Here is a 115,343-nt window from a genome sequence, read left to right as displayed (position 1 = left end):
GCGCATCCGAACCGAATGCGAGCGCCACCCCCGCCGATGCCAGGCGCGCGAACGGATGGAGCGCCGACGCACGATCTGCGCCGAGTCGCGCCGAGTACAGCCCGTCCGAACCGCCCCACAGGGCATCGAACATCGGTTGCATGCTGGCTATGACGCCCCACGAGGCCAATTTGTCGGCCTGTTCGGGTGCGACCATCGCCAGATGTTCGAGCCGATGCCCGCACGCGGCGACGGCAGGAGTTCCGAGCTCGGCCACCACCCGCTCGAACGCTGTGACGGCAGCAGACACAGCCGCGTCGCCGATGACGTGGAAACCCGCCTGTATCCCGGCGGTCGTGCACGCCGAGATGTGTTCGGCGATCGCATCGACGTCCTCGTACCGGACGCCAGATCCGGCGCCGTCGGCGTAGGGCGACGACAGCCACGCGGTCCGCGACCCCAGCGAGCCGTCGACGAAGATGTCGCCGGCCAGTCCGTGGGCACCGGTGTCGCCGAGCAGCTGCCGCGCCTGCTCGGCCGTCTCGACCAGCTCGCCCCAGTATCCGCGAACCTCCACCCCGTGTTCGGTGGCCATCAGTTCACGGAAGTCGTCGATACCCGACACGATCGGACCGGCACATTCGTGGACTGCGACGATTCCCTGCGCCGCAGCACTGTCGAGCGCAGCCGTTCGTGCCCGATTTCGGGTGTCGGGCGTGATCATCGACCGCGCTGTCTGCCGCGCGAGGTGATGCGCGGCAGCGGTGAGTGGGGACTGCTCCGAGAAGCCGGTGACGGATTCGATACCGGTCGCGGCGACGCGCAACGGCGTCGAGACGGCGGCCGAATGCGAATCGATGCGAGTGAGGTACACCGGACGACCAGGAGCTGCCGAATCGAGGTCGGCTGTGGACGGTGCACGATGTTCGGGCCACCCGGTTTCGTCCCAGCCGTGTCCCCAGATCAGTGCGTCCGAGGACGATGATGCGTGTTCGGCGAGCACCCGCAGGCAGTGTTCGAGCGAAGTGCAGCCGGACAGATCGAGTCCGATCAGCGACAGACCCAGATCGGTGACGTGCACGTGAGTGTCGACGAACGCCGGTGCCACGAAGGAGCCCGCCAAGTCGGTGATGCGGACTCCTGGATGCAGCGCTCGCCCGGTGCGGTCCTCACCGATCCAGCTGACGATTCCATCGGTCACGGCCATGGCGGTGGCGTCGGAGGCCATCGGACTGTAGATCCGTCCGCCGCAGAACAATTCGGTGGTCACGAACGACCAGTCTGCCCCTACCGGTGTGGCTTCCGGAAATCCCCGGCTGCGGGATCGAAGCGGTCGGCCTCGATCACCTGTCCCTCGAGTATCGGCGCAGAACCGGATGCATTCGGTGCTCGCGTGCTGTCGTCGAGGATCTCACCGTCGATGACGGTGGGGCGCATGCGCCGGGTGGCGGTAGCGACCTGTGGCAACCAGCGCGCGGCGGCCCACATCACTGCTGGGCGCAGTAGCCACCTGGTCGGCGGGATCAACAGCAGCAACCCGATCACCGTGGTCACCAGGCCGGGCACGAACATCGCGACCGACCCTGCGGCGAAGAGAGCGCCGTCGGCCACGGCACCGCCGGCCGATCGCTCGCCTCGCGATGCCCGCTGCAGACCGTCCAACACACGTCTGCCCTGCGATCGCACGAGGAGTGACCCGACCAGCGATCCACCGATCAGCAGCACGACGGTCCAGAGCACACCGAGCGCGCTTCCTACGGCGACCAGCGCTGCGACCTCGACCACGACATAGAGTACGAACAGAGCGAGCATGACGGTCCTTTCTTCGCTTCACCGGTACAACGCGCGGGGCATCGAAATAGCTCCCGACTTGCCGTGTTTGTCGGCAGATTCTCAGGAACCCGGCCGGATGAGGCCGGTTTCGTACGCCACGACGACGGCCTGGACTCGATCGCGGACGTCCAACTTCGTCAGGATTCGGCCGATGTGAGTCTTGATCGTCGCCTCGGACAGATGCAGGGCGGTCGCAATCTCGGCGTTGGACAAGCCGGTAGCCAAGTGCACCAGCACCTCGCGCTCGCGTCCGGTGAGCGCATCGAGAACGGCGGCATCGGTGGTCGACACGGACTGCTCGACGAACCTCGACAGCAAACGCTTGGTGACCTTCGGCGAGACGACGGCATCGCCTGCGGCCACGCTGCGAATCGCGGAGACCAGGTCCTCGGGTGGAGTGTCCTTGAGCAGGAATCCACTGGCCCCTGCCCGGAGTGCCCCGAGGACGTGTTCGTCGAGATCGAAGGTCGTCATCACCAGAACCTTGGCGTCCGAACCCGATTCGGTGATGCTGCGGGTGGCGGCGACGCCGTCGATGCCGGGCATGCGGACGTCCATCAGCACTACCGCCGGTGCCAGTCTGGCGACGGCCTCGACGGCACCCGCCCCGTCCGAGGCCTCCCCCACCACCTCGATGTCGTCCTGCGCCTCGAGCACCATGTTCAATCCCATGCGCATGAGTTCCTGGTCGTCCACGACGACAACGGTGATCGGCACCGACCCAACCTAGCCCTCACTCGATCGGCAGCGTTGCCCGCACGAGCCAATTGCCGTGCGGCGTCCGCCCGGCGTGCAGGGTGCCTCGAAGCACCGCTACTCGCTCGCGCATTCCGAGAAGTCCGTGTCCACCACCGTCCTCGGACGGTGGTGCGCCGGAGCCGTTGTCGGAGATCTCGACGGTGACCGCATCTTCTCCGCGAACCACCTTGACGACAGCGCGTGGCGCGTGACCGGCGTGGCGGAGGACGTTGGTCAGCGATTCCTGCACCAACCGGTGCACTCCCAGGCTGATCGCCGGACTGATGTCGTCCAGGTTTCCGGTCTGTTCGAGCTCGACGTTCAATCCGGCGCGACCCATCATCTCCACGACACGGGCCAGACCGGCGGTGCCGTACTGGGGCATGTCGTCCGAGTCGGGCGAGGTCCGCAGCAACGCGACCGTTCGACGCAGCTCGGCCAATGCCGAACGGCCCGTTGCGGAGATGTTGGCCACGGCCTGCTCTGCGCGATCGGGATTGCGCCTGATGGCGTACGAGGCGCCGTCGGCCTGCACCACCATGACACTGACGCTGTGGGCGATGACGTCGTGCAGTTCGCGTGCAATGCGAGTGCGCTCGGTGAGCACGGCCTCTTCGGCGCGTCGGTCCCTGTCGTACTCGGCCACGACGAGTCGGGCCTGAGTCGCTTCGTCGTACGCCCGGCGGGCACCGAGAAATTCCGCCGCAACCCACGACAGGGCGTACATCAGCGCGCTGAACAGCAGTGTCGTGAACACCGGTTGGGCGAACAGAAGCAGGTTCGCGGCGGTGTACACGGCGAGTGCGGCGGCATAGACGCCGCCCTGAACTCGACCGACGTACGCGACCAGCGTGTAGAGCATGATCGGCAGGGCGAGCGCTGCCGGGTGACCGTTGTACGCATCGCCCACCAGGCTGCCCGCTATGTCGGAGCTGAGCGTGGTGACGAGAGTCAGTGCTGCGATCGTGCGGGGCAGACGCCGCCGCCACGCGACGGGAATCGTCAGCACGACCGAGAAGACCAGGAACAACGGCCCGTTCAGACCGTCGACCGAGCTGACGAACACCAGAATGTCGACGACGAACAGCCCGACGGCCAGCAGGGCATCGGCCACGAACGGCTGCCCACGGAGCCACAGACTGAATCGACGCATGTGATTGAGTTTGCCGTATGACTGCTGCCGACTGGGGATTGCTGATGGTCGCGGCCACGGCCGCCGGTTGGGTCGACGCCGTGGTGGGCGGAGGTGGCCTCATCCTGTTGCCGGCGATTCTTCTCGTGGCACCTCAGCTGACGCAGCAGGCAGCGCTGGCGACGAACAAGGCGACTGCCGTATTCGGTACCGTCGCCGCCGTCGTGACCTTCGCACGGAAGGTTTCGCTGAATTGGGCGGTGCTCGTTCCGGCCGGCGTCCTCGCCGCCGTGACCTCGGCGGCCGGCGCTGCTGCGGTGTCGTTGATCGACCGCGAGCTGTTCATCCCGATCATCATGGTGGTTCTCGTGGGTGTGGCAGTACTGGTCACCTGCCGTCCGACCATCGGCCTGACCGCGGCACCGTCGCCGCCGACCCATCGCAAGGTTTTGATCGTCATCGGTTGTGCAGCTGCCGGAATTGGCTTCTACGACGGCATTCTCGGGCCCGGCACCGGAACGTTCCTCATCATCGTCTTCGCCACGATGCTCGGCACCGAGTTCGTGCGCAGTGCCGCGATGGCCAAGGTGATCAACGTCGGGTCCAATGTCGGTGCCCTCGCCTTCTTCGCCGTCACCGGCAGCGTCTACTGGCAACTCGGAGCAGTCATGGCGGTGTGCAACGTGTTCGGTGCCGTCCTCGGGTCCAGGACGGCGGTCGCCCGCGGTGCCGGATTCGTGAGAATCGTCTTGCTGGTTGTGGTCGTGGGCATGGTCGTTCGACTCGGATGGCAACAATTCGGCTAGCGTCTTCAGGCGTGACGAGACAATCGGATCGGTCGGTCGACGCCGACTTCCTTGCTCTGCCCCTGCAGGCCCTCGCGGACGCCGCCCTGAGCACGGCTCGATCCGCCGGGGCAACGCATGCCGATGTTCGCGTGCAGCGCTTGACGACTCAGTCGATCTCGCTGCGCGACGGCTCGGTTCAATCCGCAATCGACGCCGGGGAGATCGGGCTCGCCGTGCGGGTCGTGGTCGACGGCACCTGGGGTTTCGCGTCGCACGCCGAACTCGGTACCGACGCAGCCGCAGCCACGGCCCGCAGTGCGGTCGAGGTGGCCACAGCGCTGCGCACGCTCAATCGCGAACGCGTCGAACTCGCCTCCGAGCCGGTGTACTCGAATGCGACGTGGACGTCGGAGTACGACATCGACCCGTTCGAGGTACCCACCGCCGAGAAGGTGGCACTGCTGGCGGAGTACTCCTCCCGGCTGGCGGCGTCGGACGGCGTCGATCACGTCACCGCCTCGGTTCTGCAGGTCAAGGAGCAGTCGTTCTACGCGGATCTGGCCGGCAGCGGCATCACGCAGCAGCGGGTGCGACTGCATCCCCAGTTCGAGGCCACCACGGTTGATCGATCCGCCGGTGCATTCGAGACCATGCGCACCCTCGCGCCACCCGTCGGACGAGGCTGGGAGTACCTGGGCGAGCACGGCACGTGGGACTGGGCCGACGAGCTGGCCCGTATCCCGGACTGGTTGGCCGAGAAGGTGAAGGCGCCGTCCGTCGTGGCAGGCCCAACGGATCTCGTGATCGACCCGACCAACCTGTGGCTCACCATTCACGAGTCGATCGGGCACGCAACGGAATACGACCGTGCCATCGGCTACGAGGCCGCCTACGCCGGCACGTCGTTCGCGACCCCGGACCAGTTGGGGACGCTGCGCTACGGATCGCCCATCATGCACGTCACCGCCGACCGGACCGAGATCAACGGCCTGGCCAGCATCGGTTGGGACGACGACGGAGTGGCGTCGCAGAGATGGGACCTGGTCCGCGACGGCACACTGGTGGGCTACCAACTCGATCGAGTGTTCGCCCCCAAACTCGGTCTGGAGCGGTCCAACGGATGTTCGTACGCCGATTCTCCGCATCATGTTCCGATCCAGCGGATGGCGAACGTATCGCTGCAGCCCGACCCCGATGTCGATCGTTCCACCGCCGACGTCATCGGCGAGGTGGAGGACGGCATCTACGTCGTCGGAGACAAGTCCTGGTCGATCGACATGCAGCGCTACAACTTTCAGTTCACCGGCCAACGCTTCTACCGAATCCGCAACGGCGTGCTCGACGGCCAGGTGCGTGACGTGGCGTACCAGGCGACGACCACCGAATTCTGGGGCTCGATGGAACTGCTCGGCGGACCGTCCACGTGGCGACTCGGCGGCGCATTCAACTGCGGCAAGGCCCAACCCGGGCAGGTGGCCGCCGTAAGCCACGGGTGCCCCGTCGCGTTGTTCCGCGGCGTCAACGTCCTCAACACCCGATCGGAGGCAGGTCGATGATCGCGCCGCAGCTCGTGATCGAACGTGCACTCGCCTGCGCGAGTGTCGACGACACCATCGTGATCGTCACCGACTCCAGCGATGCAACACTGCGGTGGGCCGGAAACTCCATGACCACCAACGGAATTGCCACCTCCCGGCGCTGGGAGGTGATCTCGATCGTGCGAGAGGCCGACGTCGTTCGGGGCAGGAGTGGAGCCGGCGGAACGACCGTTCGAGTCGGCACCGTGTCGTCGACGAGTGTCGATCCGGACGACATCGAGGCAGTGGTTCGGGCCAGCGAGGCGGCGGCGCGATCGGCAGAGCCCGCCGAGGACGCGATGCCCTTGCTGCCTCGCGAGTCGGTCTCGGACCCGCACGACTGGGACCGCCGAGCACAACATACGTCGGTCGACGTGTTCGGCTCGCTGGCAACGGAATTGAACGTCGGATTCGATGGTGAGGACGCGCTGTACGGATTCGCGCAGCACACCGTCGACAACGTCTGGCTCGGAACCTCGACCGGGGTGCGTCGTACTTTCACACAGCCCACCGGATCGGTCGAGATCAATGGAAAGCGATCCGGTGCGAGCGCCTGGGTGGGCACCGGAACCACCGACTTCCGGAACGTGTCGGCCGAGACGATGTTGGCGGAGCTGTCCACCCGGCTCGGCTGGGCCCGGAACACCATCGAACTGCCCGCCGGTCGCTATGAGACTGTGCTGCCCCCGTCGGCGGTGGCAGACCTGATGATCTATCTGATGTGGACCATGGAAGGCCGCGGAGCGCAGGAAGGCCGCACCGCACTCTCGCGGGCAGGTGGGACGCGAGTCGGCGAGAAACTCACCGACCTGCCGCTCACCCTGTACTCCGATCCACACGCATCCGGACTCGAGTACGCGCCGTTCGTGGTGGCCGGGTCGTCTAGTGATTCGGTGTCGGTGTTCGACAACGGCATGGACATCGAGCGCGTCGACTGGATCCGCGACGGATCGGTCTCCGCCCTGGCCTACCCACGTGCAGCGGCGCAGAAGTTCGGAGCCCCTGTCGCGGTCCCGGGCGAGAACCTCGTTCTGACGGGCGGCACCTACGTCGGTCTGGACAAGATGGTTGCCGACACCGAACGCGGGCTGCTCCTGACGACGCTCTGGTACATCCGTGAGGTCGATCCGACCTCGCTACTGCTCACCGGACTGACCAGAGACGGCGTCTATGCCATCGAGAACGGTCGAATCACCGGTGGAGTGAACAACTTTCGCTTCAACGAAAGCCCGCTGGATCTGCTACGACGCGTCACCGAGGCGGGCGCTACCGACGCGACACTGCCGCGCGAGTGGAAGGACTGGTTCACTCGCACGGCAATGCCACCGCTACGCGTTCCCGACTTTCACATGTCGTCGGTCAGCGCGGCACAGTAGGGTCGAATTCTGGTCGTTCCTGCAGGCTCCACTCCTGCCCGGCCTACTTGTCGGGACCGGTCAGCTCGAGGGCGATGTTGTCGGGGTCTCGAAACTCCACGATGGACATGCCGGGGCCCGCGTCCTTGATGCCCTCGTGCGCAATGCCCAACTCGTCGAGGGTCTTCACGGCATCCTCGAGTGCGGCCCGGGTGTCGACGGTGAAGCTGAGGTGATCGAGCCCGCACCGGTCCTCGGCGAACGTGTCGTCGCTCGGTGCGACCGGGCGCAGCCCGAGCAGACCGCCGCCGAACTTGTAGATGACGCCCCCGAAGAGGAACCACAGCGCCTTCTTGGTCTCTTCGTCCGCATCGGGATCCCAGGCGTAGGCGACGTCGAAGCCGAACACCGAGTCGTAGAACGACCGGGACCGGTCGATGTCACTGACGGTGAGGCGAACATGGTTGTAATCGGTCACTGCGATAGGCACGTGGTGCTCCATTCCGGCAGCAGGGGAAGCTGCCTCACGAAGCATTCGGAACTGCGCATACGAGCGATGGTGCCGACTTTCGCTAGCTGGCGGCAGTGATCGCCAGCCCGACGGAGCCGCTCTTGCCCCGGCGCAGCACACTGCCCTTGACGGTGAGCCACCCGAGAATTCCGTACTTCGACGCGATGGCTGCCCGGGCCTTCTCCGTCCGGTCCGCGTCGAGTATTTCGGCCCGTGCGTCGACCGCGTCGCCCTGGGGGTTACCGCGCATGTCGCACGGTGCCAGGGTGACTGCGGGGTTGCGGCGAATCCGTTTGACCTTCCACGAATCGGCCACCGTCCACACCAGCAGCCGATCCCCGTCGAGTGCACCCCACAGTGGGGTCGGTACCCCGGTGCCGTCCTTCTTGAACGTCGTCAGCAGTACGTACTTGCCCTTTGCAATGTCTTCGAAGGTGGCAGCCATACCGCTCAGAGTACGTCGCTACTCCCCTTCGAGCTCGCCCTCGGTTTCCAGATACACCTGGCGCAAGCCGTCGAGAACCTGCTTGTCCGGTTCGGCCCACATCTTTCGTTCGGCCGCCTCGAGCAGTCGCTCCGCGATGCCGTGCAGGGCCCACGGATTGGACTGCTGCATGAACTTCTTGTTCTGCTCGTCGAGCACGTAGGTCTCGGCCAGCTTCTCGTACATCCAGTCCTGCACCACGTCGGTCGTCGCGTCGTAACCGAAGAGGTAGTCCACGGTCGCCGCCATCTCGAACGCGCCCTTGTAACCGTGCCTGCGCATGGCGTCGAGCCACTTCGGGTTCACCACCCGGGCGCGGAAGACTCGTGCGGTCTCTTCCGACAGTGTGCGCGTGCGAACCGATTCCGGCCGTGTGCTGTCACCGATGTACGCCTCGGGCGACTTTCCGGTCAACGCGCGCACGGTCGCGACCATGCCGCCGTGGTACTGGAAGTAGTCGTCGGAATCGGCGATGTCGTGCTCACGCGTGTCGGTGTTCTTGGCGGCGACGGCAATGCGCTTGTAGGCGGTGCGCATGTCGTCCGAGGCCGGTACGCCGTCGAGACCGCGGCCGTACGCGAAGCCACCCCAGGTGGTGTACACCTGCGCCAGGTCGTCGTCGCTGCGCCAGGTCTTGCTGTCGATCAGCTGGAGCAATCCGGCACCGTAGGTGCCCGGCTTCGATCCGAAAATGCGCGTCGTGGAACGTCGTTCGTCGCCGTGCTCGGCCAGATCGGCCTGCGCATGGGCTCGCACGTAGTTCTGCTCGGCCGGCTCGTCCAACGCGGCGACCATCCGGACCGCATCGTCGAGCAAAGCGAGTACGTGGGGAAACGCGTCGCGGAAGAAGCCGCTGATCCGGACCGTCACGTCGATGCGGGGACGGCCGAGCTCGACGAGGTCGATCACCTCGAGCCGCGTCACCCTGCGCGATGCCTCGTCCCACACCGGCGAGACCCCCAGCAAGGCGAACACTTCTGCGATGTCGTCGCCGGAGGTGCGCATGGCCGAGGTTCCCCACACCGACAGTCCGACGGATTTCGGCCACTCGCCGTGATCCTGGCGGTAGCGAGCGAGAAGTGATTCCGCCATCGCCTGCCCGGTCTCCCATGCCAACTTCGAGGGCACGGCCTTCGGGTCGACGGAGTAGAAATTGCGGCCGGTGGGGAGAACGTTGATCAGCCCGCGCAGCGGTGAACCGCTCGGCCCGGCCGCGATGAACCCACCGTCGAGCGCGTGCAGTACCTGGGCGATCTCGCGTGAGGTCCCGCGCAGACGTGGAACGACCTCGGCTGCGGCGAACTCGAGAATCTGTGTGACCACGCCGCCGTGCTCGCCCGCGACCCGTGCGGCAGCTGCGGGATCCCACTGCGCTGCCTGCATCGCCGCGACCAACCCGTGGGCCACGGCCTCGATACTGTCGACGCGGGTACGGTCCTCGTCGCCGTCCTCGCTGAGCCCCAGTGCTTCTCGCAGACCGGGAACCGTCTGCTCTCCACCCCACATCTGCCGAGCTCGGAGCATCGCGAGCACCAGTTCGACCTCGGCGTCTCCGACGGGTTCCTGACCTAGGATGTGCAGTCCGTCGCGGATCTGTACGTCCTTGATCTCGCACAGCCACCCGTCGACGTTCAGCAGCATGTCGTCGAACACTTCCTCGTCGGGACGCTCCTCGAGCCCGAGGTCCTTGTGCATCTGCGCCGCAGTCATCAGAGTCCAGATCTGCTGGCGGATGGCGGGCAGCTTGGCCGGGTCGAGTGCCGAGATGTTCGCGTGCTCGTCGAGCAGTTGTTCGAGCCGGGAGATGTCGCCGTAGCTCTCCGCGCGCGCCATCGGAGGAATCAGGTGATCGACGAGGGTGGCGTGTGCTCGCCGCTTGGCCTGCGTGCCCTCCCCCGGATCGTTGACGAGGAACGGGTAGATCAACGGCAGGTCTCCCAGGGCCGCATCGGTTCCGCAGGACGCCGACATACCGAGTGTCTTGCCCGGCAGCCATTCCAGGTTCCCGTGCTTGCCCAGGTGCACCATGGCGTCGGCACCGAAGCCGCCGTCGGCCTGCGTGGCCGAGATCCACCGGTAGGCCGCCAGATAGTGATGGCTCGGCGGCAGGTCCGGGTCGTGATAGATCGCAACCGGCTTCTCGCCGAATCCCCGAGGTGGCTGCACCATGATCACCACGTTGCCGAATTGCATTGCTGCAATGACGATTTCACCGTCCGGATCGGCAGACCGATCGACGTAGAGATCGCCCGGCGCCGGGCCCCAGTGCTCGATCACGCCGTCGCGCAGATCTGCGGGAAGCTGCTCGAACCACCGGCCGTACTGCGCGGCCGAGATGCGAATGGGATTGCCCTCGAGTTGGGCGTCGGTGAGCCAGTTGGGATCCTGGCCGCCGCGGGCGATCAACGCGTGAATGAGTGCGTCACCGTCGCGAGCAGCCAGACCGGGCACCGAATCCGGGCCGTCGAGCGGTCCGAGGTCGTAGCCGGCGGCGCGCATGTCCGACATCAGCGCGATCGCGCTCGCCGGAGTGTCGAGACCGACGGCGTTGCCGATCCGCGCATGTTTGGTGGGATAGGCCGAGAACATCAGCGCGATGCGGCGGTCGGCAGCGGGAATATGCCGCAGCCGGGCGTGCCGCACCGCGATGCCCGCCACCCGAGCAGCACGCTCGTGGTCCGGAACGTACGTGGTCAACCCGTCGTCGTCGATCTCCTTGAACGAGAACGGAACCGTGATGAGCCGGCCGTCGAACTCCGGGACGGCGACTTGCGTGGCCACGTCCAGCGGGGAGAGTCCGTCGTCGTTCTCGGACCACGTCGCGCGCGAACTCGTCAGACACAGTCCCTGGAGGATCGGGACGTCGAGGGCAGCGAGTTCGGCGACGTCCCAGGCCTCGTCGTCCCCGCCTGCCGACGCTCCGGCCGGTTTGGTGCCTCCCGCGGCGAGAACGGTGACGATCAGGGCATCCGCCGACTTCAGCGTGTCGAGCAGGTCGGCTTCCGCGGTGCGCAGCGACGCGCAGTAGATCGGGAGCGCGGTGGCACCGGCGTTCTCGACCGCGGTGGCGAGAGCGTCGATGTACGTGGTGTTACCGGCCAGATGTTGGGCGCGGTAGTAGAGGATGGCCACCGTCGGACCGTCGGAGCTCGCGGCGGAGTGTCGCTCGAGGTGACCCCACGTCGGGAGGTGTCGTGGGGCGTCGAAACCGTGCCCGGTCAGCAACACGGTGTCGGAGAGAAAGTTGTACAGCTGACGCAGGTTGTCGGACCCACCTTCGGCCAGATAGTTGTGCGCCTGCGCGGCGACGTTCGCGGGGACCGTCGAGATCTCCATCAGGTCGGCGTCGGGTGCCTGCTCGCCGCCGAGTACGACGACGGGCAGTCCGGTGGCGAGGACGGCGTCGATCCCCGACTCCCAGGATCGACGAGACCCCAGGATGCGCACGATGATCAACTCGGCCGACTCGGCCATCGCCGGAATGTCCGCGGCGAGCAGCCGGGAAGGGTTGCCCCAGGCGAAGTCGGCTCCGCTCGCACGGGCGCTGAGCAGATCGGTGTCCGACGTGGACAGCAACAAGAACACGGGTAACGCCCTCCTCGGGGGTTTCGCGCCCCTGAACTTCGGTGGTTCGAATGATCGGTGGAAACTGCTCTTCGACTCGTCGGCGAGAGGGTCTGACTCCAGCCCCGACCCGAAGGATCGAAGGCCGTCACAGTGGCGCGACCGTACCGGATTCTCGCCGGTTTCCTCTCGGCCGGAGCCGTGGACATCGAATGCTACCGGGGCGAGCGGGGAATGGGGCCACCCGTTGCGCTTGTAGCCTGGTGACCATGAGTTCGCCAGAGAGGTCGGTGCCCGACGGCTGCCCAGGAGCGCTGACGACCCATCTGGCGGCGGACGGGCCGCTGGCACGAATCCGGCTGCCGGGTGGCGTCGTGTTGCCGGGGCAGATGCAGGTGTTGGCGCAGGCCGCTGCCGAGCTGGGCGATGGCACGTTGGAACTGACCTCGCGGGGCAATATGCAGGTGCGGGCGGTATCGGACCCGGACGACTTGGCGAGCAGGTTGGCCGACGCCGGGCTGCTTCCGTCCTCGACGCACGAGCGTGTCCGCAACATCCTTGCCTCTCCCCTCTCGGGGCGGGTGGGAGGTCTCACCGACGTGCGCGCGCTGGTCGGTGCGCTGGACGAGGGCCTGTGTGCACGACCCGATCTGGCACACCTGCCGGGTAGGACGCTGTTCGCGCTCGACGACGGCCGGGGCGACCTGTGCGGACTCGAACCGGATTTCGGTGCCTATGCCCAGTCCGACGGGTCGTACGCACTGCTGTTGGCAGGCCGGGACAGAGGCGTGCGCGTGGACCGCGACAGTGTCGTGTCGATGCTGCTGAACTGCGCGGGTGCCTTCGTGGAACTTCGGCAGTCCCAGTGGCGGGTGGCCGAAATGGACGACGGCCCGGCCCGGATCCTCGACCGACTCGGTCTCGCGGCCGGCCCTGTCCTGCCGATGCCCGCACCCGTGGAGGTGCCACCGATCGGTTGGCTCGATCAGGACGACGGCCTGGTGGCGCTGGCGGCGGGACTGGCCAACGGTGTTCTCGGGACGCGGCTCGCGGAGTTCCTCGCGGCCATCGACCGCCCGCTGATCATGACTCCGTGGCGATCGCTGATCGTGTGTGATCTGGACGAGGAACCGGCCGAACAGGTCGTCCGCGTGCTCGCCCCGATGGGACTGATCTTCGACGCGGCATCGCCGTGGATTCGAGTGAGCGCCTGCACCGGATCGCCGGGGTGCGAGAAGTCGTTGGCCGACGTACGAGCCGACCTCTCCGCCGCGGTCGATGCCCGGATGACCCCGCGCGACGAACGGCAACACTGGTCCGGGTGCGAACGGCGTTGCGGACGACCCAAGGGCGAGGTGACCGACGTCATCGCAACGGGAATCGGCTACCGCGTCGAGTGAGGGGACCCAGACCGGCTTCCGGCCGAGGGGCCCCTCTCCCCTATCGTGACACGCATGCACGACTACGTCCGCGACGGCGCGGAGATCTACCGACAATCGTTCGCGACCATCCGAGCCGAAGCAGACCTGTCTCGATTCGCACCGGACGTCGCACAGGTCGTCGTGCGCATGATTCACGCGGTCGGAGAGATCGATCTGACCGAGACCATCGGCTACACCCCAGCAGTCGTGACCTCCGCTCGCGCGGCACTGAACTCGGGCGCGCCGATTCTGTGCGACGCCAACATGGTCGCTGCCGGCATCACTCGTCGCCGTCTTCCGGCCGACAACGAGGTGCTGTGCACCCTGTCCGATCCTCGGGTACCGGATTTGGCTCGGAGTATGAACACCACGAGAACCGCTGCCGCGCTGGAGTTGTGGGGCGACAAGCTCGGCGGTGCCGTCGTCGCCATCGGAAACGCTCCGACCGCACTGTTCCACCTGATGGAGATGCTCGAGGCAGGGGCACCGAAACCCGCAGCGATCGTCGGCGGCCCGGTCGGATTCATCGGGGCAGCGGAGTCGAAGGAAGATCTGATCGCCGCGGGCCTCGGCGTCGAGTACCTGGTAGTCCGCGGTAGGCGTGGTGGCAGCCCTATCACCGTGGCCGCCGTCAATGCCATTGCGAGCGAACAAGAATGACCGGCACCGGAAAACTGTGGGGAGTCGGAGTCGGTCCCGGCGATCCGGAGTTGTTGACCGTCAAGGCCGCTCGCGTCATCGCCGAGGCCGATGTGGTTGCTTTCCACAGTGCACAGCACGGTCGCAGCATCTCCCGCGGCCTGGCAGCCGGGTACATGCGGGACGGGCAACTGGAGGAACATCTGGTCTATCCGGTGACCACCGAGACCACGGCGCACCCCGGTGGATATCAGGGTGCGATCGACGAGTTCTACGAGTCCGCCGCGTCGCGGCTGGCGGCCCATCTGGACGCGGGACGCTCCGTAGTGCTTCTCGCCGAGGGTGATCCGCTGTTCTACAGCTCCTACATGCACATGCACAAGCGTTTGGCCGACCGCTTCGAGGTCGAGATCGTGCCGGGCGTGACCTCGGTCAGTGCCGCCTCGGCTGCGTTGGCCACCCCGCTCGTGGAGCGCGACGAGGTGTTCACCGTGTTGCCCGGCACGCTCCCGGCAGACGAGCTCACGCGGCGACTGCGCGGCACCGACGCGGCCGTCATCATGAAACTGGGCCGGACCTACCCGACGGTGCTCGAGGCCCTGGAACGTTCCGGTCGGCTGAGTGAAGCGCGCTACGTGGAACGGGCCAGCACACCCGAGCAGCGGGTGCTCGACGCCGTCGACGCAGACAACGTTCCCTACTTCTCGATGATCGTCGTACCGAGTCCCTCCAATCGAACCGAAACACCTACTTGCGCCGGTGAAGTGGTGGTCGTCGGCCTCGGACCCGGGGACGACGCATGGACGACGGACGAAGTGCGCGCCGAACTCGCCGCCGCCACCGATCTGGTCGGCTATGTCACCTACATCGATCGGGTACCGCAGCGCTCCGGTCAGATCCGGCACGCGAGCGACAACAAGGTCGAGTCGGAACGTGCGGCGTTCGCTCTCGATCTCGCCAAACAGGGTCACCGCGTCGCCGTGGTCTCCTCGGGCGATCCCGGTGTGTTCGCGATGGCAACCGCGGTCATCGAGGTCGCGGCCGAGGAGCAGTGGAGCTCGGTCCCGGTGCGGGTGGTGCCCGGGATGACGGCAGCCAACGCCGTCGCCAGTCGGGTGGGCGCACCACTCGGACACGACTACGCCGTCATCTCTCTGTCCGACCGCCTCAAGCCCTGGAACGTCGTCGCAGCGCGGCTCTCGGCGGTCGCCGGAGCCGATATGGCGATCGCGATCTACAACCCCGCTTCGAAGTCGCGGACCTGGCAGGTTGCGGCAACGAAAGAGATTCTGCTCGAGCATCGTTCGCCACAGACCCCCGTGGTCATCGGACGCGCGGTGGGCAGCCCGCAGGAATCCGTTCGCACCGTGGCGCTGGGCGAACTCGACCCCGAGTCGATCGACATGCGATGCCTGCTCATCATCGGATCGTCGATGACGACGGTGGTCGAGACGGGAAGCGGGCCGAAGGTGTTCACCTCCAGGCGTTATCCGTCGGCAGGCAGTTCTTAGCGATCCGTCAACCAGTCCACGGCGGCTGCGACGTCGAACACCGTCGGTGCCGAGCCGGTTCGCGTGGGACGGTCGACCACTATCACCGGAATCGATGCCGCTCGGGCGGCATCGAGCTTGGCTCGCGTCATGTCGCCGCCGCTGTTCTTGGTGATCAGCAGGTCGATTCGGTTGTCTGCCAGCATCATCGACTCGTGGTCGACGTCGAAGGGGCCACGGCTCAGTTGCAGTGTCATGTGCGGCGGCACCGCACCGGTCGGAGGGTCGATCGCCCGCACCAGAAACCACGAGTGATCGACACTCGCGAAATGGTGAACACCCTGCCTGCCTGTCGTGAGGAATACCCGGCTGCCGGGGGAGATCGCCGACGCCGCGTCGGGCAGTGAGGCAACCGAGGTCCATCGATCACCCTCGCCCGCGGTCCACGGTGGCCGCGTCAGCACCAGGAGCGCGACCGACGTTGCCCGAGTGGCCTGCTCGGCGTGTGCGGCGATGGTGGAGGCGAACGGGTGCGTCGCGTCCACCACCACGTCGATTGCGTTGTCTCGCAGCCACACTGCAAGGGCATCCGGACCTCCGAATCCGCCGATTCGAGTCTCGCCGACGGGCAACATCGGCTCGGCGACCCGGCCGGCCAGTGAGGTCATCGTCTCTATCCCGTGCACCGTGTCCAGAGCGGCCGCAAGTGCCCTCGACTCCGTCGTACCACCGAGAATCAGGACCTTCACCGTTTGGTCACACTCCATTGCGTGACCGGCAGCTGCGGTCTCCACGTCGTGAACGCGCCCAGCGGTTCACCGCGATAGATCTGGAACCTGCGGAGCTCGCCGCCGTACTTCGCCGCGGCGGTCAGCAGCAACGAATCCGATTCGGCCGTCACCGAATTCGCAACCACCCGTCCACCGGTCCGCACCGCGTCCCAGCAGCCCTCGAGCATGTCGGCACCGGTCAACCCACCACCGATGAACACTGCGTCGGGAACAGCGTCTGCGTTCGAGACCGCCGTGAAACTCTCCGGGGCGCCGCCATGCACCACGAGGCTCGGAACTCCCAGAAGCCGTGCATTGGTCTCGATCTGCTCACGGCGCACCTGCGAACTCTCGAACGTCACTGCACGACAGGATTCGTCGGTCCGCATCCATTCGATGGCGATGGTTCCCGATCCGCCCCCGATGTCCCACAACAGCTCTCCTGGCGCCGGTGCCAACGCGCTGAGCGTCAGTGCGCGAACCTCCCGCTTGGTCATCTGACCGTCTCCGGTGTACGCGGAATCGGCCAGGCCGGGAATGCGGGTGTGGCGGGCAGCGTCGGGATCCCGGACGCACAGCAGTGCAACCACATTGAGTGGATCGACGCCTTCGAACGTCGACTCTTCGGCGATCCCGCGGGCGACCCGCTCGGCCGGTCCGCCTAGCTGCTCGAGGACCGTCATCTCGCTCGCGCCGAAACCGTTGGCGGACAACACCACCGCGATCTCACCTGGAGTGCTGCTGCCCCGGCTCAACACCAGTATCCGGCGGCCGTCGGCCAGTTCGGGCAACACGGTCTCGGCCGGGCTGTTCACCAGCGACACCGTCGTGGTGTGATGCAGCGCCCAGCCCAAGCGAGCGCACGCCAGTGAGACCGAGGACGGGGCCGGGTACACCCGCAAGCGATCGGCACCGAACTCCCGCGCCAACGTCACCCCGATGCCGTGGAACATCGGATCACCGCTGGCCAGCACGCACACGCGAGAACCCGTGCAGGCGTCGATCATCGGCCGCAGATTCGGCACCAACGGACTGGGCCATGTCCTGGTCTCGCTGCAGTGCTCCTGTACTCCAGCGACCTGGCGCGCGGAGCCGAACACCACATCTGCTTGCTCGACGGCCCTGCGCGACGCGAGAGGCAGTCCGTCCCAGCCGTCCGCACCGATTCCCACGACCACGATCGGAGTGGGCACGGGTGCCACCATCAGCGCGGCATCCTGCGCCAGAGCCACTGCGGCAGTAGACGCATGGCGAAGAACACCGGTCGCAGTGTGCCGGGGATCCACACGGTGGCCCGACGCGTGCGCAGCGCAGCGACGACGCCGTCGGCCACCTGATCCGGCGTACTCGACATGGGTGCCGGGGTCATCCCCTCGGTCATCGAACCGATGACGAACCCGGGACGAACGAGCAGGAGGTGCACTCCGCTGCCGTGCAGTGAGTCGCACAGTCCGCTGGCGAACCCGTCGAGACCGGCCTTCGCGGCTCCGTACACGTAGTTGGCGCGTCGCACTCGAACCCCCGCGACCGAAGAGAACACGACCAGGTCGCCGCTCCCCTGTGCTCGGAGGATCTTCGATGCGTGCGTCAGCACCGAGACCTGAGCCAGGAAGTCGGTGGTGATGACGTCGAGAGCGTGCTGCGCGTCGTCCTCGGCGCGCGCTTGATCACCGAGGATCCCGAACGCCAGCACCACGATCCCGATCGGGCCGTATCGCTCGGCCACCCGGCTCAGGAGCTCGGCGTGAGTGTCCATCTCGTTCGCGTCGAACTCGACGGTGTGAACGGCGTCCGCGCCTGCCTGCTCCACTCGTCGTTGCTGAGCATCGAGGTCGGTACTGCGCCGAGCTGCCAGTACGACGGTTCGCCCCGAAGCGAGTCGGGTGGTGACCTCGAGTCCGATCTCGCTGCGCCCGCCCAACAGCAACAGCGTTCCGGCCGCGGGTTCTGCTCGTCTGCTCACGACGACCAGTCTTGCCGATGAAATCGCATTCACTACAGTCGGGGCATGGCCGCCATCCCCGCAGACGCGACTGCCCTCGCCGACGACGCATTCGAGTTCCTTGCCGAGCGACACCTGGCCACTCTGACGACACTGCGACCCGACGGAACCCCGCACGTCGTCGCCGTCGGCTTCACCTACGACGCCGAGGCCCGGTGTGCTCGGGTCATCACCAACGATGTGTCGCAGAAGGCGATCAACGCCGGTCGCGGTGCCTACGCCGCTGTCACTCAGATCGACGGTGCCCGCTGGCTGACGTTGGAAGGGCCCGCGTCGGTCCGAGACGACCGTGAATCGGTCGTCGATGCGGAGAACCGCTATGCGCAGCGCTACCGCGTACCCAGAGAGAACCCGACCCGAGTCGTCATCGAGATACAGGTGCAGCGTGTTTTGGGTAGCCGTTCTCTGCTGAACCGCTAGCGCGTCGTCGGCTCCGTCGGCCACGGCAGAACCGTCAGGTTCGGCCACTCCGTCGTCCACCGGGCAGCCTTGGCCTCGTACACGTGTCGCATCGGCAGCCGCGGGTTCGGCCGCACGATTCCCCCGAAGAGATCGTCGAATCCGTGCGGTGCGTACACGACATCGGTTCCGCCCTGGTCGGTGGTGATGCCGAAGCAGCACGTGGTGGACACGAAATGATCGATCGCATCCTCGGTGCTTCGGTACGGCGCGATCGGAGTGCCGAAATGCTGTTCGTACCACAGGTGTACGCGCGCCTCGTTGCGCACTTCGACGTCCACCCCGAGGTCGTCGAACACCGTGGCCGCGCGCTCGATGACCTCGTTCTCCGCGTCGTAGGACAGATCGGAGTCGTCGAAGTAGAAGAAGTCGTAGTCCCGGATGCCGGTACAAAGGTCCCGGCCGTCCAGGTGGTTCCAGACCGTCTGGAAGAGGCCACCTGCCGTCAGATACCACCCGGGAAGCCCGAGTTGCGGCGCGCGCCCCAGTATTTCGGCGACGGCCGGATTGGACCTGACGACCGAGACGAACTCGTCGTCGCCCGGACGCGTCACACCGGCAGGACGGCCAGAGCGTGAGGCCTGAGGTTGACCGATTCGCACCCGTCAGCGGTGACCACGACGATGTCCTCGATGCGTGCACCCCACTGCCCGCGGAAATAGATTCCCGGCTCGATGCTGAACGCCATCCCTTCGGTCAGCGTGATGTCGTTGCCCGCAACGATGTACGGCTCCTCGTGCACCGACAGGCCGATCCCGTGACCGGTGCGGTGCAGGAACGCCTCGCCGAGACCGGCGTCGACCAGGACGTCGCGAGCCGCCGCATCGATGGACTGCGCCGTGACACCGGGCACCACCGCGTCGACAGCCGCCTGCTGCGCCCGCTCGAGTACCGCGTACTGCTCGGCGATCTCCGCCGACGGTTCGCCGAGACTGTAGGTGCGGGTCGAGTCGGAGTTGTATCCCGGTGCGACGGGTCCGCCGATGTCGATCACCACGATGTCTCCTGCCTCGACGACTCGATCGGATACCTCGTGGTGTGGATCGGCACCGTGGGGCCCGGAACCGACGATGATGAATTCCGGTGCAGTGTGGCCTTCTTCGACGATCGCGGCAGCGATGTCCGCGGCGATCTGCGCTTCCGTTCGGCCCACCCGAAGCCATTCGCCCATCCGGGCGTGCACGCGATCGATGGCATACCCGGCTCGCCGCAACGCGTCGATCTCGGCCGCATCCTTGACCATTCGGAGTTCGCGAAGCACGTCGGTGGCCAGAACCGGGATCGTGCCGAAGACACCCGCCAGCGGCACGAAATGCAGGGCGGGCATGGCGTCGGCAACGGCTGTTCTCGTTCCGCCGGGAACCGCTGCTGCCACCAGTGCGTACGGATCCACACCGTCGACCCAGTCGACGAGAGTCAGAGACAGTTCCTGCGCTGCGGAGTCGCCCAGTGCGGCGAGCTCGAGCCGCGGAACGACGACCGTGGGGGTGCTGCCGTCCGCCGGAACGACCAGCGCGATGAGCCGCTCGAACGAGCTGGCCTTCGCCCCGATCAGGTACTGCAGATCCGGCCCCGGGGTGATCAGCAGGGCATCCAGGCCTGCATCCGACGTCAGGCGAGCCGCGCGGGCGAGCCTGGACGCGTAGACATCGCTGGAGAAACGTGAGGAACTGACCGAAGAATCGACACTCATGCCTCCAGGCTAGTGCCGTACGGCAAGATGAGCCCCATGACCGCCCCCGGAAAGTCGCCACTGTTGCTCCTCGACGGCGCGAGCCTGTGGTTCAGGGCCTACTACGCACTGCCCGAGTCGATTACGGCCCCCGACGGTCGACCCGTCAATGCCGTCCGCGGCTTCCTCGACATGATCTCGGCGTTGATCACGCGCACCGAACCCGGCCGACTGGCAGTGTGCCTCGATCTCGACTGGCGGCCACAGTTCCGCGTCGATCTCGTGCCGTCCTACAAGGCGCATCGTGTTGCCGAGGCGGCGCCGGAGGTCGCCGAGAGCGAAGAGGTGCCGGAGACACTGACACCACAGGTGGACATGATCATGGATGTGCTCGCCGCACTGGGGATCGCGACCGCAGGCGCAGACGGTCTCGAAGCCGACGACGTACTGGGAACCTTGGCCGCGCGCGAGCGTCAGGACCCGGTGGTCGTGGTCAGCGGAGACAGAGACCTGCTTCAAGTTGCCGCCGACGAGCCGAACGAGGTGCGCGTTCTGTACGTGGGACGCGGCCTGGCGAAAGCCGAACTGTTCGATCCCGCAGTGGTTTCCGAGCGTTACGGGGTGCCGCTCCATCGTGCGGGTGCGGCGTATGCGGAACTCGCCTTGCTGCGCGGCGATGCCTCGGACGGTCTGCCCGGAGTGAAGGGCATCGGGGAGAAGACAGCGTCGACGCTGATGATGCAGTACGAATCCGTTGAAGCGTTGCGCGCTGCGGCACTCGACCCGTCGTCGGACATGGCCAAAGGCCTCCGGGCGAAGCTGGCCAATGCGAGCGACTACCTGGACGCGGCGCTGCCGGTTGTCCGAGTCGTCACCGACGCCGATGTCGTCCTGTCGAAGTCGGACGAGATTCCCGCCGAGCCCGCCGATGTCTCTGCCCTGAACTCGCTCGCCGAGACTCTCGGCATCGAGAACGCCGTGGCCCGCCTCGTCGCTGCGATGGCGGCCACGGCGTCGACGACCTGATCGCGTGACCTCAGCGGGTCTACTCGGGCAGGGAGACTTCGTAGTTGGCGTCGTCGTCGAGGAAGGTCAGAGTCACGGTCTTGAACGCACCGTCCACGGTCAGGGTGCACTCGACACTGGTCTGGGCCACGACCTCGATGTCCTGAGGACAGGACACACCGGAGACGTCGGACGCACCGTAGGACTCGGTGACGACCGTGCGAACACCTTCCTCGGCCGCCGCGGTATCGAGGGTGGTCGTTCGACCGAAAGCGAAGAACGACACCACAGCGATCACGGCGAGGACTGCTACCACGGCACCCGCGATGATCAGGGGCTTCTTCGATCGAGCCCCGGCCTGCCCTGGCCCCTGCTGATTCGGCCCCTGCTGATTCGGATACTGCTGGTTCGGATACTGCTGGTTGGGATACTGCTGGTTGGGACTCCATGCCTGCTGTGGTTGCTGGCCGTACGGACCCGGCCCGTATTGCCCACCACCGAATTGCTGTGGTGCGTAAGGATTCTGGTACGCCGAATCGCCCGATGCAGGCGCGCCGTACTGCTGACCGGCGGGGTAGTGCGCGGTGGGGTTCTGTCCCTGGGGGTAGCCGCCCTGTGCATTCGGGGCCGAAGGGTACTGCCCCTGCGGATAGCCGGCAGGTGGGTACTGACCTTGGGGGTACTGGGCCTGGGGGGACTGGCCCTGTGGGTACTGACCCTGAGGATATTGCCCGTGCGGGTACTGGCCCTGCGGGTATTGGCCGCCGGGTTGTTGCGGGCTCTGCCCGTAGCTCTGTCCGGGTTCGCCGTACGGCGTGGCCTGCGGCTGTCCGTACTGACCCCACGCCGACGGCGTCGGAGTCTGTGACTCGGCGGAGGGAGCAGGCTGCGTGTCCGGTGTGTCGTTCGCGGCACCGTCCTGCTGATCGGGCGTGCGCGACCAGCTGTTGTCCGGATCGGTCGGACCGTATGGGCCGCTCATCTCGCCTCCACTGAAAATTCGGATTCGTCGGGGGTACAGTAACCCGCCCGTACGACTCTCCGCTGTACCGACCCGGCAGTCCGATTCGGCGCTGTCATGCGGCATCTACGGCGACCACGCCGCGGCGCAAGGCCGCGATCGCGCGCGCCGCAGTTCGCGACAGTTCCGGCTCCGGGGCCGCGAGCCGAACCTGGTCCAACAGGTCGATCACCTGCCGACACCAGCGCACGAAGTCTCCACCCGAGAGTGCTTTGCCGTTGTCACCCGCGGTGACGAGCGCATCGACCAACGAATGGTTCGACGCCCACTTGTAGATCGCCTTCACGAAGCCCATGTCGGGTTCTCTCGTCGGCGGCAGCTTGTGTCGCACCTCGTCGGACCGCAGCTCGTGCCACACCCGGACGGTCTCGGTCAGCGCGTGCCGAATCGGACCCGTCGGTCCGTGCGGGGTGATGTCACCCTCCGATCTGGACTCGTAGACCACCGCCGAGACCACCGCCGCCAACTCTGCCGGAGAAAGCCCCTGCCACAGGCCGCCGCGCAAGCATTCGGCGACCAGCAGATCGGACTCGGAATAGATTCGGCTCAGCCTGGCACCGTCCTCGGTGACCTTCGGATCCTTGCCTGCCGTCACGTAACCGCGGTCGGCGAGCAAAGCCAGGATGCGGTCGAACGTTCGGGCCAGTGAGTTCGTCGTGGCCGACACCTTCTGGCGCATCGTTTCGGTCTCTCGCGCCAACCGGTTGTAGCGTTCGCCGGTGCGACCGAGCTCGTCGCGGTCGGGACGAGCGTGCACCGGATGCGAGCGGATTGCTCGCCGAAGGGTGGCGAGCTCCTTGTCGTCCGCTGCCGTCGACTTGCGTCGGATACGGTCCGACGGCTGCGATATTCCGCGGGTGACCAGGGCGGCCGCGAGATCGCGTCGGGTCTTCGCGGTGCGGTGGTCGACGAATCGCGGCAGTCGCATCGTTCCCAGAGACGTTGCGGGCGATGGGAAGTCCGCTGCCGAAAGCCGGCCGGCCCACTTGTCCTCGGTCAGCACCAGCGGACGCGGATCGGCCCGGTCGTCATCGGGCTCGAGAACCACGGCAAGGCCGCTGCGGCGACCGGTCGGCACCGAGATCACGTCGCCGCGGCGCAGAGCACGCAGCGAATCGACGGCCTTGTCCCGCCGATCGGACCTGCTCTGGCGTTCGAGGGTCTTCTCCCGATCCTTCAGTCGTTCGCGGAGCTTCGCATACTCGAAGTACTCGCCCTCGGGGCCACCGAGGCGTGCACCGAGTGCCTCCAACGTCTGCATGTTCTTCTCGATACCGCGAACCATCCCGACGACGGAGCGGTCCGCCTGGAACTGCGCGAACGACCGCTCGAGCAGCAGACGCGAATCGGCCGCACCGAACTGTTCGATGAGGTTGATCGACATGTTGTATGCCGGCGCGAACGAACTGCGCAGCGGGAACGTACGCGTCGACGCCAGCCCCGCGACCTCGGTCGGCTCCGTGCCGGGCTGCCACAGCACGACGGCATGCCCTTCGACGTCGATGCCGCGGCGTCCGGCTCGGCCGGTCAGCTGGGTGTACTCCCCCGGCGTCAATTCGGCGTGTGTCTCACCGTTGAACTTGACCAACTTCTCGAGCACGACGGTTCGGGCCGGCATGTTGATCCCGAGAGCCAAGGTCTCCGTGGCGAACACCGCTCGGACGAGACCCTTGACGAACAACTCCTCGACGGTGTGCCGGAAGACCGGCAACATCCCGGCGTGGTGGGCGGCGAATCCCCGTTCCAGTGCGTCGCGCCACTCCCAGAAGCCCAGGACTTCGAGGTCCTCGCGCGGCAGCTCCGAGGTGTGTTTCTCGACGATGTACCGGATCTCCTCGGCCTGCTCGGGCGTGGTCAACACCAGCCGCGAACGCATGCACTGGGTCAGCGCGCCGTCGCAGCCGGCACGGCTGAAGATGAATGTGATGGCCGGGAGCAGACCCTCTTCGTCGAGTTTGGCGATCACATCGGGTCTGGCCAGTGGTCTGTTGTTCGCGCCGCTGCCCTGACCGCCACCGCGACCTCCGCCACCCGAACGTCCGCCGCGGCCCCTGCTGTGCGGCGCGTGCCAGCGGTCCATCGAGTCGAGGGACTGGCGTTGTTTGACGTGTCGGACGAGTTCACGGTCGACGACGATCTTCTGACTGCCGTCGGCCGACTGGGCTCGCGTGTCGAACAGATCGAACAGTCGGCGACCGACCATGATGTGCTGCGAAAGGGGCACCGGACGGTTCTCGTCCACCACGACCGCGGTGTCACCGCGAACCGTGCTCATCCAGGCACCGAACTCCTCGGCGTTGCTCACCGTTGCCGACAGGCTGACCAGTCGAACGTCGTCGGACAGGTGCAGGATGACTTCTTCCCACACCGCCCCGCGGAAACGGTCGGCGAGATAGTGCACCTCGTCCATGACGACGTGCGAGAGTCCTCGCAATGCATCCGAGGATGCGTACAGCATGTTGCGCAGCACTTCGGTCGTCATGATGACGATGGGCGCGTCTGGGTTGATCGACGAATCTCCGGTCAGCAGCCCGACCGTGTCGCGCCCGTACCGTGCGGTCAGCTCCGCGAACTTCTGGTTGCTCAGCGCCTTGATCGGGGTGGTGTAGAAGCACTTACGTCCCGCGGCGAGCGCAAGGTGCACCGCGAACTCGCCGATGACCGTCTTGCCCGCACCGGTGGGGGCACAGACCAGTACCCCGTGACCGTTCTCCAGCGCTGTGCAGGCATCCACCTGGAACCGGTCGAGGGGAAAGCCGAGCTCGGCGGAGAATCGTTGCAGCTGGGTGGGTCGGGGGCTCGTCCCCGTATCGAGAACCGTCTCGGTCATGCTTTCGACCCTACGGGCCGGTCGATGTCAGATCGTGTCGTCGTACTGCGCCTGTACTCGGGTCGCGGTACCGAGACCGCTGGACGGCGGTGTCGGAGCGACAGCATCCGGTGATTCGATCGAACTTGCGCCGTCGATGCGCGTTGCTTCGTCATCTGACACATCACCCCATTCGTCTCTTCTCTTGCGCAACTTACGCTTGTCGTGAATTCGCGCAATCTGCACTGCCATCTCGAAGAGCACCGTCAACGCCAAGGCCAAGGCCAGCATGGAGAACGGGTCCTGGCCAGGAGTTGCGATGGCCGCGAAGACGAACAATCCGAAGATGAGACCTCGACGCCACGCCTTGAGTCGCTCGTAGGTGAGTACGCCGACGAAATTCAAGGCAACGACCAGCAACGGAATCTCGAAGCTGACGCCGAAGATGATGAGGAGGTTGATCAGGAATCCGAAGTACTGATCACCGCTCAGCGCGGTGATCTGCACGTTGTCGCCGATGGAGAGCAGGAAGTGCAGGCCTTTGGCGACCACGAAGTAGGCCAGGACGGCTCCGGCGACGAACAGCGCAGCCGCTCCGGAGACGAACGAGACCGCATGTCGTCGTTCGTTGGCGTACAGACCCGGGGTGATGAAAGCCCAGATCTGGTACAGCCAGATGGGGCAGGCCAGTACGACACCGGCGGTGAACGCGACCTTGAATCGCAAAAGGAACTGGTCGAACGGTCCGGTGGCGAGCAGACGACACTGATCGTCGTTGCTCAGATTCGCGCGCAGACTCGGGTCGAGTGTGCAGTAGGGACCGCGTAGGAGGTCGCCGAGGCTTTCGACGCCGAAGATGGTGTGCGAGTACCAGAAGAACCCGAAGGCAGTCGTCACTGCGACTGCTACCAGCGACCACAGGAGCCGGGTTCGCAGCTCGTACAGATGATCGACCAACGACATGGTGCCGTCGGGATTGATTCGGCGCTTGCTTCGCCGCGGATCGAACGGAATGCGCATGGTGTTCTACGGTCAGCCTTCGTCGGTCGGACGACAGCGAGAAGCCGTCACCGACAGCAGTGAACCTTCGGTGCCGAACTGGCACCGAAGGTGTGCTGAGCGGCCGTGCGCTCAGGCAGACTTCGCGTCGTGCTGGGTCTCGGTGTTCGGCTGCGCGACCGGGGCGGGCGAGGGCAGCTGAGCGGGAGCGACGGGCTGCTGAGCGGGAGCGGTGTCGGTGTCGGACTTGCCGTCGTTCTGCATCTCCTTCACCTCGCTCTTGAAGATGCGCAACGACCGGCCGAGTCCGCGAGCAGCCTCGGGCAGCTTCTTGGAACCGAACAGAATGATGACGACCACCGCAACGATGGCCCAGTGCCAGGGACTGGTGAATCCCATGTGAACCTCCTACAGATCAGATGAATCGAGCGTACCCGACCACGGGTGCCGACTTCGGCAGCGGCGGGTCCGGGTTTGCCCGGTGTTCATGTGGCGACGGGACCGTCCGCGCTGGTCGCGTCGAACTCTGCGTACGCGTCCAGGGCCGAACGTGCTCGGTCGCGGACGGAGTTCACCAAGGATTCAGGTGCCAGTACCGTGACTCCGCCGCCGAAGCCCAACGTCAACCGTGTCATCCACTGCAGCGTGGCGAATCGCATCGTGACCACGATCGACCCGTCCGCATCCGCCGCGACCTGTGTCATCGGGTAGTAGTCCAGGATCCAGGTGAATGCAGGTGAGACCTTCAGCCGCGCCTGCGACAGCGAGGGATCGTCGTTGAAGATCTCGAAGGCGTCCTCGTCCTGCACCGATTCCGGCGGCGCGGCCGGTTCGTCGAGTTCGGTGGCCGAGTCGATGCGGTCGAACCGGAACAGCCGAACACCCTCGGCGCTTCGGCACCACGCCTGGACATAGCTGTTGTCGTCGACGACCACCGTCCTGATCGGGTCCACGGTCCGCTCGGTCAGGACGTCCCGCGACGCGGAGTAATAGGTCAGTTCCAGAGCGTGCCGGTGCCGCAATGCGGATCGGACGGTGGCAGGGACCGGCCCCTCCTCCGTATCCGTGCCGTCGTGATCGGACGAGAGTGGCACGTTGGCCGCCGCCGATCCTGCCGCGGTCTCGATCTTCGCGATGGCGCGCTGAGCAGCGGACGGGTCGACCATCCCTGGCATCGACGTCAGAGATCGAAGCGCAACCAACAGGGCCGTCGCCTCGGTCGACGTCAGGCGCAGCGGTCGATCGATGCCGGCCGAGAACGTCACGTCGATGCTCTCCTCGGAGAACGACAGATCGATGAGATCACCCGGGCCGTAGCCGGGCAGACCGCACATCCAGAGCTGATTGAGATCGGCCATCAGCGTCGCCGTCGACACCCCCAGCTCCTGGGCGGCCTCCTCGGCGCTCAACCCGGGATTGGCCATGAAGAACGGCACCATGTTGAGCAACCTGGCCAGCCGAACCGACAGTCGCGCGCTCATCGCTCGTTCTCCACATCGGCCGCTGTCCGCAGTGTCGAGATCACATCGGCGCGCAGTTCGGCGGGTTCGAGTACCACCGCATCCGCGCCGTGACCTGCTATCAACCGCGAGATCCAGTCCCAGGACCGCACGGGAACCTCCACGACGGTGCCGCTGCGGGCACCGAGACTCTGCACACCCACCACCGTTCCCATCCTGCGTAGTTCCAGCGCCTTGCCGTCGTGCAGCCATACCCGGGCCGTGCCCGCCACCGAGGACGTGCCCGCCACTCGGCGGACGATGTCCTGCAGGTCGATGCCGTCGGGCTTGCGCACGCTCTGCGCGGTGCCGAACGGTTTGACGTCGTCGCCGATTCGGGAGAGGCGGAACGTGCGGGTGTCGTTGCGATCCACGTCGTGTCCCACCAGATACCAGCGGCCGCGAAACGTCACGACACCCCACGGCTGGACGGTTCTGGTGGTGAACGGCTCGGTCAGCGAGGGTCGGTGTTGGAAACGTACCGATCTACCGTCGTCGATCGCGGCCAGCAAGGCACCCAGCGCAGGTTCCGAGCCCCGGGTGCGTGCGGGAACCGCGGTCACCGCCGCAGCGGACTCGCTCTGGTCGACCTGGATTCCCGCCGCTCGAAGTTTGAGCAGCGCGCTCTGCGCCGCGGAGGTGAGCTCCGGTGATTCCCACAGTTTGACGGCGACCGCGACGGCGGCCGATTCCGCGCTGGTGAGGTCGATGTCGGGCAGTTCGTACGCGTCGCGGTTGATGCGATAGCCCTCGACGCCCCCGAACCTGGTGGCAGTGCCGGTCTCCAACGGGACTCCGAGGTCACGCAGTTCGTTCTTGTCCCGCTCGAACATCCGGCTGAACGCCTCGTGGCTGGTGGAGTCGTCGTACCCGGCAACGCTCTCGCGGATCCACTCCGCGGTCAGGAACTGACGTGTCGACAACAGACAGATGACCAGGTTCATCAGGCGTTCGACTTTGGTGGTGGCCACGACAGTCGAGCCTAGTTGCTCATCGGAGGACCGAGCGGTAGCGACCCGAGCTACCGGAGGTCCACCTGGCTACATCGACGCGATCAACCGCTCGACCCGCTCGTCGACCGAGCGGAACGGGTCCTTGCAGAGCACGGTTCGCTGAGCCTGATCGTTGAGCTTGAGGTGCACCCAGTCGACCGTGAAGTCGCGACCTGCCTCCTGGGCGGCCGTGATGAATTCTCCGCGCAGCTTGGCTCGGGTGGTCTGAGGCGGTAGATCGACGGCCTCGTCGATCTGTTCGTCCTCGGTGACTCTCTTCGCAAGACCCTTGCGCTGCAACAGGTCGAAGACCCCCCGGCCACGCTTGATGTCGTGGTACGCCAGGTCCAACTGTGCGATCTTGGGATCGGACAGCTCCATCGAGTACCGGTCCTGGTAACGCTGGAACAGCTTGCGCTTGATGACCCAGTCGATCTCGGTGTCGACCTTCGCGAAATCCTGTGTCTCGATGGCGTCGAGCGTGCGTCCCCACAGATCGACGACCTGCTCCACCTGAGTGTTCGGCTCGCGTGTCTTGAGATGCTCGACGGCTCGCGCGTAGTACTCACGCTGAATGTCGAGGGCGCTGGCCTGTCGTCCGCCGGCGAGTCGAACGGGACGGCGTCCGGTGAGATCGTGGCTGACCTCCCGAATGGCGCGAATCGGATTGTCCAGTGCGAAGTCTCGGAAGGACACTCCCGCTTCGATCATCTCGAGAACGAGGGCCGCCGTTCCGACCTTGAGCATCGTCGAGGTCTCGGCCATGTTGGAGTCGCCCACGATGACGTGCAGCCGGCGGTACTTCTCGGCGTCGGCGTGCGGCTCGTCGCGAGTGTTGATGATCGGCCGCGAACGAGTGGTGGCCGAGGAGACGCCCTCCCAGATGTGCTCGGCGCGCTGCGACAGGCAGAACGTCGCAGCCTTCGGCGTCTGGAGTACCTTGCCTGCGCCGCAGATCAACTGACGCGTGACCAGGAAGGGCAGCAGAACGTCCGAGATCCGGGAGAACTCCCCCGCTCGCTGGACCAGGAAGTTCTCGTGGCAGCCGTACGAGTTGCCGGCCGAGTCGGTGTTGTTCTTGAACAGGTAGATATCGCCGCCGATGCCCTCCTCTGCCAGGCGCTGCTCGGCATCGATCAGCAGGTCTTCCAGTACCCGTTCGCCGGCGCGGTCGTGGGTGACCAACTGCAGCAGACTGTCGCACTCGGCGGTGGCGTACTCGGGGTGCGAGCCCACATCGAGGTACAGGCGGGCACCGTTGCGAAGGAACACATTCGAGCTGCGACCCCACGAGACGACTCGGCGGAACAGATAGCGAGCCACTTCGTCCGGACTCAGGCGTCGATGTCCGTGGAAAGTACATGTGACACCGAACTCTGTCTCGATGCCCATAATTCGTCGCTGCACACTTCGACACTACAACGCAACCCTCGAAACGATGTGTCGGAGCGCCCCGATGTCGTCTGTCGGTGAGGATGTCGTCGCACGTGCTTAGGCTGGGCGTCATGACTTCCACGCGCACCTCGATCTCGACGGCCGTTCACGCGTGGGATCTGTCCTTGGTGGCACGAAGTGCCGCTCTGCGGCAGAGCCGGGCGGACGGCGGCCTGCGCGCGCTGAGCAACGCCGCCGATCACGGTCGTCTGTGGCTCGGTGCGGCTGCGCTTCTCGTGGCTGCAGGTGGCCCGGCCCGACGCGGGGGCGTTCGGGGTCTCGTCGCTCTGGCAGGTGCGAGCTCGGTCGCGAACGGCCTGCTCAAACCGTTGTTTCCGCGAACTCGTCCGGATTCCGAGTCGGTTCCCGTCCTGCGTCAGGTGCTGGCTCCACCGGTGTCGTCGTCGTTCCCCTCCGGTCATTCGGCGTCGGCGGCTGCGTTCGTCACGGCGGTGGCAATCGAATCCCCGGTAGCGGGTGTGCTGCTGGCGCCCGTTGCGGCTGCGGTGTGTTACTCGCGGGTCCACGTCGGGGTGCACTGGCCGACAGACGTCATCGCCGGTGCCGCTCTCGGCTCGGCCATCGCGTTGTCCACCCGTCGCTGGTGGGCCGTACGGTCGGGCAAGCCCGCCGATCTGGGCTCGCCGGTCGACGTCGAGCCGCTGCCGGGCGGCCGGGGGCTGCTGGTGCTCGTCAATCCGGGTTCGGGTGACGACTCGGAAGCCGTGCCCGACTCGATCCGCCGAGCACTTCCCGACGCAGATCTGTTCGTCCCCGATCCCGACCGGGACTTCAACGAGCAACTCGAGCAGCGAATTCGGAGCACCTCTCCGCGTGCGCTCGGTGTCTGCGGCGGCGACGGAACTGTGGTCAGCGTCGCCGCGTCGGCGGTACGCAACGGGTTGCCGCTCGCAGCATTTCCGGGCGGCACCCTCAACCACTTCGCTCGCGACACCGGTCTGACCGTCGTGGAGGACACTGCTGCCGCCGTGGAAGCAGGCACCGCAGAACTGGTCGACATCGCCGAGGTGTCCGTCGACGGCCGTAGCGTGTCGTTCGTCAACACCGCTACCTTCGGTGGCTACCCCGACTCGGTGCGGCTGCGTCAGAAGTTGCAGCGCCGAATCGGCAAATGGCCGGCCGCCGCCATTGCGATGACGAGGGTGCTGGCGGCTGCGGAACCACTGAACATCGGGCTCGACGGCACCAGGCATTCGGTCTGGATGCTGTTCGTGGGCAACGGCAACTACGTACCGGCAGATCAAGTTCCCATGTCTCGCAGCAGCATTCACACCGGAACCCTCGATGTCAGGTTTCTACCGTCGGAGCCGAAGGCATCGAGAACCAGACTGCTGTGGGCAACGTTGACCGGCACCCTCGGCTCGTCACCCGCCTACGTCCGTCGAGCGGTGAAGAAACTGACCGTCGAGGTGGAGGGCGCCCCGGTTGCGCTGGCGGCCGACGGCGAAGTGGTGGGCGACGGAACGTGGTTCGAGTTCACCAGTGACGAGAACGGTCTCGCGCTCTATCGGGAGCGATAGAGCGCGAGACCGTGGGAAAATCGGGGCCACCGATCAGGAGGGCGGTGCCGCTTCGGTATCGGTCACTGCCTCGGCCGCCGCAGACGGCGTCGGCAACATGTCCTCGAGCGCAGCTCCGGCTATGCGTCGGAATGCTCGCCTCGGCCGACCCTGGTCCAGCACCGCAACCTCGAGCGCCGATACTTCGAGAACCTTTTTCTCCGGCTCACCTCCCGCCGCAGGCGGCGTCGCCGGACCTGCCGTGAGTGCGTCGACGGCGACACGGACCGCGTCGGCCAGGTCGAGTCCGGACCGGTACGTGTCCTTGAGCGCAGCCACGATCGGCTCGGTCGTTCCGCCCATGACGACGAAATCCTGCTCGTCGACGATGGATCCGTCGTAGGTGATGCGGTAGAGCTGGGTCGCGATCGGCTCGTCCTGATGCGAGACCTCCGCGACACAGATCTCGACCTCGTACGGCTTGAGCTGCTCGGTGAAGATCGTGCCGAGTGCTTGGGCGTACGTCTTGGCGAGCGAACGGCCGGTCACGTCACGCCGATCGTAGGTGTATCCCTTGATGTCGGCGTGCTGAATTCCGGCCTTGCGCAGGTTCTCGAACTCGTTGTACTTGCCCACGGCCGCGAAACCGATCCGGTCGTACAGTTCGCTCACCTTGTGCAACGCGGTCGAACGGTTCTCGGCCACGAAGAGCACCCCGTCCGCGTACGTCAGCACGATGACGCTGCGGCCGCGGCCGATTCCCTTGCGCGCCAACTCCGAACGATCGCGCATGATCTGTTCGGCAGATGCGTAGTACGGCATCGTCATGGTGCGCTACCCCCTTCGCTCACTTGCTGACCGGCCCGGGTGTGATGCTCGGCACCGCCGGAATGTGCGGCGCTCTCGGTCCGCTCCGCGAGGACGGACCGAGCCGCGGCCGAAATCCTGTCGTGCGCAACATCGTCCGCACCGACGCTGGTGATGGCGACAGCCGTCGGGTAGATCCCGCGGGTGACGTCAGGACCACCGGTGGCCGAGTCGTCGTCGGCGGCGTCATACAGCGATTCCACCGCTGCGCGAATCGCCTCCTCCTCGGTCATTCCGGGGCGATAGAGCTTCTTGAGCGCGGACTTGGCGAACAGCGATCCCGATCCCACCGCGTGGTAGCCCGAACGCTCCTCGTATCGCCCGCCGACCACGTCGTAGGACACAATTCTTCCGGCACGATCCGGATCCGAGATGTCGATGTCGAATCCGACCAACAGCGGGACCGCGGCGAGCCCTTGCATCGCGGCACCGAGATTGCTTCGGACCATCGACGACAGCTTGTTGGCCTTGCCGTTGAACGTGAGCGGCACGCCCTCGATCTTCTCGTAGTGCTCGAGTTCGACGGCGAAGAGCCGCACCAGTTCGATCGCTATGCCGGCAGTTCCGGCGATACCCGCTGCGGAGTAATCGTCGGTGACGTAGACCTTCTGCATGTCGCGATTGGCGATCAGATTGCCCTGCGTGGCTCGCCGGTCACCCGCGATCAGAACGCCGCCCGCGTAGGTCAGCGCGACGATCGTCGTCCCGTGCGGGGCGATACCGGACTTGTCCGACCCGCCGTTCGCGGTGTGGGACGCCAGGTCCGCTGCGATACCGCTCTCGGGCAACAGATGAGGGGCGTGCTGACGAAGATAATCGGAGAACGACGAGCTGCTCGACCCGAACGGAATCGCCGTTCCGTCGCCGGCCGACCGTGGGTCCGAACGATCCACCGTCACTGGCCGCCCTTCTGAACGTAGGCGCGCACGAAGTCCTCGGCGTTTTCCTCGAGCACGTCGTCGATCTCGTCGAGAAGGTCGTCGGTCTCCTCGGCCAGCTTCTCGCGTCGTTCCTGACCACCGGCTCCGGTGTCGCCTGGAACCTCATCGTCGTCGCCGCCGCCAGAGCGCCGTGTCTGCTCCTGTGCCATAGTCGCCGACCTCCTCCGTATATCGAGAAAACAGATCTACTGCACTCTCACCGGTCGATCCGAGGTGCACCGTCGTGGATGTGCAAGTGCAACCGAACGTTCCGCCGAAAGTGCACGGACCTTTACCCTACCGACAGACCGACTCCGTCGGTCGGCAAGACACCGCGAATAGTCGGTACCGGTCTTCGGGCGCGTCAGTTGGTGAGCTGATCGACGAGTTCGGCGGCACTGTCGACCGACTCGAGCAGCGCACCGACGTGCGATTTCGTGCCTCGAAGCGGCTCGAGGGTCGGGATGCGGACAAGGGAGTCGCCGCCGAGATCGAAGATGACCGAGTCCCAGCTCGCGGCGGCGATGTCGGCACCGAACTTGCGCAGGCACTCACCGCGGAAGTACGCCCTCGTATCATCCGGCGGCGTGCCGACGGCATCGAGCACCTGCTGCTCGGTGACCAGTCGATCCATCGACCCACGAGCAACCAGCCGGTTGTACAGGCCTTTGTCCAGGCGAACATCGGAATACTGCAGGTCCACCAGATGCAGCCGAGGAGCCGACCACCCGAGCCCCTCCCGCTGGCGGAACCCTTCGAGCAGGCGCAATTTCGCGGGCCAGTCCAACAGATGGGCGCACTCCATCGGATCGCGTTCGAGAAGGTCGAGGACCATCGCCCACTTGTCGAGCACATCCAGAGCGCGCGCGTCGTCGCTGCCCTCGGCGGCCACGAACTTCGCAGCACGCTGGTGGTAGATCCGCTGCAGCGCAAGCCCGGTCAGCTCGCGGCCGTCGGCGAGCGCGACGGCCTTACGCAGCGTCGGATCGTGGCTGATCTGATGGACTGCGGTCACCGGCCTGGCCAGCTGCAGATCGGACAGATCGACCCCTGCTTCGATGAGATCGAGCACGAGCGCGGTGGTGCCGACCTTGAGGTAGGTCGACATCTCGGCGAGATTGGCGTCGCCGATGATGCAATGCAGGCGGCGGTACTTGTCCGCGTCCGCGTGTGGTTCGTCGCGCGTGTTGATGATGCCGCGCTTCAGGGTGGTCTCGAGGCCCACCTCCACCTCGATGTAATCCGCCCGCTGCGAGAGTTGGAAGCCCGCTTCGTCACCGGACTGGCCGATTCCGACGCGTCCCGATCCGGTGATGACCTGCCTGGAGGCGAAGAACGGAGACAGACCGGCGATGACCGCCGAGAACGGCGTCTCGCGCGACATCAGGTAGTTCTCGTGGGTGCCGTACGACGCGCCCTTACCGTCGACGTTGTTCTTGTAGAGCTGCAGGCGCGGGGCACCGGGCACACTCGAGGCGTGGCGAGCGGCGGCCTCCATGACGCGCTCGCCGGCCTTGTCCCAGATCACTGCGTCCAACGGATCGCGTACCTCCGGGGCGGAGTACTCGGGGTGCGCGTGGTCGACGTACAGGCGGGCACCGTTGGTGAGAATCATGTTGGCCGCGCCGATCTCGTCGGCGTCGATCACCGGTGCCGGGCCGCTGAAGCGCCCGAGGTCGAATCCGCGGGCATCACGCAGCGGCGACTCGACCTCGTAGTCCCAGCGTGTGCGCTTGGCCCGGGGTACCCCGGCGGCTGCCGCGTAGGCGAGCACTGCCTGGGTCGATGTCAGGATCGGGTTGGCGGTGGGTTCGGTGGGCGAAGATATGCCGTACTCGACCTCGATACCGATGATGCGCTGCATATGTCGAGCCTAGACGTCGGCCGCAGAGCGCTTTCGGGGCGCGCCCTGTGCGGACGCGCCCCGAAAGTGGTGTTCGACGAAGCTACAGGTACTGGCCGGTGTTGGCCTCGGTGTCGATCGCCCGGCTCGCGCTGGCGTTCTTGCCGGTGACCAGCGTGCGGATGTAGACGATCCGCTCGCCCTTCTTGCCGGAGATTCGAGCCCAGTCGTCCGGATTCGTGGTGTTCGGTAGGTCCTCGTTCTCGGCGAATTCGTCGACGATGGAGTCGAAGAGGTGTTGAATTCGCAGCCCGCCGTTGCCGGTCTCGAGTACCGACTTGATGGCGTACTTCTTGGCGCGGTCGACGATGTTCTGGATCATGGCACCGGAATTGAAGTCCTTGAAGTACAGAACTTCCTTGTCTCCGTTGGCATACGTCACCTCGAGGAAGCGGTTGTCGTCGCTTTCGGCGTACATGCGCTCGACGACGCGGTCAATCATCCCTCGGATGCAGGCAGCGCGGTCTCCGCCGAACTCTGCGACATCGTCGGCGTTGACCGGCAGCGAGTCGGTGAGGTACTTGGAGAAGATGTCCTGTGCCGATTCGGCGTCGGGCCGCTCGATCTTGATCTTCACGTCCAGGCGACCGGGCCGCAGGATCGCGGGGTCGATCATGTCCTCACGGTTGGAGGCACCGATCACGATGACGTTCTCCAAGCCCTCCACGCCGTCGATCTCGGCGAGCAGCTGCGGGACCACCGTCGTCTCGACGTCGGACGAGACGCCCGAACCACGGGTGCGGAAGATCGAGTCCATCTCGTCGAAGAACACGATGACCGGGGTGCCCTCGGACGCCTTCTCCCGTGCACGCTGGAAGATCATGCGGATGTGACGCTCGGTCTCGCCGACGAACTTGTTGAGCAGCTCGGGGCCCTTGATGTTGAGGAAGAACGACTTCGCTTCCTTGGCGTCCTGGCCGCGGGCCTCGGCGATCTTCTTGGCCAACGAGTTGGCAACCGCCTTGGCGATCAACGTCTTTCCGCAGCCGGGAGGGCCGTAGAGCAGCACACCCTTGGGCGGACGCAAGGAGTACTCGCGAAACAGATCCTTGTGCAGGAACGGGAGTTCGACGGCGTCGCGAATCTGCTCGATCTGCCGACCGAGGCCACCGATGTCCTCGTATCCGACGTCGGGCACCTCTTCGAGGACCAGGTCCTCGACCTCGGCCTTGGGGACACGCTCGAAGGCGTAGCCGGCCTTGGTGTCGACGAGCAGGGAGTCGCCGGGACGGAGTTTGCGGGACGGTTCGTCCGGGTCGATGGGGCCCTCGTCGTTGACCATGTCGATCAACGGCTTGGCCAGCCACACCACTCGTTCCTCGTCGGCGTGACCGACGACGAGTGCTCGGGATCCGTCGCCCAGAAGCTCACGCAGAGTGCTGATTTCGCCGACCTGGTCGAAGGTGCAGGCCTCGACGATGGTCAGCGCTTCGTTCAGGCGCACCGTCTGCCCCGGTGCCAGTGAGTCCGCCTCGATGTTGGGTGAACACGTCAGCCTCATCTTGCGTCCGGAGGTGAACACATCCACCGTGCCGTCGTCGAAGACGCTCAGCAGAACGCCGTAGCCGCTCGGCGGTTGGCCGAGGCGGTCCACTTCCTCGCGAAGTGCGATGAGCTGTTGCCTGGCCTCTTTCAGGGTGTCCATCAACTTCGCGTTGCGCAGCGACAGAGAATCGACGCGTCCTTCGAGTTCGCGTACCTGTTCGGGGGACTCCCCCAGCTGACGGCGCAGTGAAGCAGCTTCGGCTCGCACGGCGTCCAGTTCGGCTCTGGCCGCGGCCACATCCGGATTGTCTGTTGAGCTCATGAGCGACTCCTCCCAGTGACGATCTATCAACGCTACCGGCACCGGCCCGAATGTGCGGACCGACACCACGATCGGGATGGAGAAGCAGTGTGTCTCGACCGCACCCGAGCGTCGGTCGAGTTCATGTTAGCCTCACCTGACCAAGCAGCGGACCGACCATGGAATCAGGGGCTTCACCAGTGAAGATGCGCATTTTCTCGGCAGGTGTCGCGCTCGCGGCAGCGATGATTTCGGTGGCCGGCTGCAGTTCGGCCGACGATTCCGATCACACCGATCACAATTCGACGGCGGCCGCCGAAATCAGCGATCCCGCAACCGATGCACCCACCGTCGCAGCACCTACCGCGGCTGAACTCGAAGCATCTCTGCTGCAACTGGTGGCACCGGATGTCGACGCGGCGACGAAGGCGGCTTCGGTCGAGAACGGGCAGGCACGCCTGACCAACCTCGAAACGATGACCGCGGCTCTGGCGAATTACGGCGCCATCACATTCGAGGTTGCCGAACCGACGGTCGAGGGCCAGACGTCCACCGCCGACGTCGCGATCGCCACTCCGCGGGGAACGGCAGCACCGTCCCCGCAGACCTGGGTGCTGATCGACGGCGACTGGAAGCTCTCCGATGCCAGTACCTGCCAGATTCTCGCCATGGGGCAGGCACCCTGCGCCTAGAGGCCGGGAATCCTCGGCGACGCCGCTGGGATCGTCAGCCCTTGCCGGACCGACGCTGAGGCTTCGGCGTGACGGTGCCCTCGGCGAGGCGTCGGACACTGACGAGGAATGCCGTGTGCCCCTGCATCCGATGCTCGGGACGAACCGCCAATCCGACGACGTGCCACCCGCGCACCATCGACTCCCACGAGCGGGGTTCGGTCCAGCACTCCTGCGCGCGAAGGGCTTCGACGACCTTGGACAACTGCGTCACCGTGGCGACGTAGACCAGCAGCACGCCGCCGGGGACGAGAGCCTTCGATACGGCAGGCAGTGCGTCCCAGGGCGCGAGCATGTCGAGGACGACGCGGTCGACCTGCTCGCCGGGACGATCGACACCGAACTGATCCACGTCGGCCACCGTCAGGTGCCAGTTGGCCGGCCGCTCGCCGAAGAACGTCTCGACGTTCTTGATCGCGTAGTCGGCATGGTCCTGGCGGATCTCGTAGGAGATGACCGTTCCTGCGGTACCGACGGCACGCAGCAGCGAGCACGTCAGCGCGCCCGATCCGGCACCGGCCTCGAGCACTCGCGCGCCGGGGAACATGTCGCCCTCGTGCACGATTTGGGCTGCGTCCTTGGGGTAGATGACCTGCGCGCCACGCGGCATCGACAGCACGTAGTCGGTCAGCAGCGGCCGCAGTGCGAGGTAAGGGGTGCCGTTGACGGACGTGACGACGCTGCCCTCGTCGGCGCCGAGCAGTTTGTCGTGGGTGATTCCGCCCCGGTGGGTGTGGAACTCCTTGCCCGCCTCGAGCACCACCGTGTAGTGGCGGCCCTTACCGTCGGTGAGCTGGACTCGATCTCCGACGCGGAACGGTCCGCTGCGTGCGGGTCCGGTCGGCACCGACTCGACCGGCACGTCGTCATCGGTCGCGAGAGCTTCGTCGAGTTCGATTTCGTCGACAGTTGCGGTGACCACTTCGTCCGCACCGATGACCGGGGCATCGACGATCGCGTCGACCTCGGGCCCGTCGGTCGACGCGGACGCGGAATCACCGAAGGACACAGCATCACCGGACGGCACAGCGGAACCTGCTTTCGTTGCTCTGTTCGGTGCCCGACCTGTTGCGGTCCGGCACCTGGGACGACTCGACGTGCCAGACTACGGCCTTGACCGAAGATGTCGGACCAACGGCATAGGGTCGCAGTCGTGAGTATTTCCGCGTCGACGCCCGTCGACTTGCCTCTACTCGATCTCGGCGACAGCGAGCAGACGTCGCCGGCGACGTCCGGCTCCCGCAGTACACCGGCGTTGTCGCCTTCGCGCGCAGGTGATTTCAAGCAGTGCCCACTCCTCTATCGCCTGCGTGCCGTCGACCGGATTCCCGAGGTCTCCACCGAAGCTCAGGTGAAGGGAACTGTGGTGCATGCCGCATTGGAGGCCCTGTACGCGTTGCCCGCACAGGATCGTGTTCCGGCCACTGCGCGAGAACTCGTCGATCCGGCGTGGGAGCGAGTGGTCGCTCGGTCACCCGACATCGAGAGTCTGGTTCCGGCGGACGAAAGACCGGCGTTTCTCGACCGGGCTCGCGCGCTGGTCGCCGGGTACTACGAGCTCGAAGACCCCACTCGGTTCGAGCCCGAGTCCTGCGAACAGCGCGTGGAGGTAGTGCTGGACGACGGTACGCCGCTGCGCGGATTCATCGATCGGATCGACGTGGCACCGAACGGGATGATCCGCGTCGTCGATTACAAGACCGGCCGGGCACCGCGAGAGTTCACCGAGTCCAAGGCGCTGTTCCAGATGAAGTTCTACGCGCTGATGATCATGCGGATGCGCGGAGTCGTTCCGGCACAACTGAAGTTGATGTACCTCTCCGACAAGCAGGAGCTGACCTACACCCCGGACGAGGGCGAGTTGCGGAGGTTCGAGCGCATGCTCTCGGCCATCTGGAAAGCGATTCTGGCTGCGGGCGAGACCGGCGATTTCCGCGCCAAACGGGGCGCGTTGTGCAAGTGGTGCGACCACCAGGCGCTGTGTCCGGAATTCGGTGGTACTCCCCCGGCGTATCCGGGTTGGCCCACGGCCGCTGCCGATCCGGCGGGGGCCGAGCTGTGACCCTCACCGCGAAGGCACTGCCGAACGCCTTCTTCGTTCCCGCCGGTGTCGGCAGCGAAGGCCACGAGCGGGTCACCGCTACCGAGCACACCGTCAGTCTGTGGGCACCGACGATGCAACACGGCGCTCCGCCGTCGGCCCTGTTGGTCCGGGCGCTCGAGCGAGTCGACGCCAGGGAGGACACCCGTATCAGTCGCGTGGCCGTCGACATCCTCGGACCGGTTCCGGTCGGGGACATCGAGATCCGGTCATGGACGGAGCGTCCCGGTGCCAATATCGAGCTCGTCGTCGCGGAACTCTGGGCGGACGGCACGTCGGGAACTGCGCGGGCGGTGGCCCGCGGCAGCGCATGGCGATTGCGCACCACGCCGACCGACGACGTTGCACACTCCGGGGATCCGGTGATGCGACCGGTGAGCGACGGAGTCGACTACACCTTCGGTGGCACCTGGTCGTCGGGTTATCTCGACGCCGTCGAGTTCAGGACTCTCACCGGACTCGGCGAGCCGGGGCCGGGCCAGGTGTGGGCGAGGCCCAGACCCGTTCTGGTGCAGGGTGAATCGATGACTCCGTTGGAGAGACTGTTCTCTATTGCCGACATCGCCAACGGAATCGGAGCCAAGCTCCCGATCGACGAATGGACGTTCCTGAACACCGATCTGACCGTTCACGTGTTCCGCGTGCCGCAGGGAGATTGGATCGGGGTGTCCGCCGAGACCTCCACCGGGCCGGACGGAATCGCAATGTGCGCGGGCACCCTCAGCGACGAACGAGGACCTGTCGGTCGCATCGCTCAGACGGTGTTGGTTAGACGTCGCAGCTGACGTCTCGTCCGATCGAGACGTCAGCGCTGTGACGACGTGATCTCGGATTCAGAACGCGCGGCAGGACCTGATGTCGGAGGCGAGGATCGCCTTGGCACCGAGATCGGCGAGCTGATCCATGACGTTGTTGTGGACCTTACGAGAGACCATGGCGCGCACGGCAACCCAGTTGTCGTCGACCATCGGCGCCAGGGTGGGCGATTCGATTCCAGGAGTGATCTTGACGGCCTCGTCGAGGATCGACTTGGGGCAGTCGTAATCGAGCATCAGGTACTGCTGTGCGAAGACGACGCCCTGTACGCGGGCGATGAGTTGCTTGCGTGCGGAGTCGGTGCCCGGTGTGCCTGCTCGTTCGATCAAGACGCCCTCGGAATCGCAGAGAGATTCGCCGAATGCCACGAGGTTGTTCTGACGCAGCGAGCGACCCGACTCCACGACGTCGGCGATCGCGTCGGCGACCCCGAGCTGGATGGAGATCTCCACCGCACCGTCGAGGCGGATGACCGTTGCTTCGAGTCCTCTGGCGGCCAGATCCTTGCGCACCAGGTTGGGATAGGACGTCGCGATGCGCAATCCACCCAGATCCTCGGGTGCCCACTCCTTGCCCGCGGGTGCGGCATAGCGGAAGGTCGATCGGCCGAATCCGAGTGCCAGCCGCTCTTCGACAGCAGCACCGGAATCGAGAGCCAGGTCGCGTCCGGTGATGCCCAGATCCAGCTGCCCGGATCCGACGTAGATCGCGATGTCCTTGGGGCGCAGAAAGAAGAATTCGACGCCGTTCGCCGGATCGAGAACCGTCAGGTCTTTGGAATCGCTTCGGCGTCGGTAGCCGGCTTCACTGAGAATTTCGGCGGCGGACTCGGAGAGAGCGCCCTTGTTGGGTACGGCTACGCGCAGCATGCAGTTTTCCTTGTTCGACGAGTTCGTGAGCGACATGCGGATCGAACTCACAGATGTTTGTAGACGTCCTCGAGTTCGAGGCCTCTACCCACCATCATCACCTGGACCCAGTAGAGCAGCTGCGAGATCTCCTCGGCGAGTGCCTCGTCGCTCTCGTGCTCGGCGGCGATCCACACTTCACCGGCTTCTTCGAGGACCTTCTTGCCCTGGAAATGAACTCCCGCGTCCAACGCTGCTACGGTGCCCGAACCCTCGGGGCGGGTCTTCGAGCGGTCGGTGAGCTCGGCGAACAGCGAATCGAAAGTCTTCACGGATGGATATTCTTTCACGTCGTCGCTCGGGGGTACGAATCGGTCGAGATCAGGATGCCCAGGCTCGTCGCACCTCGTCGGCGGTCAATCCGACGAGACCATCGCGGATGGTGTACCCCGGTGCGGCCCGCACCGCGATTTCGGACGGAACCACCAGCACCGGACAACCGGCGGTGTGCGCCGACAGCGAACCGGTGGGCGAATCCTCGACCGCAAGGCACGAAGCTGCGTCGAGTCCGAGCAACGCTGCACCGCGCAGGTACGGGGCCGGATGCGGTTTGCCTGCCTCGACCTCGTCGCCGGTGACCGTGATGTCGAAGTACTCGCGCCCCAGGGTGTCCAGAGCCCGCTCGACCAGACCCCGCTCGGTGTTGGTGACCAACCCGGTCGACAGACCCATCTCGCGCACGAGCGCAAGAGCGTCCTTGGCACCGGGGCGCCACGGAATCCCCTCGGCGAACAGGTCTCCGACTCGTGTGGTCAGCCACTCACGGCCCTCGATCAGGCGCTCGTCGGTGACCTCGACCCCGGCATTCGCCAAGACCTTGCGCAGTGCATCCCACATCGAGTTGCCGAGGGTGCTTTCACGCACCTCCGCGCTGAGTTCCGTTCCCAGTGAGCGGGAGTACTCACCGATGGCGACGTCCCAGATCTTCTCCGAGTCGAGCAGTGTGCCGTCCATGTCCCACAGGACACCCTGCAGGTGGGTTCTAGACATTGAAGTACTTGGCCTCCGGGTGATGAAGTACGAACGCATCGGTCGACTGTTCGGGGTGTAGCTGCAGTTCCTCGGAGAGCTTCACGCCGATTCGCTCGGGTTCGAGAAGTGCGGCGAGCTTGATGCGGTCCTCAAGATCGGGGCATGCGCCGTAGCCGAACGAGTAACGCGCACCGCGATATTCGAGTTTGAAGAAGCCCTCGGCCTCGGTGGGATCCTCCGAGGCGACGGAATTGCCGTCGGAGAGCTTCAGTTCCTCGCGTACCCGGCGGTGCCAGTACTCGGCCAGGGCTTCGGTGAGCTGAACGCCGATTCCGTGGACCTCGAGGTAGTCACGGTACGAGTCGGCGGCGAACAGCTCGTTGGCGAAGTCCGCGATGGGCTGGCCCATCGTCACCAGGTTCATCGGCAGAACATCGACCTTGCCCGATTCCCGTGCCGCCGAACGCGACCGAACGAAGTCCGATATGCAGAGGAAGCGGTCGCGGTGCTGCCGTGGGAACGTGAACCGAAAGCGTTCGGGCGCATCGGGTTCGGGTTCGGTGAGCACGACGACGTCGTCGCCCTCCGAGACCGCCGGGAAGTACCCGTACACCAATGCCGCGTGTGCGAGGATGCCGTCGGTGCTCAGTCGATCGAGCCAATACCGCAGGCGCGGTTTGCCTTCCGACTCCACCAGGTCCTCGTACGTGGCACCTTCGCCCTTGCGGGCACCGCGCAGACCCCATTGCCCCAGGAACAGGGCCCGCTCGTCGAGCAGCCCCGAGTACTCCGACAGCGACACGCCCTTGACGATGCGCGTGCCCCAGAACGGCGGCACCGGGATGTCGATGTCGGCAGCGACATCGGATCGTTCGGGCACGACCACCGGCGCTTCGGCGGCTTTGCGCTTCTCGGCGATGCGCTTGGACCGCTCGTGGCGTTCCTTGCGCTCGGCCGTCTTGGCCTTCGCAGCGAGTGCCTCGGGGCTGTCCGGGGCCGGTCCGCCACCGCGCTTGGTGGTCATGATGGTGTCCATCAGGCGAAGGCCCTCGAATGCATCACGCGCATAGTGCACGTCGCCCTCGTAGACGTCCTGCAAGTCGTTCTCGACATACGACCGGGTCAGGGCCGCTCCGCCCAGCAGAACCGGGAATTGCTCGGCGACACCCTTCGAGTTGAGTTCGATGAGGTTGTCCTTCATGACAACGGTGGACTTGACCAGTAGCCCGGACATGCCGATCACGTCGGCGCGCTTGTCGATCGCGGCTTCCAGAATGGTCGAAATCGGTTGCTTGATACCGAGATTGACCACCTCGTACCCGTTGTTGCTCAGGATGATGTCGACGAGGTTCTTACCGATGTCGTGCACATCGCCCTTGACGGTACCGAGCACGATGCGACCCTTGCCGTCGTCGTCGGTTGCTTCCATGTGCGGTTCGAGATACGCCACAGCAGCCTTCATCACCTCGGCGGAGGCGAGCACGAACGGCAGCTGCATCTGACCTGAGCCGAACAGCTCGCCCACGGTCTTCATCCCCGAGAGCAACGTCTCGTTGATGATTTCCAGCGGCGGCTTCTCGGCCATCGCGGCGTCGAGATCGGCGTCGAGGCCGTTGCGTTCGCCGTCGACGATGCGTCGTTCGAGTCGCTCGAACAGCGGCAAACGGCCGAGTTCTTCCGCGCGAGATTCCCGCGCCGACGCTGCGGAGACCCCCTCGAAGAGCTGCATGAGCTTCTGCAGCGGGTCGTAGCCCTCGCTGCGGCGGTCGTACACCAGATCGAGGGCCGTCTCGCGCTGCTCGTCGGGAATCTTGTTCATCGGCAGGATCTTCGACGCGTGCACGATGGCGGTGTCGAGGCCGGCCTGTGTGCACTCGTGCAGGAACACCGAGTTCAGCACCTGGCGTGCAGCGGGATTGAGGCCGAACGAGATGTTCGACAGCCCGAGGGTGGTGTGCACCTTCGGGTACTTCTCCTTGAGCTGCCGGATCGCCTCGATGGTCTCGATGCCGTCGCGTCGCACCTCTTCCTGGCCCGTCGAGATCGGGAAAGTGAGGGTGTCGACGATGATGTCCTCGTGGCGCAGGCCCCAGTTCTCGGTGATGTCGGTGATCAACCGGTCTGCGACGCGCACCTTCCATTCGGCCGTACGTGCCTGTCCCTCTTCGTCGATGGTCAGCGCAACGACGGCGGCGCCGTGCTCCTTGACCAGACGCATGATCTTCTGGAATCGCGAGTCGGGTCCGTCGCCGTCCTCGTAGTTGACCGAGTTGACCGCGCTGCGGCCACCGAGGTGCTCCAAACCTGCTTCGAGAACGGCAGGTTCGGTGGAGTCGAGCATGATCGGCAGGGTCGACGCCGTCGCCAGTCGGCTGGCCAACGCGGCCATGTCCGCGGCGCCGTCGCGGCCGACGTAGTCGACGTTGAGGTCGAGCATGTGCGCGCCGTCGCGGGTCTGGTCCTTGGCGATGTCGAGGCACTTCTCGTAGTCCTCGGCGAGCATCGCGTCGCGAAATGCCTTGGACCCGTTGGAGTTGGTGCGCTCACCGATCATCAGGATGCTGGCATCCTGCTCGAACGGAACGGCGGTGTACAGCGAGGAGACGCCCGGCTCGGGCGCGGGCTGCCGTTCGAGTTTCGTTGCCCCGTGCACCATGTCGGCAACCTGGCGGATGTGCTCGGGCGTGGTGCCACAGCAACCTCCCACCAGAGCCAACCCGTATTCGCTGACGAAACCGCTCAGGGCCTCGGCCAATTCGGGAGCGGTCAGTGGGTACTCGGCCCCTTTCGCGCCCAGGGTGGGCAGGCCGGCATTGGGCATCACCGACACCGGAAGACGCGAATGCTTGGACAGATGGCGCAGGTGCTCGCTCATCTCGGCCGGGCCGGTCGCACAGTTGAGCCCGATCATGTCGATACCGAGGGGTTCGAGTGCCGTCAGTGCGGCACCGATCTCGCTGCCGACGAGCATCGCGCCCGTCGTCTCGACGGTGACGTGGGTGATGATCGGGATGCGGACGCCCAGCTTGTCCATCGCGTGCTGGCTGCCGATGATCGCGGCCTTGACCTGTAGCAAGTCCTGGCAGGTCTCGACCAGGATGGCGTCGGCACCGCCGTCGATCATGCCGAGGGCGGCTTCGGTGTACGCGTCGCGCAGTCGGGCGAAGGGGGCGTGGCCGAGAGTGGGGAGCTTGGTACCGGGGCCCATGGAACCCAACACGAAGCGGCCCATCCCGTCGCGGCCCGGGCCCATCTCGTCGGCGGTCTCACGCGCGAGCCGGGTGCCTTTCTCGGCCAACTCGCGGATGCGGTCCTCGATGTCGTAATCGGCCAGGTTGGGCAGATTGCAGCCGAAGGTGTTGGTCTCGACGGCGTCCGCACCGGCCGCGAAGTACTCGCGGTGAATCTCACGCAGCACGTCCGGCCTGGTGGCATTCAGGATTTCGTTGCATCCCTCCAGACCGAGAAAGTCGTCGAGAGTGAGGTCGGCGTCCTGGAGCATCGTGCCCATCGCTCCGTCGCCGATGACAACACGACGTGAAATCGCATCGAGCAGACTGGGCTTGTGTTGAGCGGGCATCACTACAGAGTAGTGGGCACCGAAGTTACGTCGGGTCGTAGGCTGTCGTGGTGAGTCCCCGAAACCTCGATGGCCAGTCCCCGATCGACGACGGAAACGAAAATACGGACATTTCAGTTGCCGGATCGGATGTGCCTCTGGATGCTGCATTGATCGAGGCCGTCCACGATGCTGTGGCCAATGCCACAGACCTCGACGACCTCGACGATCTCGACGACGTCATTCCCGAGTTGCGCTCCCCGATCCTGGTCGCTGCCTTCGAGGGCTGGAACGACGCGGGAGATGCAGCCAGCGGCGCGATCGAGCATCTGGAGCTGATCTGGGACGCCAGTCCGCTGGCCGAACTGGACTCGGAGGACTACTACGACTACCAGGTCAACCGCCCGACAGTCCGGCAGGTGGACGGTGTCACGCGCGAGATCGAGTGGCCGTCGACTCGGCTGTCGGTGTGTTCGCCTCCCGGCAGCTCGCGCGATGTGGTGCTGCTACGTGGCATCGAGCCGAACATGCGCTGGCGCAGTTTCTGCGACGACCTCCTCGAATTCGTCGAACAGCTCGGCGTCGAGACCGTGGTGATCCTGGGCGCACTGCTGGCGGACACTCCCCACACCAGACCCGTTCCGGTGACCGGCACCGCCTACAGCACCGAATCGGCCGAACAGTTCAACCTGGAACAGACTCGCTACGAGGGACCGACCGGGATCACCGGTGTGCTGCAGGACGAGTGCGTCAAGGCCGGGGTGCCTGCGGTCTCCTTCTGGGCTGCGGTCCCGCACTACGTCTCCCAGCCGCCCAACCCCAAGGCCACCGTGGCGCTGCTGCAGCGGGTCGAGGACGTGCTCGACGTCGAGGTACCGCTCGGCGAACTGCCCACCCAGGCCGAGGAATGGGAAGAGGCGGTGACCGAGATGACGAAGGAAGACGAGGAGATCAGCGAATACGTTCGCAGCCTCGAGGAACGCGGCGACGCCGAGGTGGACATGTCCGATGCGATCGCCAAGATCGACGGCGACGCCATCGCGGCCGAGTTCGAGAAGTACTTGAGGCGACGCGGTCCGGGCAACTTCGGGCTCTGACCGACCGCACAGGAGGAGCCGGGGGCCGGTGAGGTCTTTCTGATCCCGACGTAACGTCACCGCAGCGGTGACGTCACCCCGACCCCGCAACCTCGTGGGTATGGCCAGCACACCGCGATTCCTGCAAGGCGTCTTCTCGTTCACCGGACACGGTCTGGACAAGCCCGAGCTGATCGATCCCAGCCTCAGCTTCGTCGTCCCCGAGGGTACGACGGCTCAGCCGCTGTACTTTCGCGGCGGAAATTCGAGCGACGAGCTGGTGGTCGTCACCTTGCTGCGCGACGGCAGTCCGATGCGCATGTTCCCGATGGGTGCCAAGAGCGGCGTGAACATTCCGCTGCGGGTGGTCGAGGACGTGGATCCCGACACGGTGCTCGAATTGGTCGTCGCCGCCCCTGCCGGAACCAGCGGAGAGGTCGTCGTCGATTTCGGTCTGGTGTTGATCTGATGACCGCGGGCAAGCAGCGGCTGCTGGTGGTCGGTAACGGGATGGCCGGTGCCAGGGCGGTCGAGGAGATCATCAAACGCGGCGGCAGTTCGTCGTTCGAGATCACCATGATCGGCGACGAGCCGTACGGCAACTACAACCGAATCATGCTCTCGCACGTGTTGTCCGGCGAGGCCACCGTCGACGACGAGGACCTGATCCTCAACCCGATGAGCTGGTACAGCGAGAACGGCGTCACGCTGCACGCCGGAGACCGCGCGATCTCGCTCGACCGGTTCTCCAAGACCGTCGTCTGCGAGAGCGGTCGGTCCGTCGACTACGACGTGCTGATCATCGCCACCGGCAGCAACACGTTCTTCCCCAACATGGACGGTCTCCGCGAGTCCGACGGCAGGCTGGCGCGAGGCGTGTTCGGGTTCCGCACCATCGCCGACACCAACGGCATGCTGCAGATGGCGCAGTCGCGCGACGACGTGTGCGCCGTCGTCATCGGCGGCGGACTGCTCGGACTCGAAGCCGCATACGGCTTGCGCACGCAGGGCCTGGAAGTGAACGTGGTGCACTCCCCCGGTCACCTGATGAATCAGCAGCTCGACGAGCGTGGCGGCCGCGTACTGCGTAACAAGATCGAGTCACTCGGCGTCGGCGTGCACACCTCCAAGCGAACCACCTCGGTGTTGCGCTCCGAGGACGGCGTCGTCACCGGCGTGGGGTTCAACGACGGCACCTCGCTCGCCGCTGACATGGTGGTGGTCACCGCGGGCATTCGTCCCAGCGTCGATTTCGCTCGCGCCGGCGGACTGGTGATCGAACGCGGAATCGTCGTCGACGACCAATTACGTTGCGAGGACGAGGGTTCCATCTATGCCGTCGGTGAATGCTGCCAACACCGCGGCGAGGTCTACGGCCTCGTCGCTCCGCTGTGGGAGCAGGCCGTCGTGTTGGCAGACGTGCTCACCGGAGCCGATCCCACTGCGGCGTACCACGGTTCGCGTCTGACCACCAAGCTCAAGGTCGCCGGTGTCGACGTCGCCTCGATGGGGATCACCGCCCCCGAACGAGACGACGACGAGTTCGTCCAGTTCTACGAGCCGCGCAGCGGTACGTACAAGTCGGTGATCGTGCGGAACAACAAACTCGTCGGTGCCACCCTGCTGGGTGACATCTCCAAGGCCAACTTCCTCACCCAGGCGTTCGACGAGAAAGTGCCGTTGCCCGACGAGCGCATCAGCATGCTCTTCGACATGGGCACCCCCTCTGCGGCAACAGGAGCCGCCGAGCTGGCCGACGACGTCCAGGTGTGCAACTGCAACGGCGTCACCAAGGGAGCCATCGTGGCCTGCGTACACGCAGGCGCGAAGAACCTCGGCGACGTGACCGCGAAGACCCGGGCGGGCAAGGGGTGCGGATCGTGCAAGGGACTGGTGAAGGACATCATCGCGTGCGCAGCAGGCGGTGCCGTCGAGGCCGACCCGACCGCAGACTGGTACGTGCCGTGTATCCCGATGACCAAGCCGGAGCTGATCGACGCGATTCGCGCGCAGGATCTTCGGGCGGTGTCTGCGGTCTTCGCCGCGTTGGCGACCGGTGGAGCGGAGGATGCCGCGGCCAAGATGCCGTTGGCGTCGTTGCTGCGGACGGTGTGGGGCCCGGACTGGGTGGACGAGCGCGGCGCGCTGTTCATCAACGACCGAGTTCACGCCAACATCCAGCGGGACGGCACGTTCTCGGTGGTGCCGCAGATGAAGGGTGGCGTCACCACCCCGGATCAGTTGCGCAAGATCGCCGACGTCGCGGACAAGTACCACGTTCCGCTGGTCAAGGTCACCGGCGGTCAGCGTATCGATCTCCTCGGCATCAAGAAGGAAGACCTGCCGAAGGTGTGGGGCGATCTGGACATGCCCTCCGGCTTCGCCTACGGCAAGAGTATGCGCACGGTGAAGACCTGCGTCGGCAGCGACTTCTGTCGCTTCGGCCTCGGCGACTCGACGGCACTGGGCATCGCCCTCGAAGAACGGTTCCAGGGCTTGGAGACTCCGGCGAAGTTGAAGCTCGCGGTCGCGGGCTGCCCGCGCAACTGCTCGGAAGCACTGTGCAAGGACTTCGGCGTCGTCTCGGTGGGTGAGGACAAATGGGAGATCTACGTCGGAGGTGCGGCCGGTGCACACATCCGCAAGGGCGATCTACTGGCCACCGTGACGGGGGCCGAGGAGGTTCTGACCGTGGCAGGCAGATTCATCCAGCATTACCGTGAGAACGCCCAGTGGCTCGAGCGAACGTACGCGTGGGTTCCGCGTGTCGGTCTCGAAGAACTGCAGAGCGTGCTGATCGACGACCGCGACGGCATCGTCGCCGGACTCGACGAACGAATGCAGGCATCGGTGGACGGGTACATCGACCCGTGGCAGGACCGCGCCGCACCGAAGTCACCCGCCCAGTTCACCCCATCGCTGCCCCTGCTTCCGCTGCCACAGGTGCCGGTCCGATGAGCGTGCCTGTCGGGGCCGTGGAGGACCTGACGCCCGGCGAGGGACGGGCCTACGTGGTGGACGGCAAGCAGGTGGCGGTGTTCCTCCTCCGTGACGGCTCGGTCCGGGCCATGGACGCCGTGTGCCCGCACAAGGGCGGGCCGCTGGCAGACGGTCAGATCGACGGATCCATAGTCGTGTGTCCACTGCACCAGTACACCTTCTCGCTCGACGACGGCACCTGCCCCAGCGGCATCGACTCGGTGCGCACCTACCCCGCCGCAGTGGTGGACGGAAAAGTGACCGTGGAGCTCTAACCGGCACGGTTGAACGACCGAGAGCCTCACCCCCTACCCTGTTCCAGTGAGCGAATCAGGCGAGGACGCACGACAGGGAGTCGTGAATGCGTTCGTGGAGGAAGATCGTCTCGGTCTCTTCTCGTTCGCCGTTGCCGAGAAGCGCTCCGAGTACCTGGCTGTTCTCCGGGCATTCGACACTGCACGAGCCAACTACGTCGTCCTGCTGCACTCCGGAGACGTCGCCGACCTCATCGCACGCAGCTCCGGGCACCACGAAGCGCTGAGCACCCTCGACATCGCGCCTCTGCTCGATCAGCTCCACGCCTGGGGCCTGCTCGAACGCAGCTACGACGGCACCCGCGCCGCCACCCTCGCCGAGTACCGCAACCGTCACTTCGTCTACCAGTTCGGCCAAGCCGGCTACAAGGCCTACCGAGCGGTCGAGGACGTGCTCGGTGCGCGCCTGGACGACGCCGCGCTGTCGCGGCTGGTGCTGCCCGAGCTACTGGCCGACATGCACGAGCTGGCCGAGGCGAACCGTCAGGCCGACGGCGATCGCATCTACCGCAAGCTCAGCCGACTCGATTCGACACTGTCGGAGATGGCTACCCGCGCCGCGCATTTCTATCTGGTGCTCGGCGACCTCGTGCGCACCACCGAGATCACGCCGGAGTCGTTCCTGGTCCACAAGGACGCCCTGCTGACACACATGCGTGAATTCAGCTCCGATCTGACCCGCTACGCACCGAAACTCGCCGAGGCGATAGCACTCGTCGAGAGCACCGGAATCGAGGAACTCGTCGAGCGAGCCGCGATCAGCGACGAACGAGTCTTTCTCACCGTCGCCGAACGCCGCGCCGACTGGACCGATCGCTGGGCCGGCCTCTCGCATTGGTTCGTCTCGGCCGAGTCCGAACTCAGCGAGTCCGAGCGACTCCGCGAGGGCACGATGAGCGCGATCGCCGCCGTGCTGTCGCTGCTGCGCCGGGTGACCGAGACCCGCAAGGGCGGAGTCAGTCGCGAGAGCCAATTGCGCCACCTGGCCGGTTGGTTCGCTGCCGCGCCGACCGAAGACAGCGCGCACGCTCTGTTCCATGCCGTGTTCGGCCTCGGCAGACCGCGGCATCTGTCGATGGTGCATCCCGACGCCGACATCATCCCCACGTCCCGATCGTGGTGGGAGGCACCACCGGTCGAGATCTCGCGCACCCTGGCCGAGACCGGACGCACCCCGACCCCCGGTGTTCCGGGACGGGTGCAGCGCAACGACGGCGGCATCAGACGGCTGCGCGAGCAGCAACTCGAGTCGCAGCGATCACGCAGTGCCGCAGCGCAGTCGCTTGCCTCCGCCGGAATCCACGACCGGATTCTCGACGAGCAGGAAACCGAGGTGCTGTTGAGTCTGTTGAATGCTGCGTTGACCGCCCGGGTACGCGTGAGCGGACGCACCTCCGACTCGTCCGGATCGGACAGCGGCGTGCGCCTGACGCTCAGCGACAGCGACCGTTCGACGATCGTGCGGACCAGCAGAGGCCGGCTGCATCTGGACCGCCTCGCGCTCGAGGTCAGCGAGGTGGCACGCCGATGAGAGCTCGCGAGATCTCCACCCTCGCACTGGATTCCTACCAGCGGGCCGCCCGGGTTGCGCTGTCGAATCACCTGGTGACCACGACGTACCCCGATCGGATCGCGCTGCCACTGCTGCGCAGATGGGCCACCGAGTTGCGCGAGGATCTGCTCGAGCTGTTCGGGTATCGCCTCGAGGTCACCGAGACCACGGCTCGCCTGTTCCCGGTGATCGACGCACTCGACGACAGTCAACCCGCGCGAACGCCCACCGACCGAATCTTCGACCGCCGTAGGTACGCGTACCTGGCGTTGGCGCTGGCGGCACTCGGCCGGGCGGGCAACCAGATCACCCTGTCCGAACTCGCCGATCATGTTGCAGCAGAGGCGAGTCAGGTCGACGGTGTCGAGCTGACAACCGACCGGGCAAGCGACCGAGACGCGTTCGTCGACGCGATCGGGTGGCTCGCGACACGCGGGGCCATCGCGTTGGCCGACGGTGACGCGAGCGGCTGGGCGAACAACCCGTCCGCAGGCGAGGCGCTCTACGACATCGACCGTCCCGTCGTCGTTGCCATGTTCAGGCCGCCCCGCGCCGTGCAGCATCTGCGATCGATTCGCGGGTTGCTGGCCGGCTCGAACGCCGCGATCGACCCCGAGGAATCCGATGCGGGACAGACCGATTCCGGGCGTGAGGCAGATCCGAAGGAAACGCTGCGTGCGGTACGCCGTGCGTTGGTGGAGCAACCGGTGGTCTATGTCGACGATCTCGACCCGGACGGCCGCACGGCCCTCGCCGCGTCGCGCACCGTTGCCGACGTCGAGTTGCTGACCGGCCTCGTCGCCGAGCGTCGCGCCGAGGGAGTGGCCCTCATCGACACCTCGGGACGACTCTCGGACTACCGATTCCCCAGCACCGGAACCATTGCCCAGGTCGCATTGCTGATCGCGGGCGAGATCTCGGACCGGGTGATCGATCCGGATGCACCCGCGCTGGCGACCTACCCCCTTCCCGACGGTGACGCCCTGATCGAGCAGTTGGACGGTGCCATTCCCGACGGTGGAGTCTTCGGTGATCTCGCAGAATTCGGGTTCGGTTCCGATGCAACTGCATTCGACGATGCGGTGGACAAGAAGCAGTATCCGCTCATCGAGGACAGTTGGTTGGTCTCGGTGGTCGACGATCTCGTCGAACGGTTCGGTCGTACGTTCGCCGCGCAGTGGCAGACCGATCGCGACGGCCTACGGCTCCGAGCGATCGCGATGCTGCATCGACTTCGATTGGTACACAGCGTGTCCGGCGGCGTGCTGGTGCTACCGGTGATCGCGCGCTACCGCGACGTGATGGTCAGCGTGCGCGATCGGACCCCGCAGGATTCGCTGTTCGGTACCGAACAGTCCCCCAGTACCGACCAGTCCCCCAGAACCGACCAGGCCGACATCACCGATCCATCCGAAGTAGAGGCTTGAGTAGATGACCGCACACTCGTCACGTTTCCGGCCGACGCGAGCAGGGATCGTCAACCTGTGGGACTACCGTGATCAGGAGTTCTCCTTCGCCGACGGTCGGCTGGTGTTGCGTGGGCCCAACGGTTCCGGCAAGACCAAGGCTCTCGAAGTGCTGTTCCCGTTCGTCCTCGACGGTCGTATCGAACCGCGCCGGCTCAATCCGTTCGCCGGAGAAGAGCGGACGATGAAGTCCAACCTGCTCTACCGAGGGCAGGAAAGCGCGCACTCGTACGTGTGGATGGAGTTCGGCCGCGGTTCACGCGAGGACCCCGAATCGGTGACGGTCGGAATCGGCATGCGGGCGAGCCGCCACAACGACAAGGTGACCCGCTGGTACTTCGTGGCCGACGGCAGAGTGGGCGTCGACTTCTCGCTGTTGGGTTCCGACGACCGTCCGTTGACGAAGAAGCAACTCGGTGAACAGCTGGGCACCGACGCATTGACAGATCGCCCGGTGGACTATCGCGCCGCGATCGACGCCCGCATGTTCGGGCTCGGTGCACAGCGCTACGACCAGCTCATCAATCTCATTCTGACGCTTCGCCGTCCGCAGTTGGCCAAGAACCTCGACCCGAAGGGGCTCTCGCAGGCGCTGACCGACGGCCTGCGTCCGTTGGACGAGCAGCTGGTGCTCGAAGCAGCGCGCTCCTTCAGTGACATGGAAGAGGTGGGCCGGGCTCTCGAAGGACTGGCGCAGGCCGATCACGCCGCCAAGAACTTCGTCTCGGTGTACTCCAAATACCTTCGGGTGCAGACGCGTTCGGATGTCGAGCAGGTCTCGCGCCGGCTCGAGGCGGTCACTCATGCGACCACCGCACACTTCGCCGCTGCCGCTCTGAAGGACCGCCGTCTGCTCGAACGTGCGGCTGCGGAAACTCGATTCGACGAGGCCGAACGCGCACTGGATCAGGCCGTCGCAGACCGCGAGACTCTACAGCGCTCGAGCGCATACGAGGGCAAGCAGCAACTCGACGATCTGGCCGAATCCGCTGCGAAGCTGGAGATCTCGACCGCCCAGCAGGCCGACCGCGCCCGCAAGGCTCGAGTAGAACTGGAACAGCGCACCACCGAAGCGGCTCGGGCCGATTCCGCACTCCGGGATTCCGTTGCCGGGGTCACCCGCGCCGAGGAGGAACTGCAGACTGCAGCCGAGGACGCGGGGATCGTCTGGACACCACTGCCGGGAACGGCCCGTAGCGACCAGATCAGCACCGCGCTGCGTGGCCACGCCGAGGAACGCGACGGCGACGTGCGGGCGGTTCGCGAGGCGCTGGGAACCGTCGAGAAGGCGTCGACGGAACGCACTCGTGCGGAGAAGGCCGCGTCGAAGGCCAGAGAGATGCTCGAGGCCGCGTCGGCCGCGGTCACCGAGGCCGAGGCGACCGTGGACCTGGAGAAGGCGCAGTTTGCCTCGGGACTACGAGCCTGGTGGTCGAACAATTCGGCGCTCTACTCTGCTGCGGGCATCACCTCCGCCGCGTTCGAGGCCCTCGACGCGGCGTTGGCACACGTCGGCGACGACGACGCCCCGAGCCTGGAATCGGTGCTGGCCGAACAGACCGCGGACGGTATCGACGCGCTTCGCGCCCGGCAGGCACAGGCCCGCGTGGACGTATCGACCCGCACGGCCGAGCTGAACGCGCTACGCGACGAACTGTCCCTGGTGCGAGCCGAACACGATGACGCGCCGCCGGCGTTCGCCGCGCGGACCGACTCGCGTGCGGATCTGTCGGGAGCGCCACTGTGGCAGCTGGTTCGGTTCGCGGTTTCGGTCTCCCCTGCCGACGCCGCCGGAATCGAATCCGCGCTGCAGGCGGCGAATCTGCTCGACGGCTGGATCCATCCGATCGCGGATTTCCCCGTCGACTCGAACTCGGAGCAGTATCTGTCGCCGCTGCCGGAGGCCTCGAGGCCGACCGGAACCACGTTGGCGTCCGTCCTCGAACCCGAGCCCGGCACTGCCGTATCGGAATCGCGCATACTCGACGTGCTGAATTCGGTTGCACTGCAACAGGACCAAAGCGCAGTCTCCGGCGGTGCCGTCTCGGTGGGCGTCGACGGTCGGTACTGGCAGGGTGTGCAGCAGGGTCGCCACACCAAGGCCGATGCCGAGTACATCGGTGCGACGGCGCGAGCTCGTCGGCGTGAGCAACGCATCGCCGAGCTCGGTGGCGCGATCGATACCGCAACGGCCGCGCTGGAGACCGCGACGGCCGACGAACGATCTGCGCGCGAATCGGTGCAGGCACTGGGTGCGGCCGCCAAGCAGCTCCCCCGGGCCTCGGCCATCGTGAGAGCGCAACGCGCCGTCACCGCTGCCGCTGGGGCGCTACGCACCTCCACGGAGGGTGCTGCCGCGGCCGACCGTGAGTTCGACCAGGCGATCGCAGACCTGTCGGCGAAGGAGAAGCAGCTGCGCACCGTCGCCGTGGCTCACCGCACCCCCCACATCGGTCGCGACATCGATGCCCTCGCCGCTGCGATTCGGCATTTCGAGCATCAGGGCTCGGTGGTTATCCGCAAGCGTGGCGATCACACGCGCGAAGCAGAACGCGCCCGCGAAGCAACCAACCGGCTCGAAGAGGCGACCGGCCTGGCCGAGGAGCTCGCCGAGGAAGCGGCAATAGCCGAAGAGAACTACGGACAGCAGGTGCAACGCCTCGAGCTCCTGAGCGAGAAGCTCGGTGCCACCGCCGAACAGATCGACACCGATCTGGAGAACGCACGCGAACGCATCGAGAAATGCCGCGCCGAGCAGCGGGCCGCGCGCAAAGCGGACAAGGAAGCCGGCGAAGCGATCGGCAAGGCCGAGGGTGCCTGCAACACCGCGCTGGAAAGCCTGCGCGGTGCCGTCACCGAAACCCTGGGCGACGCCGTGCGGCTGGCGCCCTACGCTCGCAAGGACCTGCTCGGCATCCTCGGTGTCCACGAGGCGTACGCCTGGCCTGCCAGTGATTCTGCCTGGTTGACCGTGGAGCAGATTCTGTATCGAGTGCAGCAGGCCGACGGTCCCGACGACGAGGTTCCGGTACTACCGCCGGTCGTGAGCGCACTGCATTCGGCACTCGACGCAGCGACGGCGTCGGTGAAAGTCAGTGACTCGAGCCGGAAGTCGACCCGGACGGCCCTGACGAGTGCGCTCCAGGAGTTCGACTCGCAACTCGCCGCATCGGGGCAGGACTACCGTTTGCAGTGGGATGCGCCGGACGGTTTGACCGTCGTACGAGTTCAGGACGAGCAGGGCTATTCGTCGGTCGGAGATTTCGCCGACCGCATCGGCGCGGCGAGGGCCGATCAGGAGTTGCTGCTGACCGAGCAGGAGCGCCGAATACTCGAAGATGCACTGCTGACCGGCCTGGCGCAGCAGATTCACGAGCGCACCGTCGACGCACGCGAGCTGATCGCCCAGATGTCTGCGGAGATGAAGCAGCGCCGCATGTCGTCGGGCAACACGATCGGTGTGCACTGGGTGCTCGCGGACAACCTCGACGACGGGGCCCGGGCGGTGTCCAAACTGCTCGACCGCGACGCCTCGGCGTTGAACCAGGACGATCTGGCCGCAATGCGCGCCCACTTCGCGTCGGAGATCAGAATCGCTCGCGCGGCGCATCCGGAACGGTCCTACCCCGAGATCCTGTCCACGACACTGGACTATCGCCGCTGGCGCGTGTTTGCCTTCACGCTCATCAGCGGTGACGGCAACGAGGATCGTCTCACCGTCGCACGCCACAGTGCGCTCTCGGGCGGTGAGCAGTCGGTGTCGCTGCACCTGCCATTGTTCGCCGCCGCGCACGTGATGCTGTCCTCCGCCGATCCTCATTCACCTCGGCTGCTGGCGCTGGACGAGGCGTTCGCCGGTGTCGACGACAACGGCCGCAGCGAATTGCTCGGCCTGAGTGTGCAATTCGACCTCGACCTGTTCATGACCGGATACGACCTGTGGATCACCTACGGGGACGTCCCCGGCTGCGCGCACTACGACCTGGCGCATTCGACAGCCGAGAACACCGTCAGCGCAGCACTTCTGGTGTGGGAGAACGGCGAACTGTTCGCCGAGCACGACGGTACCGACCTCGCTGCCGCACTCGGGTCACCGCTGACGCGCCGGGTGCCGACCCGAACCGAAGGTGGGCTGGAGTTTGAGCGGTAACAGCGAATGGCGCGGCAGCGTGGAATTGGGTGCGCTGCTCGATGCGGCACGAAAGAAGTTGGAGTCCAACTGGCTTCGGGTCGGCGGCAACATCACCGTCGATCTGAGCGATGCTCCGGAGCTGTGGCGTCTGTGCAGCGCGATCTCTCGGTCCAATTCGAGTCTGCATTCTCGGGCGCGCAGCACCAGACTCGACCTGGAGCGATTCGACGCGTGGCTGAGCCATCCGCTCAACGGTGGCCTCGGACTGATCGACACCCTCATGTCGCAGGCCCCGTTGCAGGACAAGAAGCGGATCGCCGCCGACAAGGCTCAGGTGCGCGCCGATGCACTCGATCGGGCCAGGGATGTTCTCGGCGGCGGCACCGACCGAGAATGGATCGAACATTGGATCGCCTCGTTGCTCAACCAGGACGGCACCCTCGGTGGCCGGGTCGCCGTCGACGCGCTCGAGGTGGCCACGAAGGTCCTCGCGATGCTGCCGGTGGACGGGATGTCGCTCACCGAGCTGGCCGAACTCGCCTGCGGTGATACCAAGGCACTCTCGGCCGGCGGTGCCCCGAAACTTGTCCTCGATGCATTGTCGTTGCGCGAGAACGTCCCTCGGCCCGTCGATCCGGTCGGTATCAGGGCGTTGTGGGAGACCGCAGGTGTGTCGGTCGACGCGGTGTCCAGCCGGGTGCTGGTGCTCGGCTACCGCGTCGACGAGACCCATACCGTGGCAGGGTGGCTGAACGAGGCTGCCGACGAGGGCATCCCCTTCCCCGTCACCGTGGACATGCTCATGCGCGGGACGCTCACCAACAGTTCGGCCACGGTGTTCGTCTGCGAGAACGTGGCGGTTCTCGCCGCGGCAGCCCGCACTCTCGGGTCGAACTGCGCGAGCCTGATCTGCACGGACGGTCAGCCCTCCGCCGCGGTACACCGGCTGCTGGCCTCCCGCGCACCAGGCACCACGATTCGCTGGCGTGCCGACTTCGACTGGGCCGGAGTGCACATGGTGAAACGAGCACTCTCCCGGTACGACGCGGTGCCGTGGCGCATGGACGTCGACTCCTATCGACATGCTCTCGACGCACGAAATTCCGAACCGCTGAAGGGCCATCCGACGGACAGTCCGTGGGACCCGGAACTGGCCGGTGCCCTTCGTGACTCGGGCCGGGCGGTCATGGAAGACCGGCTTGTCCCGGATCTGCTGACGGACCTGCGCCTGGGATCTGGGGACTAACGCAGCGGAACCCCGAGCAAAGCGTCGACCGCGTCGGCGAAGGCGCCAGGTGCGTTCGCGTCCGAGCCACCGCGCTCGACCGCGAAGCTCGCCCACGCGTCCAGAGCGTCGAGTGCCTTGGGGGTGTCCAGATCGTCGGCCAGATGCTGCCGCAACCGATTGATCACATCGTCGGCCGACGCTGCGCTCTCGAGCGCGGCGGCCCGACGCCACAGTGAGAGCCGGGTGTGAGCCCGTTCGAGAACCTCGTCGGACCACGGCCGATCCTGCCGGTAGTGCCCGGCCAGCAGACCGAGTCGTACGGCTGCGGGGTCGATGTTCTCGGCCCGGAGCGTGGAGACGAACACCAGATTGCCGCGGCTCTTGGACATCTTCTCGCCGTCGAGCCCGATCATTCCGGTGTGCACGTAGTGCCGCGCGAAACGCGGATCACCGGTCGCCGCCTCCGCGTGGGCGGCCGAGAATTCGTGGTGCGGGAAGATGAGATCGCTTCCGCCGCCCTGGATGTCGAAGCCGGTACCGATGCGGTTGAGCGCGATCGCCGCGCATTCGATGTGCCACCCGGGCCTGCCGGGACCCCACGGCGACGGCCACGACGGCTCGCCCGGCCGAACCGCGCGCCAGAGCAACGCATCGAGCGGATCCCGCTTACCGACCCGATCGGGGTCACCTCCGCGTTCGGCGAAGAACGTGTCCATCGTGGCGCGATCGTAGCCGGACTCGTAACCGAACTGCTCCGTGGCATCGGCACGGAAGTACACATCCGGGTACTCGGCATCGTCGACGACGTACGCGGCTCCGGACGCGACGAGCTTCTCCACGAGTTCGACGACCTCGTCGACGGACTCGACGGCGCCGATGTAGTCGCGCGGAGGGAGAACACGAAGCGCTTCCATGTCGGCACGGAAGAGTTCGATCTCACGCGCGCCCAGGTCCCGCCAGTCCTCACCGTCGCGGTCGGCGCGCTCGAACAGTGGGTCGTCGACATCGGTGACGTTCTGGACGTAATGCACGTCCATGCCCGCGTCTCGCCACAGTCGGTTGATCAGGTCGAACGTCAGATATGTCGCTGCGTGTCCGAGGTGGGTGGCGTCGTACGGGGTTATTCCACAGACGTACATCCGAGCCGTCGGACCGGGGATGACGGGTCGAACCTGTCGGTCTGCGGTATCGAACAATCGAAGCGCTGGACCCTGTCCTGGAATTGTCGGGATCTCCGGGCTCGACCAAGAATGCATGCAACCGAGCCTATCCGAGCCCGATCAGAAGGCGGGCCAGGGTATGGGTCTGCTCGAGCGCGGCTCCGGCATGACCGGCCGCGCGATCAGCTCCTGCGCCCGGTCGAGAACCGCGACCGTTTCGGTGAGGGTGATCTTGTCGACCAGGCGTGGAGCGACGACCGCGTCGAACGTCTCGACGAACCGCACGACGTCGGTCATCAACGCGTCGTCCACCGCCTGGCCTGCCCACCCCCACAGCACCGTGCGCAGCTTGTTCTCGGCGTGCAGGCAGATGCCGTGATCGACTCCGTACACGTAGCCGTCCAGACCTTCGAGCGCGTGCCCGCCCTTGCGATCGGCGTTGTTGAGGATCACGTCGAGCACCGCCATCCGCTGCAGCCGCGGATCGTCGGCGTGGATCAGCGCGATCTCCTCGCCCTCGCCGTCGTACGCCTGCAGTACCGGAATCCAGCCCGCCGGTACGAGATCGGGACGGCAGATATCGACGAGGTCGACGCGTCCCTCGGCATGATCGTCGGGCGTGTCGATCCACTTCTGCACCATCCCGGGACCGAACGGCCCGTCGCGCAGAACCGTCGGCGGGATGACTCCCCAACCGAGGGCCTCGGAGATTTCGTAGGATGCCACTTCGCGGCCCGCGAGAGTGCCGTCCGGAAAATCCCACAGCGGAACCTCCCCGCGAACGGGTTTGTACACGCACCGCACGGCCGAGTCGCCCTCGCCCGCCTCGCACACCAGCGTGGCGTTGCTGGCCGACACCACGCGACCGACGATCGTCAGGTCGCCTGTCTCCATGGTTTCGCGGCCCTCGAACGGCGGCAGTTCGACGGTCAAGACTCGTCGACCTCGGTCACCGGTCCGAACGTCGCACCGCGGCGGTAGCCGTTGGTTCTGATGCAGACGTGTCCCTCGGGGGCCAGTGGCTGTCCGCACAGCGGGCACGGCGCACGGCCGGCCGCGATGACGCGCTCGGACCGCACCGCGAACTCGCGGGCCTGCACCGGAGTGAGGAACACCCGGACGGCATCCGGGCCCTCGTCGGTGTCGTCGAGAACGACCGATTCGTCCACCTCGACTTCGCTGACGGCGAGAAGTTCCACCACGACGGCGTTGGCGTCGGCATCCCAGCCGAGTCCCATCGTTCCGACGCGGAACTCGGTGTCGATCGGGGTCAGCAACGGACTGGTGTCGACCGAATCGGCCTCCTCGGCCGGAACGTCCGCTCCGAACCGGCGGTGCACTTCCTCGAGTAGCAGCCCCATCCTGTCTGCGAGTACCTGGACCTGCTGCTTCTCCAGCGCAACGGACACCACGCGGGCGTCGTGCACCGCCTGGAGGAAGAACGTTCGGTCGCCCGGTTCCCCAACGGTCCCGGCAACGAAACGATCAGGGGTGCGAAAAACGTGTATGGCGCGCGGCATTGCACCTCCTAACGACTCGAACAGCTCCGCGAAGTGATTCTCGGAACTTTCATTATCGGCCACGGATCGACCGTGGACGGTATTGCTTGCCCTCCAGCCTGCCACCGATAGGGGTGTCAGCGCCGAAAGGGCGCTCTAGCTGCCTGCCCCACCACCGACGACCGCGTCGGAAGGGTCCGCATCGACCGATTCCGGCGTGGCGGGCTCCTCGGCTTTCGGCACGAACGCACTCAGATCGGACCCGGTGTCGTTGGTCCGTAGTACGAACGGCCGCGTCGAGGTGTAGCGGACGACGCTGATCGAGGCCGGGTCGGCGACTATCCGCTGAAAGGAATCGAGGTGGGCCCCCATGGCGTCCGAGAGCACCGACTTGATGACGTCACCGTGCGAGCACGCCACCCACAACACGTCGCGGCCGTGCTGCGCGGCCAACCGGGCGTCATGTTCACGCACGGCCTGCACCGCGCGTTGCTGCACCGTCGCCAAGCCCTCGCCCTCCGGGAACACCGCAGCCGACGGGTGCTGCTGCACCACCTTCCACAGCGGTTCCGCCAGCAACTCCTTGATCGTCCGGCCGGTCCACTGTCCGTAGTCGACCTCGACCAACCGGTCCTCGACCACCGGCGAGAGCCCGAGCTTGGCCGCCAACGGCTCCACTGTCTGCTCGCACCGCAGCAACGGCGAGCGCACGATCTCGGCCACGGGAAGCTCGCCGAGACGATCCGCCACCGCCTGCGCCTGCTCACGCCCCCGATCATCGAGCTCGACTCCCGCGCTCCGACCCGCGAGCGTGCCTGCGGTGTTCGACGTCGAGCGTCCGTGCCGAAGCAAGATGACTGTCATTGCATCGAGCCTAGCCAGTCTTGACCTCTGGGTCGTTCCGCAGGCTCCACTCCCGCACCACCAGGTCGTTCCGCAGGCTCCACTCCCGCACTCAGGTGGCCGACACGACCCCGCCGGCCAGCAGCCCGAGCACGACGACACCCAGCACGATGCGGTAACCGACGAACCAGTACAGCGAATGGTTCGCGACGAACTTCAACAACCAGGCGATCGAGGCGTAGCCGAGACCGAAGGCGACGATCGTGGCGACCAGCAGCTGCGGGCCGGACGCGGCCAGCCCCGTGCCGACCGGCTCGAAGGCGTCGGGCAGCGAGAAGAGACCGGAGGCGGTGACCGCCGGGATGGCGAGCAGGAACGAGAAGCGCACAGCCGCTTCTCGTTCGAGTCCGAGAAACAGGCCTGCGCTGGTCGTCGCCCCGGAACGGGACACTCCGGGGATCAACGCGAGGCACTGCGCCAGACCCATGACGATGCCGTCGCGGGTGGTCAGCTTCTCGATGGGACGTTCCTTGCGGCCGACCTTCTCCGCGATCGCGATGACGACGGCGAACGCGATCAACATGAACGCGATGAGGTACAGGTTCCTGGCACCGGTTCGGATCTGATCCTTGAACAGCAGGCCGAGAACGCCGATGGGGATGGTGGCGATGATCACGTACCACCCCACTCGGTAGTCGAGTCCGCGTTCGTTCTTCTGCCTCAGGCCGACGAACCAGGCCTTGACGATCCTGACGATGTCGCGCCAGAAGAACAGCAGCACAGCGGCTTCGGTGCCGAGCTGGGTCACGGCGGTGAAGGAGGCGCCTGCGTCCTCGTTCCAGAACACGCTGGACACGATGCGCAGGTGCCCGGACGAGGAGATCGGCAGGAATTCGGTGAGGCCCTGCACTGCGCCGAGGATGATCGCCTGCAGCCACGTCATGTCGATCATGCGGGGCCACCCTCCGAGACGAGCGTCGATGGACTGTCCACTGTCGATGCGCGGCCGCCGGCCTGCCCCCTGAATTCGCGATTCACGGGCACGACCGTACCCGGCGCGGCACGTACGCACCGAGCGGCGCGGCGCACTACTGTGCACTGGCGGCAGTGCAGTTCGACACCGACGATCACACGTAAAAGGACATTCGGCACATATGAAGCAGAGATCGGTCGGCACCAGCGGACTTCGAGTCTCGAGACTCGGCCTCGGCACCCTCGGATGGGGTAGCGGAACCGACGGTGACGACGCCGCAGCACAGTTGTCGGCGTTCGCCGAGGCCGGCGGCACGCTCGTCGACACGTCTCCGGCGTACGGCGACGGACGAGCACAACGAGTACTCGCCGAGTTGCTCGACGACGTCGTCCCGCGGCACGAATTGGTGATCAGCAGCGCAGCGGGCCTGAGTTCACGCTACGGCCGCTATCACGTGGATTGCTCGAGGCGCGGACTGCTCGGTCAACTCGACGCCACGCTGCGCGAATTGGGAACCGACTACCTGGACCTGTGGCAGGTCGCGACCTGGGACCCGATGACGCCGGTCGACGAGGTCGCCGCAACGCTGGACTACGCCGTGACCAGCGGACGGGTTCGCTACACCGGAGCCCGCGGATACCTCGGCTGGCAACTGGCGACGGCAGCGGGCGCAGCCGGTACCGGGCGCATCGTGGCCACTCAGGCGGAGTACTCACTGCTCGCGCGCGGAATCGAGGACGAGCTGGTTCCCGCCGCGCACCACCACGGCATCGGCATCCTCGCGGCGGTACCCCTGGCAGGCGGCGTCCTGACGGGCAAGTACCGCAGCGGAGTGCCCGCGGACTCTCGCGGGGCCGACGAGCTGCACGCCGAGGCCGTGCACGCGTACCTGACCGATTCTGCCGTGGGCGTCGTCGACGCGGCCGTCACCGCTGCCGACGGTCTGGCCACCTCTCCCCTGGTGGTCGCACTCGCGTGGGCGCGGGACCGACCGGGAGTGAGCAGCGCGATCGTGGGAGCGCGGGACCTCGCGCAGTTGATGGGCGCACTGATGGCCGAGGAACTCGAGCTGCCGCCAGCGATCGCGTCGGCCCTGGACGACGTCAGCGTCTGATCACGCACCAACATCGGACAGGCTAACCTTCCGTGGTGACCGTCAACCGTCTCGCCGCCGTGCTCCTCGTCGCCGGAGTCCTGGTCGCCTGCTCGGCGAACACCCCCGGCACCGCATCCTCGGACTCCATCGGCCCCCGCACTGCCGTCGTCGACGATCCGAATCCGGAACCCGTCGTCGACGATCCGGCGGAGGTACTCCCCGTGACCGTGACCGGATTCGACGGCGTCCCCGTCACGGTGACGGACAACAGCCGCATCGTCGCTGCCGACCAGTACGGCACGCTCGCCGAGACCGTCTTCGCACTCGGACTCGGGGACAACCTCGTCGGGCGTGACACCTCGGCTGCAATTCCCGCGGCCGAGAACGTGCCCGACGTCACCCCGACCGGCCATTCGCTGAGCGCCGAGGGAATTCTGGCGCTGTCGCCGACCGTCGTACTGACCGATACCAGCATCGGTCCGCGTGCCGTGCAGGATCAGATCCGAGCCGCGGGCATTCCGCTCGTGTACTTCGATCCCACGCGCACTCTGGCCGGCGTCGCCCCTCAGATCGAGGCCGTCGCAGCTGCCTTGGGTGTGCCCGACGCCGGTGCCGCACTCGCCGAACGAACGAACACCGAGATCTCGGCAGCGGAGAACGCCGCACCCGAGTCCTCGGAACCACCGAAGATCGCGTTTCTGTACATGCGTGGCCCGGCGATCAAGATGCTCGCCGGACCCGGCTCGGGAGCGGACGCACTGATCGAGGCTCTCGGCGCCAGGGACGCCGGTGTCGAATCGGGTCTGACCGAACAGTTCGTGCCGGTCACCAGCGAGGCGTTGATCGCCGCGGCACCCGACGTCATTCTGACGATGACCAAGGGCCTGGAATCGATCGGCGGTATCGAGGGGCTCGAGCAGATCCCCGGAATCGCGCAGACACCGGCAGGCCGAGATCGCCGGGTGGTGGACATGGACGACGGCACCATCCTCAGTTTCGGCCCGAACACCGGAAAGGTGTTGGGCGCACTGTCGAAGGCCGTGTACGACCCGGCGTCATGACCGACCGCGCACTCGCCGCAACGCGCACGGGCCGAGGGCGGGTTCTTGCAACATTCGGAGCCCTGGTCGTGGCACTGGTGTGTCTGGCCCTGATCTCGGCCGTCGTGGGGCAGGTGCCGACGACACCGCTGGAAGTGTTGGGCAGCCTCGCGCATCGGGTGGGACTCGACATCGGCCCGATGCCCGCACACCCCAGTGGCGAGGTGACGTTGTGGCAGGTCCGATTCCCGCGCCTGACTCTGGCAATCGTCGTCGGCGCGTGTCTGGGGTGCGCGGGTGCGCTGCTCCAGGGGGTGTTCGCCAATCCGTTGGCCGAGCCGGGTGTCGTCGGGGTCTCCTCGGGCGCTGCCGTCGGTGCCAGCTCGGTCATCGTGCTCGGCGGCAGCTTCGCCGGAGTCTGGAGTGTGGCGTTCGCAGCATTCGTCGGCGGGCTCGTCACCACGATCGCCGTGTATTTCCTCGCCCGCAACGCAGGACGCACCGAGGTGGTGACGCTCATCCTCACCGGCGTTGCAGTCAATGCATTCGCCGGCGGTGCCATCGCGTTCTTCACGTTCGTCGCCAGTCCCGCAGCCCGCGATCAGATCGTGTTCTGGCAACTGGGGTCACTCGCGGGCGCGACCTGGCAGTCGGTGGCCGTGGTCGGCCCGCTCGCACTGCTCGGAATCGGAGCTTCCCTGGCGATCGCGCGCCGACTCGACCTGCTTGCGCTCGGAGAGAACGTGGCACGCCATTTGGGAGTGAACGTCGAACGACTCAGACAGTTCGCCATCGTCGTCGTCGCCCTGCTGGTTGCGTCCGGCGTCGCCTTCACCGGAATCATTCTGTTCGTGGGGCTGGTGGTTCCGCACGCCGTGCGGATGGTGCTCGGTCCCGCCCATCGACTCCTGATCCCGGCCAGCGCCCTCGCCGGCTCCGTCGTGCTGCTCGCTGCCGATCTCGTCACCCGCACCCTCGTCGCGAACGTCGATCTGCCGCTCGGCATGGTGACGTCACTGGCGGGTGCGCCGTTCTTCTTCTGGCTGCTCCGCCGTACCCGTGCTCGCCAGGGCGGCTGGGCGTGACGAAGCGAATCGGCACGGCACGCAACGACATCCCGGTCATCCCCGAACCGGGTTCGAATACCCTCGTCGCCCGCGGAGTCTCCGCTCGGCGCGGGGACGCGACGGTGTTGTCCGACGTCAACCTCGACGTGGTCGCCGGCGAGATACTGGCGCTGGTGGGCCCCAACGGCGCGGGCAAATCGACGCTGCTGTCGGTCATGGCGGGAGACACCGAGCCCAGCGCCGGGTCGGTTCTACTGGACGAGAAACCGCTGAACCGCCTCCGCACGGTCGACGTGGCCAGGCGGCGTGCGGTGCTTCCTCAGCAACACAGCGTCGGGTTCGCGTTCACGGCCGGCCAGATCGTTCGAATGGGTCGAGCCCCCTGGGTCGGTACGTCGGCTGCGCGCAACGACGACGACCGCGTCTCCGCAGCCATGTCCGCATGCGACGTAGCGGACTTCTCCGATCGACCGTTCGCGTCGCTCTCCGGTGGCGAGCAGGCCAGAGTTGCGCTGGCGCGCGTCATAGCCCAGGACACCGCGACGATCATGCTGGACGAGCCCACTGCCGCACTCGACCTGGGACATCAGGAGTCGGTCATGGCCGTGGTGCGCTCGCTCGCTGCCGCCGGCCGTGCCGTCGTTGTCGTGCTGCACGATCTCGGCCTCGCGGCGGCCTACGCCGACCGCGTCGCGATCCTGGACTCGGGTGAACTGGTCGCAACCGGTCCGCCGCGGGAGGTGCTCACCGCCGAGCGACTGGCCCGGGTCTACCGACATCCCGTCGACGTGTTCGACCATCCCGTGACGGGCGAACAACTGGTGGTTCCCCACCGTGTCAGAAACCCTCCAGCACGGAATTGACTCGGTTGAAGAAGGCTCGAACTGCGGTGGTGTCTCGCTGTGACGCATCGGACAGCTGCTGCGCATGGGCGACCGCGTCACGCACCACACCGACGATGCTGCGCTCGTCCGTCAGATCGACCTCGGTGACCGAATGCTCGGCAACCGCTTCGACCTCGGACCGATCCGGTACCGGAGATTGCACATCTTGGCGGTATATCTCGACGTACAGGGTGCTTCGATGCACACGAAACGCGAACGCCCGACCGTCGTCGGTGCGTCCGAAGCCGTTCGGGTGCGTTCCCGCGTTCACTTCCTCGACGACGAAGTGTGTTTCCTCGGTTCCCACGTCCACTCCCATGTCGTGTACTCACCTCGCCCGATCACGCTACCGCCTGTTCGGGCGAGACCGAACGACAACCGGTCCGGCGCGGTCGATTTCGCCGAGGTCGCTGCACGCTGGTACAGATGTGGCAACGCCTCCACAGGCAGCGTCTTCTCGAGGAAGTAGGTTCGGCCTCATGCGAACACCGTCGGCTCGTTCAGTTCGAGCGGCAGTCGCGTCCGCGCTCGCCGTCGTCACAGTCCTGTCGGTCGGCGGGTGTTCCAGCGACGACGAGAACGCCGACGACATCTCCGTCGACCCCCGACCGCCGGCCAAGTCCCCCGAAGCCACTGCCACCCCCGCCGGAACCGTCAGCGCGTTCGCGCCCGTGGACGCCCTCACGTTCGACCCCGTCACCCGCACCCTCGTGGCGCTGACCGACGCATCGACAACCGTGACCCTGGCCCGCGACGGTGCCGCAGCGCAGACCCAGGTGGTCGATCTGGGCGCCACGGGAGCCGCACTCGTCGCCGGACGGGACTCGACAGTGTTGGTGCCCATGGACGGTTCCGTCGCGAGGATCTCCGTGGTGGACGGACAGCGGACCGCCCTGCCTGTCGACGGAGACGCGCTGTCCGCAGCGGACTTACCCGACGGCACGACAGCTGTCGGAGACGACACCGGAGCGGTCCGTGTACTCGACACGAACGGTGAGGTCACCACCACGGTCTCCGGCGGCAGCGTGACCTCGGCCGATGCTCTGGCCAGTACACCGAACGGGGTCTCGGTTCTCGATCGTCGTCAGACGTCGGTGACCGACCTGAATCTGGACGACGGCACCCTCGGAGTGGCCTTGCGCGCAGGCGAAGGTGCCGCGGAGATGACCAGCGACGAGTTCGGCCGCTTGCTTGTCACCGATTCGACGGGGACCGAGTTGCTCGTCTTCACCTCGCACGATCTGCTGATGCGGCAACGCTTTCCGGTCGGGTCGCAGCCGTGGGCGATCGCCTACGATGAGCAGTCCGGTGTCGTGTGGGTGACGCTGCCCGCTCTCAACGAGGTGGTCGGGTACACACTCGATACCGGAATTCCGGTCGAGGCCGAGCGGTTGGCCACTGTGCGGCAGCCGAATTCGGTTGCTGTCGACGCCGACACCGGCGACCTGTACGTGGGATCGGCAACCGGTGACGGACTGCAGCGCATCCCCGCTGCCGGTCGTTGACCCGCGTGGACGCGGGAGTGGAGCCTGCAGGAACGACCGATAGGGGATGAGGAGGCATATGAACGCTTATGACAATTCGGCACCGGGGCGCGCGAAGATGCCCGTCGGATGGGAAGTGTCTGCGTCCGACGATTGGGAGTACGTGCCGTTGCGGCTGCCGCCGGATGTGACCCGGGTGACGGCCTCGATGCGGCTCGCGATTCAGGCCGAGTTCGGCGGCTGGGAACTGTCGCGGGTTCGGCTGTACACCGATGGCAGCAGGCGTGTGTTGCTCAAACGCAAGAAGACCGCGCATCACATCCCCGAGCCCGGAATCTGAGCCCGTCGCAGTACTGTTCGACCGCACGATCGTTGACACCACCGCATGAGTTCGACCGAGCCAGATCGACCGGAGAGAAGACCGTGGGAGACCGCCTGTACCGAGTTCTGTTGCGCCTGATGTTCCTCGTGCCACCGGAGAGGATCCATCACCTGGCGTTTCGGGTGCTCCGCGTCGTCGCCGTCGTGCCGCCGCTCCGCTACCTGGCCGAGAAGGCGTTCGTGGTCGACGATCCACGACTGCGCTCGACGGTGTTCGGCGTCGACTTCCCGGCTCCGCTCGGCCTCGCGGCCGGGTTCGACAAGAATGCCGACGGAATCGACGCGTGGGGGCCGATCGGATTCGGTTTCGCCGAGATCGGCACCGTGACAGCGCAGAGCCAGCCGGGCAATCCGACGCCGCGATTGTTCCGGTTGCCTGCGGACCGCGCCATCGTCAACCGCATGGGGTTCAACAACCACGGTGCCGAGCACGCCGCCCAGCGTGTCCGCGCCAGGCGCACGGGTATCCCGATCGGTGCCAACATCGGCAAGACCAAGATCGTGGAGCCGGTGGATGCCGCCGCGGACTACACGGCCAGCGCCCGGCTTCTGGGCCCGTTGGCGGACTTCGTGGTCGTCAACGTCAGCTCCCCCAACACCCCTGGGCTACGTGACCTTCAGGCCGTCGAATCGCTGCGGCCGATCCTCGAGGCGGTTCAGTCCGTGGTGACGGTGCCGGTATTGGTCAAGATCGCCCCGGACCTGTCCGACGAGGACATCGACGCCGTGGCCGATCTGGCCGTCGAACTCGGTCTCGACGGGATCGTGGCCACCAACACGACGATCTCCCGCACCGGGCTGCGCACCGACGCCGACGTGGTCGCCGCAGCAGGAGCAGGTGGCCTGTCCGGTGCTCCGCTGGCAGACCGCTCGATCGAGGTGCTGCGACGTCTTTACCGCCGAGTGGGCACCCGGCTGACGCTGATTTCCGTCGGCGGAATCGAGACCGAGGCGCAGGCGTGGGAACGCATCACTGCGGGCGCGTCACTGGTGCAGGGCTACACCGGGTTCATCTACGGCGGCCCGCTGTGGATCAAGAACATTCACCGGGGACTGGCAACTCGGCTCGAGGAACACGGCTTCGCCACGATCACCGATGCGGTGGGCTCGGCGAACAAGCCCTGAACCGTCGGGTGTCGGAACCGGTGTTCCGACACCCGACGTTCGAGCTCAGGCCTCGTAGATGCCGGTGAGGACCGCACGACCGATGGCGTGCGAGAACAGGTTGAAGCCGAGGTAGGCCGGGGTGGCCGTCTCGTCCACTTCGAGCCGTTCGACGTCCACCGCGTGAACCACGATGAAGTAGCGGTGCGGGCCGTGGCCTGCGGGCGGAGCAGCACCGATGTAGCGGAACAGACCGGCGTCGTTCTTGAGCGTCACCGCGGTGCTGGGCACCCCGGTCCCGCCATCGTCGCCTGCGCCCGACACCAGCGATGTCGTCTCGACGGGGATGTTCGCCACTGCCCAGTGCCAGAAGCCGGATGCTGTCGGCGCGTCGGGGTCGTAGACGGTGACAGCGAAGCTCTTGGTGCCCTCGGGGAATCCGGACCAGGACAGCTGCGGAGAGTTGTCGTGCCCACCGGCTCCCATGATTCCACTGACCTGCTGAGCGGCCAATGTCTGGCCGTCCTCGACGTCCTCGGACGTCAACTCGAAGGATGGTAGGTCCGGAAGCGAGTCGTATGGGTTGTACGCCACGATGGTTCCTTTCGTATCAGCTGTGCAGCAAGAAGTGTTCGAGTACCTGTGTACCGAACTCCAACGATTCCACGGGTACTCGTTCGTCGATGCCGTGAAACAACGCCGCGAAATCCAGTTCCGGTGGCAACTTCAGCGGAGCGAAGCCGAAGCAGCGAATACCGATGCGCGCGAACGCTTTTGCGTCGGTTCCGCCGGACAGCATGTAGGGAACGGTTCGACCGTTCGGATCGTGTGCCAGGACTGCGTCGTTCATCGCGTCGACGAGATCGCCGTCGAACGTGGTCTCGTACGGTTCGAGTTTCGTGATCCATTCGCGTTCGACGTTCGGGCCGATCAACTCGTCGACCTCCTTCTCGAAGGCCGCCTGCCGCCCCGGCAGCACTCGGCAGTCCACCACTGCCGTCGCCGTCTGCGGAATCACGTTCGCCTTGTAGCCGGCCGAGAGCATCGTCGGGTTCGCGGTGTCGCGAAGGGTCGCTCCGACGATGCGGGCGATGCTGCCGAGTTTGAGCAGGGTGCCGTCGATGTCCGGTGACGTCGGGTCGAAATCGAGACCCGATTCCTCCGAGACCGCCTGCAGAAATTGCGAGACCGATTCGGTGAGCACCAGCGGAAACGTGTGATTGCCCAGTTTGGCCACTGCCTCGGCGAGGTACGTCACGGCGTTGTCGTCGTGCAGGAAGGATCCGTGTCCGGCGCGGGCCTTGGCCGTCAGCCGCATCCAGGCCAGGCTCTTCTCCGCCGTCTCGACCATGTAGAGCCGCTTCTCGGTGCCGTCCAAACGAGCGACGGTGAGCGAGAACCCGCCGACCTCACCGACCGCCTCGGTGACGCCCTCGAACAGATCGGACCGGTTGTCCACCAACCAGTGCGATCCGTACTTGCCGCCCGCCTCCTCGTCCGCCAGGAACGCGAACAGGATGTCGCGGGGTGGGACGGTTCCGTTGGACTTGAATTGGCGGGCCAGCGCGAGAGCCATGCCGACCATGTCCTTCATGTCCACCGCGCCTCGGCCCCACACGTAACCGTCCTCGACGGCCCCGGAGAACGGATGCACGCTCCAGTCGGCCGGTTCGGCCGGTACGACATCCAGGTGTCCGTGGACCAGCAGCGCGCCGCGAGAGGAGTCCGCTCCGCGCAGCCACGCGAACACGTTGCCTCGACCCGGGGCACCGGACTCGACGTACTCCGTCTCGTAGCCCACTTCCTCGAGCTTGCTCGCCACCCACTCGGCGCATTCCTTCTCGCCGACGGTCGTGTCGAGCTCCCCCGTGTTCGAGGTGTCGAACCGGATGAGGGAACTGACGAGATCCACGACTTCGTCGAGGGCAACGGTGGCGTCGATATCGGTTGTGTTTCCGGGATTGCTCACATCGTTGGGCACACGTCGTTCCTACCACCAGAATCGGCTCCGGGCACCATGAGAAACGGCCTCCAGCATGAACTGACGTGGGGATTTGGGTTATCGGGAACCCGTCGGATAATCTTACGCAGCACACAGCGGCCGGCTGTGAAAGCAACAAAAGAATATGCGGCAGAGGTCGCACTTGTCCGAGTGGCGGAATGGCAGACGCGCTAGCTTGAGGTGCTAGTGTCCTATTAACGGACGTGGGGGTTCAAGTCCCCCCTCGGACACCGTCTGAAAGATGTAGTCAGACAAAGATTTTCACAGATCTGAGTTGAGACAGACGAAACTGACCCTGATTCTTCGGAATCGGGGTCTTTTTCGTTCTGCACTCGCTTTCGTTCGGCTCGAAGGGGCCGATGCTAGGAGACCGACGATGGACGCGATCGACCCGACCGATCTCGAGACGTGCCTGCGCGTGCTGAAGCAGGCCGCAGAGCTGGACAAGAACCATCCGGATTCGATCGCTGTGCAGCGCGCGTCCGGTGCCATGTTCAAAGATCTCAAGCGTGCCCGACGCGTCGCGGCGCGCAACGCCGTCAACGCGGCCGACCGTGCCGTCGTCGCGGCAACCGCAACCGGATCCCCGGACCGAATCGACGACGAGACCGCAGGACTGTCCCTGACCTCCCGCGCCGAGGGAGACATCGCAGGCACTCTGATCAAGGCTCGTCCCTGCTACATCTGCAAGCAGCGCTACACCCACGTCGACTCGTTCTATCACCAGCTGTGCCCGGAGTGCGCGACGCTCAATCGAGGCAAACGCAACGCGCGAACCGATCTGTCCGGCCGGCGGGCGTTGCTGACCGGTGGTCGGGCGAAGATCGGGATGTACATCGCACTTCGACTGCTGCGCGACGGTGCCCACACGACCATCACCACCCGATTCCCCAACGATGCCGTGCGTCGCTTCGCCGCGATGGACGACAGTGACCAGTGGCTGCACCGTCTGCGCGTCGTCGGTATCGATCTTCGCGATCCGGCTCAGGTTGTGGCGCTCGCCGATTCGGTCGCGGCCGAGGGACCTCTGGACATTCTGATCAACAACGCCGCACAGACCGTCAAACGCTCCCCCGGTTCCTACAGCGCACTGGCCGATGCGGAAGCCGAACCGTTGCCCGCAGCCCTGACCGAGGGAGCGGGACCGGAGCGGATCACGTTCGGCAAGACCAGTGATGCGCACCCCGCGTCACTGGCGAGCTCGTTGCCCGCCACCGCGATCGGCGGCCGATCGACTGCTGCCCTGAGCGCGGACGACGTGGCCTCGCTCGCCATGGTCGCCGGCTCGGTCACGGCCGAGAGAATCGAGAGCGGGCTCGCCATCGATGCCGGGGGTCTGGTGCCCGATCTCGCCGAGACCAACAGCTGGATCCACACCGTCGAGCAGGTCGACCCTGTGGAACTGCTCGAGGTGCAGCTCTGCAATTCCGTCGCACCCTTCATCCTGGTCTCGCGGCTACGCACCGCGATGGAGGCCTCGGACGCGCGGCGCAAGTACGTGGTCAACGTCTCGGCCATGGAAGGCCAGTTCGGCCGCGCGTACAAGGGGCCGGGCCATCCCCACACCAACATGGCCAAGGCCGCGCTGAACATGCTGACGCGCACCAGCGCGAAGGAGATGCTCGAGAGCGGGATCCTGATGACCGCCGTCGACACCGGCTGGATCACCGACGAACGGCCACACCCCACCAAGATGCGGCTCGCCGACGAAGGTTTCCACGCTCCACTCGACCTGGTCGACGGTGCCGCCCGGGTGTACGACCCGATCGTGCAGGGCGAACTCGGAGTCGATCTGCACGGCTCGTTCCTCAAGGACTACCAGCCGTCACCCTGGTGATTTTCGCGTGCGTGCCCCTCGGCGAACATGGGCTGCGATACTCGTAAGCCGAAGTCGTTGCGCGCGAGCGAACGGCCCTTCTTCACGCACCGATAGGCGGGCACCATGGGCGAGGACGTCGAGCGCCGTAAGTTCACCAGGCAGGACAGGCACGAGTTTCGCCAGAAGGTGCAGGACTGTCTCGATGCCCTGGCGATCATGTTGGCCGATGAGACCTTCCACGTCGGTGAACCGCAGATCGGCATGGAGATCGAGCTCAATCTCGTCGACGACGACATGGAACCGTCGATGGCCAACGCGGCGGTGCTCGACGCCATCGCCGATCCCGACTATCAAACCGAGCTCGGCCAGTTCAACATCGAGATCAACGTCGACCCTCGGCCACTGCGCGGTGCCTCGATCGCCGAGTTGGAGACCGACCTGCGCAGATCGCTGAATGCAGCGGACGAACGCGCCCGCACCTCGGGTAGTCGGCTCGCCATGATCGGCATGCTCCCGACTCTGGACGAGGAGCACTTCGAGCACCGGTGGCTCTCGGCGAATCCGCGCTACGACCTGCTCAATCAGCAGATCTTCGCCGCTCGGGGCGAGGACATCGAACTGAAGATCGGCGGAGTTCGACTGCCCGGTGCCGCTGCCGCCGAGGATCTCGACATCGTGACCGACACGATCCTGCCCGAGGCGGCCTGCACGTCGGTTCAGCTGCACCTGCAGGTGGCTCCGGACGAGTTCGCGTCGTATTGGAATGCAGCGCAAGCCCTTTCGGGTGTACAGGTGGCGCTCGCCGCCAACTCGCCGTTCTTCGCCGGACGCGCGCTGTGGCACGAGACTCGCATTCCGCTGTTCGAGCAGGCCACCGACACCAGGCCGCAGGAGCTCAAGAATCAGGGTGTCCGACCGCGGGTGTGGTTCGGCGAACGATGGATCACCTCGATCTTCGATCTGTTCGAGGAGAATTCACGCTACTTCCCTGCGTTGCTGCCGGTCTGCAGCGAGGAGGATCCCAAGGCTGCGCTGGCCGAGGGCAAGACACCGTCGCTGTCCGAACTGCGCATGCACAACGGAACCGTCTACCGGTGGAACAGGCCGATCTACGACCGGTCCGGCGACGGCCACCACATCAGGCTCGAGAATCGCGTTCTGCCGGCCGGACCGTCGGTGGTGGACACTCTCGCCGACGCGGCGTTCTACTACGGAACCGTCCGCGCGCTGGCCGATGCCGACCGCCCGCTGTGGTCCCAGATGTCGTTCGACGCCGCCGAGGAGAACGTGCACTCTGCCGCCCGTGGCGGATTCGATTCGATGCTCTACTGGCCCGAGGTGGGCTGGGTGAGTCCGCAGGAACTGGTGCTGCGTCGGCTGCTGCCCCTGGCCGACGCCGGATTGGCCGCCTACGGCGTGGACGCGGCGGTCCGCGACCGCTATCTGGGGGTGATCGAGGCGCGGTGCCTGGCCAAGCAGTCCGGCTCGGTGTGGCAGCGCAACGCCGTCGTCGCCCGCGAAAGCGCCGGTGAGAAGCGCGATAGAGCGCTTGCGGGAATGCTCGGTGATTACGTCACCCTCATGAATGCCGGAGAACCCGTGCACACCTGGACGAACTGACGGCGCGTCGACTCGCCGGGGTGACCCGCGTTAGTGTCGCTGGTATGAATTCGCCTGCATCCGACTCCCCCGATCGCACTCACGACATCGTCGTCTACGGCGTCACCGGCTTCGTCGGGAAATTGACGGCGAAGTACCTCGCCGAGCATGCACCGGCAGACACCCGCATCGCCCTCGCCGGGCGCTCTACGGCGAGGGTGGAGGCCGCCAGGAAAGAACTGGGCTCCAGGGCTCAGCAGTGGTCCGTTCTCGAGGCCGACGCAACCGACCTCGCATCGCTCGAGGCCATGGCCCGATCGACCCGAGTCGTCATCACCACGGTCGGTCCCTACGCCAAGTACGGCTTGGAATTGGCAACGGCGTGCGCCGAGGCCGGGACGGATTACGTCGACCTCACCGGCGAGGTCCTGTTCGCTCGCGAGAGCATCGATACCAACCACGAAATCGCTCAGCGCACCGGGGCCCGCATCGTTCACTCGTGTGGCTTCGATTCCATCCCGTCCGACATCGGCGTACACGCGCTGTACGAGGCCGTTACCGCAGACAACGCCGGTGAGCTGACCGACACGACCCTGGTGGTCACGTCGATGTCCGGCGGGGTCAGCGGCGGCACCATCGACTCGCTGCGCGGGCAGATCGAGGCGATGAAGAAGGACAAGCGAGCCCGACGCATCGCCGCGCGGCCGTACTCCCTCAGTCCCGACCGGGGCCTCGAGCCGCAACTCGGCCGTCAGCTCGACACCGTGCTGATCGACGGCAAGAAGATCGACCCGAGCCTGCGTGGTTGGAAAGCCCCGTTCGTGATGGCCTCGTACAACACGCGAGTCGTCCGGCGCACCAATGCACTTCGCGACTGGGCCTACGGAAAGCAGTTCCGCTACAGCGAGGTGATGAGCGTTGGCTCGTCGTTCGCCAGCCCCGTCCTCGCCGGTGCTCTGTCTGCCGGGCTGTTCGTCGGCGTGTCCGCGATGACTGTGCTTCCGGCCAAGGTGCTCGACCGCATTCTGCCCAAGCCGGGCACCGGCCCCAGTGAAAAAGCCCGTGAGAAGGGACATTTCACGGTCGACCTGTACACCCTCACCACGTCGGGGGCTCGCTACCGGGCTCGCGTCAAAGCGTCGGGAGACCCCGGCTACAAGGCCACCGCGGTCATGCTGGCGGAGTCGGCACTCGCACTCGTGTACGGCGGCGACGCCTTACCGAAGGCCGCAGGAGTTCTCACTCCCGCCACCGCGATCGGTGACGTCCTCGTCGATCGTCTCAACGCTGCCGGAATGGAGATCTGGGCCAAGCGGAACTGATCGACCGCGAACTACGACCGCGGGGAGGCCGAGGACAGCTCGGAGTAGAGCTCCTCGGCCTCCGCGGTCGAGTCGACCTGTGGCGGTGAGCCTTCCAACGGTTGGGTGGCGGACTCGCGCAGAAACCCAACCGCGACGAGGCCGATAACACCGCTCACGACGAGGTAGTACGCAGGGATCATCGGGCTACCCGTTGCGCTGACCAACGCCGAGGTGACCAGTGGCGTCGTACCACCGAAGATCGACACCGACAGATTGAACCCGATCGACAGCGCGGCGTAGCGAATTCGGGTGGGAAACAGGGCCGGTAGCGTCGACGCGCTCGGCGCCGCGAAACACGCCAGCACGAGACCGAGCAACAGGCACGCGATCAGCGGGCCGATCCACCCGCTCTCGCGGAGCAGCAGGAAGCAGGGCACGGCGAGAACGATCTGCCCGACAGCACCGAACACGAACACCGGTTTGCGGCCGATTCGATCGGTCAGCCTGCCGACACCCACGATGACGCTCACCACGACGACCATCGCCGACAGGACGAGCAAATCGGCGCTGAGCTGACTGCGGCCGACGACCTCGGTGAAGTACGTGGGTAGATACGACGTGACCATGTAGTTGGTCACGTTGTACAGCAACACGATTCCAGTGCAGATCAACAGAGCCCGCCAATGGTCGGTGAAGATCTTCCCGATCGACCTCCGACCGCTCTCCTGCGCCTTGACCTTGCTGTCGTGTTCGTCGAGTTGTTTGCGGAACGCAGGGGTGTCCTCCAGCTTCAGCCGCAGGTACAGCCCGATCAGACCCATCGGTCCTGCGACGAAGAACGGTATGCGCCAGCCCCATTCGACCATCGTGGCGTCGCCCAACACCGCGTTGAGGATCGTCACCAGGCCGGAGCCCATGGCATAACCGACGAAAGTGCCGAAGTCGAGCCAACTACCGAGAAAACCACGACGCTTGTCCGGGGAGTACTCGGCGATGAACGTCGTGGCACCGCCGTACTCGCCGCCGGTGGAGAACCCTTGGACCAGCCGCGCGACGAGTAGGAGAATCGGTGCCCAGATCCCGATGGTCGCGTAACTGGGGATGAGTCCGACGGCCAGCGTGCCGATCGCCATCATGATCATCGTCGCGGCGAGTACCTTCTGCCGCCCGATTCGGTCCCCCAGTGGTCCGAAGAACAGGCCTCCGAGTGGACGGACGACGAACGCTGCCGCGAAAGTCGCGAACGTCGAGATGAGCTGCACTGCGGGCGTGGCGTCGGGGTAGAACACCTTGCCCAACGTCGCGGCCAGGTAGCCGTACACACCGAAGTCGAACCACTCCATCGTGTTGCCGAGAGCAGCGGCCGACACCGCGCGCTTGAGCATCGGCTGATCCACGACGGTGATGCTCTCCTGCGAGAGCGCCGGCTTCCTCCGCATTCGGTTCGTGAACGCGTCGCGTCGAAGAAGCTGGACGTGTCGATGTCCCCACCGCGTGTGCTGCGGGGTTGTCTCAGGCTCTCGGGCTACGGTCATTCCAGCAACGTTAGCCAGACAAACGATATGATTTCAAACGGCCGAACTCGGTCTACCGCTGTTCCTCCAGGTGAACGGCAAGGCGTCGAATGTGCCACACCACGTTGACAATTGGAGCAATTCGGCCAATCCGGACAGAGACCGTCGCGGGGCAACGACACCGATCGACGCACAGCTGGCAGGATGGACCCGTGCCGAACCACAACTACGGACTCACGGTGAACTGGACGGGCAACCGCGGCGTCGGTACCACCGGTGCCGCTGCCTACGATCGCGACCACACCGTCTCGGCACCCGGCAAGCCCGACCTCCACGCGAGCTCCGATCCGAGCTTTCGCGGCAATCCCGAACGCTGGAATCCCGAGGAGATGCTCGTCGCCTCGCTGTCCAGTTGCCATATGCTGTGGTACCTCGGGCTCGCCGCGGCGTCGGGAGTGGTCGTCACCGAATACACCGACTCCCCCACTGGAGTGATGACCGAGCAGTCCGACGGTTCGGGTCAGTTCGTGGAAGTCACCCTGGCTCCGGTCGTGACCGTCGTCGACCCGTCGATGGTGCCGCGGGCCGAGCGACTGCACGCATCGGCGTCTTCGAAGTGTTTCATCGCGCGGTCGGTCAATTTCCCGGTGCGACACATCCCGACGACGGAGGTGGCGTCGTGACCGTCCCCTTGATCGTCGACGTGGACACCGGAATCGACGATTCTCTCGCGTTGCTCTACTTGCTCGCCAGTGAGGATGCCGAGATCCTCGGCATCGCATCCACCGCGGGCAATGTGCCGGTGAACCAGGTTGCCGCGAACAATCTCGCCTGGCTCGACGTGTGCCGCGCGGGCGATGTCGAGGTCTCGCTCGGCGCACAGGTACCCCTCGTGGCACCACTGATGACCACCGAGGACACCCACGGTCCGCAGGGCATCGGGTACGCGGAGCTTCCGGTGTCGACGCGGCCGCTGTCCGACCGGGACGCCACCACGATGTGGATCGAGCTGGTTCGTTCGCGGCCGGGCGAGATCACCGGATTGGTCACCGGTCCGCTGACCAATCTCGCGCTGGCGATCCGTCGGGATCCCGAGCTACCTCGACTGTTGAAGCGACTGGTGTTGATGGGCGGCGCATTTCAGCACCAGGGCAACACGACACCGACCAGCGAGTGGAACATCGCCGTCGACCCCGAGGCCGCCGCAGAAGTGTTCGCGGCCTTCTCCGGGCTACCGCCGGAACGCCGTCCCGTCGTCTGCGCGCTCGACATCACCGAGACCATCGAGATGACCCCCGAACACATCCGGCGTCTTGCCGAGCGCGCCGGAAGCGTTCCGGCCGAATCGATCTCGTCGAGCGATGCTCCGGGTGTTCGCTCGGCCGCGTCGAACCCGATCGTGCGGCACTTCTCCGACGCGGTGCGGTTCTACCTGGAATTCCATCGCGATCACGATCAAGGCTTCCTGGCGCACATGCACGATCCGTTTGCGGCCGCGCTCGCGCTCGACGCGGACATCGCCACCTACCGACACGCGACCGTGGACGTCGAACTCGTCGGGACTCTCACGCGCGGAACGACAGTGGCCGATTGGCGCCGGATGTGGGGTCGAGAACCGAATGCCGCGATCGCGACTCGTACGGACCCGGAGGCATTCTTCGACCGCTTGATCGAGCGTGTCGGGGATCTCGCCGCCCGACTCTACCCCGCAATCCAAATCGCCGAGACAGATTCAGGAATCGAAGGCGTCGAGTAGTTCCTGCGCAGCCAGCGCGGCGGTCAGTGAACCGTCGCGTACCCGGGCCTCGACGTCGCCGCGAATCGCCTTGACGGAGGGATTTTGCGCCAGCCTTCGCAGCAGTTGATCGTTGACCATCGTCCACGTCCAATCGACCTGCTGCTTGCGACGCTTTTCCGCGAATTCGCCTGCGTCGCTGAGCACTTGCTGATGGCGTAGCACGGTGTCCCAGTACTCGTCCAGACCGGTGCCCTCGATGGCACTCATCGTCAACACCGGGGGCTTCCAGATCGCGTCGTGCGGATAGATCAGCCGCAGGGCGCCCGCCAACTCCCGGGCCGCGTTCTTCGCGTCGGTCGCGTGCTTGCCGTCGGCCTTGTTGACGGCCACCAGGTCGGCGAGTTCGAGAACGCCCTTCTTGATGCCCTGCAACTGATCTCCGGTGCGCGCAAGCGTCAGGAACGTGAAACAGTCGACCATGTTCGCGACCGTCACCTCGGACTGCCCGACGCCCACCGTCTCGACGAGAATGACGTCGAAGCCTGCTGCTTCGAGGAGCACGATCGTCTCCCGCGTCGCACGTGCGACACCGCCCAGGGTTCCCGACGTCGGAGACGGCCTAATGTATGCGTTCTCCTGCACCGCGAGACGCGACATCCGGGTCTTGTCACCCAGGATGGAACCACCGGTTCGCGTCGACGACGGATCGACGGCCAGCACCGCGACCCGGTGTCCCTTCTCGATCAACCGCATTCCGAGCGCGTCGATGAAGGTCGATTTGCCGACCCCCGGCACGCCGGTGATTCCTACTCGATGGGAGCCACCGGCATCGGGCAGCACCCGCAGCAGCAGCTGCTGAGCCAGGTCTCGATGATCCGAGCGGGTCGACTCGACCAGGGTGATGGCACGCGCCAAACCGGATCGCTCGTTCGCTCGAACCGAGTCGGCCACCGCATCGATGTCGATGACACGGCCTCTGGGCGACCCTGCACCGGTCGTGGAACTCGTGTTGTCGTTCGGAGAACCCATGCTCAGGCGTTGGCCGCGCGTGGTGCGTGCCCGAGCGCAACGGACAGCTTCTCCACCAGGCCGATCGCCGCGTCGGCGATGACGGTGCCAGGAGGGAAGATCGCCGCAGCGCCCGCGGCGTACAGCTCGTCGAAATCGCCGGGCGGGATGACGCCACCGACGACGATCATGATGTCCTCGCGCCCGACATCGGCCAAGGCCTGCCGCAGCGCGGGCACCAGCGTCAGGTGGCCTGCCGCCAGTGACGACACTCCGACGACGTGAACGTCGTTGTCGGCGGCCTGGCGGGCCACCTCCTCGGGGGTCTGGAACAGCGGGCCGACGTCCACGTCGAAGCCGATGTCCGCGAACGCCGTGGCGATCACCTTCTGACCACGGTCGTGCCCGTCCTGACCCATCTTGCACACCAGGACGCGAGGCCGACGGCCCTCGTCCTCGGCGAACTGCCCGACCAGCGTCGTGGCGCGGGTGATGTTCTCGGATTTGCCTGCCTCGTCGCGGTACACACCACTGATTGTCCGGATTTCCGCCTGATGGCGCCCGTAGACCTTCTCGAGCGCATCGGAGATCTCGCCGACGGTGGCCATCTTGCGTGCCGCGTCGATGGCGAGGGCCAGCAGATTGTTCTCCATCCCCGGCTGATCCGACGCCGCAGCTCTGGTCAGGTTCGCCAGAGCGGCTTCGACCTCGGCGGTGTCCCGCTCGGCCCGCAGCCGCTCGAGCTTCTCGATCTGCTCACGTCGAACCTTGGAGTTCTCGACCTTGAGCACCTCGATGGTGTCGGGCTCGTCGGGCACGTACTTGTTGACGCCCACCAGGGGCTGACGACCGGAGTCGATTCGCGCCTGCGTGCGGGCCGCGGCCTCCTCGATGCGTAGCTTGGGGATGCCCTCGCCGATGGCCTGAGCCATGCCGCCTGCTTCCTCGACCTCGGCGATGTGTGCCCGGGCCCGATTCGCGAGCTGGTGGGTGAGCCATTCGACGTAGTGCGAGCCGCCCCACGGATCGATCGGGCGAACGGTGTTGGACTCCTGAGCGATGAGCAGCTGGGTGTTGCGGGCGATCCGCGCCGAGAAGTCCGTCGGCAGGGCGAGTGCCTCGTCGAGGGCGTTGGTGTGCAGCGACTGGGTGTGACCCTGGGTGGCCGCCATCGCCTCCACGCAGGTGCGGGCGACGTTGTTGAACACGTCCTGTGCCGTCAACGACCAACCCGACGTCTGCGAATGGGTGCGCAGCGAACGGGATTTGGCGCTCTTGGGCTCGAACTGTTGGACGAGCTCGGCCCACAGCAGACGCCCGGCACGCAGCTTGGCGACCTCCATGAAGAAGTTCATTCCGATGGCCCAGAAGAACGACAGTCGCGGCGCGAACGTATCGATGTCCATGCCCGCATCCAGACCGGCCCGGATGTACTCGACACCGTCCGCGAGGGTGTACGCGAGTTCGAGATCGGCTGTGGCACCGGCTTCTTGGATGTGGTACCCGGAGATGGAGATCGAGTTGTACTTGGGCATCTTCTCGCTGGTGTACGCGAAGATGTCCGAGATGATGCGCATCGACGGCTTGGGCGGATAGATGTAGGTGTTGCGCACCATGAACTCTTTGAGAATGTCGTTCTGGATGGTGCCGGCGAGCTTCTCCGGCCCGACGCCCTGCTCCTCGGCGGCCGCGACGTACAGCGCCAGGATCGGCAGCACCGCACCGTTCATGGTCATCGAGACCGAGACGCTGCCCAGGTCGATGCCGTCGAACAGCTGACGCATGTCGTAGATGGAATCGATGGCCACACCGGCCATTCCGACGTCACCCTGTACTCGCGGGTGATCGGAGTCGTAGCCGCGGTGGGTGGCCAGGTCGAACGCCACCGACAGACCCTTCTGGCCGGCCGCGAGGTTTCGACGATAGAACGCGTTGGACTCGGCCGCGGTGGAGAAGCCCGCGTACTGACGAATGGTCCACGGCTGGTTGACGTACATCGTGGGATACGGCCCGCGAAGGAACGGCGGGGCACCCGGGTAGCTGTGCAGCGGGTAGCCCTCGGCCTCGGCGGCGGCGCGATCGGCCTCGGTGAACACCGGCTTGACGTCGATGCCCTCGGGGGTGGACCACACCACCTGCTCGGGTGTGTAGAAGTTGGCCTTCGCGCCCTTCTCCACGTGAGCGTTGACGTCCTCGGCCGACGGCGGCGGCGGAGTCGGCTCGTCGGGATCGACCAGTGGCACCTCGGCGAAACTGCCGATGGTGTGCGAGATTCTGCGCTCGTCGGTATTCACTTCAGGCTCGCTCATCTCAGGCTCCCAGGGTGTCGAGAAGTTCGGTCAGCACGGCGACGGCGTCGACCTTCGCGGTCAGGAATCCATCGGGACGCGAGTCACCCTCGACGCCGGTGAAGATCTTCTCGGGACCGGCGAGCAGCACCTGCGTGACGCCTGCTGCCCGCAGTGCCTCCACGGCAGTGGCGGCCTCGTCGACGTACCTCTTGTCGGTTCCACACACCACCGCTATGTGAGCTCCGGACGCCTCCACTGCCCCGGCAACAGCCTCGACGGTCAGCGGACCCGGGTTGACGGCCTCGATCCCGCCCGACGCCAACAGATTCGACGCGAATGTCGTCCGGACGTTGTGTTCGGCAACGCTGCCCAGCGGTACCAGAAGCACGGTCGGCCGTGAATCATGCTGAGCCAGATGAACATCCGAGCGATCCCGCAAAGCTTCGAAAGCCCTGGCGTACCTGTACACGGTTGCCGAATCCTGCGGCTCGGTCTGCTCCGGGGTCAGTGGTGCCTCGGCCAGGTTGGGAAACTCGTTGACGCCGGTCAGCGGGGTCACTCGGTGAGCGATGTCGGAATCGCGTTCGGCGCGGGTCTTCTCGATCGCGGCCACGAGCGAACCGTCGGCGACAGCGGCACGGAATCCGCCCGACGCTTCGATGGTCTGGAAGAACTCCCAGGCCTTCGCGGCGACCGCAGCGGTCAGTTCTTCGATGTACCAGGACCCGGCACCCGGATCCAGGACCCGTCCGAGATGCGCCTCTTCGAGCAGCAGCAGCTGGGTGTTCCGGGCGATGCGTGCCGCGAACGTCTTCGACACCCCGGCTGCGCCGCCGTCGAGTGCCGCATCGAACGGGAGCACGGTCACCGCATCGGCACCGCCGACTCCCGCGCCGAACGACGCCAGCGTGGTCCGCAGCATGTTCACCCACGGATCCCGCTGCGACATCATCGCCTCCGAGGTCACCGCGTGCTGAGGAGCGTCACCGGCGTCGGGGGCTCCGCAGACCTGCGCGATGCGCGCCCACAACGTGCGAGCGGCCCGGAACTTGGCGATGGTCTGGAACTGGTCGTCGGTGGCGGAGAATCGGAACTCGATCTGTCTCAGGGCATCCGAGATGCCGATACCGGCATCGGTCATGGACCGGAGGTACTCGAGGCCTGCGGCGATCGCAGCACCGAGCTCCTGCGCGTCGCCGCCTCCGAGATTGTGGAACACGGTGCCGTCGACGGTGATCGCACGAACTGTCTCGGTGCGACCGATCGATTCACGAACCAGTTCGAGTGCCTCGTCCATCTCGATCGACTCGGTTCCACCCAACGGCGCTGTGAGAGTGGCCGCGCCGAGTCGGATGTCGACTGCGGCGCGATCGTCGATATCGGCCGAGTCGAGCACCCCGAACACTGCTGCAGCTGCTGCCCGAACATCCCCGCGCGCATCGAGCGTCAGCGGTGCGAGCTCGAGAAACACTCCACCGAGAACCTCCGGGAGCGCAGTCGGATCCACACCACCGGTGCCGACCGTCAACCACAGAGCGCTGGTGCCGTTGGAGAGGGAATCGAGTATCTGCGTGTTGAGGGTCGACGCGTCGTCGGCACCGTCGCCGCGGACCGAGCCGTGGCGGGTGCACACCTTCCAGCCGGCGTTGACGTCGCGGTGGGGGTCGCGGCCCCGCAAGTAGGGAAATTGCCCCGGCAGTGGACCTTCCGGGCGCTCGTCGAACGCGGTGTACAGCGGGGACACGGTGACCCCGTCGTACGTCGTCGAATCGAGTAGATGTTCGGCGTCGGCGGGCAGATCGGCCACCTCGACCCGACGAGATTTGGCCAGGACACCGGCCACTGCCTTCTGCCAGGCCGCATGAGCGCTGCGTGCGGCATCTTCGTGCGACGCGATGGACACGTGTGCTGCTCCCTCGGTTCGGCGGGTAGTCCTGCGCCCGACTTGAAGTGATGCTAACCCCACCGCCTTGCAGGTTATCGTGAGGATCACCTCACGTTCGGTAGGACGGCTCAGCTCTCGCACTCGCCGAAACACCGAGGTGTCGTCTCGCGCCGGTACGCTGGTCTCTCGTGACCCGGCACCTGCGTGACGTTCGACTGATCGCGCTGCTGGCGGTTGTTGCCGTCTTCGCTCTCGTGGCGGTGTTCGCTCCCCATCCGAGTGTCGAACAGATTCGCGATTGGGGCGTCTCAGTCGGCCCGGCATTCCCGCTCGTGTTCTTCGGCGTGCACGCGATCGTGACCGTCGCACCCGTCCCGAGAACACTGTTCACGCTCAGCGCAGGAGTGCTGTTCGGGCCCCTGACCGGATTGGCGGTCACCATCGGCGCGTCGACGGTCAGTGCGATTCTGGCTCTGCTGTTGGTCCGCGCGATAGGTCGAGAAGCCGTGGCAGCGCGGATGTCGCACTCGGTCCTGGATTCGGTGGACGAGAGTCTGCGGCGGCGCGGATGGCTGGCCGTCGGCTCTCTGCGCCTGATAGCGCCGGTGCCGTTCTCGGTGGTGAACTACGCGTGTGGCGTGTCGGCGGTTCGGCCCGTCCCGTTCGCGCTGGCGACGGCCGTCGGGATGCTGCCGGGCACTCTCGGAATCGTCGTGATCGGCGGAGCGATCGGGGGCGAGACACATCCGGCGCTGCTGGTGCTGTCCGCGGTCTGTATCGCGATCGGCCTCAGTGGGCTGGTCGTGGATTGGCGTCTGTCGCGCGGTTCGCGACCCGAGCCCACACCCGCTGGCAGTCGACAGGCCGGGAACCTTGATTCTGACTAATCAAGCCTTGAAGCTTGACTGGGTCACATCAACGATCTAGCCTTGTCCGATGTTCGTACTGACCGTGGACCAGCGCCGCAGTAGGCGCGATATCGATCGCGTACCCGAACTGCTCGATCGCTACCGCGACCACGAGCTGATCCGTCCCTTCGAGCGAACCGCAGGAGACGAAGTGCAAGCCGTCTGCGAGGAGGCCGCCATCGTCGTCTCGATCGCCCTCGAACTGGTATCCACCCCGCACTGGAGCGTGGGCATCGGCATCGGCTCCGTCGAACTCCCGCTGCCCGAGACCACGCGCGCCGGACGCGGACCGGCGTTCGAGGCAGCCCGGGAAGCCGTGACCAGAGCCAAGAACGCACCGGCTGCACTCGCCGTCAGCGGCCCCGACGCCGCTGCCGCCGAGGATGCGGAGACCGCATCGACCCTGGTTGCGCTGCTCGTCGGCAGACGCTCGGACCAGGGCCGAGAAGCAGTCGAACTCATGGCTCGCGGGTTGTCGCAGACCGACGCGGCCGAACGACTGAAGATCAGCAAACAAGCCATGTCACAACGACTCTCGGTAGCCGGCTGGCACGTCGAGAACGCGGGCCGCATCCTGGCGACTCGCTTGCTCGACACCGCGAACACGACGGAAAGCCATCGGTCATGATCGTCGCCACCCTCGTACTGCTTGCACTGACCGCAATCGCCGCTACGGTCCCCGCCGGCACCGGAATTCGCCGATGGTTGCCCACCGCCGCCGCGTCGAGTCTGCTCGCGGCAGCGGCAGTCCTGGCCACTGTCGCCGGACCGGCCTACGGTCTCGGCCACGCCATCGGAGTGGTCCTGAGCGTCGTCGCTGCGGCCTTGGGTGGAACAGCGATGGTGCCCACCGTTTTTCGCGTCGCACGACGACGAAGCGACTCGACCGGAGAAGATCCGGTCGAGCCGCTTCGTGGTGGACTGACCATCGGCATCCTCGAACGCGTGGCCGTTGCCGTGTCGATTCTCGCCGGTTGGCCGGAAGGGATCGCCATCGTGCTGGCAGTCAAGGGACTCGCGCGCTATCCCGAACTGCGCGAATCCCATGCCTCCGAACAGTTCATCATCGGCACCTTCGCCAGCGTGCTGTGGGCCCTGGCCGCTGCCGGCGTCGGAACTGCCCTGATCAGCTGATCAGGGCGGACCTCAGCGCTGTTCCGGCTCCGCCTCGGGTGACGCCGCCAGGGCACCGAGGTCCAGCCCTTTGGAGAGTTCGGGAGACGCAGCCAGCGACGTGTCGACCGGCTTGCGCGCCACTGCTTCTGCCGCCTTGACCGCCTCGGCGACCGCCGGATCGGTCTTGGTCTCGAACCATTCGGCGACCTCGTCGGAGTCGTCCTCCGGCTTGGGCTCGTTGCCCGCCGACTCGTTGGGCTCGTAGCGGAAGACACCGTCCTCGCCGGGCGCACCGAGGGTCTTGGCGAAGCCCTTGAGCGCATCGCCGAAATCGCTCGGAATCATCCACACCTTGTTCGCATCGCCCTGCGCCATCTGCGGCAGGGTCTGCATGTACTGGTACGCGAGCAACTCGGGGGTCGGCTTGCCGGCCTTGATGGCACCGAACACCTTCTCGATGGCCTTGGCCTGGCCCTGGGCCTCGAGATACTTCGCAGCTCGATCACCCTGCGCCCGCAGGATGCGGGACTGCCGCTCACCCTCGGCGGTGAGGATGGACGCTTGCTTGCCACCCTCGGCCGCGAGAATCCGACTCTGCTTGTCGCCCTCGGCGGTCTTGATCGCCGATTCACGATGGCCCTCGGCGGTGAGGATGGTCGCTCGCTTCTCGCGATCGGCCTTCATCTGCTTCTCCATCGATTCCTGGATCGAGGGCGGCGGATCGATGCTCTTGAGCTCCACTCGGGCCACTCGCAGGCCCCAGCGGCCGGTCGCCTCGTCCAGCACGACGCGGAGTTGACCGTTGATCGAATCACGCGAGGTGAGCGTCTCCTCCAGCGTCATTCCGCCGACGACGTTACGCAGTGTGGTGGTCGTCAACTGCTCGACGCCGACGATGTAGTTGTTGATCTCGTACACGGCCGATTGCGGGTTCGTCACCTGGAAGTACACGACGGTGTCGATCGACACGGTCAGGTTGTCCTTGGTGATCACCGGCTGCGGGGGAAACGACACGACCCGCTCGCGCAGGTCGACCTTGGCGCGGATGCGGTCGACGAACGGCACGAGGAACGTGAGCTGTCCGGACACGGTGCGTGTGTAGCGGCCCAGCCGTTCGATGACGGCGGCCTCGGCTTGCGGGACGATCGAGATGGACTTGGCCATCAACACCGCAACGAACGCGACGATGACAGCCAGTGCGATGAGTGCTTCCACTGGCTACGGTCCCTTCCATACGACGGCAGTAGCGCCGTCAATTTCCATCACGGTCACGGTGGTGCCAGGGGCATAGACCTCGGTCTCGTCGAGAGGACGAGCCGTCCACACCTCACCACCGAGCTTGATCTGGCCTTCGTGGGCAGTGACCTGTTCGAGAACGACCGCACTCTTACCGGTGAGCGCCGCCATGCCCATCGGGGTATCGGGCGGATTCGCGAAGCGCCGCAACAGAATCGGCCTCAACCCGAGCACCAACGCCAGTGACAGGACACCGAAGACGATCGCATCGGCCCACACCGGGAAATCCGTCAGAGCAGAGACACCGGCAGTGCCGAGCGCACCGCCGGCAATCATCAGAAGAAAGAAGTCGCCCGTCAGTGCCTCGGTACCGGCGAGCACCACTGCCGCTATGAGCCAAATGATCGCTGCCACAGCCTCCATACAATCATGAATCGGACAATTGCCGGTGCGTTGCTGGACACAGCCCTACTCGGTCACGAAGTCGACCAATTGTTCGACGGCACCGATCAACGGTGCCTCGAGATCCCGAAAGCTCGACACCGACGAATACACCCGACGCCACCCCTCCCTGGGAGTACCCCACCCCAGCTCTCGGCAGATCCCGGTCTTCCAATCCTCGCCGCGCGGAATCTTCGGCCACGCAGCGATTCCCACGGCCGCAGGCTTCACCGCTTCCCAGACGTCGATGAACGGATGACCGGTGACCAACACGTGCTCACCCAGCGACCTCGTCAGCTTCGACTCCTTGGACCCGGTCACCAGATGATCCACCAGCACTCCGACGCGACGGCCGGGGCCAGGACCGAAATCGGCCAACCGCTCCCCCAGATTGTCCAGACCCTCCAGATGTTCGACGACCACGCCCTCCACCCGAAGATCGTGTCCCCACACACTTTCCACCAGGGCCGCGTCGTGCACGCCCTCGACCCAGATGCGGCTGGCACGGGCCGTCCGTGCCCGCAGCCCCTCGACTTTTGTCGACCCGGACGCGGAGCGCGTCTGCTGCGGCGTTGCAGCGGCAGGCTTCGGACGCACCAGAGTCACCCGGCGTCCGTCGATCAGGAATGCCGCCTCGCGCAGGGCGAACAGCCGCGTCGTTCGGGCACCGTCCTCGAGACGGACGAAATCTCCGTCGTAGGTGCGCTCGAAGCCGACCACGGCACCGCAGTACCCGGTACCGGCATCTTCGACGACCAATCCACGGTCGGCCGACACCTCCGGTGCCGGAACCTTGCGCATGCGACTGTGCCCTCTGAGAATGTCTCCGCCGTACATGTCGTTCACGGCGACCAACGCTAGCGACACCGGCGTCTCCAGCACGGTTCGCCACGCCGACCTATGCTCGTGAGTCGTGTGTTCCTCTAGCGCAAGTCTCGCCCTGTGGGCCGGTTCCTGGCTGGCCGGTTCCAGCTCGCCCGACGACGTCATCGACGCGATGTCCGATTGGGCGCCGATGCATCTCGTCGGTGCGGGTGATGTGGCCGCAGCCAACGATTTCGGGCTGCAGTACCCCGGCTACGCCGAGGGAATAGCGGGCTTGCTGCCTGCGATCAGAGCGGCCGCAACTGCGTCGACGCCCACGGCCGGGGACGATCGGATCAAGCTCGTTCTGCCCGCCCCGGGCGCGGTGAGCGGCCTCCCCGCCAACACGGACTTCTCCCGAGCTGCCCTGAACACCGGTCAAGCGGTGGTGATCGGTACCTCGGGCAACACCGGGATCGGGTTGGTACCCGTCGTCGAGGGGCCGGATGTGTTGCGCTGGACCGTCTACTCGATCGTCGTCCCCGAGCACGGTCATCGGGATCGGGGGTTGGGTGAGGCCGAGTACGAGATGCGTGAGGCCGTCCGCGGTGCGGCCGACGCTCTCGCACGGATGCAGTCGCTACCCACCCGAACCCTCGACGCCGATCCGCGCACTCGTATCGCCGAGTTGATCGCCGACGCGGCGCGGCATCGCTACCCCGCAGACATGTCCGACAGGGCGTTCCGCGTCCTCGAATCGGCGGATCGGGTGGCCGCCATTCTGACGGTCGCGGCGGGATCGGCTCCGTCGGAGGCACCGACCGCGTCGGCAGCTGCAGCACGGGAAGAACTCGTTCGACCGCTCTGGGCTGCGGTGCGCACCGCACGAACCATCGCGGTCGCGACGAGCATCGAAGCGGCGATGCATTCCGCCTGACACCGACGTCCGGACGCGGTGTCAGGCGGCAACGTTCACGACGTGGCAGCGGCGGGCCGGGAGGGCCTGGTGGGCTGCTCACAGCAACCGACGGCGCAGCGACTGCCGTCCAGTGTCGAGCCGTAGCCGGGCACACTGCCGAGACCGCGGCATCGGCCGCCTACTCGGTATTCGTCCACCAGCTCGCGGATCATCCGTGGGAAACGCGCGTCGGATCCGGGAGTGCCTGCGCGCGCGAAGGCCATGCCGAGTTCGCGGGCCTTCTCCTCCGCTTCGGTGTCCAGATCCCACACGACCTCGAGATGGTCGGACACGAATCCGATCGGACACACGATCACGGCGTCGACGGACTTCTCCGACAGCGCTTCGACATGATCACAGATGTCGGGGTCGAGCCACGGCACCTGCGGGGGCCCGGAGCGGGACTGCCAGACCAGGTCGTAGTCGTCGACGCCCGACGCGGCTGCGACCAGCCTCGAGGCCTCTGCCACCTGACGGCTGTAGAGGTGACCGCCGTCCTCGGGCGGGCCGGCGTTGGCGTCGGCGGCCGAGGGAATGGAGTGTGCGGTGAACACCAGACGCGCGCCGGCGCGGTGTTGCTCGGGCAGTGTGGCTCGCGCCGATGCGACGGCGTCGCTGAACGCGTCGACCATCAGCGGGTGGTCGTAGTACTGCCGGATCTTGAGCAGATGCGGCGCATCGTCACCGACGGCGGCGCGGGCCCGGGCGATGTCCTCGTGGTACTGCCTGCATCCGGAGTATCCGCCCCACGCGGAGGTGGGAAACACGAGTGCGTTCCTGATTCCGTCCGACTTCATGGTCGCGACGGTGTCCTCGATCATCGGATGCCAGTTGCGGTTTCCGAAGTAGATCGGCAGATCCACTCCGGCGGAATCGAATTCGACACGGAGGGCGTCGATGATGTCTCGGTTGAGCCGGTTGATCGGCGAGACGCCCCCGAAGTGCATGTAATGCTCGACGACCGTGTCGAGCCGCTCGGGCGGCACTCCACGTCCGCGAGTGACGTTCTCCAGGAAAGGGCGTACGTCGGCGGGCTGTTCCGGCCCGCCGAACGAGAGCACCAACAATGCGTCGAAGTCTCCAGGGGTGGTCATGTGTCCATTGTGCCCCCGTCGCCGACCGGCCCCGGTGGGGGTCCGATCGGCGATCGAAACCTCTAGGTGGGCGAAACCACGTGCGGTTCCGCCCACCGCGGTGTCACATGTTCTCGGGGAGGTACGTGTTGTGGCTGGCTCCACCGTCGACGTACACGATGGATCCGGTGGTGCCGGGCAGCCAATCGGACAGCAGCGCGACGATCGACTTCGCGACGACAGTGGGATCGTTGACGTCCCAACCGATGGGAGCGGCGCCGTCCCAGTAGACGTTGAGCTGGTCCATCTTGGCGGCATCACCGGTCGCAGTACCCGCGATTGCCTTGGCGGCAAGAGTCCTGATCGGCCCTGCTGCAACAAGATTGGAGCGGATGCGCTTGGCTGCGCCCACTTCCCGTGCCACGTAACGGTTCACGGACTCGAGGGCGGCCTTCGCCACACCCATCCAGTTGTAGTACGGCATCGAGGTGCGCGGATCGAAGTCCATTCCGACGATGGAGCCACCCTCGTTCATGACCGGGAGCACGGCGCGCGCCAGCGACGCGTAACTCCACGCAGAGATCTCGAATGCCCTCGCGGCATCGGGTCCGGGGCCGTCGAGGAACGGCTTCGCATCGGGGCCCATGAGGGTGCGGGGCGCGAATGCGATCGAGTGCAGAACCCCGTCGATACCTTCCGGTGCCACTTCGCGTACGCGGTCGGCCAGCGCCGCGAGGTGCTCCTCGTTGGTGGCGTCGAGCTCGATCGCCGGGGGCACCTCCTTGGGCAGACGCTGCGCGATGCGGTCGATGAGTCGGAGTCGATCGAACCCGGTGATGATCACCTTGGCACCCTGCTCCTGCGCCATGGCTGCAGCGTGAAAAGCGATCGAGGCGTCGGTGATGATGCCGGTGATGAGAATGGTTTTGCCTTCGAGCAATCCGCCCATAGTGCTGTATTCCTTAATTCGGAGGTGTACGTCTGTCGAAATCGTTGTGCGAGTAGGACTTCAGTGCCCCATGCCCATACCACCGTCGACGGGAATGACCGCACCGGACACGTACGACGAGTCAGGTCCGGCAAGGAAGCTCACCACTGCCGCAACGTCCTCGGGCTGACCGAGACGCTGGAGGGGGATGTATTCCTTCGCCTTGCCGCGCAAGTCGTCCGAGAGTTCTGCCGTCATGTCGGTTTCGATGAAACCCGGGGACACGACGTTCGCCGTGATGGAACGCGAACCCAGTTCCCTCGTGATCGATCGAGCCATTCCGATGACGCCCGCCTTGGACGCTGCGTAGTTGATCTGCCCCGGTCCGCCGGCCATGGCCACGACAGAACTCAGGAAGATCATCCGACCCCAGCGCGCGCGCAACATGGCTCGGTTGGCGCGCTTGGCGACGCGGAAGGCTCCGGTCAGGTTCGCGTCGATCACACGCTGGAACTGGTCCTCGGTCATACGCATCAGCAGCGTGTCGTCGGTGATGCCGGCGTTGGCCACGAGCACCTCGACCGGTCCCTGCTTCTCTTCGACCTCCTTGAAGGCCGCGTCCACCGAGGCGGAGTCGGTGACGTCGCAGACGACTCCGAACAGCCCGTCGGGAGCGCCGGAGCCACGGTGGGTGACGGCCACCTTGTGGCCGTCGGCTTGGAGCCGCTGGGCGATGGCAAGACCGATTCCCCGGTTACCTCCGGTGACGAGTACCGATCGCGCGATGAAGTCAGGTGTGGACATGCCTAGCAACCTATCTGTTCGTCCTGGAATGACAAAGCGAAACTTACTGGTGAGTAAGAACAACGATCACGGGAGACGTTGCCGCATCACCAATGCCGAACCGAGGCCAGCCGATATGCACAGGACGCCGAGTATCAGCCACGGACGCGACGCGTCTCCGCGGGTGATCTCGAACCCGATCTGTTCCTCGAGGGTGTCGTAGACGTCTCTGAGATCCTCGAGCGACGACGCGGAGAAGAAGCTGCCGCCGGACAGATTCGCGATCTCCCGCAATGACGGATCGTCGACCGGTACGGGTACACGTTCGACGCCGTTCTCGTCCTCGATCTCGACGGAGCCGTAGCTCGTGCCGAACGAGATGGTCGAGATGGGCACGTTCTTGTCCTTGGCGGCACGCGCCGCGGTGTACCCGCCGCGGGGGTCGTCGAGGTTCTGCGGAACGGTCTGCTTACCGTCCGAGAGCAGCACGATGCGCGCAGGCGGCGCCGCGTCGCCGCCGCCGAGTATCGCGCCGAGAGTGTCGATCGACTGGAGCGAGGTGAAGATCGACTCGCCGGTGGCCGTTCGTTCGCTGAGTTGCAACCTGTCGATGGCGGATTTGGTGGCCTCGCGGTTGGCCGTGGGCGAGACCAGGACGGACGCCGTTCCGGCGAACGCGACCAACCCGAGATTGATGCCGGGCGTCAGACCGTCGGCGAAGGATTTGGCTGCTTCCTGCGCGGCTGCCAACCGAGTCGGCTCCACGTCGGTGGCCTCCATCGACAGCGACACGTCGATGACGAGCATGACGGTCGCTCGGTTCCGTGGCACCCGCTGGTCCGCCGTGGGACCGGCCAACGCGACGGTCAGGAACATCAGGCCGACCAGAACCAGTGCCGTCGGCAGGTGTCGCAGTCGATTGGGCCGATCCGGCGCAACGGACTCGAGCAGTTCCATGTTGGAGAACCGCAGCACGTGCTTCTGCTTGCGCCGCTGGATCACGACGTAGCCGACCGTCAGTGCGATAACGACGAGGAGAAAGCCCAGCCACCACGGCGAGGCGAAATCGGTCAGGCTCATCGCGGTGCCCGCGCAGTGTTGGTGAACCCGGACCCGATGGTGTGCCTGCGTGCGGTCACGAACCGAACGACGTCTGCGATCCAGTCACCGTCGGTGCGGAGCGTCAATCGGGGTGCACCGCACCGACGTAGCGCCTTCTCGACATCGTCGCGGTGTGCTGCAGCTGCGCGCGCGAAATCTGCACGCAGCCGAGGCGTGGTACTGAATTCGCGAGTGCGGCCGGATTCCGGATCGTGGAGAACCACGTCACCGACGTCGGGCAGTTCCAGATCACGTGGGTCGAGTACCTCGACGGCCAGCACGTCGTGTCGAGCGGAGATGGCCCGAAGCGAGCGCTCCCAATCGATCGGCCCGAGGAAGTCACTGATAACCACAGCCATACCGCGGCGGCGTTCGGGCCGTCGCAGCGCCTCGATGGCAGCGCGCAGGTCACCGCGCACACCGTCGGCCGCAGCCGGCGTCGTGGCAATGGCACGGAGCATCGACTGAGTGTGCACGCGGCCGCCGCGTGCCGGAATGCGGTTGGTCTCGGAACCGGTGGCCACCACCGCGCCGATTCGATTACCGCCGCCGCCGGAAAGATGAGTGATGGCGGCCGAGGCCGCGACCGCGAGATCGCGCTTCTCGCACCCGGTGGTGCCGAAGTCGAGGCTGGCCGACAAGTCGACGACGAGCCAGGTCTCCAGCTCGCGGTCGGCCACGGACTGCCGCACGTGCGGATGCGTCGTACGCGCGGTGACCGACCAGTCCATTTGGCGGACGTCGTCGCCCGGCTGGTATTCCCTGGCGTCGCCCGGTTCCGAACCGGGACCGGGAATCAGCCCGAGATGATCGCCGTGCAGCACCCCGTCCAATCGGCGGCGGACGGTCAGCTCCAAGGTCCGCAGCGCGGCAGCCAGTTTCGGATCGCGCAGTTCACCCGATCGGAAGGACGGCGGCCGAGAGACGACGGTACGGGATGCGGTCACGGGAGCGGTGTCGGATCCGCTCACTGCCCCGGCGTACCGATCGCCGATCCGTCACCCGACGGCTTCTGCAACGACGGTGCCGACTGACCGTACTGACCGCCCTGTGGCTGCTGAGATCCCGGCTGCTGCTGGGGTCCCGGCTGCTGCTGGGGTCCGGGCTGCTGCGACTGAGGCATCTGGCCCTGCGCGGGAAACTGCCCCGGAGCGGGAAACTGGCCAGGATGCTGACCCTGGCTCGGGTAGGGACCCTGTGGCTGACGTCCGTCGAAGTGTGGGCCGTCCGGACCGGCTCCGTTGCCCTGCGGCACCGGTACCGCCTGCGGTGACACCTGCGGCAACCCGACGGTCTGCAGCACCCGGGAGATGACCGTCTCCGGGGTCACCTCGTCGGCCAGAGCGTCGTAGGACAGCACGAGACGGTGCCGGAGCACGTCGGGGATGACCTCGAGAACGTCCTGGGGAACGACGTAGTCGCGACCACGGAGCAGAGCCAGTGCGCGAGAGGCGGCGATGATGCCGAGCGTCGCACGCGGCGATGCACCGTAGGCGATCCAGCTGGCCACGTCGTCCATGCCGAACTGCTCGGGAGTTCGAGTAGCAGAGATGACCCGCACCACGTAGTCGACGAGCGCATGGTGCACGAACACCGAGCTGGCCAGATTCTGCAGGCGAACCAACTCGACCGGGTCCAGGATCTGCTTGGGCTCGGGGGCTTTGATTCCCATGCGGTAGACGATCTCGCGCTCTTCCTCGACCGTCGGGTAGTCGACCACGATCTTGAACAGGAATCGGTCTCGCTGCGCTTCGGGAAGGGGGTAGACACCCTCGTTCTCGATGGGGTTCTGCGTTGCCATCACCAGGAACGGATCCGGCATCGGGAACGTCTTGCCGCCGATGGTCACGTGTCGTTCTGCCATGACCTCGAGCAGAGCGGACTGAACCTTGGCCGGTGCACGGTTGATCTCGTCGGCCAGCACGAAGTTGGCCACGACGGGTCCGAGTTCGGTGTCGAACTCCTCACGACCCTGACGGTAGATGCGAGTGCCGACGAGGTCGGTGGGAACAAGGTCGGGCGTGAACTGAACTCGCGAGAACGAGCCACCGACCACACGTGCGAACGTCTCGACGGCAAGGGTCTTCGCGACGCCGGGAACACCCTCGAGCAACACGTGTCCGCGGGCGAGCAACCCCACCAGAATGCGCTCTACCAGCCGATCCTGACCGACGATCACGCGCTTGACCTCGTACACGGCTTTCTCGAGAAGCTGGACGTCCTCGGCCAAGGCCGGACTGTCCACCCGCTTCGGCTCCACACCCGGTGGATTCGACGTCTCGGACTCGACTCGCGTCGACCCCTCGTCGTTCGAAATCCGGCCGTCACGTGATGTCACCAAGAATTCACCGCTTTCAGTCGATCGTCGTCGGGCACGTTTCATACCGCCGCAATCAACTATTCCAGGTGTTCGGCACGCGCGCCGAAAGGCACCCCCGACGCGCGCGCCGGATCCGCGCTCAGGACACCATGCGCACGGCGTACGGCGTCATTCCGCTGTATCGCACGTCGGACACCTTGACCACCGAACCCGACTGCGGAGCTTCGAGCATCTTGCCGTCGCCGAGGTAGAGCGCGACGTGTTGGCTGGCGTTGGGTCCGTAGAAGATCATGTCGCCCCGCTTCATCTCCGAGGACGGCACCTGCTTACCCGCTGTGTACTGGTAACCGGTGTAGTGCGGCAGCGAGATCCCCAGGCCCGCGAAGGCGTAGATCATCAGCCCCGAGCAATCGAAGCCGACCTTGTTGTAGTCGCCGTAGCTGTCCGCGACTCCGCCGTCCCTGATGCCTTTGGTCGGTCCGTTCTCGTCGCCGCCACCCCACGAGTACGGCACGCCGAGTTGACTCATGCCGCGGTCGATCGCCAATTCGACGGCTGCGCTTCCGGTCACCGACGGGGTCGTGGACGTCTTCGGTTTGGCGGGCGTCTTCGGCGTGGTGGGAGTGCTCGGCGTGGTCGGGGTGGTCGCGGTGGAACTGTCCGAGTCGGTCGATGCGCTCGAATCCTCGTCCACGTCCACGTGTGAACGCTGGCCCTCGGCGATGGCCGCCGCGCGTTGCTGCGCCGCCAGGTTGGCCGATACTCGCGCCGCTGCCTGCACGGCAGCTTCCTTCGCTGCGGCCGTGGCGGCGGCGATGGCCGCGTCCTCGGCCGCCTTCTGCGCCTCCCAGGTGCCGTACGCCGCACGCTGATCCTGCAGACCGGCGACGTTGCTGCGGGCGGCGTCGAGTTCGGACTGCGCCGAGTCGCGCTGTGATTCGATCGTGGCCTTACGATCGGCCTCTGCCTGCAGCGCTGCCTGCGCCTCGGCGATGGCCTGTTCGGCCTCTGCTTTCTTGGCCTCGGCTTCCGAGGCGGCCGCGTCGGCCTGCTGCTTGGATTCACGCGCCGCCGAATCGCGGTTCGCCTGCTCGGTACGGGCCCGTTGCAAGCCGTCGAGTACCGCGTTCTGGCTGTTGGAGAGCACCTTGAGGACCTGGGCGCGGTCCAGGACATCGTCGGGTCCGCTGGATCCGAGGAACGATGCCATCGAGGCAACCCCGGAGCCCTGGGTGTAGCTGGATTTGGCGAACTCGTCGAACTTCTTCTGGGCTGCCTGGATCTGGGTGCCCGCATCGGCAAGAGCCTGCTGCGCGGCACCGACGACGGCCGCAGCGACATCGGCCGCGTCACGCGCATTCTGCAGATCGACGAGGGCCTTGTTGACGCCTTCCCGCTTCGACGCCACCTCGTCGTCGAGTTGGGCGAGTTGCTGGTTGGCCGACGCGATCGCGTCGATCAGCTGACCCACCTGGCCGAGGCTCGAATCGACGGCGCTGCCTGCGGCGGCGAGATCGGTGTCCGAGGGGTTGGGCGGTGGCGGAGGTACCGCGGCGGCAACCCCGGGAAGGGTCGCCGTCAACGCGAGAACGAGGCCTACGCCCACCAGCACGAATCGGGTACGGACGAGTGCACGGCGGTGAGTTCCGCGGACTTGACGTCGGCTCACAAATGTCTCCCTCGGGTCCGGCACTCACTCGGGTTCGCGTCGAACCGTCGTGCCGTCGAGGTGCTCTCCGTCCTCCACCCCGATCGCAGGTGACGGTGAGCGTTCTCGCCGGGCAGGAAAGAAACACGCAGCGATACGACAGGTGCGAACCACGTCAGTCACACCCGAAGCAGTGGCCTCCCGAGTTCCCCACGGATGACAACCGCCTTCTGCGACACTCCTTCCCCAGCAGTGCCAATGGCACCGTACGACACTTCGCACCCTAAGGAAACTCCAGTCACAAATGACACATTGGTAATTCCACCAGGCACAACGCCGTGAACTCGGGGTTTACCGGAAACAATTTTTCCGACTTTTTCGGACGACCTCACGGTCATGATCGCGACCGGGTCCGACAGTGCGGGTGTCGGTCACTCGAACGACACGCGCAGGAGAGCGCTCAGTCGCTGACGGACTCGCTGTGAGCGTGATCCTTCGACTCCGAACGAGAGCGGTATCTGCGGACCTTGACGGCAGCGGTCAGGGTCGCAACCGCGGCGACAACGATGACCAGGCCGCCGGTGAGCAGGCCCCACGGCGTCTGGTCCTCGACGAGGGTGTCGACGAAGTTGTCCGCGGCGACGACGTGGTTGCCGGTGTAGGTACGGTCCTGGCCTGCTTCGAGGGTCACCCGACTGATCGAGTCGCTGAACGTGCCCACCTGACCGGGACTGAGCACGAGAACCGTGCCACCCTCACGCGCTCCGACAGCGGTGGCGAGGTCGCGAAGTTGCGAGTCGTGACGAGGTTCGGTCGGCACGATCACGATGCTCAGGTCGATGCCGTGGTCCTCGGCGCGCGCAACGGCCGCAGACAACCCTGCTTCTTCGTCGGCGGGGGCACTGACACCGGACTCGCGGACCGTGGCGACGATGCTGTCGACGTCCAGACCTGCCGGTATGTCGGTGGCAAGTGGGGAAACGGCGTGAATCGGCTCAGGCATCTCTCGTCCAGTCGGTAGGAACCAGTCGGATCGAACCCTACGTCACCGCCGCGCCCGTACCTGGTAGGCCCGCAGGTCCGACGCAACTACTGAGGTCGCCCTTCATTGCGCAGCCGGGAGCACTACGTGAGGATCGTCCTGTGGATCGGTCTCGCGACACCCACCGAGGACCGGACCGCAGGTTTTCACAGGACAAGCGTACTGTTAGACTTCCATCGAGACACCGACTGTGCGTCCGCCTCGAACTCTCGTTACCGAGATTCGAGGCCGAGGCCCGCAGCCGGAGCCTCGCTTCAACCGTCGACACAGCCCCGTCGGCGGTGTGCCTCATAGACGAGTGGAGCTGAAGTGACCGCAAGTAAAGATTCATTCGGTGCAAAGGGCACCCTCGAAGTCGGCGAGAACTCGTACGAGATCTTCCGACTGTCGGCTTTGCCCGGTGCCGAGAAGTTGCCCTACGCACTGAAGGTCCTCGCGGAGAACCTCCTTCGCACCGAGGACGGTGCGAACATCACCGCCGACCACATTCGTTCGATTGCCTCGTGGGATCCGTCCGCAGAGCCGAGCTTCGAAATCCAGTTCACCCCTGCACGCGTCATCATGCAGGACTTCACCGGTGTTCCGTGCATCGTCGACCTCGCCACCATGCGTGAAGCCGTCACCACTCTGGGCGGCGACCCCAACAAGGTCAACCCCCTCTCCCCCGCCGACATGGTCATCGACCACTCGGTCATCCTCGACGTCTTCGGCCGCGCCGATGCTCTCGAGCGCAACGTCGACCTCGAGTACGAGCGCAACGGTGAGCGCTACCAGTTCCTGCGTTGGGGACAGGGCGCATTCGACGACTTCAAGGTCGTCCCCCCGGGCATGGGCATCGTGCACCAGGTCAACATCGAGTACCTCGCACCGACGATCATGACCCGCAAGGGCCAGGCCTACCCCGACACCTGCGTCGGCACCGACTCGCACACCACGATGGTCAACGGCCTCGGCGTGTTGGGCTGGGGCGTCGGCGGCATCGAAGCAGAGGCGGCCATGCTCGGTCAGCCCGTCTCGATGCTCATCCCCCGCGTCGTCGGCTTCAAGCTCTCCGGTGAGATCCAGCCCGGCGTCACCGCGACCGACGTGGTGCTGACCGCAACCGAGATGCTGCGCAAGCACGGCGTCGTCGGCAAGTTCGTGGAGTTCTACGGCGAAGGCGTGGCCGAGGTTCCGCTGGCGAACCGCGCCACCCTGGGCAACATGAGCCCCGAGTTCGGTTCCACCGCAGCGATCTTCCCGATCGACGAGGAAACCATCAACTACCTGCGCCTGACCGGCCGCAGCGACGAGCAGCTCGCTCTCGTCGAGGCGTACGCCAAGGAACAGGGCATGTGGCACGACCCGAAGAACGAGGCCGTGTACTCCGAGTACATCGAACTCGACCTCAACACGGTCGTTCCGTCCATCGCAGGCCCGAAGCGCCCGCAGGACCGAATCCTGTTGTCCGAGTCCAAGGTTGCGTTCCGCAAGGACATCCACAACTACGTCGAGGAGAACCACCCCAAGCACGAGGGTGACAGCAAGCTCGACGAGGCCCTCGACGAATCCTTCCCGGCCAGCGACTCCGCTTCGCTGAGCTTCGCCGAAGAGGATTCCGTCGACGTTCGTTCTGCCGCATACGGTTCCGAAGGGCGCCCGAGCAAGCCGGTCCGCGTCACCACCGACGAGGCAGGCGAATTCGTGCTCGATCACGGTGCCGTCGTGGTCGCGGGCATCACCTCCTGCACCAACACCTCGAACCCGTCGGTCATGCTCGGTGCCGCACTGCTCGCCCGCAACGCCGTCGAGAAGGGCCTGTCCACCAAGCCCTGGGTCAAGACCAACATGGCACCCGGCTCGCAGGTCGTCACCGACTACTACGAGAAGGCCGGCCTCTGGCCGTACCTCGAGAAGCTCGGCTACTACCTGGGCGGTTACGGCTGCACCACGTGCATCGGCAACACCGGTCCCTTGCTCGAGCCGATCTCGAAGGCGATCAACGACAACGACCTCTCGGTCACCGCTGTGCTGTCGGGTAACCGCAACTTCGAGGGCCGCATCTCCCCCGACGTCAAGATGAACTACCTGGCCTCACCGCCGCTGGTCATCGCGTACGGCCTCGCGGGCACGATGGACTTCGACTTCGAGACCGACGCCCTCGGTGAGGATCACGATGGCAACCCGGTGTTCCTGAAGGACATCTGGCCGTCCACGCAGGAGATCGAAGAGACCATCCAGTCCTCGATCAGCCGGGACATGTTCACCAAGTCCTACGACACCATCTTCGCCGGCGACAGCCGTTGGCAGAACCTGTCGACCCCCGAGGGCGACACGTTCGAGTGGGATCCCAACTCCACGTACGTACGCAAGCCTCCGTACTTCGACGGCATGACGATGGATCCGGCTCCGGTCGAGGACATCAAGGGTGCACGCGTGCTGGCCCTGCTCGGCGATTCGGTCACCACCGACCACATCAGCCCGGCAGGCCCCATCAAGGCAGGCACGCCTGCTGCGCAGTACCTCGATTCGCACGGTGTCGAGCGCAAGGACTACAACTCGCTCGGTTCGCGTCGCGGAAACCACGAGGTCATGATTCGCGGAACGTTCGCGAACATTCGCCTGAAGAACCAGCTCCTCGACGACGTCTCGGGCGGTTACACCCGTGACTTCACGCAGGACGGTGGACCGCAGTCCTTCATCTACGACGCGTCGCAGAACTACCAGAAGGCCGGCATCCCGCTGGTCGTGCTGGGCGGCAAGGAGTACGGCAGCGGCTCCTCGCGCGACTGGGCGGCCAAGGGCACCTCGCTCCTCGGAGTCAAGGCCGTCATCACCGAGTCGTTCGAGCGCATCCACCGCTCCAACCTCATCGGCATGGGCGTCGTTCCCCTGCAGTTCCCGGCCGGTGAGAGCGCAGCGTCGCTCAAGCTGGACGGCACCGAGACGTTCGACATCGTCGGCGTCGCGAAGCTGAACGAAGGCACCACCCCGAAGACGATGACCGTCATCGCCACCAAGGAAGACGGCACGAAGGTCGAATTCGAGGCCGTGGTTCGCATCGACACCCCGGGTGAAGCGGACTACTACCGCAACGGCGGCATCCTGCAGTACGTGCTGCGCAACATGATCAGAGGCTGAGTGCGCGTCGTCTGACGTATGCCTCGAACGGCGATGGGCCCGGAACCGACAACGTGTTTCCGGGCCCATCGCCGTATCGGTCGAGGCCCTCATCGAAAGTAGGAAACCCACACGTGCCCAAGGTCAGCGAAGACCACCTGGCCGCCCGTCGAAGCGAAATTCTCGACGGCGCGCGCAAGTGCTTCGGCGAGTTCGGTTACGAGGGCGCGACGGTACGGCGCCTCGAAGAGGCCACCGGCCTGTCGCGCGGAGCGATCTTCCACCACTTCAAGGACAAGGACGGTCTCTTCCTCGCGCTGGCGCAGGAAGATGCCCGACGCATGGCCGAGGTCGCGTCCACCCAGGGTCTGGTGCAGGTGATGCGAGACATGCTGGCGCAACCCGAACAATTCGAGTGGCTCGGAACGCGGCTCGAGATCACCCGACGACTACGCACGGACGCGGACTTCCGGAGCAGCTGGGCCGAACGGTCTGCAGAGCTGACCGACGCGACGCTGGGGCGACTAGAGCGTCAGAAGACCGCAGGAAGACTGCGCGACGACATACCCAACGACGTCCTCGCCGACTACCTGGATCTCGTGCTGGACGGCCTGGTGGCGCGCATCGCGTCGGGCCACGGTAGGTCCAACCTCTCGGCGATCCTGGACCTGGTCGAGGAGTCGGTTCGCAGGCAAGACCGATCGGAATGACCCTGGCGAGCGGGTCAGGCCAGCTGGATCAGTTCCAGGTACTCCTGCGACCAGTGGTCCTCGGTACCGTCGGGAAGCAGAATCACCCGCTCGGGTGAGAGCGCTTCGGCGGCACCGGGATCGTGGGTGACCAGTACGACGGCACCCTTGTAGCTGCGGAGCGCGTCGAGGACCTGCTCGCGTGAGATCGGGTCGAGGTTGTTGGTCGGTTCATCGAGCAGCAGCACGTTCGCCGCCGAGGACACCAATCCGGCGAGTGCCAGGCGGGTCTTCTCACCGCCCGACAGTGTCCCTGCAGGCTGGTCGAGCTGGGGACCGGTGAACATGAAGGCTCCCAGGAGCGACCGCAGTTCCTGCTCGCCGGTGTCCGGTGCGGCGTGCCGGATGTTCTCCCAGACCGACGCGTGGTCGTCGAGGGTGTCATGTTCCTGTGCGAAGTACCCGACGCGCATGCCGTGGCCCGGCTCGATCTCGCCGGTGTCGGCCTTCTCGGTTCCGGCCAGGATTCGGAGCAGCGTCGTCTTGCCCGCACCGTTGAGCCCGAGCACCACAACGCGGCTGCCTCGGTCGATCGCGAGATCGACGCCCGCGAAAATTTCCAGCGATCCGTACATCTTGGTCAGGTTCTTCGCCATCAGCGGCGTCTTGCCGCACGGTGCGGGCTCGGGGAAACGAATGTGGGCGACCTTGTCGGACACCCGTTCGGCGTCGAGGTTGGCGAGCAGCTTGTCCGCGCGTTTCGCCATGTTCTGTGCCGCAACGGCTTTCGTTGCCTTGGCCCCCATCTTGGCGGCCTGCACCCGTAGCGCGCCGGCTTTCTTCTCCGCGTTGGCGCGCTCACGGCGGCGGCGTTGCTCGTCCGTGGCGCGGGCGTCGAGGTACTTCTTCCAGTTCATGTTGTAGATGTCGGCTTCGCCGCGTACTGCGTCGAGGAACCACACCCGATTCACCACGTCTCCGAGCAGTTCGACATCGTGACTGATCACGATGAGTCCGCCCTCGTGGCTCTGCAGGAATCCGCGCAACCAGGTGATGGAGTCGGCGTCGAGGTGGTTGGTGGGCTCGTCGAGCAGCAATGTGGTGTTCGAGCGTCCGCCACTGCCGTCGGACGCGGCGAACAGAATTCGAGCCAGTTCGACGCGTCGGCGCTGACCACCGGAGAGGGTCCGCAGCGGCTGACCGAGGATGCGGTCGGCCAGACCGAGGCTGTTGCAGATTCGGGCCGCCTCGCTCTCGGCCTCGTAGCCGCCGAGGGATGCGAACCGCTCTTCGAGTTCGCCGTACTTGCGCACGGCCTTGTCGAGCAGCGCCTCGTCGGCCACCTCGGCCATCAGTGCCTGCTGCTTCTCCATGCTGTGCAGGAGGGTGTCCAGGCCCCGGGCCGAGAGCACTCGATCCTTGGCCAGCACGTCGAGGTCGCCTTCTTTGGGATCCTGCGGAAGGTAGCCGAGCTCTCCGGTACGCACGACCTCGCCCGCGTACGGCTCTCCCTCACCTGCCAGGATGCGCAGCGTGGTGGTCTTGCCTGCACCGTTGCGGCCCACCAACCCGATGCGGTCGCCTGCCTGTACGCGGAGCGCGGGCCCCTCGGTGGACAGAAGGGTCCGCACACCGGCACGAACTTCCAGGTCGGTGGCGGTGATCACGCGTGCGCTCCTAGCGATTGCCGAACAAGACCGTTGCCCGTCGACCGACGGGCGAACTCAGGTGTGCCGTCGAACGGCACAGCAAACCCCCATTTTAGCTCAGCATTCACGTGCCCTCACCCAGGAACGACGGTGACACCGGTAACGTCTGATCGATGACCGACGCCCCCGAAACCGTCAGCCCGTCCAGCGCGCCGATTCCCGACCTGGCCGGGCGCACCGCACTCGTCACCGGCGGCAGCCGAGGCATCGGCAAGGCCATCGCCGCGGAACTGCTCGCTCGCGGCGCGAACGTCGCCATCACCGCCCGCAAGCGCGAACCACTCGTTGCGGCGGCAGCAGAGCTCGGCGATTCCGTGCTCGCGATCGACGGCAACGCAGGCGACCCGGAGCACCGACGCACCGCGGTGGCGAGCACGGTGGAGACCTTCGGTTCGCTGGACATCCTGGTCAACAACACCGGTATCAATCCCGTCTACGGCTCGCTGATGGATGCCGACCTGGCGGGCGTGAGCAAGATCTTCGACACGAACGTGGTGGGGACTCTCGGCTTCGTCCAGCAGGCCTTCCATGCCTGGATGGGCGAGCACGGCGGCGCGGTCGTCAACATCGCGAGCGTGGCCGGCATCCGCTCGACCGGGGTGATCGCCGCGTACGGCGCATCCAAGGCCGCTCTGATCCGCCTCACCGAGGAGCTCGCCTGGCAGCTCGGTCCGAAAATTCGCGTCAATGCCGTGGCACCGGGCGTGGTGAAGACCAAATTCGCCGAGGCCCTCGTCGCCAACGGAGAAGACGCGGCAGCGGCCGGCTACCCGATGAAGCGTCTGGGAAACCCGGAGGACGTGGCTGCGTTGGTGGCCTTCCTGGTCTCGGACGCCTCCTCCTGGATCACCGGCGAGACCGTGCGCGTGGACGGTGGTTTGCTCGCCACCGGCGGAATGTGAACGATTTCTCGGCCGACGTCGCGGTCGTCGGACTCGGTCCAGCCGGGCGGGCGGTCGCCCATCGATGTGCCGAGGCCGGACTCGATGTGATCGCAGTCGATCCACACCCGTCGCGCACGTGGACACCGACGTACTCCGCCTGGGCCGACGAGTTGCCGTCGTGGTTGCCCGAGACCGCGGTCGCCTCGACTGCGCGCAAACCCGCGGTGTGGACCGATCACCAGCGGATCATCGACCGGACATACTGCGTGCTGGACACACCTGCACTGCAAGCGGCCTTGTCTGTCGACCGCGTGCGGGTGCTGGCCGCGACGGCTGTCGACGTCACCGGTTCCCGGGTGACGACCGCCGACGGCTCGATCGTCGATGCCCGTCACGTCGTCGACGCCCGTGGCACCCTCGACTCGCGCGACCTCGCCCAGCAGACCGCCTACGGGATCGTCGTCGAACGCGACCGCGCCGAACCGATCCTCGAAGGGGCCGACGCGTGGTTCATGGACTGGCGCACCGACAACGGGGCTCGGCACGGTGAAGCCCCGAGTTTTCTGTACGCCGTGGCACTCGACGACGATCGAATCCTGCTCGAAGAGACATGCTTGGTGGGCCGACCCCCGCTGGAACTCGCAGTTCTTCGATCGCGGCTGCACCACCGTCTGACCCATCGCAATCTGGAACCGACCGGCCACGAGGATGTCGAACGAGTCCGCTTCTCGGTCGAACCGCCGCCTCGGTCCCGACTGCACACCGGCCGAGGCGGCCCGGTGCTGTTCGGCTCTCGCTCGAATCTGATGCATCCCGCCACCGGGTACAGCGTCGCGGCGTCGCTGGCGGCGGCGGATCACCTCGTCGAGCGATTCCGAGGTGGCGGTCGGTCGCGCCCGATCCGCCCGGTGCACGTCTGGACGGTCCAGAAGCTTCGTAACCTCGGACTGCGCACGGCACTGGCTCTCGAACCCGAGATGGTCCCCCAGTTCTTCTCCAGCTTCTTCTCGCTCCCGGTCGAACTGCAACGCTCGTACCTGTCCGGCCACGACGACGCATTCGGGACGATGACCGCGATGCTGAAGATGTTTCCGACGCTTCCGGCGTCGGCCAGGCTCGCGATCGCGCGCACGATAGTGCGCACGCCGGGCCGCGGCTGAGTTTCTCGCCAACGGTCGACACGCGGGCGCCCGGTCGGCGATCATGGACAGATGCGCAGCATTTGGAAGGGCTCGATCGCCTTCGGACTGGTCAATGTTCCGGTGAAGGTCTACTCGGCCACCGAGCAGCACGACATTCGGTTCCATCAGGTGCATGCGAAGGACGGCGGTCGTATCAAGTACGACCGGATCTGTCAGGAATGCGGCAAGTCGGTACAGTTCGCAGATATCGACAAGGCCTACGACTCCCCCGACGGTGAACGCGTCATTCTCACGGACGAGGACTTCGACAAGCTGCCTGCGGCGGAGAAACACGAGATTCCGGTTCTGGAATTCGTGCCGACCGAGCAGATCGATCCGATACTGTACGACAAGAGCTACTTCCTCGAGCCGGACTCTGCCTCACCGAAGGCCTATGTGCTGCTGCGCGAGACTCTCGAAGAAACAGAGCGCACCGCGTTGGTGCATTTCACTCTGCGACAGAAGACCCGCCTGGCCGCACTGCGCGTGCGCGACGACGTCCTGGTGATCCAGACACTGCTGTGGCCGGACGAAGTCAGGGCCGCTGAATTTCCTTCGCTCGAGGACGCACCGTCCGCGCGCCCGCAGGAAGTGAAAATGGCGACGTCCCTGGTGGAAAGCATGTCCTCGGAATTCGATCCGACCGAGTACACGGACGATTATCAGACCGAACTGCGCAAGCTGATCGACGAGACGCTCGCCAACGGCGGTGAGAAGGTCATCCACACCGAAACGGAAAAAGACGACGACGGCGAGGACGCCGAGGTCGTCGATCTCGTGGCGGCCTTGCAGCGGAGCGTCGAGGCGGCCGGCAAGAACGCGAAGTCCGGGTCGGCCTCATCGGCTCCGGCGAAGAAGGCACCCGCCAAGAAGGCTGCTGCGAAGAAGGCTCCGGCCAAGAAGGCGGCTGCGAAGAAAGCCTCGGCCAAATCCGCCGACTCGAAAGCCGACGAAGCAAAGGGTGCGTGAAGGGGCCGATTCGGCCATGCGTCAGACGGTGAAGCCGAGGGCCCTGAGCTGCTCGCGACCGTCGTCGGTGATCTTGTCCGGGCCCCATGGCGGCATCCAGACCCAGTTGATCTTGAGATCGGCGGCCAGTCCGCTGCGCACGAGCGCGCCGCGCGCCTGATCCTCGATGACGTCCGTCAACGGGCATGCCGCCGAGGTGAGCGTCATGTCGACGGTGACGATGTCGTCGGCGTCGATCTTGATGTCGTACACCAGTCCCAGATCGACGACATTGATTCCGAGCTCCGGATCGACGACGTCGCGCATCGCTTCTTCGAGGTCCTCGAGCACTTTGATCTCGTCGGCAGTCAATTCCACCGGCGTGGTCTCGGCTGTCACTGCCTGCGTCGTCTCTGTTGCTTCGGTCATGATTGCTGTCCTCCGGAAAGTGCCGACCGGGCGGTCTCGCCCGTCGTGGCTGTCGAATCTGCGTCCACTACTTGAACAACCGCGTCCTTGAAAGCCATCCATCCCAGCAATGCGCACTTCACGCGAGCCGGATACTTGGCCACACCGGCGAACGCAATGCCATCGCCGATGACGTCCTCGTCACCCTCGACGGTACCTCTGCTGCCGACCATGTCGCTGAACGCGTCGACCGTCTTCAGCGCGTCGGCCACGCTCAGGCCGACGACCTGATCGGTGAGAACGGACGTCGCTGCCTGACTGATCGAGCAACCCTGGCCGTCGTACGAGACGTCTGCAACGGCGCCATCCTCGATCTGCACGCGCAGGGTGACCTCGTCGCCGCAGGTGGGGTTGACGTGATGTACCTCCGCGCCGAACGGCTCACGCAGTCCGCGGCCGTGCGGGTGCTTGTAGTGATCGAGGATCACTTCCTGATACATCTGTTCCATCCGCATCTAGAGCTGCCCTCCCCCGCCGTGGTCGTCGGAGCGAGCGGTTCCGAAGAATGTTTGCGCGCGGCGAATCGCCTGTGCGAGAACCTGCACTTCCTCGACCGTGTTGTACAGCGCGAACGAGGCACGCGCTGTCGCAGCCACACCGAACCGTCGGTGCAACGGCCACGCGCAGTGATGCCCGACGCGAATGGCGACGCCCTCGTCGTCCAGGATCTGTCCGAGGTCGTGGGCGTGAATGCCGTCGACCACGAACGACACTGCCGAACCGCGGTCGACGTTCTCGGTCGGGCCGATCACGCGAACACCGTCGATTTTCGCGAACTCGGCGAGAGTTGCTGCGACCAAAACCTTTTCGTGCGCGGCGATGACATCGATGCCGATGTTCTCCAGGTACCGCACGGCGGCACCGAGTCCGACGACCTGCGAGGTCATGGGAACCCCGGCCTCGAATCGTTGCGGAGGCGCGGCGAACGTCGTCTTCTCCATGGTGACGGTCTCGATCATCGAACCGCCGGTTATGAACGGAGGCATCGCCGAGAGAAGCGCCGCCTTGCCGTAGAGCACGCCCACTCCCGAGGGACCGAGCATCTTGTGACCCGAGAACGCGGCGTAGTCGACATCGAGCGCGTGAAAATCGACCTTCATGTGTGGCACCGATTGGCATGCGTCGAGGACCACGAGTGCACCGACCGCCCTGGCCCGACGCACCAACTCCTCGACCGGGGCCACCGCGCCGGTCACGTTGGATTGATGCGTGAAGGCGAGAACCTTGACGGCGGAAGACAATTCGAGCGAGTCGAGATCGATGCGCCCGTCGTCGGTCACGCCGTACCAGCGCAGCGTTGCACCGGTTCGAGCAGCAAGCTCTTGCCACGGAACGAGATTGGCGTGGTGCTCGAGTTCGGTGACGACGATCTCGTCGCCGGGACCGAGGTGACGATCGAATCGTTGATCGGCAAGCACGTACGTCACGAGGTTGAGCGACTCGGTCGCGTTCTTGGTGAACACGATCTCGTCGACATCCGCCCCGACGAACGACGCGATGGCCGCGCGCGCACCTTCGTAGGCGTCGGTGGCCTCTTCGGCCAGCTGATGCGCCCCGCGATGCACGGCGGCGTTGCACGTGGTCAGGAACTCACGCTCGGCGTCGAGTACCTGCACGGGCCGCTGCGAGGTGGCACCGGAATCGAGGTACACCAACGGCTTCCCGTCGCGGACGGTGCGCGAGAGGATGGGGAAATCGCGACGAACCGTGGCGACATCGAACGATGTCGCCACCGCCGCAGCTGCGGGTGCAGCCATACTCATGCTCCGGTGGTCGCGGCCTGCGCGTAACCGGCGTATCCGTTGGCTTCGAGCTCGTCGGCCAGCTCTGCACCGCCGGACTTCACGATTTCGCCGTTGACGAAGACGTGGACGAAGTCGGGCTTGATGTAGCGCAGGATGCGGGTGTAGTGCGTGATCAGCAGCACTCCGCCGTCTTCACGCTCCTTGTACTTGTTGACGCCCTCGGACACCACGCGCAGAGCATCGACGTCGAGGCCGGAGTCGGTCTCGTCGAGGATGGCGATCTTCGGCTTGAGCAGTCCCAGCTGAAGAATCTCGTGGCGCTTCTTCTCGCCGCCGGAGAAGCCTTCGTTGACGTTGCGCTCGAGGAAGTTGGCCTCGATCTCCAACTCGCTCATGGCGGTCTTGGCTTCCTTGACCCAGTGCCGAAGCTTGGGGGCCTCACCGCGCACGGCGGTGGCGGCGGTACGCAGGAAGTTCGACATCGAGACGCCGGGCACCTCCACCGGGTACTGCATCGCCAGGAACAGGCCGGCACGGGCGCGCTCGTCGACACTCATCTCGAGCACGTCTTCACCGTCGAGGGTGATGGTGCCGGAGGTCACCGTGTACTTGGGGTGGCCTGCGATGGCGTAGGACAGCGTGGACTTACCGGAACCGTTGGGCCCCATGATCGCGTGCGTCTCACCGGACTTCACGGTGAGGTCGACACCCTTGAGGATGTTGATGGGCTCCGCGGTCGAGTCGGAGTTGGCGACGCTGACGTGCAGATCGCGGATTTCGAGTGTGGACATCACAGTTCCTTTGTGCAGTCGAGAAAGGTTCGGGTGAGACCTACGCGCCGGCGACGGCGAGTTCGGTCTCGATGGCGGCGTCGAGACGCTCGCGTACGGCGGGGACCGGAATCTTGTCGATGATCTCGTGGAAGAAGCCCCGGACGACGAGTCGGCGAGCAACCTCCTCCGAGATGCCACGAGCGCGCAGGTAGAACAGCTGCTCGTCGTCGAACCGGCCGGTGGCGCTGGCGTGGCCTGCTCCGACGATCTCCCCGGTCTCGATCTCGAGGTTCGGCACCGAGTCGGCGCGAGCGCCATCGGTCAGGACCAGGTTCCGGTTGAGCTCGTAGGTCTCGGTGCCCTCGGCCTCGGCTCGGATCAGAACATCTCCGATCCACACGGTGTGCGCGTCGACGGTTCCGGGTCCGGTTTCGCCCTGCAGCGCGCCCTTGTACATCACGTTGGACTTGCAATGCGGTGCCGAGTGGTCGACGAGCAGTCGCTGCTCGAGGTGCTGGCCTGCGTCGGCGAAATACACACCGAGCATGTTCGCGTCGCCGCCGGGTGCGCTGTAGCGCACGGTCGGGCTGATGCGCACCAGATCGCCGCCGAGACTGACGTTGTAGTGCCGCAGCACGGCGTCGCGTCCGAGCATCGCGTGGTGTGCTGCGACGTGCACGGCGTCGGACTGCCAGTCCTGGATGAGTACGACGTGCAACTGCGAGCTGTCTCCGAGAACGAACTCGACGTTCTCGGCGTACGTTCCGCTACCCCGCTGGTCGATCACGACGGTGGCGCGAGCGAACGTGCCGAGTCTGATCTGCACGTGGCCGTAGGCGACGTGGTCGACACCGGGACCGTCGACGGTGATCTCGATCGGATCGGCCACCTCGACCTCGTTCGGCACGGAGACGATCGTGGCCTCGGTGAATGCCGAGAATGCCTGTGCGGCAATACGATCGGCCGGGACACCGGCCTTGCCCAGTCGCTCGTCGTCGCGGCCGACGGTCTCCACGACCACCGACTCCGGGGCACCGACGGTGACCCGAGCGGCCCCGTCGGCGACAGCGGAACCGTCGTGCAATCCGCGCAGCCGACGCAGCGGTGTGAAACGCCACAGCTCGTCACGGCCGGACGGGATCTCGAATGCATTCACATCGTAGGACGTGAACTGAGCGCCCTTGTTCTCGACGAGCTTCGACTTGTCTTCCTTGGCCGACTCTGGATTCTCGGATGCCACAGCACCCATGACTCCGGTGAGGGGGTTGTTCACTTATCCGACCGACCCTTCCATCTGCAGCTCGATGAGCCGGTTGAGCTCGAGCGCGTATTCCATCGGCAGTTCGCGAGCGATCGGCTCGACGAAGCCGCGCACGACCATCGCCATGGCCTCGTCCTCGGTCATGCCGCGGCTCATCAGGTAGAACAACTGATCGTCGCTGACCTTCGAGACGGTGGCCTCGTGGCCCATCGACACGTCGTCCTCGCGGATGTCGACGTACGGGTACGTGTCGGAACGACTGATCGTGTCGACGAGCAATGCGTCGCACTTGACCGTCGAGCGCGAACCGTGTGCACCCTTGTTGATCTGGATCAGACCGCGGTACGACGTCCGGCCACCGCCGCGGGCGACGGACTTGCTGACGATGTTCGAGGACGTGTGCGGTGCCAGGTGCAGCATCTTCGAGCCGGTGTCCTGGTGCTGGTCCGGGCCTGCGAACGCGACCGAGAGAACCTCACCCTTGGCGTACTCACCGGTCATCCAGACGGCCGGGTACTTCATGGTGACCTTGGAGCCGATGTTGCCGTCGACCCACTCCATGGTTGCGCCCGCCTCGGCCTTGGCACGCTTGGTGACGAGGTTGTAGACGTTGTTCGACCAGTTCTGGATGGTCGTGTAGCGGCACCGGCCACCCTTCTTGACGATGATCTCGACCACGGCGGAGTGCAGCGAATCCGACTTGTAGATCGGTGCGGTGCAGCCCTCGACGTAGTGCACGTAGGCACCCTCGTCGACGATGATCAGCGTGCGCTCGAACTGACCCATGTTCTCGGTGTTGATCCGGAAGTAGGCCTGCAGCGGGATGTCCACGTGGACGCCCGGCGGGATGTAGATGAAGGATCCGCCGGACCACACCGCGGTGTTCAGCGCCGAGAACTTGTTGTCGCCTGCGGGGATGACGGTGCCGAAGTACTCCCGGAACAGCTCCGGCTGCTCCTTCAGGGCGGTGTCGGTGTCGAGGAACAACACTCCCTGGGCCTCGAGATCCTCACGGATCGAGTGGTAGACCACCTCGGACTCGTACTGAGCAGCGACGCCGGAGACGAGGCGCTGCTTCTCCGCCTCGGGGATGCCGAGCTTGTCGTACGTGTTCTTGATGTCTTCCGGCAGGTCTTCCCACGTGGCAGCCTGCTTCTCGCTGGAGCGCACGAAGTACTTGATGTTGTCGAAATCGATGCCGTCGAGGTTGGAACCCCAGTTCGGCATCGGCTTGCGCTCGAACGTCTTGAGCGCCTTCAGGCGCGCCTCGAGCATCCACTCGGGCTCGCTCTTCTTCTGCGAGATGTCCCGAACGACGGCCTCGGAAAGACCGCGCTTGGCACTTTCACCGGCTACGTCCGAGTCGGCCCAGCCGTATCCGTAGGTGCCGAGCGAGGCGATGGTCTCGTCCTGGGTCAGCGGCGCGGTGGGTGTCACCTGGTCTGGTGTGACGGTCATGCGGGCTCCTTCCGGAGGCGTGGGCGTTCTCCGACACGGGGCTGCGCGTCGGGAGTCTTCTTGTCGGAACTATCGGTGTTCGAGTACCGCGTCGGTGACAGCGGTACGTGCGTCGTGCAGGCGCAATTGCCGTTTGCGATGGTCGCCAAACGCTGCACGTGCGTGCCGAGGATCTCGGCGAACGCGGTCTGCTCGGCCTCGCACAGCTCCGGAAACTCGGAGGCGACGTGCGACACCGGGCAGTGGTGCTGGCAGATCTGCACACCGTTGCCCACCTGACGGGTGGTGGCAGAAAAGCCCGCCGCGCTGAACGCGTCGGCGATCCGGTCGGCAGCGTCCTCCACGGCATGCGCATCGGAACCCGTGGCCGGCTCCACGTCGGCCACGATGGTGTTGACGCGTTGCCGCGCGAATGTCTCGATGGCCGCGTCCCCGCCGATCTTGCGTAACTGCCGCATGGCGGCACCGGCAAGATCGTCGTAGGTGTGGCCGAGACGGTTACGCCCGGCTGCGGTGAGCTGGAAGTGCTTCGCCGGTCGGCCTCGGCCCCGTTGCCGGGCACCTGCGGGGGTTGTGATGCGGGCCTCGCCCGCGTCGATGAGTGCGTCCAGGTGACGTCGGACACCCGCCGCGCTCAACCCCAGTCGAGTGCCGATGTCGGAGGCGGTGATGGGGCCTTCCTCCAGCAGCAGCGTGACCACAGCGCTCCGCGTCTGCCCCTCGGGCGCCGACGTGGGTCGCACCGACGAAACGCCTGCGCCGGAGGCCGACGACTCGACACTTCCCGGACGCACGAGCGAGCTCTCGGTTGTTTTCACAACACCAGTGTGACGGAATTGCTGTACTCGGTCCAGCAAGGGTGCCCTATGCGGGCTACTCACCCAGCGCGGTGGCCGATGCGCATGTCGTCGGGTGGAGCACCGTGCAGGTGGTGACCGAGTGCCCCGCTACGCTCCCACTGTGCCATCGACCGACAGTGAGCCCAGTTTCGAGAGCTCACCTTCCGCGGGCGGTCCCGGTTCTCCCCCGGAGTCCGGCACATCGAAGTCCGCGCCGGCCGCATTCGTCCACAGGTT

General features: G+C 65.8%; 102 protein-coding genes and 1 tRNA gene (2 of these 103 cut by a window edge). 43 read left to right on the top strand and 60 right to left on the bottom strand.

Features of this window, described 5'->3' with window-relative positions:
- From R3P93_RS12825 to R3P93_RS12810, 4 genes are all read right to left on the bottom strand, one after another.
- Window positions 1-1,207: the 5' portion of an amidohydrolase gene (locus tag R3P93_RS12825; protein WP_394855298.1), read on the bottom strand. Its footprint begins 347 nt before the window's first position; the window shows 1,207 of its 1,554 coding nt (coding positions 1-1,207); the start codon lies at window positions 1,205-1,207; its stop codon lies off the left edge, out of view.
- Window positions 1,208-1,266: 59 nt separating this feature from the next.
- Complete coding sequence (locus R3P93_RS12820; protein WP_094641784.1) at window positions 1,267-1,791, bottom strand: FxsA family protein; 525 nt, start codon at window positions 1,789-1,791, stop codon at window positions 1,267-1,269.
- Window positions 1,792-1,872: 81 nt separating this feature from the next.
- The gene (locus R3P93_RS12815; protein WP_317533146.1) at window positions 1,873-2,529 is read right to left on the bottom strand and encodes a response regulator transcription factor; all 657 of its coding nucleotides are present in this window, start codon (window positions 2,527-2,529) and stop codon (window positions 1,873-1,875) included.
- Window positions 2,530-2,545: 16 nt separating this feature from the next.
- A complete protein-coding gene (locus tag R3P93_RS12810) occupies window positions 2,546-3,703 on the bottom strand; it encodes a sensor histidine kinase (RefSeq protein WP_094641788.1) in 1,158 nt (385 codons plus the stop codon).
- A gap of 17 nt (window positions 3,704-3,720) precedes the next feature.
- Here R3P93_RS12810 and R3P93_RS12805 point away from each other — a divergent pair, with 17 nt between their 5' ends.
- Genes R3P93_RS12805 through R3P93_RS12795 form a run of 3 tightly spaced genes read left to right on the top strand, consistent with a single transcriptional unit; the run spans window position 3,721 to window position 7,423 of the window.
- The gene (locus R3P93_RS12805; protein ID WP_094641790.1) at window positions 3,721-4,488 is read left to right on the top strand and encodes a TSUP family transporter; all 768 of its coding nucleotides are present in this window, start codon (window positions 3,721-3,723) and stop codon (window positions 4,486-4,488) included.
- 11 nt (window positions 4,489-4,499) lie between these two features.
- Window positions 4,500-6,026 carry a TldD/PmbA family protein gene (locus R3P93_RS12800; RefSeq protein ID WP_317533145.1) on the top strand — a complete coding sequence of 509 codons (1,527 nt, stop codon included), beginning with the start codon at window positions 4,500-4,502 and terminating at the stop codon, window positions 6,024-6,026.
- Window positions 6,023-7,423 carry a metallopeptidase TldD-related protein gene (locus tag R3P93_RS12795; RefSeq protein WP_317533144.1) on the top strand — a complete coding sequence of 467 codons (1,401 nt, stop codon included), beginning with the start codon at window positions 6,023-6,025 and terminating at the stop codon, window positions 7,421-7,423. Before R3P93_RS12800 ends, R3P93_RS12795 begins: the two co-directional genes overlap by 4 nt.
- A 43-nt stretch (window positions 7,424-7,466) precedes the next feature.
- Here the strand turns inward: R3P93_RS12795 and R3P93_RS12790 are convergent, their stop codons facing one another.
- The 3 genes from R3P93_RS12790 to cobN all read right to left on the bottom strand — a co-directional run bounded on the left by R3P93_RS12790 (window position 7,467) and on the right by cobN (window position 11,982).
- Entirely contained in the window at window positions 7,467-7,892 is a 426-nt protein-coding gene (locus tag R3P93_RS12790) for a VOC family protein (RefSeq protein ID WP_068050614.1), read from the bottom strand.
- A gap of 82 nt (window positions 7,893-7,974) precedes the next feature.
- Window positions 7,975-8,358: a PPOX class F420-dependent oxidoreductase gene (locus R3P93_RS12785; RefSeq protein WP_317533143.1), complete on the bottom strand. Its 384-nt coding sequence runs from the start codon at window positions 8,356-8,358 to the stop codon at window positions 7,975-7,977.
- Between the two features lie 18 nt (window positions 8,359-8,376).
- Complete coding sequence (gene cobN / locus R3P93_RS12780; RefSeq protein WP_317533142.1) at window positions 8,377-11,982, bottom strand: cobaltochelatase subunit CobN; 3,606 nt, start codon at window positions 11,980-11,982, stop codon at window positions 8,377-8,379.
- 248 nt (window positions 11,983-12,230) lie between these two features.
- Between cobN and cobG the strand changes: the two genes are divergently transcribed.
- Genes cobG through cobJ form a run of 3 tightly spaced genes read left to right on the top strand, consistent with a single transcriptional unit; the run spans window position 12,231 to window position 15,532 of the window.
- Complete coding sequence (cobG, locus tag R3P93_RS12775) at window positions 12,231-13,361, top strand: precorrin-3B synthase (protein WP_317533141.1); 1,131 nt, start codon at window positions 12,231-12,233, stop codon at window positions 13,359-13,361.
- Between the two features lie 54 nt (window positions 13,362-13,415).
- Window positions 13,416-14,042: a precorrin-8X methylmutase gene (locus tag R3P93_RS12770; protein ID WP_068050694.1), complete on the top strand. Its 627-nt coding sequence runs from the start codon at window positions 13,416-13,418 to the stop codon at window positions 14,040-14,042.
- Window positions 14,039-15,532 (top strand): precorrin-3B C(17)-methyltransferase, encoded by a 1,494-nt coding sequence (gene cobJ / locus R3P93_RS12765; protein ID WP_317533140.1) that lies wholly within the window; start codon window positions 14,039-14,041, stop codon window positions 15,530-15,532. Before R3P93_RS12770 ends, cobJ begins: the two co-directional genes overlap by 4 nt.
- On the opposite strand, the gene R3P93_RS12760 is transcribed toward cobJ, so the two are convergent.
- Genes R3P93_RS12760 through R3P93_RS12750 form a run of 3 tightly spaced genes read right to left on the bottom strand, consistent with a single transcriptional unit; the run spans window position 15,529 to window position 18,244 of the window.
- Entirely contained in the window at window positions 15,529-16,278 is a 750-nt protein-coding gene (locus tag R3P93_RS12760) for a cobalt-precorrin-6A reductase (RefSeq protein ID WP_394855293.1), read from the bottom strand. The genes cobJ and R3P93_RS12760 overlap by 4 nt on opposite strands.
- Window positions 16,257-17,486 carry a precorrin-6y C5,15-methyltransferase (decarboxylating) subunit CbiE gene (gene cbiE, locus R3P93_RS12755; protein ID WP_317533160.1) on the bottom strand — a complete coding sequence of 410 codons (1,230 nt, stop codon included), beginning with the start codon at window positions 17,484-17,486 and terminating at the stop codon, window positions 16,257-16,259. The genes R3P93_RS12760 and cbiE overlap by 22 nt, the downstream gene beginning before the upstream one ends.
- Window positions 17,486-18,244, bottom strand: a complete 759-nt coding sequence (locus tag R3P93_RS12750; RefSeq protein ID WP_317533138.1) for an SDR family NAD(P)-dependent oxidoreductase — start codon at window positions 18,242-18,244, stop codon at window positions 17,486-17,488. The genes cbiE and R3P93_RS12750 overlap by 1 nt, the downstream gene beginning before the upstream one ends.
- A 45-nt stretch (window positions 18,245-18,289) precedes the next feature.
- Here R3P93_RS12750 and R3P93_RS12745 point away from each other — a divergent pair, with 45 nt between their 5' ends.
- Window positions 18,290-18,703 carry a TIGR03618 family F420-dependent PPOX class oxidoreductase gene (locus R3P93_RS12745; protein ID WP_317533137.1) on the top strand — a complete coding sequence of 138 codons (414 nt, stop codon included), beginning with the start codon at window positions 18,290-18,292 and terminating at the stop codon, window positions 18,701-18,703.
- Here the strand turns inward: R3P93_RS12745 and R3P93_RS12740 are convergent.
- Window positions 18,700-19,296 carry a nucleotidyltransferase family protein gene (locus R3P93_RS12740; RefSeq protein WP_317533136.1) on the bottom strand — a complete coding sequence of 199 codons (597 nt, stop codon included), beginning with the start codon at window positions 19,294-19,296 and terminating at the stop codon, window positions 18,700-18,702. The genes R3P93_RS12745 and R3P93_RS12740 overlap by 4 nt on opposite strands.
- Window positions 19,293-20,435 carry a M24 family metallopeptidase gene (locus R3P93_RS12735; RefSeq protein WP_317533135.1) on the bottom strand — a complete coding sequence of 381 codons (1,143 nt, stop codon included), beginning with the start codon at window positions 20,433-20,435 and terminating at the stop codon, window positions 19,293-19,295. Before R3P93_RS12735 ends, R3P93_RS12740 begins: the two co-directional genes overlap by 4 nt.
- A 27-nt stretch (window positions 20,436-20,462) precedes the next feature.
- On the opposite strand from R3P93_RS12735, the gene R3P93_RS12730 reads away from it, so the two are divergent.
- Window positions 20,463-21,440, top strand: a complete 978-nt coding sequence (locus R3P93_RS12730; RefSeq protein ID WP_317533134.1) for a 5'-3' exonuclease — start codon at window positions 20,463-20,465, stop codon at window positions 21,438-21,440.
- A 19-nt stretch (window positions 21,441-21,459) separates the two neighbouring features.
- Here R3P93_RS12730 and R3P93_RS12725 read toward each other — a convergent pair whose 3' ends face one another.
- The 7 genes from R3P93_RS12725 to pafA all read right to left on the bottom strand — a co-directional run bounded on the left by R3P93_RS12725 (window position 21,460) and on the right by pafA (window position 30,146).
- Window positions 21,460-22,401, bottom strand: a complete 942-nt coding sequence (locus R3P93_RS12725; RefSeq protein ID WP_317533133.1) for a DUF4333 domain-containing protein — start codon at window positions 22,399-22,401, stop codon at window positions 21,460-21,462.
- A 94-nt stretch (window positions 22,402-22,495) separates the two neighbouring features.
- A complete protein-coding gene (locus R3P93_RS12720) occupies window positions 22,496-25,270 on the bottom strand; it encodes a DEAD/DEAH box helicase (RefSeq protein ID WP_094641811.1) in 2,775 nt (924 codons plus the stop codon).
- Between the two features lie 27 nt (window positions 25,271-25,297).
- Window positions 25,298-26,269 (bottom strand): twin-arginine translocase subunit TatC, encoded by a 972-nt coding sequence (tatC, locus tag R3P93_RS12715; RefSeq protein WP_068050772.1) that lies wholly within the window; start codon window positions 26,267-26,269, stop codon window positions 25,298-25,300.
- A gap of 111 nt (window positions 26,270-26,380) precedes the next feature.
- On the bottom strand, window positions 26,381-26,647 hold the full coding sequence (tatA, locus tag R3P93_RS12710) for a Sec-independent protein translocase subunit TatA (RefSeq protein ID WP_068050773.1): 267 nt from the start codon (window positions 26,645-26,647) through the stop codon (window positions 26,381-26,383).
- Between the two features lie 86 nt (window positions 26,648-26,733).
- Entirely contained in the window at window positions 26,734-27,729 is a 996-nt protein-coding gene (locus tag R3P93_RS12705; protein ID WP_094670184.1) for a helix-turn-helix transcriptional regulator, read from the bottom strand.
- Entirely contained in the window at window positions 27,726-28,718 is a 993-nt protein-coding gene (locus R3P93_RS12700) for a helix-turn-helix transcriptional regulator (RefSeq protein ID WP_068050775.1), read from the bottom strand. The genes R3P93_RS12705 and R3P93_RS12700 overlap by 4 nt, the downstream gene beginning before the upstream one ends.
- A 69-nt stretch (window positions 28,719-28,787) precedes the next feature.
- Entirely contained in the window at window positions 28,788-30,146 is a 1,359-nt protein-coding gene (pafA, locus tag R3P93_RS12695; RefSeq protein ID WP_170944814.1) for a Pup--protein ligase, read from the bottom strand.
- A 98-nt stretch (window positions 30,147-30,244) separates the two neighbouring features.
- On the opposite strand from pafA, the gene R3P93_RS12690 reads away from it, so the two are divergent.
- A complete protein-coding gene (locus R3P93_RS12690; RefSeq protein WP_317533132.1) occupies window positions 30,245-31,714 on the top strand; it encodes a bifunctional phosphatase PAP2/diacylglycerol kinase family protein in 1,470 nt (489 codons plus the stop codon).
- A gap of 33 nt (window positions 31,715-31,747) precedes the next feature.
- On the opposite strand, the gene prcA is transcribed toward R3P93_RS12690, so the two are convergent.
- The 5 genes from prcA to arc form a co-directional block, all read right to left on the bottom strand.
- Window positions 31,748-32,521, bottom strand: a complete 774-nt coding sequence (gene prcA / locus R3P93_RS12685; protein WP_068050778.1) for a proteasome subunit alpha — start codon at window positions 32,519-32,521, stop codon at window positions 31,748-31,750.
- Window positions 32,518-33,459 (bottom strand): proteasome subunit beta, encoded by a 942-nt coding sequence (prcB, locus tag R3P93_RS12680; protein WP_068050779.1) that lies wholly within the window; start codon window positions 33,457-33,459, stop codon window positions 32,518-32,520. The genes prcA and prcB overlap by 4 nt, the downstream gene beginning before the upstream one ends.
- A complete protein-coding gene (locus R3P93_RS12675) occupies window positions 33,456-33,650 on the bottom strand; it encodes a ubiquitin-like protein Pup (protein ID WP_008716348.1) in 195 nt (64 codons plus the stop codon). The genes prcB and R3P93_RS12675 overlap by 4 nt, the downstream gene beginning before the upstream one ends.
- A 194-nt stretch (window positions 33,651-33,844) precedes the next feature.
- On the bottom strand, window positions 33,845-35,344 hold the full coding sequence (gene dop / locus R3P93_RS12670) for a depupylase/deamidase Dop (protein WP_068050780.1): 1,500 nt from the start codon (window positions 35,342-35,344) through the stop codon (window positions 33,845-33,847).
- Window positions 35,345-35,426: 82 nt separating this feature from the next.
- Window positions 35,427-37,190, bottom strand: coding sequence for a proteasome ATPase (arc, locus tag R3P93_RS12665; protein WP_068050781.1), 1,764 nt, complete (start codon window positions 37,188-37,190; stop codon window positions 35,427-35,429).
- Between the two features lie 185 nt (window positions 37,191-37,375).
- Between arc and R3P93_RS12660 the strand changes: the two genes are divergently transcribed.
- On the top strand, window positions 37,376-37,861 hold the full coding sequence (locus tag R3P93_RS12660; protein WP_068050782.1) for a hypothetical protein: 486 nt from the start codon (window positions 37,376-37,378) through the stop codon (window positions 37,859-37,861).
- A gap of 34 nt (window positions 37,862-37,895) precedes the next feature.
- Here R3P93_RS12660 and R3P93_RS12655 read toward each other — a convergent pair whose 3' ends face one another.
- Window positions 37,896-38,747, bottom strand: coding sequence for a tRNA (adenine-N1)-methyltransferase (locus tag R3P93_RS12655; protein WP_317533159.1), 852 nt, complete (start codon window positions 38,745-38,747; stop codon window positions 37,896-37,898).
- Between the two features lie 336 nt (window positions 38,748-39,083).
- Here R3P93_RS12655 and R3P93_RS12650 point away from each other — a divergent pair, with 336 nt between their 5' ends.
- Together R3P93_RS12650 and R3P93_RS12645 are read left to right on the top strand one after the other, a co-directional pair.
- Window positions 39,084-39,962, top strand: a complete 879-nt coding sequence (locus tag R3P93_RS12650) for a RecB family exonuclease (protein ID WP_373454840.1) — start codon at window positions 39,084-39,086, stop codon at window positions 39,960-39,962.
- A 17-nt stretch (window positions 39,963-39,979) separates the two neighbouring features.
- Window positions 39,980-40,786, top strand: a complete 807-nt coding sequence (locus R3P93_RS12645) for a thioesterase family protein (protein WP_068050784.1) — start codon at window positions 39,980-39,982, stop codon at window positions 40,784-40,786.
- Between the two features lie 48 nt (window positions 40,787-40,834).
- Here R3P93_RS12645 and hisG read toward each other — a convergent pair whose 3' ends face one another.
- The 4 genes from hisG to metH are packed head-to-tail and all read right to left on the bottom strand — an operon-like array spanning window position 40,835 to window position 46,277.
- On the bottom strand, window positions 40,835-41,686 hold the full coding sequence (gene hisG, locus R3P93_RS12640) for an ATP phosphoribosyltransferase (protein WP_094642360.1): 852 nt from the start codon (window positions 41,684-41,686) through the stop codon (window positions 40,835-40,837).
- Between the two features lie 47 nt (window positions 41,687-41,733).
- A complete protein-coding gene (locus R3P93_RS12635; RefSeq protein WP_032398466.1) occupies window positions 41,734-41,997 on the bottom strand; it encodes a phosphoribosyl-ATP diphosphatase in 264 nt (87 codons plus the stop codon).
- 49 nt (window positions 41,998-42,046) lie between these two features.
- The gene (locus R3P93_RS12630; RefSeq protein ID WP_068050785.1) at window positions 42,047-42,715 is read right to left on the bottom strand and encodes an HAD family hydrolase; all 669 of its coding nucleotides are present in this window, start codon (window positions 42,713-42,715) and stop codon (window positions 42,047-42,049) included.
- Window positions 42,708-46,277, bottom strand: a complete 3,570-nt coding sequence (metH, locus tag R3P93_RS12625; protein ID WP_068050786.1) for a methionine synthase — start codon at window positions 46,275-46,277, stop codon at window positions 42,708-42,710. Before metH ends, R3P93_RS12630 begins: the two co-directional genes overlap by 8 nt.
- A 173-nt stretch (window positions 46,278-46,450) precedes the next feature.
- On the opposite strand from metH, the gene R3P93_RS12620 reads away from it, so the two are divergent.
- From R3P93_RS12620 to R3P93_RS12585, 8 genes are all read left to right on the top strand, one after another.
- Window positions 46,451-47,353: a PAC2 family protein gene (locus R3P93_RS12620; RefSeq protein ID WP_317533158.1), complete on the top strand. Its 903-nt coding sequence runs from the start codon at window positions 46,451-46,453 to the stop codon at window positions 47,351-47,353.
- A 100-nt stretch (window positions 47,354-47,453) separates the two neighbouring features.
- Window positions 47,454-47,801, top strand: a complete 348-nt coding sequence (locus R3P93_RS12615; RefSeq protein ID WP_068050787.1) for a molybdopterin oxidoreductase — start codon at window positions 47,454-47,456, stop codon at window positions 47,799-47,801.
- Window positions 47,801-50,290 carry a nitrite reductase large subunit NirB gene (gene nirB, locus R3P93_RS12610; RefSeq protein WP_094670190.1) on the top strand — a complete coding sequence of 830 codons (2,490 nt, stop codon included), beginning with the start codon at window positions 47,801-47,803 and terminating at the stop codon, window positions 50,288-50,290. The genes R3P93_RS12615 and nirB overlap by 1 nt, the downstream gene beginning before the upstream one ends.
- Window positions 50,287-50,586, top strand: coding sequence for a Rieske (2Fe-2S) protein (locus R3P93_RS12605; RefSeq protein WP_149405790.1), 300 nt, complete (start codon window positions 50,287-50,289; stop codon window positions 50,584-50,586). The genes nirB and R3P93_RS12605 overlap by 4 nt, the downstream gene beginning before the upstream one ends.
- A 94-nt stretch (window positions 50,587-50,680) precedes the next feature.
- Window positions 50,681-52,156, top strand: coding sequence for a TIGR02677 family protein (locus tag R3P93_RS12600; protein ID WP_373454841.1), 1,476 nt, complete (start codon window positions 50,681-50,683; stop codon window positions 52,154-52,156).
- Window positions 52,153-53,604 (top strand): TIGR02678 family protein, encoded by a 1,452-nt coding sequence (locus tag R3P93_RS12595; protein WP_317533131.1) that lies wholly within the window; start codon window positions 52,153-52,155, stop codon window positions 53,602-53,604. The genes R3P93_RS12600 and R3P93_RS12595 overlap by 4 nt, the downstream gene beginning before the upstream one ends.
- A 4-nt stretch (window positions 53,605-53,608) precedes the next feature.
- Entirely contained in the window at window positions 53,609-57,793 is a 4,185-nt protein-coding gene (locus tag R3P93_RS12590) for a TIGR02680 family protein (protein ID WP_317533130.1), read from the top strand.
- On the top strand, window positions 57,783-59,021 hold the full coding sequence (locus R3P93_RS12585) for a DUF2399 domain-containing protein (protein WP_317533129.1): 1,239 nt from the start codon (window positions 57,783-57,785) through the stop codon (window positions 59,019-59,021). The genes R3P93_RS12590 and R3P93_RS12585 overlap by 11 nt, the downstream gene beginning before the upstream one ends.
- Here R3P93_RS12585 and mshC read toward each other — a convergent pair.
- The 5 genes from mshC to R3P93_RS12560 all read right to left on the bottom strand — a co-directional run bounded on the left by mshC (window position 59,018) and on the right by R3P93_RS12560 (window position 63,448).
- On the bottom strand, window positions 59,018-60,259 hold the full coding sequence (gene mshC / locus R3P93_RS12580; RefSeq protein ID WP_317533128.1) for a cysteine--1-D-myo-inosityl 2-amino-2-deoxy-alpha-D-glucopyranoside ligase: 1,242 nt from the start codon (window positions 60,257-60,259) through the stop codon (window positions 59,018-59,020). The two genes, R3P93_RS12585 and mshC, sit on opposite strands and share 4 nt — an antisense overlap.
- A gap of 24 nt (window positions 60,260-60,283) precedes the next feature.
- Window positions 60,284-61,057 carry an SCO1664 family protein gene (locus tag R3P93_RS12575; RefSeq protein WP_176460530.1) on the bottom strand — a complete coding sequence of 258 codons (774 nt, stop codon included), beginning with the start codon at window positions 61,055-61,057 and terminating at the stop codon, window positions 60,284-60,286.
- A gap of 35 nt (window positions 61,058-61,092) precedes the next feature.
- The gene (locus R3P93_RS12570; RefSeq protein ID WP_068050796.1) at window positions 61,093-61,683 is read right to left on the bottom strand and encodes a DUF3090 domain-containing protein; all 591 of its coding nucleotides are present in this window, start codon (window positions 61,681-61,683) and stop codon (window positions 61,093-61,095) included.
- Between the two features lie 135 nt (window positions 61,684-61,818).
- The gene (locus tag R3P93_RS12565) at window positions 61,819-62,526 is read right to left on the bottom strand and encodes a histidine phosphatase family protein (RefSeq protein ID WP_068050797.1); all 708 of its coding nucleotides are present in this window, start codon (window positions 62,524-62,526) and stop codon (window positions 61,819-61,821) included.
- A gap of 91 nt (window positions 62,527-62,617) precedes the next feature.
- Window positions 62,618-63,448, bottom strand: coding sequence for an undecaprenyl-diphosphate phosphatase (locus R3P93_RS12560; RefSeq protein ID WP_394855297.1), 831 nt, complete (start codon window positions 63,446-63,448; stop codon window positions 62,618-62,620).
- Window positions 63,449-63,659: 211 nt separating this feature from the next.
- On the opposite strand from R3P93_RS12560, the gene R3P93_RS12555 reads away from it, so the two are divergent.
- From R3P93_RS12555 to R3P93_RS12540, 4 genes are read left to right on the top strand one after another with little or no spacing between them, the layout of a single operon-like run.
- A complete protein-coding gene (locus R3P93_RS12555) occupies window positions 63,660-64,592 on the top strand; it encodes an aldo/keto reductase (RefSeq protein WP_068050799.1) in 933 nt (310 codons plus the stop codon).
- Window positions 64,593-64,627: 35 nt separating this feature from the next.
- Window positions 64,628-65,635, top strand: a complete 1,008-nt coding sequence (locus tag R3P93_RS12550; RefSeq protein ID WP_317533126.1) for a heme/hemin ABC transporter substrate-binding protein — start codon at window positions 64,628-64,630, stop codon at window positions 65,633-65,635.
- Window positions 65,632-66,699 (top strand): FecCD family ABC transporter permease, encoded by a 1,068-nt coding sequence (locus R3P93_RS12545; RefSeq protein ID WP_317533125.1) that lies wholly within the window; start codon window positions 65,632-65,634, stop codon window positions 66,697-66,699. The genes R3P93_RS12550 and R3P93_RS12545 overlap by 4 nt, the downstream gene beginning before the upstream one ends.
- Window positions 66,690-67,544 carry a heme ABC transporter ATP-binding protein gene (locus R3P93_RS12540; protein ID WP_394855296.1) on the top strand — a complete coding sequence of 285 codons (855 nt, stop codon included), beginning with the start codon at window positions 66,690-66,692 and terminating at the stop codon, window positions 67,542-67,544. The genes R3P93_RS12545 and R3P93_RS12540 overlap by 10 nt, the downstream gene beginning before the upstream one ends.
- Here R3P93_RS12540 and R3P93_RS12535 read toward each other — a convergent pair.
- Entirely contained in the window at window positions 67,519-67,884 is a 366-nt protein-coding gene (locus R3P93_RS12535; protein WP_082898619.1) for a hypothetical protein, read from the bottom strand. The genes R3P93_RS12540 and R3P93_RS12535 overlap by 26 nt on opposite strands.
- Before the next feature lie 160 nt (window positions 67,885-68,044).
- Between R3P93_RS12535 and R3P93_RS12530 the strand changes: the two genes are divergently transcribed.
- From R3P93_RS12530 to R3P93_RS12520, 3 genes are all read left to right on the top strand, one after another.
- Entirely contained in the window at window positions 68,045-69,070 is a 1,026-nt protein-coding gene (locus R3P93_RS12530; protein WP_317533123.1) for a YncE family protein, read from the top strand.
- A 58-nt stretch (window positions 69,071-69,128) separates the two neighbouring features.
- Complete coding sequence (locus R3P93_RS12525) at window positions 69,129-69,389, top strand: DUF5703 family protein (protein ID WP_094641836.1); 261 nt, start codon at window positions 69,129-69,131, stop codon at window positions 69,387-69,389.
- Window positions 69,390-69,484: 95 nt separating this feature from the next.
- Entirely contained in the window at window positions 69,485-70,555 is a 1,071-nt protein-coding gene (locus R3P93_RS12520) for a quinone-dependent dihydroorotate dehydrogenase (RefSeq protein ID WP_317533157.1), read from the top strand.
- A gap of 45 nt (window positions 70,556-70,600) precedes the next feature.
- Here R3P93_RS12520 and R3P93_RS12515 read toward each other — a convergent pair whose 3' ends face one another.
- Both R3P93_RS12515 and R3P93_RS12510 read right to left on the bottom strand, forming a co-directional pair.
- Window positions 70,601-71,128, bottom strand: a complete 528-nt coding sequence (locus R3P93_RS12515; protein WP_068050809.1) for a YbhB/YbcL family Raf kinase inhibitor-like protein — start codon at window positions 71,126-71,128, stop codon at window positions 70,601-70,603.
- A 16-nt stretch (window positions 71,129-71,144) separates the two neighbouring features.
- The gene (locus tag R3P93_RS12510) at window positions 71,145-72,476 is read right to left on the bottom strand and encodes a M20/M25/M40 family metallo-hydrolase (RefSeq protein WP_317533156.1); all 1,332 of its coding nucleotides are present in this window, start codon (window positions 72,474-72,476) and stop codon (window positions 71,145-71,147) included.
- A 204-nt stretch (window positions 72,477-72,680) separates the two neighbouring features.
- Between R3P93_RS12510 and R3P93_RS12505 the strand changes: the two genes are divergently transcribed.
- The 4 genes from R3P93_RS12505 (at window position 72,681) to R3P93_RS12490 (ending at window position 77,276) form a co-directional block, all read left to right on the top strand.
- A tRNA-Leu gene (locus tag R3P93_RS12505) sits at window positions 72,681-72,766 on the top strand.
- Between the two features lie 146 nt (window positions 72,767-72,912).
- Window positions 72,913-74,373, top strand: coding sequence for an SDR family NAD(P)-dependent oxidoreductase (locus R3P93_RS12500; protein WP_068050810.1), 1,461 nt, complete (start codon window positions 72,913-72,915; stop codon window positions 74,371-74,373).
- Between the two features lie 105 nt (window positions 74,374-74,478).
- Window positions 74,479-75,975 (top strand): glutamate-cysteine ligase family protein, encoded by a 1,497-nt coding sequence (locus R3P93_RS12495; protein ID WP_068050811.1) that lies wholly within the window; start codon window positions 74,479-74,481, stop codon window positions 75,973-75,975.
- Between the two features lie 44 nt (window positions 75,976-76,019).
- Window positions 76,020-77,276, top strand: coding sequence for a saccharopine dehydrogenase family protein (locus R3P93_RS12490; protein WP_068050812.1), 1,257 nt, complete (start codon window positions 76,020-76,022; stop codon window positions 77,274-77,276).
- 11 nt (window positions 77,277-77,287) lie between these two features.
- On the opposite strand, the gene proP is transcribed toward R3P93_RS12490, so the two are convergent.
- Window positions 77,288-78,793, bottom strand: a complete 1,506-nt coding sequence (gene proP / locus R3P93_RS12485) for a glycine betaine/L-proline transporter ProP (protein WP_094641842.1) — start codon at window positions 78,791-78,793, stop codon at window positions 77,288-77,290.
- Between the two features lie 191 nt (window positions 78,794-78,984).
- Here proP and R3P93_RS12480 point away from each other — a divergent pair, with 191 nt between their 5' ends.
- Complete coding sequence (locus R3P93_RS12480; protein ID WP_317533122.1) at window positions 78,985-79,455, top strand: OsmC family protein; 471 nt, start codon at window positions 78,985-78,987, stop codon at window positions 79,453-79,455.
- Window positions 79,452-80,528, top strand: coding sequence for a nucleoside hydrolase (locus R3P93_RS12475; RefSeq protein WP_317533121.1), 1,077 nt, complete (start codon window positions 79,452-79,454; stop codon window positions 80,526-80,528). The genes R3P93_RS12480 and R3P93_RS12475 overlap by 4 nt, the downstream gene beginning before the upstream one ends.
- On the opposite strand, the gene meaB is transcribed toward R3P93_RS12475, so the two are convergent.
- Genes meaB through mutA form a run of 3 tightly spaced genes read right to left on the bottom strand, consistent with a single transcriptional unit; the run spans window position 80,505 to window position 85,712 of the window.
- Window positions 80,505-81,539 carry a methylmalonyl Co-A mutase-associated GTPase MeaB gene (meaB, locus tag R3P93_RS12470; RefSeq protein WP_317533120.1) on the bottom strand — a complete coding sequence of 345 codons (1,035 nt, stop codon included), beginning with the start codon at window positions 81,537-81,539 and terminating at the stop codon, window positions 80,505-80,507. The genes R3P93_RS12475 and meaB overlap by 24 nt on opposite strands.
- Window positions 81,540-81,541: 2 nt before the next feature.
- A complete protein-coding gene (scpA, locus tag R3P93_RS12465; protein WP_317533119.1) occupies window positions 81,542-83,827 on the bottom strand; it encodes a methylmalonyl-CoA mutase in 2,286 nt (761 codons plus the stop codon).
- Between the two features lies 1 nt (window position 83,828).
- The gene (gene mutA / locus R3P93_RS12460) at window positions 83,829-85,712 is read right to left on the bottom strand and encodes a methylmalonyl-CoA mutase small subunit (RefSeq protein ID WP_317533118.1); all 1,884 of its coding nucleotides are present in this window, start codon (window positions 85,710-85,712) and stop codon (window positions 83,829-83,831) included.
- 170 nt (window positions 85,713-85,882) lie between these two features.
- Here mutA and R3P93_RS12455 point away from each other — a divergent pair, with 170 nt between their 5' ends.
- Genes R3P93_RS12455 through R3P93_RS12445 form a run of 3 tightly spaced genes read left to right on the top strand, consistent with a single transcriptional unit; the run spans window position 85,883 to window position 87,736 of the window.
- Window positions 85,883-86,581, top strand: a complete 699-nt coding sequence (locus R3P93_RS12455) for a TVP38/TMEM64 family protein (protein WP_149405811.1) — start codon at window positions 85,883-85,885, stop codon at window positions 86,579-86,581.
- Window positions 86,582-86,630: 49 nt separating this feature from the next.
- Window positions 86,631-87,230, top strand: a complete 600-nt coding sequence (locus R3P93_RS12450; RefSeq protein WP_149405812.1) for a hypothetical protein — start codon at window positions 86,631-86,633, stop codon at window positions 87,228-87,230.
- Window positions 87,227-87,736: a hypothetical protein gene (locus R3P93_RS12445; protein ID WP_149405813.1), complete on the top strand. Its 510-nt coding sequence runs from the start codon at window positions 87,227-87,229 to the stop codon at window positions 87,734-87,736. Before R3P93_RS12450 ends, R3P93_RS12445 begins: the two co-directional genes overlap by 4 nt.
- 12 nt (window positions 87,737-87,748) lie before the next feature.
- Here R3P93_RS12445 and R3P93_RS12440 read toward each other — a convergent pair whose 3' ends face one another.
- Genes R3P93_RS12440 through R3P93_RS12430 form a run of 3 tightly spaced genes read right to left on the bottom strand, consistent with a single transcriptional unit; the run spans window position 87,749 to window position 90,232 of the window.
- Window positions 87,749-88,933, bottom strand: a complete 1,185-nt coding sequence (locus R3P93_RS12440; protein WP_068050491.1) for an SPFH domain-containing protein — start codon at window positions 88,931-88,933, stop codon at window positions 87,749-87,751.
- Between the two features lie 3 nt (window positions 88,934-88,936).
- Window positions 88,937-89,368, bottom strand: coding sequence for an NfeD family protein (locus tag R3P93_RS12435; protein WP_188078618.1), 432 nt, complete (start codon window positions 89,366-89,368; stop codon window positions 88,937-88,939).
- 54 nt (window positions 89,369-89,422) lie between these two features.
- Window positions 89,423-90,232 (bottom strand): DUF3097 domain-containing protein, encoded by an 810-nt coding sequence (locus R3P93_RS12430; protein ID WP_149406020.1) that lies wholly within the window; start codon window positions 90,230-90,232, stop codon window positions 89,423-89,425.
- A gap of 76 nt (window positions 90,233-90,308) precedes the next feature.
- Between R3P93_RS12430 and R3P93_RS12425 the strand changes: the two genes are divergently transcribed.
- Window positions 90,309-91,136 carry a hypothetical protein gene (locus R3P93_RS12425; protein WP_188078619.1) on the top strand — a complete coding sequence of 276 codons (828 nt, stop codon included), beginning with the start codon at window positions 90,309-90,311 and terminating at the stop codon, window positions 91,134-91,136.
- Window positions 91,137-91,171: 35 nt separating this feature from the next.
- On the opposite strand, the gene R3P93_RS12420 is transcribed toward R3P93_RS12425, so the two are convergent.
- The 8 genes from R3P93_RS12420 to R3P93_RS12385 all read right to left on the bottom strand — a co-directional run bounded on the left by R3P93_RS12420 (window position 91,172) and on the right by R3P93_RS12385 (window position 100,013).
- A complete protein-coding gene (locus tag R3P93_RS12420) occupies window positions 91,172-92,251 on the bottom strand; it encodes a ferrochelatase (protein ID WP_149405815.1) in 1,080 nt (359 codons plus the stop codon).
- Between the two features lie 103 nt (window positions 92,252-92,354).
- A complete protein-coding gene (inhA, locus tag R3P93_RS12415) occupies window positions 92,355-93,179 on the bottom strand; it encodes an NADH-dependent enoyl-ACP reductase InhA (RefSeq protein ID WP_032377850.1) in 825 nt (274 codons plus the stop codon).
- Between the two features lie 60 nt (window positions 93,180-93,239).
- The gene (gene fabG1 / locus R3P93_RS12410) at window positions 93,240-93,962 is read right to left on the bottom strand and encodes a 3-oxoacyl-ACP reductase FabG1 (protein WP_068050494.1); all 723 of its coding nucleotides are present in this window, start codon (window positions 93,960-93,962) and stop codon (window positions 93,240-93,242) included.
- Window positions 93,963-94,028: 66 nt separating this feature from the next.
- On the bottom strand, window positions 94,029-95,021 hold the full coding sequence (locus tag R3P93_RS12405; RefSeq protein ID WP_068050495.1) for a VWA domain-containing protein: 993 nt from the start codon (window positions 95,019-95,021) through the stop codon (window positions 94,029-94,031).
- Window positions 95,018-96,013 (bottom strand): DUF58 domain-containing protein, encoded by a 996-nt coding sequence (locus R3P93_RS12400; RefSeq protein ID WP_262498333.1) that lies wholly within the window; start codon window positions 96,011-96,013, stop codon window positions 95,018-95,020. The genes R3P93_RS12405 and R3P93_RS12400 overlap by 4 nt, the downstream gene beginning before the upstream one ends.
- Window positions 96,010-97,380 (bottom strand): AAA family ATPase, encoded by a 1,371-nt coding sequence (locus R3P93_RS12395; protein WP_262498334.1) that lies wholly within the window; start codon window positions 97,378-97,380, stop codon window positions 96,010-96,012. The genes R3P93_RS12400 and R3P93_RS12395 overlap by 4 nt, the downstream gene beginning before the upstream one ends.
- A gap of 121 nt (window positions 97,381-97,501) precedes the next feature.
- Window positions 97,502-99,031, bottom strand: coding sequence for an NlpC/P60 family protein (locus tag R3P93_RS12390; RefSeq protein ID WP_149405816.1), 1,530 nt, complete (start codon window positions 99,029-99,031; stop codon window positions 97,502-97,504).
- Between the two features lie 439 nt (window positions 99,032-99,470).
- A complete protein-coding gene (locus tag R3P93_RS12385; protein WP_149405817.1) occupies window positions 99,471-100,013 on the bottom strand; it encodes an Rv1476 family membrane protein in 543 nt (180 codons plus the stop codon).
- A gap of 348 nt (window positions 100,014-100,361) precedes the next feature.
- Here R3P93_RS12385 and R3P93_RS12380 point away from each other — a divergent pair, with 348 nt between their 5' ends.
- Entirely contained in the window at window positions 100,362-103,172 is a 2,811-nt protein-coding gene (locus R3P93_RS12380; protein WP_149405818.1) for an aconitate hydratase, read from the top strand.
- 113 nt (window positions 103,173-103,285) lie between these two features.
- Complete coding sequence (locus R3P93_RS12375) at window positions 103,286-103,861, top strand: TetR/AcrR family transcriptional regulator (protein WP_068282405.1); 576 nt, start codon at window positions 103,286-103,288, stop codon at window positions 103,859-103,861.
- A 14-nt stretch (window positions 103,862-103,875) separates the two neighbouring features.
- Here the strand turns inward: R3P93_RS12375 and R3P93_RS12370 are convergent, their stop codons facing one another.
- Window positions 103,876-105,507: an ABC-F family ATP-binding cassette domain-containing protein gene (locus R3P93_RS12370; RefSeq protein WP_068050503.1), complete on the bottom strand. Its 1,632-nt coding sequence runs from the start codon at window positions 105,505-105,507 to the stop codon at window positions 103,876-103,878.
- A gap of 155 nt (window positions 105,508-105,662) precedes the next feature.
- On the opposite strand from R3P93_RS12370, the gene R3P93_RS12365 reads away from it, so the two are divergent.
- From R3P93_RS12365 to ku, 3 genes are read left to right on the top strand one after another with little or no spacing between them, the layout of a single operon-like run.
- Window positions 105,663-106,451, top strand: a complete 789-nt coding sequence (locus R3P93_RS12365; RefSeq protein ID WP_068050504.1) for an SDR family oxidoreductase — start codon at window positions 105,663-105,665, stop codon at window positions 106,449-106,451.
- Window positions 106,448-107,593, top strand: coding sequence for a lycopene cyclase family protein (locus R3P93_RS12360; RefSeq protein WP_149405819.1), 1,146 nt, complete (start codon window positions 106,448-106,450; stop codon window positions 107,591-107,593). Before R3P93_RS12365 ends, R3P93_RS12360 begins: the two co-directional genes overlap by 4 nt.
- A 51-nt stretch (window positions 107,594-107,644) precedes the next feature.
- A complete protein-coding gene (gene ku, locus R3P93_RS12355; RefSeq protein ID WP_149405820.1) occupies window positions 107,645-108,583 on the top strand; it encodes a non-homologous end joining protein Ku in 939 nt (312 codons plus the stop codon).
- A 21-nt stretch (window positions 108,584-108,604) separates the two neighbouring features.
- Here the strand turns inward: ku and R3P93_RS12350 are convergent, their stop codons facing one another.
- Genes R3P93_RS12350 through R3P93_RS12320 form a run of 7 tightly spaced genes read right to left on the bottom strand, consistent with a single transcriptional unit; the run spans window position 108,605 to window position 115,010 of the window.
- The gene (locus tag R3P93_RS12350) at window positions 108,605-108,991 is read right to left on the bottom strand and encodes a metal-sulfur cluster assembly factor (protein ID WP_068050507.1); all 387 of its coding nucleotides are present in this window, start codon (window positions 108,989-108,991) and stop codon (window positions 108,605-108,607) included.
- Window positions 108,988-109,485, bottom strand: coding sequence for a Fe-S cluster assembly sulfur transfer protein SufU (sufU, locus tag R3P93_RS12345; RefSeq protein ID WP_094641859.1), 498 nt, complete (start codon window positions 109,483-109,485; stop codon window positions 108,988-108,990). Before sufU ends, R3P93_RS12350 begins: the two co-directional genes overlap by 4 nt.
- Window positions 109,486-110,787, bottom strand: coding sequence for a cysteine desulfurase (locus tag R3P93_RS12340; RefSeq protein WP_149405821.1), 1,302 nt, complete (start codon window positions 110,785-110,787; stop codon window positions 109,486-109,488).
- 2 nt (window positions 110,788-110,789) lie between these two features.
- Window positions 110,790-111,566: a Fe-S cluster assembly ATPase SufC gene (gene sufC, locus R3P93_RS12335; protein WP_094641863.1), complete on the bottom strand. Its 777-nt coding sequence runs from the start codon at window positions 111,564-111,566 to the stop codon at window positions 110,790-110,792.
- Between the two features lie 40 nt (window positions 111,567-111,606).
- Window positions 111,607-112,797, bottom strand: coding sequence for a Fe-S cluster assembly protein SufD (sufD, locus tag R3P93_RS12330; RefSeq protein WP_094642369.1), 1,191 nt, complete (start codon window positions 112,795-112,797; stop codon window positions 111,607-111,609).
- A gap of 24 nt (window positions 112,798-112,821) precedes the next feature.
- Entirely contained in the window at window positions 112,822-114,267 is a 1,446-nt protein-coding gene (gene sufB / locus R3P93_RS12325) for a Fe-S cluster assembly protein SufB (RefSeq protein ID WP_032377835.1), read from the bottom strand.
- Window positions 114,264-115,010, bottom strand: coding sequence for a helix-turn-helix transcriptional regulator (locus R3P93_RS12320; RefSeq protein WP_317810418.1), 747 nt, complete (start codon window positions 115,008-115,010; stop codon window positions 114,264-114,266). The genes sufB and R3P93_RS12320 overlap by 4 nt, the downstream gene beginning before the upstream one ends.
- Window positions 115,011-115,227: 217 nt before the next feature.
- On the opposite strand from R3P93_RS12320, the gene mptB reads away from it, so the two are divergent.
- Window positions 115,228-115,343 carry the 5' portion of a polyprenol phosphomannose-dependent alpha 1,6 mannosyltransferase MptB gene (mptB, locus tag R3P93_RS12315; RefSeq protein ID WP_149405822.1) on the top strand. The gene runs 1,657 nt beyond the window's last position, so the window shows 116 of its 1,773 coding nt (coding positions 1-116); the start codon lies at window positions 115,228-115,230; the stop codon falls past the right edge of the window.

The organism is Rhodococcus cerastii, from assembly GCF_033042195.1.
Classification (GTDB): Bacteria; Actinomycetota; Actinomycetes; order Mycobacteriales; family Mycobacteriaceae; genus Rhodococcoides.
The sequence above is the reverse complement of the archived record's forward strand: the minus strand, read 5'-3'. Positions and strand labels throughout refer to the sequence as shown.

Excerpts from the sequence above, each read along its gene's own strand:
- R3P93_RS12660 (WP_068050782.1), top strand. The coding sequence starts at position 37,376 with ATGCGCATTTTCTCGGCAGGTGTCGCGCTCGCGGCAGCGATGATTTCG.
- R3P93_RS12340 (WP_149405821.1), bottom strand. The coding sequence starts at position 110,787 with ATGGCTGCACCCGCAGCTGCGGCGGTGGCGACATCGTTCGATGTCGCC.
- R3P93_RS12405 (WP_068050495.1), bottom strand. The coding sequence starts at position 95,021 with ATGAGCCTGACCGATTTCGCCTCGCCGTGGTGGCTGGGCTTTCTCCTC.
- sufD (WP_094642369.1), bottom strand. The coding sequence starts at position 112,797 with ATGGGTGCTGTGGCATCCGAGAATCCAGAGTCGGCCAAGGAAGACAAG.
- R3P93_RS12445 (WP_149405813.1), top strand. The coding sequence starts at position 87,227 with ATGATCGTCGCCACCCTCGTACTGCTTGCACTGACCGCAATCGCCGCT.
- nirB (WP_094670190.1), top strand. The coding sequence starts at position 47,801 with ATGACCGCGGGCAAGCAGCGGCTGCTGGTGGTCGGTAACGGGATGGCC.
- meaB (WP_317533120.1), bottom strand. The coding sequence starts at position 81,539 with ATGGGTTCTCCGAACGACAACACGAGTTCCACGACCGGTGCAGGGTCG.
- metH (WP_068050786.1), bottom strand. The coding sequence starts at position 46,277 with ATGCCCGCTCAACACAAGCCCAGTCTGCTCGATGCGATTTCACGTCGT.
- R3P93_RS12575 (WP_176460530.1), bottom strand. The coding sequence starts at position 61,057 with ATGGAGACAGGCGACCTGACGATCGTCGGTCGCGTGGTGTCGGCCAGC.
- R3P93_RS12495 (WP_068050811.1), top strand. The coding sequence starts at position 74,479 with ATGGGCGAGGACGTCGAGCGCCGTAAGTTCACCAGGCAGGACAGGCAC.
- R3P93_RS12590 (WP_317533130.1), top strand. The coding sequence starts at position 53,609 with ATGACCGCACACTCGTCACGTTTCCGGCCGACGCGAGCAGGGATCGTC.
- R3P93_RS12770 (WP_068050694.1), top strand. The coding sequence starts at position 13,416 with ATGCACGACTACGTCCGCGACGGCGCGGAGATCTACCGACAATCGTTC.
- R3P93_RS12450 (WP_149405812.1), top strand. The coding sequence starts at position 86,631 with ATGTTCGTACTGACCGTGGACCAGCGCCGCAGTAGGCGCGATATCGAT.
- arc (WP_068050781.1), bottom strand. The coding sequence starts at position 37,190 with ATGAGCTCAACAGACAATCCGGATGTGGCCGCGGCCAGAGCCGAACTG.
- tatA (WP_068050773.1), bottom strand. The coding sequence starts at position 26,647 with ATGGGATTCACCAGTCCCTGGCACTGGGCCATCGTTGCGGTGGTCGTC.
- R3P93_RS12525 (WP_094641836.1), top strand. The coding sequence starts at position 69,129 with ATGAACGCTTATGACAATTCGGCACCGGGGCGCGCGAAGATGCCCGTC.
- R3P93_RS12490 (WP_068050812.1), top strand. The coding sequence starts at position 76,020 with ATGAATTCGCCTGCATCCGACTCCCCCGATCGCACTCACGACATCGTC.
- R3P93_RS12365 (WP_068050504.1), top strand. The coding sequence starts at position 105,663 with ATGACCGACGCCCCCGAAACCGTCAGCCCGTCCAGCGCGCCGATTCCC.
- cobG (WP_317533141.1), top strand. The coding sequence starts at position 12,231 with ATGAGTTCGCCAGAGAGGTCGGTGCCCGACGGCTGCCCAGGAGCGCTG.
- fabG1 (WP_068050494.1), bottom strand. The coding sequence starts at position 93,962 with ATGTCCACACCTGACTTCATCGCGCGATCGGTACTCGTCACCGGAGGT.
- R3P93_RS12595 (WP_317533131.1), top strand. The coding sequence starts at position 52,153 with ATGAGAGCTCGCGAGATCTCCACCCTCGCACTGGATTCCTACCAGCGG.
- R3P93_RS12760 (WP_394855293.1), bottom strand. The coding sequence starts at position 16,278 with ATGGAGTGTGACCAAACGGTGAAGGTCCTGATTCTCGGTGGTACGACG.
- R3P93_RS12675 (WP_008716348.1), bottom strand. The coding sequence starts at position 33,650 with ATGGCACAGGAGCAGACACGGCGCTCTGGCGGCGGCGACGACGATGAG.
- R3P93_RS12570 (WP_068050796.1), bottom strand. The coding sequence starts at position 61,683 with ATGCCGCGCGCCATACACGTTTTTCGCACCCCTGATCGTTTCGTTGCC.
- R3P93_RS12615 (WP_068050787.1), top strand. The coding sequence starts at position 47,454 with ATGGCCAGCACACCGCGATTCCTGCAAGGCGTCTTCTCGTTCACCGGA.
- proP (WP_094641842.1), bottom strand. The coding sequence starts at position 78,793 with ATGACCGTAGCCCGAGAGCCTGAGACAACCCCGCAGCACACGCGGTGG.
- R3P93_RS12805 (WP_094641790.1), top strand. The coding sequence starts at position 3,721 with ATGACTGCTGCCGACTGGGGATTGCTGATGGTCGCGGCCACGGCCGCC.
- R3P93_RS12530 (WP_317533123.1), top strand. The coding sequence starts at position 68,045 with ATGCGAACACCGTCGGCTCGTTCAGTTCGAGCGGCAGTCGCGTCCGCG.
- R3P93_RS12690 (WP_317533132.1), top strand. The coding sequence starts at position 30,245 with ATGACTTCCACGCGCACCTCGATCTCGACGGCCGTTCACGCGTGGGAT.
- R3P93_RS12430 (WP_149406020.1), bottom strand. The coding sequence starts at position 90,232 with ATGTACGGCGGAGACATTCTCAGAGGGCACAGTCGCATGCGCAAGGTT.
- sufC (WP_094641863.1), bottom strand. The coding sequence starts at position 111,566 with ATGTCCACACTCGAAATCCGCGATCTGCACGTCAGCGTCGCCAACTCC.
- R3P93_RS12745 (WP_317533137.1), top strand. The coding sequence starts at position 18,290 with ATGGCCGCCATCCCCGCAGACGCGACTGCCCTCGCCGACGACGCATTC.
- R3P93_RS12735 (WP_317533135.1), bottom strand. The coding sequence starts at position 20,435 with ATGAGTGTCGATTCTTCGGTCAGTTCCTCACGTTTCTCCAGCGATGTC.
- sufU (WP_094641859.1), bottom strand. The coding sequence starts at position 109,485 with ATGCGGATGGAACAGATGTATCAGGAAGTGATCCTCGATCACTACAAG.
- prcA (WP_068050778.1), bottom strand. The coding sequence starts at position 32,521 with ATGACGATGCCGTACTACGCATCTGCCGAACAGATCATGCGCGATCGT.
- R3P93_RS12820 (WP_094641784.1), bottom strand. The coding sequence starts at position 1,791 with ATGCTCGCTCTGTTCGTACTCTATGTCGTGGTCGAGGTCGCAGCGCTG.
- R3P93_RS12350 (WP_068050507.1), bottom strand. The coding sequence starts at position 108,991 with ATGACCGAAGCAACAGAGACGACGCAGGCAGTGACAGCCGAGACCACG.
- inhA (WP_032377850.1), bottom strand. The coding sequence starts at position 93,179 with ATGGGCGGATTGCTCGAAGGCAAAACCATTCTCATCACCGGCATCATC.
- mshC (WP_317533128.1), bottom strand. The coding sequence starts at position 60,259 with ATGCATTCTTGGTCGAGCCCGGAGATCCCGACAATTCCAGGACAGGGT.
- cobJ (WP_317533140.1), top strand. The coding sequence starts at position 14,039 with ATGACCGGCACCGGAAAACTGTGGGGAGTCGGAGTCGGTCCCGGCGAT.
- cbiE (WP_317533160.1), bottom strand. The coding sequence starts at position 17,486 with ATGGTGGCACCCGTGCCCACTCCGATCGTGGTCGTGGGAATCGGTGCG.
- R3P93_RS12630 (WP_068050785.1), bottom strand. The coding sequence starts at position 42,715 with ATGTCTAGAACCCACCTGCAGGGTGTCCTGTGGGACATGGACGGCACA.
- R3P93_RS12500 (WP_068050810.1), top strand. The coding sequence starts at position 72,913 with ATGGACGCGATCGACCCGACCGATCTCGAGACGTGCCTGCGCGTGCTG.
- R3P93_RS12730 (WP_317533134.1), top strand. The coding sequence starts at position 20,463 with ATGAGCCCCATGACCGCCCCCGGAAAGTCGCCACTGTTGCTCCTCGAC.
- R3P93_RS12795 (WP_317533144.1), top strand. The coding sequence starts at position 6,023 with ATGATCGCGCCGCAGCTCGTGATCGAACGTGCACTCGCCTGCGCGAGT.
- R3P93_RS12705 (WP_094670184.1), bottom strand. The coding sequence starts at position 27,729 with ATGAGCGCGCGACTGTCGGTTCGGCTGGCCAGGTTGCTCAACATGGTG.
- R3P93_RS12725 (WP_317533133.1), bottom strand. The coding sequence starts at position 22,401 with ATGAGCGGCCCATACGGTCCGACCGATCCGGACAACAGCTGGTCGCGC.
- R3P93_RS12565 (WP_068050797.1), bottom strand. The coding sequence starts at position 62,526 with ATGACAGTCATCTTGCTTCGGCACGGACGCTCGACGTCGAACACCGCA.
- R3P93_RS12420 (WP_149405815.1), bottom strand. The coding sequence starts at position 92,251 with ATGACCACCCCTGGAGACTTCGACGCATTGTTGGTGCTCTCGTTCGGC.
- R3P93_RS12720 (WP_094641811.1), bottom strand. The coding sequence starts at position 25,270 with ATGACCGAGACGGTTCTCGATACGGGGACGAGCCCCCGACCCACCCAG.
- scpA (WP_317533119.1), bottom strand. The coding sequence starts at position 83,827 with ATGAGCGAGCCTGAAGTGAATACCGACGAGCGCAGAATCTCGCACACC.
- R3P93_RS12555 (WP_068050799.1), top strand. The coding sequence starts at position 63,660 with ATGAAGCAGAGATCGGTCGGCACCAGCGGACTTCGAGTCTCGAGACTC.
- sufB (WP_032377835.1), bottom strand. The coding sequence starts at position 114,267 with ATGACCGTCACACCAGACCAGGTGACACCCACCGCGCCGCTGACCCAG.
- tatC (WP_068050772.1), bottom strand. The coding sequence starts at position 26,269 with ATGCGCATTCCGTTCGATCCGCGGCGAAGCAAGCGCCGAATCAATCCC.
- ku (WP_149405820.1), top strand. The coding sequence starts at position 107,645 with ATGCGCAGCATTTGGAAGGGCTCGATCGCCTTCGGACTGGTCAATGTT.
- R3P93_RS12385 (WP_149405817.1), bottom strand. The coding sequence starts at position 100,013 with ATGCCTGAGCCGATTCACGCCGTTTCCCCACTTGCCACCGACATACCG.
- R3P93_RS12560 (WP_394855297.1), bottom strand. The coding sequence starts at position 63,448 with ATGACGTGGCTGCAGGCGATCATCCTCGGCGCAGTGCAGGGCCTCACC.
- dop (WP_068050780.1), bottom strand. The coding sequence starts at position 35,344 with ATGCAGCGCATCATCGGTATCGAGGTCGAGTACGGCATATCTTCGCCC.
- R3P93_RS12545 (WP_317533125.1), top strand. The coding sequence starts at position 65,632 with ATGACCGACCGCGCACTCGCCGCAACGCGCACGGGCCGAGGGCGGGTT.
- R3P93_RS12535 (WP_082898619.1), bottom strand. The coding sequence starts at position 67,884 with ATGGGAGTGGACGTGGGAACCGAGGAAACACACTTCGTCGTCGAGGAA.
- R3P93_RS12605 (WP_149405790.1), top strand. The coding sequence starts at position 50,287 with ATGAGCGTGCCTGTCGGGGCCGTGGAGGACCTGACGCCCGGCGAGGGA.
- hisG (WP_094642360.1), bottom strand. The coding sequence starts at position 41,686 with ATGCTGCGCGTAGCCGTACCCAACAAGGGCGCTCTCTCCGAGTCCGCC.
- R3P93_RS12810 (WP_094641788.1), bottom strand. The coding sequence starts at position 3,703 with ATGCGTCGATTCAGTCTGTGGCTCCGTGGGCAGCCGTTCGTGGCCGAT.
- R3P93_RS12785 (WP_317533143.1), bottom strand. The coding sequence starts at position 8,358 with ATGGCTGCCACCTTCGAAGACATTGCAAAGGGCAAGTACGTACTGCTG.